This is a genomic window from Hymenobacter terrenus (genome assembly GCF_000972495.1).
Taxonomy (GTDB): Bacteria; Bacteroidota; Bacteroidia; order Cytophagales; family Hymenobacteraceae; genus Hymenobacter; species Hymenobacter terrenus.
Window position 1 is genome coordinate 1 of record NZ_LATM01000003.1, and the last position, 115,343, is coordinate 115,343.

Genomic DNA, 115,343 nt, shown 5'->3' on the forward strand with positions numbered 1-115,343 from the left:
CACCTACGTGCCCGATTTGGTGAATGCGTCGCTGGACCTGCTCCTTGATGAAGCCGCCGGCATCTGGCACGTCACCAACCACGGCGCTTGTACCTGGGCCGAGCTGGCGCGCGCTGCCGTAGAGCGCGCTGGTCTACCGCCCGATTTGGTAGTGCCGCGCCCCATGTCCGACTTCGGCCTGGCCGCGATGAGGCCGCCGCAAAGCGTGCTGGTGAGCGAGCGGGGCATGGTGCTACCTTCTCTGGAACACGCCCTGGGCCGCTGCGTGGCTGAGATGGAGCGGTACCCAATATTTCCGGGCTGAAGCAGAGCGAAGGTTGAGGTTCGCACCCCGGCAACGTTTGCCTATTTTTGTAACGTTTCGGAGGCGCGAACCCCAACCCTTGCTTTACTGTTACACCGCTTGTGCTTCTGCCAAGGTGTCGTAAATTTTGTTTTGGGACGGTTTTAGCAGAAGGCTCCGTAAATTTGGGGTGCGCTTCGGCGCTATTCGCTAAAAAACTACCTGATGTTTGAATTCCTAGGCAAGACCGTCGCCAAAATATTTGGCTCCAAGTCGGAGCGCGATTTAAAGGAAATCGTGCCCTACGTGGCGCTGATTAATGCCGAATATGCCAAACTGGCCGGTCTGACCGACGACCAGTTGCGCGACCAAACCACGACCGTGCGGGCCCGCATCGACGAGCGTCTCGCCGGCATTGATGGGCAGATTGCCGGTTTGCACCAGCAAATCGACAGTCAGCCCCAGCTCGATGTCGCGGTGAAAGAGCAGCTGTTCGAGCAAATTGACGCGCTGGAAAAACAGCGCAATAAAGACCTTGAAGTAGTTCTGCTTGAGGTCCTGCCGCAAGCCTTCGCCATCGTGAAGGATACGGCCCGCCGCTACAAAGAGAATGGCCAGCTGGTGGTGACTGCCACCGACTACGACCGGGAATACGCCACTCGCAAGGGCAACGTCACCATCCAGGGCAACCAAGCCATCTGGGCCAATAAGTGGCTGGCCGGCGGTGCCGAAATCACCTGGGACATGGTGCACTACGACGTGCAGCTCATCGGCGGCGTGGTACTACATCAGGGCAAAATCTCCGAGATGGCCACGGGTGAGGGTAAAACCCTCGTTTCAACCCTGCCTGCCTTTCTGAACGCGCTGTCGAGGCGCGGGGTGCACTTGGTGACGGTGAACGACTACCTGGCCAAGCGCGACTCCGAGTGGAACGCGCCGTTGTTCGAGTTCCACGGCATCACCGTGGATTGCATCGACAAGCACCAGCCCAACACGCCGGAGCGCCGCGCTGCCTACCAGGCCGACATCACCTATGGCACCAACAACGAATTCGGCTTCGACTACCTGCGCGATAACATGGCGCGCGACCCCGAGGAGCTGGTGCAGCGTAAGCACCACTTCGCCATGGTCGACGAAGTAGATTCCGTGCTGATTGACGATGCGCGGACGCCGCTCATCATCTCCGGCCCGGTGCCGCGCGGCGACGTGCACGAGTTTTATCAGCTCAAACCGCGCATTCAGCGCCTGGTTGACGAGCAGAAGAAGCTCGTGCAGAACTACCTCGTGCAGGCCCGCAAGCTCATCGCTGAAGGCAAAACCGGTGTGGAAGAAGGCGACAAAAACGGCGAGGGCGGCCTGATGCTCTTCCGTGCCTATCGGGGTTTACCCAAGAGCAAGCCGCTCATCAAGTTCCTGTCGGAGCCGGGTGTGCGGGCCGTGCTGCAAGCCACCGAAAACCACTATCTGCAGGACAATTCCCGGCAGATGCCCAAGGCCGATTTGCCGCTGTTCTTCACCATCGATGAGAAGAACAACCAGATTGAGCTGACTGAGAAAGGCATCGATTTGATTACGGCCCAGGGCGAAGACCCGCACCTGTTCATCATGCCCGACATCGGGGCCGAAATTGCCGTTATCGAGAACAACAACACGCTCTCGGCCGAAGACAAGCTCCATCAGAAGGACAAGATGATGAGCGACTACAACGAGAAATCGGAGCGGGTACACACCGTGAACCAGCTGTTGAAGGCCTATACGCTGTTTGAGAAGGACGACCAGTACATCCTGACCGACGACGGCAAGGTGAAAATCGTGGACGAGCAAACTGGCCGCGTAATGGAAGGCCGCCGCTATTCTGACGGCTTGCACCAAGCCATTGAGGCCAAGGAAAACGTGCGCGTAGAAGACGCCACCCAGACCTACGCCACGGTGACCCTGCAGAACTACTTCCGCATGTACCACAAGCTGGCCGGCATGACCGGCACGGCCGAAACCGAAGCCGGCGAGTTCTGGGAAATCTACAAGCTCGACGTGGTGGTGATTCCTACTAACCGCGCCATTTCCCGCAAGGACTCCGACGACCAGGTATACAAAACGGTGCGCGAGAAGTATGCAGCTATAATTCAGGAAGTTCAGAAGCTGGTGGAGGCCGGCCGCCCTGTTCTGGTCGGTACGACATCCGTCGAAATCAGCGAGCAGCTTAGCCGAACGCTAAGAATGCGCGGCATCAAGCACCAGGTGCTGAACGCCAAGCAGAACCAGCGCGAGGCCGAGATTGTGGCCGCCGCTGGTTACCCCGGTACCGTGACCATCGCCACCAACATGGCCGGCCGGGGCACCGACATCAAGCTGCGTGAAACCTCGCGGGAGGCGGGTGGTCTAGCCATCATCGGCACGGAGCGCCACGAAAGCCGCCGCGTCGACCGCCAGCTGCGAGGCCGCGCCGGTCGCCAGGGCGACCCGGGCACTTCGCAGTTCTTCGTGAGCCTGGAAGACAACCTGATGCGCCTGTTCGGCTCCGACCGGATTGCGAAGCTGATGGACCGCATGGGCATGGAAGAGGGCGAAGTCATCCAGCACTCGATGATTACCAATTCCATTGAGCGCGCCCAGAAGAAGGTGGAGGAAAACAACTTTGGCACCCGCAAGCGCCTGTTGGAATACGACGACGTAATGAATGCCCAGCGCGAGGTGGTGTACAAGCGCCGCCGCAACGCTCTGCACGGCGACCGCATGGAAGTGGATATCCTCAACATGATTTACGACGTGAGCGAGGAACTCGCCGCCGGCCACAAAATCACAGGGGATTTCGAGGATTTCAAGCTGTCCATCATCAAGGTATTTGGCTACGATACCTACCTCACGGCGCAGGACCTCACGGGCCTGCAACTGCCGCAGCTCACCCAGAAGCTGTATGAGGAGGCGCTGGGCTACTTCCAGAGCAAGAACGAGCACATCGCCTCGAACTCGCTGCCGCTGGTGAATGACCTGCTCAACAACGGTGCGCCCTACGAGAATATCGCCGTGCCTTTCACCGACGGCAAGAAACAGGTGCAGGCCATTGCCAACCTGCGCAAGGCCCAGGCCACCGGCGGCCACGACATCCTCCGCCAGATGGAGAAGGTAGTGGTGCTGTCGGTAATCGACACGGCCTGGACCCAGCACCTGCGCCAGATGGACGACCTCAAGCAGGTGGTGCAAAACGCGGTGTACGAGCAGAAAGACCCGCTGCTTGTGTACAAGTTCGAGTCGTTCGAGCTGTTCAAGCGCATGATTGGCAAAGTGAACCAGGAGACGACGTCCTTCCTGTTCCACGCCGACGTGCCGGTGCAGCAAGCTGCCGTGGGCACCAACGCCGAGCCCGACTACTACCTCGAAGACGAGGAGCCCCAGCCCCGCCTCACCGTGGAGCACGAGAGCAGCCTCAACTCGCTGGGTGCCGGCCCCGAAGACATGGGCCCCAACGATGTGCCTGCCGTGAAGCAAACTCCTATGCGCAGCCAGAAGGTGGCCAACCGCAACGAGAAAGTAAGCGTGCAGTACATGGACGGCCGCGTGGTGCGCGACGTGAAGTACAAAACCGTAGAGCAGGACGTGCTGGAAAACCGCTGCGTGCTGGTGGACTAGATTCGGTCCTTTAGTGAATATAGGAGCGCCCCGGCCGGTTGGTCGGGGCGCTCCTTTTTTGGTGGGTAAGTCGTAGCCTTTATACCACGTTCCGTTTACTTAGTTCGGAAGACCGAAGCGAGCCGAGAGCCCGACCACGCTGGGCACGGTCTTGCCCTTTACTTGCGCGGGCTGCCAGCGGGGCATAGCCAATACCTTGCGCTTAACTAACGCATCGCACCCCGGCCACGCGTTGTCCATGCCTTTGAGAATGCGCACGTCTTTAACCCGGCCGTCAGCTCCGATTAGAGCATCCACCAGTGCAAACCCCGTAATATCGTAGTTGCCCGGCCAGGGACTACGCATCCGCATGTACTCCTGAAGCTCTCCCTTGCGGTGGCCGAAGCGGGCTAACTGGTCCCACATCTTTAGGCAGGGAATACCGCCGGCCAGCAGTGTCCACATACGTGCGGCTAAAGAAACCGCCTGCTGCGTCGCGGCAATGAATTTCCTTTGGTCGGCCCGTAGCATCGCGGCTGGTGAAGCAGGTTCCGGCTGGCTGCGCCGGTTTTGTTTGGTTCGGCTGGCAATGGGGGCTGGCGGCCGACAAGCACCAGGCCAATAAGCCCAGGCCAAAGCTAGTGGGCATGGCGGTTGGCGTTGAAAAGGGCCTCAGTCCCCATTGGTTGATTTGGGTTTGCAGCAGGATGGTATACTCTGGACTCAGTCATATAGCAGCCATGCACCATAAGTAGCATCTCGCGTTTATTCTCGCCTTGTCGGCCCCAATGAGCACGATACCTAGAGGGAGAGAGCAACCTTATTGGAAGAGACTCCTTTATACAGAAAGCGTGCTTCGAACTGTTCGCCTTTGCGGAGGCGGAATAGCGAAGCAGGAAATTCCAGTCCGGCAGTAGTAACTTCTCCGACTAGCTCATAGCTCCACGATTCGCCACTCATTAATAGATGAATGTCGGGGTCGGGGATACGAGGGGTAATAATGTGTGTCCGTTCGGGTGTCACTTTATGACCGGCTGCTTCCTCGATTTGCAACCCCCAATACTCCGCTTTGCGCGAGCGATTAGAGAAAGGCAATTCGCGCAAAGCGTCACTGTTGTTCACGAAGGTGATGGAAAATGTGACCTGGGTTTCTGTTCGGGAACACGTCAATCTGATTTCCATCCATTCCCAGGTTAACTTATTGGTTGTCGTAGCTTCCATCGATTACTTGCTGTAATTGTTTTTCGGTTTCAACATAGCCTTCGTAACTCAATCCTAGCTTGGTGGAGTGGGTTAGCAAAGCTCTTTTTGCATCATACTCCCACGCATCTACTACAGTACCATCTTCCAGTATCTTGCTTTCTAGGTGATTATTCAAGTGCTGCAATGCATGAAATGCTTCTTCGAAGAAAGCAGCCACATTGGGTGGGTGCAGGAGGTAAATAGTTCGAGAGTGCTGTGCGTAAATGCCTACTGCGTCACTATCGAATAGCTTCAATTCTGCTACTGGCGTTCCAATTTCAAACTTTACCCCACGTCTTTCTAAATACCCCATCCACAGGGCCATGCGGCGGGGCTCTACTGGGTTGGTAGGTTCTTCATACCCACGCTGGGGTAATTCAGCAGTCAGTTTTGAGATGGATGACGAGGTTGTATTATCATTTACTTCCTGCTTCAACTCAACTGGGGTGCCGTGCTCGCCGGGGACCGGGGTCACGAAGGTCGTGTCGGGGTCGCCGGGGTGCCAGGTCCAGCCGTCGGGGTCGGCGAGGACGACGTCGCACACGTAGGCGCCCAACTCGGTGTTGCCGGCCCGGAAGTCCTCGTCGTAGCCCACGCAGTAGGCGGCCGGCAGGCGCAGGGTTTCGAGCACGCGTCCCTCGGCGTCGCGGAAGCGCAGGGCCGCCGCCAGCCGCTTCCGCGGCTCATTGCCCCAGTCGGAGAGAATGTCAACTTCGGGCACGTCGAGCGTCAGCTTCACGGCGCCGCGCCGTATTTTTTCGATGATGCGCCCCCGCGCATCGGTGGCCTGCGTGGCCTGGTAGGTGCAGTGCAACACGGGAAAGCAGTAGCCCTCGACGTGCAGCTCGGCTGAAAAGGAAGCCATTAGATAGGAGGATGGGTAGAACCGTCAGGCGCAGCATGGTGCTGGGGCTGCGAAGGTACAAGAGACTGGTACCCACCAGCCGGACGCTGGACGCGGCAGTAGGCACTAAAAAAGGCCCGCCGCATGTGCGACGAGCCTTTGCTGAGGAACAGTGGCCGGCTTCGGCTATGCCTTGGGGGGCTTGGGCAGCTTCGCGGCCTTGGGGGCCTGCGGCGAATCATCTACCGTAAACCCGTAGTCGCCCATTTCGCGCAGGCGGTCTTTGCCCAGGTTGCCTTGCAGGGCTTTGGATGCCCGCTGGGCCAGGGGCAGGACGGCGGCCACGATGTTGTCGCGGATTTCGTAGAGCTTTTCCAGGCGCGCTTCCAGCGCCTTGGCTTCGTCGTGGGCGGCCTGAGCATTGGGTACCTTGGCGGACGCGGCGAGGAGTTCGGAAGCCAGCTCGCCCACGAGGAGCGAATTGGGGCCTTTGTCGATGATGGCCTTCCCAATGGCGGCCGTTAGCTTCAGCACGCCGGGGGCGTCCTTGGCGGTGGGTAGTGGAATGCGGGCCTGGGCCATAAGAAGGGGTAAGCCGGTGAAAGTGAAACCAGAATGCTTAAATGTAGATAGGAAGGGTGGGCTTGCAATACGACCCCGCCGCAGCCTCGGCGAGGGTAGTTAAAGCCTCGGCGGGGGGCGCTGAATCTTCGGCGAGGGTAGTTGGAGCGTCAACTACCCGTGCTGAATCTTCGGCGGGGGTAGTTGACGCTCCAACCCGGCGGGTTTAAGGTTCGGCGCGGGTAGCTGAGGCGCCAGCCCGGCGAGTTGTGCTTTGGGCAAGGCGGGCTGAGGGTGCCGCGCCGGGAGGAGGGGCAGGCACCGGCCCGCCGCGCAGGTCGTGGTGACGAAGCGGGCGGGTGCCGGCAGACTACTTCAGTCCCCATCAGGCTCGCCCGCCGGGGGCAGCGCCACGTCCTCAATAAACTTGAACGTCTGAACACGCAGAAACTTGCTGGCGTTTTCCATGACGGAGGTAGTGGCTCAGAAGTACAGATACGGCAGGGTGTTGGGTGACACAAACGATGAAGAGGGAAATGCCGCAGGGTATTTCCCTCTTCATCGCTACTAGAGCGGTTTCGGAGTGGGTATATCGTAACGCGGACTTGTAGTCCGCGCGTCAGCTGGTCAGGCGGACTCGCGGACTACAAGTCCGCGTTACAGCGTGGGTGTACACAGACCCCGAAACGGCTCTAGAAATGGTTTTACACGCGCCGCGGAGGCTGGTGCTGGTGGTCCTGGCTGTCGGCCAGCCACCCGCGGGCGGCGGCCTCATCACTAAAGAAATAGGGGTAGAACTCGTGCTGGGCCTGCTGGCGCAGCAAGGTTTCGGTGCCGATGCTTTCGATTTCGGAGCGGTGGCGCTCGTCGGCTACGCAGGCTACGAACACCGGCGAACCCAGTACCGAAACTACCTGCTGCGCGAGCAGCGACTGAAGCCAACTGAGCAGCAGCGGCGAGAACTCCCGTTGGGTGCACAAGTCCAGTAGCCAAAACCGGCAGCGGTTGTGGTGCAGGGCGGCGCTCAGAAATTCCTCTTGCGGGGGGTAGAGGCTGTGGTCGGCCACATCGCGCAGCCAGCGGCCCAACAGAAGATTGGGGGCCGGTTCGTAGGTGAGGGCAAATACGTCGGAGAGTACGTCAATCATCGGCATCGGTAGAAAAGGGGGTGAGCGGGAAAAGTGCGGCTGTCGGGCTTGGCTCCGGTAATATTAGTGCAAGCCGTTAGACTTCTGAATGGTTCAAAGACAGGAAGTGGCGCTTTACTGGCTGGTCCACAAAGTGCCAAATGGGCCGCATCCCGCGCTACCTTTGCCCCATGACCCTCGCTGCCCGAATTGACCACACCCTGCTGCGCCCCGATGCCACGGAAGCGCAGATAACCCAGCTCTGCGCCGAAGCTGCTGCCCACGGCTTCGCCAGTGTGTGCGTGCCGCCCTGCTACGTGGCCCTGGCCGCCGAAAAACTGGCCGGCACCGACGTCGCCGTCTGCACCGTGATTGGCTTTCCGCTGGGTTACGCGGCCAGCAGTGTGAAGTTCAAGGAAGCCGAAGTGGCGCTCTACGACGGAGCCACAGAGCTTGATATGGTTATCAACATCTCGGCCCTGAAATCGGGCCGGACTGAGGTCGTGCAAGCCGAAATCTTGGACATTGCCGATTTGTGCCATGTGCACCAGTCCCAACTCAAGGTCATCATCGAAACGGCCCTACTCACCGAGGCAGAGATTGAACTGGCCTGTCAGCTGTGCGTAGCGGGCGAGGCCGACTTCGTGAAAACCTCCACCGGTTTTGCCAGTCGCGGCGCCTCGGTGGCCGACGTGGAGCTGATGCGCCGCGTTCTGCCCGAAACCATACGTATTAAGGCGGCCGGCGGCATCCGCACCCGCGAAGCCGCGCTGGCCCTGGTGGCGGCCGGCGCCGACCGCATCGGCTCCTCCAATAGTCTGGCCCTGATTACCTCAACCGATGAACCGACCGCTGCTTAAGATGCTCCTGGCCCCCCCATTGCTGCTGCTGGCGGCTTGCGCCAGCACGGCCCAGGCCCCGCGCACCAGCGCCTCCGCCGACACCACGCTCAAGAAGCCCAGTGCTTCCACTAGTGCCGCCGCCCCCATACCAGCCGAGGACATGAGCAAGTACCGGCCCGTTTTCGCCGCGCCCAAGGCTGCGCCGGCACCCCCCGTGGCGCCCGTCAAAACCGTGGTGCCGCCCACCAACCACGTAAACGCGCAAATGGAGCAGCGCCTGCGCGACCAGGCCTACACCAACCAGAACGTGAAGTATGCCCAAGGCTACCGCATCCTGGTTTATCTGGGCATCGAGCGCGACAAGGCAATGGCCATCCGCCGCACCATCATCGGCCGCTACCCCGACGAAACTGACTACATCACCTTCAAATCACCCGTGTACCGCCTCTACATCGGCGACTACCTCACCAAGCTGGAGGCCGCCCGCGGCTTGGCCAAGCTCCGCGGCCTAGCCCCCAAGCTGGAGCTGGAAGCCATGCAGGTGCAGCTAAACAAGAACCCATAAAGCAGAACGAAAACTCCCCTCCTTACCAAGGAGGGGACGCTGGCGCGCAGCGCCAGCTGGGGTGGTTGTAGGCGTCGAACGGATACCTGAATAAACCCGCCGAAGCCGCTAACACCTGAAAACACCAGGAGCACGAGTTGCCCCAACATCGCTACCAACGCCGACCTTCGGTTCAAGAATTTATAAATACCCGCCGTTGCCGCATCCGCGCCAACATCCCCTCCTCCCGCACGAGGGGCGTTTTTATGTAATCTCATGCCCGAGCTTCTTTCGCAAATTCAGCACCTCGCCGCCCAGTACGCCGCCGATACCGTGGCCCAGCGCCGTCACCTGCACGCGCACCCTGAGCTGTCGTTTCAGGAAACCAACACCGCTGCGTTCGTCACCCAGGAGCTAACCCGGCTAGGCCTGCATCCCCAGTCCATTGCCACTACCGGCGTAGTAGCCCTGATTGAAGGCCAGCCCGGCGGCCCCACCATCGCCCTACGCGCCGATATGGATGCCCTGCCCATTCAGGAAGCCAACGACGTGCCCTACAAATCGACCAACCCCGGTGTGATGCACGCCTGCGGCCACGATGTGCACACGGCCTCCCTACTGGGCGCCGCCCGCATTCTCAATGAGCTGAAGAGCGAGTTCCAAGGCACTATCAAGCTCATGTTTCAGCCCGGCGAGGAGCGGCTGCCGGGGGGCGCCTCGCTCATGATTAAGGAGGGCATACTGGAAAATCCGGCAGTGACGAGCGTGCTCGGGCAGCACGTGTTTCCGCACCTGCCAGCCGGTAAAATCGGGCTACGCTCCGGCCGCTACATGGCCAGCACCGATGAATTGTACCTGACCGTGCGGGGCAAAGGCGGCCACGGCGCCATGCCCGAAATGAACCTCGACCCCGTGCTGGTGGCCGCTCACCTCATCGTGGCCGCCCAGCAAATCGTGAGTCGCCGTGCCAACCCCAAAATTCCCTCGGTGCTGAGTTTCGGTAAGGTCATCGCCAACGGTGCCACCAACGTCATCCCCAACGAAGTGTACATTGAAGGTACCTTCCGCACCCTCAACGAGGAGTGGCGCGATGAAGCTCACCAGCACCTGCGCCGCCTCTGCGAGGGCCTGGCCGATAGCATGGGCGCCGTGTGCGACCTAGAAATCCGCCGTGGCTACCCCTACCTCGAAAACGAGCCCACTCTCACTGCCCGCGTCCGCACCGCCGCCGAAGAATACCTCGGCCCCGAAAACGTAGTGGAGCTTGATCAATGGATGGCTGCCGAGGACTTTGCCTACTTCTCCCAGGCCGCGCCCGCCTGCTTCTACCGCCTCGGCACCCGCCACGAGGATGGCCGCTTTGCCTCCTCGGTCCACACGCCCACCTTCGATATTGATGAAAAAGCCCTGGCCACCGGCCCCGGCCTAATGGCCTGGCTAGCCATCAAAGAGCTGAAAGAATAACCCGTGGCGCGGAGCTTCGCTCCGCGTCGCCGCGCCACCAGGTGATAAAACCGCCGCATCACCACGCTAAGGTTCCCGCGCCGCATGCCCCACGAACGGCGCCCAAACGCGGAGCAAAGGCTCCGCGCCACTTTCACATGACAAAATATTCTACTCTCATTCTCCTGCTCCTCGTCGCCTGCCTGGCTCCGTCCGCGCACGCCCAAACCCGCCGCACGGTCTACGGCCTGCAGCTGTGGCCCGAGCTCCAGGCCGAGCTGGCTCTGCCCGGCAACGACTACCTCCTGCTAGCAGTGCGGGGCCAACAAGAAACCGATAACAACGACTTCAACGACCCCGACCGCGTGCTTGGCTTCGACGTGCGGCGCGTCACCGTGGGCTACGAGCATTTTTGGAATGAGCACTGGAGCATCGGCGGCACGCTGGGCTACCTTTCGGCCAACAGCAATTACATTTTGGTACCCGAGGTGCTGCTGCGCCACCGCAGCTCCATTGGCCCGCTCACTTTCGGCCAGCGCCTCAGCCTAGAGCGCACCTTCCCGAGCCCCGCCGGCGCCAAGGGCCAAACCAACGCCCGCCTGCGCGTCGACCTGGAGAAAATATTGCCCCTCGGTCATGTTGCGCTACGCCCCCGCCTGAGCTACGAAGCCCTGACCCACGTGCGCCTGCTCAAGTCCGATACCGACCCAGACGAGCGCACCATTCAGTTTACCAGCCTGCGTGGGGAGGTCGGCATGCGGATCAGTAATCGGTTTGATTTCACGCCGTGGTTTGCTTACCAAACCAACTACAACTTCGGCCTGGCCCAAACCGACGTCAATGGGAACGTAACCATTCCAGCCGGACGCATCAATTCCGTGTCGCCGGTATTAGGGCTGGATGTGCGCTTCACCTTCCTGCAAGGCCAGGATGCCAGCACCCGGCAGCAACTGCCCACGCAGCACTAAAGCGGTTTTGGCGGTAGCGCGGACTCAACAAGTCGGGGTAAAGCCTGCAGGATGCAGCAGGAAGTTGTTTTGTTGTGACATAATGACGGAACTTGATTTGTCATAAATAGTGTCTTTACGCAACTGAATTGACGTTTTGGTTCGGCGTGCTGTCGAATTTGCATAACGACTTTGTTGAAATAAAGACAAAATGTCTTTATTCGATATTGTAGCATGATTGGTACAGATTTTAAGGAAGAGGAGATGTACCGCAGCGCGGTACACTTTATCTACTAACCTTAATCCAAATACTAACACCATGGCTACTTTGCTGTATAACACCCGCCCGTCCCTGCGTCCTAGCCGTGCCCTGAGCACGATGCTCGCCGACATGCTCCGCGACTCGCAGGCTCCCACTACTCAGCCCACGCTCACTTTCATTCCCGCTGCTGACATTCTTGAAACTGCAGAGGGCTTTGAGCTGCACCTTGCCTTGCCCGGCCTGAAAAAGGAGGCTGTGCACATTGAGTTCATCGACGGTCAGCTGATGATTTCCGGCGACCGGCCCAACCCCACCGCCGCCGTTAAAGAAGCTGCTGCCACCGCTACCGAAGCGAATACTATGGAAGTCAACACTGCCGACGAAAATAAGCCGGCCGTGGTAACCTCGGAAGCGCCGGCCGCTCCCAGGTTCCACCGGACCGAAACCAACTATGGCTCCTTCACCCGCAGCTTCCGTCTGCCCGACACGGTGAACGTGAAGGCCATCAGTGCTGAACTGAACGATGGTATCCTGCGCGTGGTCCTGCCTTTCGACACTGAAAAAGTGACCAAGCAGCACATCGAAATCCGTTAATTGTGTCAGGTTTTGCAAAAAAGGCACCTGCTAAGGTGCCTTTTTTGCGGGCCCACGTGTTGCATAACTATCCTATCTCACTTGGCCTGTTTTCTGCTGAAAGCAACCTTAGAGCACGAAAGCGCATCTTTCGGACGTTACCATAAAAATAACTTGGTTTGGCTCATCCGGTTTTCATCCTCGGAACGTTAAATTAGGCTCTCCATTTACTCTATTAACCCTTTTCATTTTCCCTTACCCATGCAAGCAAAACAAATGATGCTCGGCCTGTTTGGTTCCGCTATTTTGGGCGGCGGCGTGGCCGTGGGGGGGTACAAGCTGCTGGAGCCGGCCCCTGTGGCGCCCCAGGCTGTGGCCGCCGACCCCCAGGTGCGTTACACTTCTGAGATGCGTAGCAGCACCTATGCCGTGCCCGAAGGTTTGAACTTCGTGGCCGCCGCCGCCGCCGTTACCCCAGCCGTGGTACACGTAATGACTGAATATGCCGCTCCGGCCGTTGACCGCCGCCAGCAGCAGATGGACCCTTTCCTGCGCCAATTCTTTGGCGACCAGTTGGAGCAGTTCCACGGCCAGCAGCCGCAAGGCGGGGGCCAGGGCTCGGGCTCGGGTGTGATTATCGCCGCCAACGGCTACATCGTCACCAATAACCACGTTATCGACAAAGCCTCCAAGATTGAGGTAGTGCTCGACGACAAGCGCAAGTTCGACGCCGAGTTGGTGGGCGCTGACCCTAATACCGACCTGGCCGTGCTGAAAGTGAAGGCCGACAACCTGCCCTTTGTGAAGTATGGCAACTCCGACGACGTAAAAGTGGGCCAGTGGGTGCTGGCGGTGGGCAACCCCTTCAGCCTGAACTCGACCGTGACGGCCGGCATCATCTCGGCCAAAGGCCGGAACATCGGCATCCTCAACCGCAAGGACAACATGGGCTTGGAGTCGTTCATCCAGACCGACGCCGTGGTGAACCCCGGCAACTCGGGCGGTGCCCTCGTGAATCTCAACGGCGACCTCATCGGCATCAACTCGGCTATCGCCTCGCACACGGGCAGCTACGAAGGATATTCTTTCGCCATTCCCAGCTCGCTGGCCAGCAAAGTAGTCGATGACCTGCTGAAGTATAAGGTAGTGCAGCGCGCCCTCCTCGGCGTGCAAATCCAGGAAGTGGATGCCAAGCTGGCGTCGGAGAAGAAGCTTAACACTCTGAATGGCGTGTATGTGCAGGGCCTGACGGAGGGCAGCGCGGCCTCGCAAGCCGGCCTGAAAATGGGCGACATCATCACCCGCGTCAATGGTGTGGCGGTGAACACCTCTTCGCAACTACAGGAGCAAGTGGCCCGCTTCCGCCCCGGCGACAAGATTAAGGTGAACTACCTCCGTGGTGGCAATCCCGGCGAGGTAACGGCCGTTCTGCGCAATGCCACCGGCACCACGGCCGTGGTTCGTGGAGAGGAAACTTCGGCTGCCATCAAGTACGAAGGGGCTACGCTGGCTGCCTTGCCGGCTCGCGAGCAAGCCAAGCTGGGCCTAGAAGGTGGTGTCAAAATCAGTGGCATCAAGGGCAGCAACTTCCGCGAAACGGGCATGGCTGATGGCTTCATCATCACCCGCATCGACAAGAATCCGGTGACCAAGCCCGCCGATGTGAAGCGCTACCTCGACGAAGCCCGTGAGAATTCGGGTGCGTTGGTTGAAGGTGTGTATCCCGACGGCCGCAAGGCTTACTACCCCATCGGACAGGAATAATAGATTCGCCAGAAGCAGTCATATTTCTGGCTTCTCCAAATCATAAAAAAGGCTCCGACCTGATGGTCGGAGCCTTTTTTATGGGGCATTGGTAAATGACAAACCTTCTTCAATGCTCAACTCATATTGTTCAGCCGCAGGATGCCGACCCAGCCTGCGAAATTGACTGGTTGGAACGAAACCGTCAGTGTAGCCTTCTAAAGGCGGTTTAGTAGTTACTTTTAGGTGTTAAGCCTTGATTGTCCGAGCACCATACATGTCAATTTAGAGCAGTTCTCAAGTTAGTATGATGTCATCAGACTCCTCTCTTTTGAAGAGGGGCCGGGGGTGAGGTTGCTCCAGTTGCACGGCGTACACCGACCTGCGAACCACTATAATCATCTCGCCTAGGAGCCGGTATGCTGAAAGGCATAAATACTTTATCAGAGTGGTATGGCCAGCATAGTGGAGCTAACCTATTCTTCGCTATTATCGTATTTAAGAGATGTTTATGCTAACGCTTTCCGACTGTGCCTCCTTTCCCAGCCGCTACGTTTTCATTAGAGTATCGCTCTGATTTAGGAATACTTATTGGACGGTGGCTGCAAGCATTGCCCCCGCCCGAACTGCAGGGTACCTATCAGGCCATGCTGGCGGCGGCCAAAGTCCACAACAATTGCCGCTTCTGGCTATTAGACCTGCGTCGCCGTCCCTTAGCGGGTCCCAACCTCAATGAGTGGTTCCGCGACCAGTTTTCACCACAGATATCCGCTGCCCTGGACGGGCCGCTGTTCATCGCTTATCTGGCTGGGCCGCACCAGCGCGCCGCCGCTGAAAGCGCCGAAATGGAGCTGCACCTGCGCCACGCGGCCAGCCTCGACTCTTATCCCTTGTTTTTCGACGATGAAGCGGCCGCCGTCACTTGGCTGCAAGACCAACAGGAGCGGGCTGGGGTTCGGGTAGCTTAGGTGCCAGCCCAACTGCTTGGGTTGGCTACTGGGGCCTTGCTACCTTTGGGGACCCGTACCCACCCCCATTACTCTCATGAAGCAAGCCCTCGAAGAAGCGACTGCGCCCGACTTGACCGTGGCGCATCCCCACGAAGACCCCCACGGCATTCAGGATGTGCTGCGCCAGCTGGGCGTGGAGGCCGATAATGCCGCCTATAGCACGGGCCGCACCTGGGGTGGCCGTCATAATGCTGAACGTCGCGTCATCAACGCGCCCGCCGACGGCCGACGCATTGCCAGCGTGGCCTTCGCTACTACCGACGACTACGACACCGTAGTGAAAGCCGCCGAAGAAGCCTTCAAAACCTGGCGCCTGGTGCCCGCGCCCAAGCGCGGCGAAATAGTGCGCCAGATTGGCAACAAGCTCCGCGAATACAAGGAGCCGCTGGGCAAATTGGTGAGCACCGAGATGGGTAAAATCCTGCAAGAAGGTCTGGGCGAAGTGCAGGAAATGATTGATATCTGCGACTTTGCGGTTGGTCTTTCGCGCCAGTTGCACGGCCTCACCATGCACTCGGAGCGCCCGGCGCACCGCATGTACGAGCAGTATCATCCACTGGGCATCGTAGGTATTATTTCGGCCTTCAACTTTCCGGTAGCCGTGTGGAGTTGGAACGCTATGCTGGCCGCCGTGTGCGGCGACGTGAGCATCTGGAAGCCCTCCGAAAAAACGCCGTTGACGGCCGTGGCTGTGCAGCATATCATCCGCCACGTGCTGGCCGAGAATAATATCGCCGAAGGAGTATTCAACCTTGTGATTGGCGGGGCCGATATTGGAGCCGCTATGGCTGCCGATAAGCGCGTACCGCTGGTGTCGGCCACGGGCAGCACCCGCATGGGCCGCAAAGTAGGGGAGGTGGTAGGTGCCCGCCTGGGCCGCGCCTTGCTCGAGCTGGGCGGCAACAATGCCATTATCGTTACCAAAAATGCCGACCTCGATATTGCTATTCGCGCCATCGTATTTGGGGCCGTGGGCACGGCTGGGCAGCGCTGCACCAGTACCCGCCGCGTTATCATTGAAGACAGCATCTTTGAGGAGGTGAAAAGTCGTTTGCTGGCCATTTATCCCAAACTGCCCATCGGCCACCCCTTGCAGGAAGGCACCCTGGTAGGCCCGCTGATTGATGCCGATGCGGTGAAGCTATTCGAGGATGCCCTCACGCGGGTGCAGGCCGAAGGTGGCAAGCTGCTCACCGGCGGCCAGGTGCTGAGCGGCTCCGAGCTGCATGGCGGCCACTACGTGCAGCCCGCACTGGTGGAGGTTAAAAACCACTACCACACCGTGCAGGACGAAACCTTCGCCCCTATTCTGTATCTTATCAAGTACAGCGGCGACGTGAACAACGCCATCGAATTGCAGAACGACGTTCGCCAGGGCTTATCAAGCAGCATCTTCACTCTGAACATGCGCGAAGCCGAAGCCTTCCTGGCCGCTAATGGCTCCGACTGTGGCATTGCCAACGTGAACATTGGCACGAGTGGCGCCGAAATCGGCGGTGCTTTCGGTGGTGAGAAAGAAACCGGCGGTGGGCGCGAATCCGGTTCCGACGCCTGGAAAATCTACATGCGTCGGCAGACCAATACCATCAACTATTCCACGGAGCTGCCGCTTGCCCAGGGAATTAAGTTTGATGTGTAAGTATCGGATTAAGCCGCATGTTACTTGAAAGAATAGCCCCATCTGATACTTAATTCAGGTGGGGCTATTTTCTCAAATAAGCTGTCGAACTTTTTGGCCGCCATAGCAAGAAGTAGCAGCGCAACGCCCCAGACAACTGTTCACTCCAGTTTTATAACAAGAGTTGAAAAAAGATGCTGAAAACAATAGGGACAGCTATAGTGAGTGCGGAATAAGCATAAGTCTGTTATTTTTGACAAGTTGCTCAGCAGGAATCCTTGCAGAGGCTGCAACCCCGTTCAATCTGCTGCATCTTTAGCCGCAATCACTCCTATCTGCTTTTCTGCATGGAAGCCCTCAGTCTTTCCGCCTACGTTGACATAAATGCCCCCCTGGTAGAGCGCTGCCGCCTGAATGACCGCCAGGCCCAGGCTGAAATTTATCGACGCTATTCGAAGGCCATGTTCAACGCGGCATTGCGTATCACCGGCGATTATGCCGAGGCCGAGGACGTGCTCCAGGAATCGTTTCTGAGTGCCTTTCGCGAGTTGAGTGGCTACAAGGGCGACTCTTCATTTGGGGCGTGGCTGAAGCGCATTGTGGTGAATAAGAGTATCAATTGCCTGCGGCAGCGGCGGCTGGCGCTGGTGCCGCTGGGCGAGCAACACCACGACGAGCCGGCCGAAGTGGCTGGTCCCTCGTATGAGGACGAGGCCGACGTTCACTACCGTGCCGACGTGCTGCGCCGCTGCATTCAGGAGCTGCCCGATGGCTACCGCGTGGTACTGAGCTTATACCTGCTCGAAGGCTACGACCACCTCGAAATTGCCAATATTCTGGGCATTTCCGAATCTACTTCTAAATCCCAGTATAGCCGGGCGCGCGTGCGATTGCGAGAACTGGCTGCCCAGCGCGGCCTCAATTAGGTTAATCATTTACCGTTCTTAATTAGTTAAACAAACTTCACTACCCTTCATCCTCCTTCGTCCGGTCGCGGCTTTCAGATATCCCCGCGACCCGCATTGAACCTGGGCGAATTGTGCATCAGCTACTCATTCATGGACACTAAAAAGAATAATTCTCTGGAAAGCTTCGTCGAGCGGCACCGTGCCGATTTCGACACGCACGAGCCGCGCCCCGACCTTTGGGCCGCACTGGAGCAGCAGTTGGCTGGGTCTGCTACGGAGGCCACTACCACTCCTCCTGTGATGCGCCTGCTGGATGCTGCCGAGACTAATAATCCTGTCCCTGCTACGCCCGCACCAGTTCGGGTGGGTTGGTTGCAGCGCTACGGAGTGGCGGCGGCGCTGGCGCTGCTGGTATTTGCCGCAGGTGCCAGCGAGGCCTGGAAATCGAACCAGCAAGCCCCGGATTTAGCTGCGGCTACCGATTTGGTCGATCCGGCTACTGCTACCGGCGCTCCGGACGCTGCCCTGTACCAAGGTGGCAACCCGCTGGCCCTGACCGCAGCCGACCGTACTACTGGGGCCGACAGCCAGCTGGTTCGCGCCGTGCGAGGCATGGAAACCTATTACACCAATCAACTGAGCCGCCGTGAAAGTGAGCTGCGCCAGCTGAGTGGGCCCGGCGTGGCCGGAATGACGGCTGACTGGCAGCGCGAGCTGGTGTCGCTCGATTCGAGCTACCGTAAGCTGAAGCTCGAATTGCCCCACCACCCGCAACCCGACGTGGTACTCACGGCCATGAACCGTAATCTGCAAATTCGCCTCGATATTCTCGACCAGCAGCTGCACTTGGGCACGACCGCCGAAGTCGACCCTAACCCCAATATCAGCTCTTACGTGCTGGCCGATAGCCGACACTTATCCGAATGAAACAGCCAACCGCTTTCTGGATTGGGCGGGCGTTTTGGGCGGCCGTGCTGGTCATGACTAGGTTGGTAGGGCCTGAGACAGCGCTGGCGCAAAGTGGCCTATGGGTAGAGGTGGGGCCTAGCGTGGCCATTCGGGTGATGACCCCCGAAGAGCGTCGCGCCGCGCAAGCGTTGTTTGAATCAGAGCAGGAACCGGCACCTGACCAAACCGATGAACAAGACAATTCTGCTTTACAAGTGGAGCAGCGGCGCCGTCTCAGCCGCAGCTACGCGGTGCCCAAGGAAGGGCGTGCCTTTTCGCTCGATACACGCTACGGACGAGTACAGGTAAATCCCTGGGGAAAGCAAGAAATCAAGGTAGATGCTGAGCTAGTAGCTCGCTCCGAAACCGAAGGAGGTGCCCGGCAGGTGCTCGATGCCTTAGATGTGCAGTGGCTGGAGTACGATGCCAAAACTGGTGGCGTGGCCGTGAGCACGCTGTTTGGCCCGGCGCTGCGTGCGCGCGCCGGCGGCTGTCGTTACGAGGTAAACTACACTGTGTGGCTGCCTCGCACCACGGCGCTACGCGTGTTCAACAGCTTTGGGGAGGTGAATATCACCGGCGACTTGAGTGGCCCCACCGCGTTGGCCATGGAATATGGAAACCTGCGCACTAACCGCCTCAATGGCCCGCGCAACTTGGTGCGCATCGGCAATGGCGACTGTAGTATTCCGTTTGCCAGCCACGCTAGTATTGATGCCAGCTATGCCCGATTGCGGCTTGGCCAAGGCACGACAGTAGACCTGCGTAATAACTATTCGGATGTGGATATCGGGACGGTGCAGGACCTGACCGTACACAGCAAGTACGGCGACGTGGCCCTGGGCACGGTGCGTAACCTGCGCGGCTCATCGGGCTACTCGCGCTTCACCATCGATAAGCTCGACGAAGCCCTGGATATGGCCCTGCGCTATTGCCCCGATTTTGTGGTACGCGACATGGGAGCCAATTTCCGTCAGGTTAATCTGGATGGTGGCTTCAGCACCATTCGGTTGGGTTTTGCCGAGGCGCCGGGTTTCCGGTTCGATGTTAGTACTGAGCAGGGACAACTGCTGGTTGATAGAAATCTGGTACGGGTCCTGTCGCAGGAAAAGGGCCCGCAGACCAGCGATGTGTTGGGGGTATTTGGTGGCGCAGTGCCCGCCCGCAATGCCGGGAATGTGAATATTAAGGTGCGCTACGGCACGGTGCGGTTCAGCAAGTAGCGAATAGAGAGTGTATGAAAAGAATGTCATGCCGGGCTGGCCGAAACCATTTCGGTAAGCCCGGCATGACGTTCTTTGACGAAATGCAGTTCCCTCGTCTTCTTCTCCTAGTCTTGCTGGCCAGTCCTGTCATGGCCCAAAAACCTACTGCCGTGCCTCCCGCTCAACACTCGCCCCTGAAAACCTACGCCTTGCGCTTACGGCCAGGTGAGGATTTGCGGCAACGACTAACGGCTTTCGTACAATCGCAGCACATTTTGGCGGGCACCATGCTCACGTGCGTGGGCAGTCTCACCGTGGCCACGCTACGGCTGGCGAATCAGGAGGGTCCCTCGGTTTACCAGGGGCATTTTGAAATCGTGTCCTTGGTCGGCACGCTTTCTACCAATGGCTCACACTTGCACCTGGCAGTTGCTGATAGCACGGGGCGCACCATCGGCGGGCATTTGCTCGATGGCTGCCTTGTATACACCACGGCGGAAATTGTGCTGGCTGAGTTACCAGCATTAGAGTTTCGGCGCGAACCCGACCCCACTTTTGACTATCAGGAATTAGTAGTTCATCCTGCACCCGCGCCAAACCCTGCTAATGGTGCCGCAAAAAAAGCACGCATAAGCCAGCAAAATGAGCGTTAAACACAATGGTGCAATACTCCAGTGTTGAGCGTGGCCATAACCGTTGGCCATGTAGCAGCGAGGGGAAGGCCCCCCGCCAACTTTAATAGCCCAGCACTGGTATTAGTCAAGAAAAACTGCTATGACCGTTACCGACTCTCCGCAGGCCGCTGCCTTCCGCCGTCAAGTGCTCAACCCGATGAAGCTGCGGCTGTTTATGCTGCAAAAGCTGCCTATGGCGTGGCTGGCGGGCCTGCGCCTCACCCAACTCACCTCTGAGCAGGCCACCGTCACCATCCGCTTCAAATACCTCACCCAAAATCCATTTCGCAGTATCTACTTTGCTTGCCTGGCAATGGCAGCAGAGTTGGCCAGCGGCATGCAGGCCATGATGCACGTGCAAGCCGGCGGGCCTGTTTCAATGCTGGTGGTGAAGCTGGAAGGGGATTTCACCAAGAAAGCAGTGGGCCTAATTTCCTTCACCTGCCCCGATGGTCCGCGCATTGCCCAAGCCATTGCCGAGAGCCGTACCACCGGCGAAGGCCGCACCGTAGAATGCACCAGCACTGGTGTAGATGAGGCCGGCGACGTAGTAGCCACTTTCCGCCTCACTTGGTCGTTTCGGGCAAAGCGGTAGCAGTAGCAGTAGCCTATTGGCTTGGACGCTGGAGCGTTTGTAAAATCAGGTCTAGTTTGCTGTTCATTCCTGCTTGTCCATCCTCTAGCCCGATAAGCTGCGATTTCAAGCTTGATACATCGGTTTTCATGTCAGCCATATCAACTTTCAGGCTGGCCACATCAACCTTTAAACCGGTCACGTCGGTTTTTATGTCGGCTACATCAACTTTTAAGCTGGCTACATCGGTTTTGATTTCGGCTTGCTCGCTTAGCAGAAAGCAGATATTGTCTCCTTGTTGAGCGACTGCCGTGGTTAGGCGGCCGACGGCGCCATTCAACTGCTTGAGTTGGTAGGTGTGGCGGTCCAAAACAGTCAGGGCCTCGCACAATAGTGGTTCTAATTGATTGAGGCGGTCGTCGGCGTTCATCGGAATAGGTTGATAGGGGAGCGGCTACCCGAATTTAGGCAGGAATCATTGAAAAGCTGGGGCGTGGTCAGGGTTTACTCTTGCATCGACGTGATAACATCCACCAGCCCGTCTTCACTCACTACCACGGCCAGGCAGGGGTAGCTGGAGCTTTCCACGTAGCGGAGGGCCGAATTGTAGCGGGCGCCGCGGGTGCTGTCGCCGCGTCCGGAGGCGCGGCCGTCGAGGATGACACCGATGGAATAGCAGTAGCCTTCGGGGTCGAGCAACACAGCCCCGTCGATGCTAGTAACCAAGCGGGTGATAAGCGGAGTGAGCGGCACCGGCTCAATGAGCGTGCACTGGAGCTTGAGGCGGTCGGCTTCGGCCAGGGCCTCGGTGGTGATGACCAGCAGGGTGCCGTGCTTCTGGCGGCTGGCTTCGAGCACCACATCCCAGAGGCGCTCTACTTTGTGAGCATCGGTGAGGTTGAAGGTGTTTTTAAGGGCCCGCCGGAAGCCCGAGCGGCTGAGGCGGGTGCGCGGCAGGCCGGGTAAGCCGTAGTGTGAGCGTAGTAGCACGTGGCCGGCATGCTGCAATTCCCAGGAATAATGGGTGATGAAGCTGATAACGAACAAGTCTTCGCGGATGGCGTCGTAATGGCCAATCTGACGACCCAAGGCGTATACGTTTTCACCGTCGGCGAGCAAGTGTACATCGGGGGTAGTCATTTCTAGAAGCTTACGTACGGCGCGGTAGTCGGTAAGCTCGGTGGGGCAGGTGAGGGCGAAGATTTCTTCGATGTTAGGGTGGCCGCGGCGAGCCATCAGCAGCTTGCCTACCCCCTCGGCGCCTTCGTAGCGCAGGCTGCTGATGGTGTTGCAGGTGGCAAATAGCTTGGTGGTGGCTGGGTCGAGGCCTAATGCCTGGGCGGGCGTGTCGAGCAGGGTTTTGCCGGCGGCCCGCAGCAGCTCCTCGCTTTCGCGGGGGCGGGCGAAGATGCTCGCACCGGGCTCGGGCTCACTCAGTGCCTTCACGCTTTCTTCGTTGAAGCGGTACATGGCCGCTACCAGCAGCGACGGAGCCAAGGGCCGCCCATCGGTGTAGAAGCGGTGGGGGCGGAGGGAAGGATACGCCCGCATGGGCTTACGCTGCAGGCGCAGTACGGTCACTACAAAATAGCCCGCAATCAGAATGGGCCAGCCGGCGAAGTGGTGATGGGTGGCGGGCTCGTCCAGCGCATCGAGGGTTTCCTGTACGGCGGCGCGCACGCCCAAGCCTTCGTGTTTGCGCCGAATCATGGCGGGGGTCACATCATCGCGCTCAGGGTAGGGCCAAGGCGTGGTGTTCTGAATGACGCGGCCCCGGGCAACGGCATCGGAAAACGGCTCGGGGGACAGACCGCAGTCCGTTGGTTCGAGGCAGCGGGCGGGCAGGGTGGGGTCGCTGGGTAATGCCAGCAGCAGTACAAAAGGTTTTAGGTCGTCGTCGAGCGCATCAAACAGGTCTTGCGCCAGCGCTTGCGCTGCCCGGCGGTAGCGCAGTTGGTGGGGCCAAAGCTGAGTGGGAGTGGGGGCAAGCGTAAGGGGCATGGGTGGGAGCGGATGGGGGAGAACGAAAAAGTTGCCCTCGGTGAGGAAGGCGTTGTGGGCGTTGAACAGCTCGCATCAGGGCTACAGCGGGTGGCACGTCACCTTGCGGAGCGAATGTTGTTCGGTAAGTCCAGCCACCCCGTTCGGGCCATTGGCTCGAACATTCCCTCCTCCGTTGAGGAGGGAGGGCGCCTGCTGCGTTACAACTGGAATAGAACCGGCAACACCATCTTTTGCTTAATTGGTTTGCCCTGAAATGTAGCCGGCTCCCATTTCGGGGCGGCCTTAATCAGACGTAGCGCCTCCTCATCTAGGCCGGAGCCCAGCTTTTTAATCACACGGGCGTCGGTCAGGCTGCCATCAGTCTGCACCAGAAATTCGACCATGACCTTGCCCTCAATCTTACGCTGACGAGCGAGTAGAGGATACTGCTGATTTTTCTCAATCCAGTCGAAAAAGGCCTGGTTGCCGCCTACGGGCTGGGTAGGCCGGTCGGGCGCTACCACGGCGGGGTGGTTGGGGTTGGCGGAGGCGGCAATGTCGGCGGCCGAGGTAGTAATGGGCCGCTCCTTGCCCGGCAGCACGACTGTTTGGCTGCCCGGCGACATAACGAACGATATGGGCAATACCACGCGCTGGCGTACCACTTGGTTGCGGTGTTTGGCGGGCGTCCACTTCGGCCCGCTTTTGATGAGGCGAATGGCCTCGGCGTCAAGCTCAGGCGAAACGGGCTCTTCTACTTTTACTTCGTTGACGGTGCCGGTTTTCTCCACCACAAAGCTCACCTTCACGGTGCCCTGAATACCTTTTTGCATGGCTGTGGCCGGGTAGTTCTGATGCTCAGCCAGAAACTGCGCGTATTTCTCAGTGCCACCCAGCGGCACGGCGGGCTGGGCTACCGAGTCGTAGATCTGCGTAGCCGAAGGCTTCGGCGGCAGCTTGCGCTGCTGAGCGCGGGCTCCGAAGCTAACGCAGCCGAAGCAGATGAGGAGTAATAATAATGAAAATTTCATACGGAATGGAGTAGCCAACAGCGGTTGAAAAAAAGCAGAAATCGCAATTGCAAAGAACGGCGACCTAAGCGCTACACTCTGACAAAACCCTGCCAATACTGCTAAAATTCAGTACGACTGACGTTCTTTGAGTTCATTTACTTTCAATCATTAGTCGATTACTTTCACTCTTTGCTTTTCTTCTTTCATGACTAAGCAACCCACTCGTGCTCCCGAGCCCGTAGGTGCCTATCCATACACTAGGCGCGTTGGCAATTTGCTGTTTCTGTCGGGCGTCGGGCCACGCCAACGAGGGCAGAAAGCTATTCCCGGCGTGGAAATCGATGAGGATGGTAACGTTTTGAAATATGACTTTGAAAGCCAGTGTCATGCCGTATTCCAAAACGTCCGCTACATCCTCGAAGAAGCTGGTGCTAAGTGGGACGACTTGGTAGATGTCACCGTGTTCCTTACCAATATGAAAGATGATTTCCCGGTGTATAACCGGCTTTATGCCGAGTACTTCGCTACCGCCCAGCCCTGCCGCACCACGCTGGAAATAAACTGTCTGCCTACTCCAATTGCTATCGAATTAAAGTGCATTGCGGCAATTCCCGGTTAATTAAAGTATTCACGATAAGTCTTCGGCCCTAGGAGCTTTTTACCTCCTCATCCTAGTACTTTCCTATTCCCTTCACCTCTTTCCCTGAAAGATGTACGTTCGTAAAAACCTTCGATGGTCCCTCGTATGGACCATGTCGCGCAATAATTTACTGATTTTTCTCTGCTACGATGCCCTGATATGCCTACTCTACGGGCCGTTGGATATTCATTTTCTTGACATTCCCTGGCAGCCGGTGGCTACGCTGGGCACGGCAGTGGCTTTTTACATCGGCTTCAAGAGCAATGGCTCCTACGACCGGTTCTGGGAGGGCCGCCAGCTTTGGGGCAGTATTGTGAACCTAAGCCGCATTTGGGCTATCCGGGCGTTCGACTTCGTGCAGGCCACCCCGAATGAAGTTACTCCTGACCCGCGCGACATTCACGAGCTGCATCGGCGCCTGCTCTACCGTCATATTGCCTGGTGCAACGCCCTGCGCCTGCACCTGCGCCGCCAAACCGCCGAGTACTGGGAAACCGACGTGGCTCCCTTCATCCTTGACCCGGCCGAGGCAGCCGCGGCCAAAAACATGAGCAACCCGCCCACGCACCTCCTGCGCCACCAGAGTGAGGAGATGCTAATATTGCATCAACGCGGCCTGCTCACCGAGTTTCGTCACGTGGCTTTGATGGGAACTATTCAAGACCTGTTCAATGCCCAAGGTGGGTGTGAGCGCATCAAAAACACGCCGTTTCCGCGCCAGTATGCGTATTTCAGCTTCCTTTTCGTGTGGATTTTTGCGGCCCTGCTCCCGCTGGGGCTGGTAGAAGAATTCGACCACCGCGTGGCTCTCGGTCAGTTTCACGTCTGGCTGATGGTGCCCTTTGCGGCACTGGTATCGTGGGTGTTCAACATCATTGAGCTGGTGGGCCACGTCAGCGAAAACCCCTTCGATAACCAAATCAATGACGTGCCAATGACGTCCATCTGCCGCGGTATCGAAATCGACCTGCGCGAGCTGCTGGGCGAAACCAAGCTGCCGCCCAGGGTGGAACCGGAAAATGATGTGCTGTATTAAAAACCACACTCCCCTCCTTATTCAAGGAGGGGATGTTGTCGCGCCAGCGACAACCGGGGTGGTTGCGTCGTTGAACGATGGCCTGACAAGTTCTGATGTTCGTCGTTCTTGCATCGTTATCGTTTAACGACGCAACCACCCCCATTTTCCCTGCGGGAAAATATCCCCTCCTTGGTAAGGAGGGGAGTGGTGTTCGGCTATTTCATCCTTCCAAAAAATAAGCTCGACCTAACGTGAAGCCGCCGCGGGGCGTACTGAAGGGCCATTCCCATTCCTTTCCCCCGCTCGATGCCCAAACTTCCTAATCCCAACCACACGTCTGGCCTCACCAATACCTCCTGGTTTGGCACCGCGCCCGCCCTGCCTACCTTCGAGTCCTTAACCAAAAACGCTACCGTCGACGTGGTCATCGTAGGCGGAGGCATTGCCGGCCTCACCACGGCGTATTTGCTGAGCAAGGAAGGCCGGAAAGTGCTGCTCTTGGAAGACGGCGAGCTGGCCAGCGGCGAGTCGGGCCGCACAACTGCCCACCTATCCTATGCCCTCGACGACCGGTACACCAGCCTCGAAAACCTGTTTGGGCAGGAGGGTGCCCGGCTGGCCGCCGAAAGCCACTCGACTGCCATCGACCAGATTGAGCAGATAGTGCTGACTGAGAAAATCGACTGTGATTTCTCTCGCCTCGATGGCTATCTGTTTCTGCACGCCGATGGTACCCACGAGGAGCTTATCGCCGAGCGCGATGCCGCCCACCGCGCTGGCCTGCCCGATGTGGAATGGCTGCCCAACGCCGGCGTGGTAGGGTTCGATACTGGCGAATGCCTGCGCTGGCCCAACCAAGGCCAGTTTCACATCCTGAAATACCTGGCCGGGCTGGCCGAGGCCATCACGCGGCACGGCGGGCGCATCTGCACCCACACGCACGTGAGCGAAATCCACGGTGGTGCCGAGGCTCGCGTCGTAACGGCCGAAGGTATTGTAGTGCGGGCCAAGAAAGGCATTGTTGTAGCCACCAACACGCCCTTCAACGACCGGGTGGTGATGCACACCAAGCAGCACCCCTACCGCACCTACGTGGTGGCCGCCCGCGTGCCCAAAGGCTCGGTGGCCAAGGCCCTGTATTGGGACATGGCGGACCCGTACCACTACGTCCGCCTGCAGGAGGTGCCGGCCGGCCCGCGCGGGGGCCAAACCACCTACGACCTGCTGGTGGTGGGCGGCGAAGACCACAAAACCGGCCAGTCCGACGACCCCGCTGCCCACCTGCGCTGCCTCCAAGAGTGGACCCGCGACCGGTTTGCCATGGTCAAGGACTTCGAGTACGAATGGTCGGGCCAGGTGATGGAGCCCACCGACGCCCTCGCCTACGCCGGCCGCAACCCGCTCGATTCAGATAATGTCTTCATCATCACCGGCGACTCGGGCCACGGCATGACTCACGGCACCCTCGGGCCGATGATTGTCGCCGACCTCATCCAGGGCCGCGACAACCCCTGGGCCCAACTCTACGACCCCAGCCGCATCACGCTCAAGCGCGAAAGCGCCCAGGAGTACATCAAAGAAAACGTGAACGTCGCCCTTGAATATACCGACCTGTTCACGGGGGGGGACGTAAGCTCGGTTGAGGAAATCCCGGTGGGTGAGGGCGCCGTGCTACGGCGTGGCCTGCTAAAAGTAGCCGTGTATAAAGACGAAAACGGCACCACCCACGAGTGCTCGGCCATTTGCCCGCACTTGCACTGCGTGGTGCATTGGAATGGCCTCGAAAAAAGCTGGGACTGCCCCTGCCACGGCTCCCGCTTCACCGCGCTCGGCGAGCTGCTCAGCGGCCCGGCTAATATGAACCTGCCGCCGGTGTAAGAGTAAAAAAATAGCAAACTCCCCTCCTTGGTAAGGAGGGGATGTGAGCGCCGAGGAGGCGCGAATAGGGGTGGTTGTGGGCGTTGCACAAATAAGTAAGCGAAGTTGTCGCAGTGCTACGCAAGGCCTGCGGCGCCAGCCCCGCACCGCTGCACGATGGGTGACCGAAGTAGGCGTTGGTCGGTCGTTCAACGCCCACAACCACCCCCGTTTCAGCTTTGCTGAAACATCCCCTCCTTGGTAAGGAGGGGAATTTGACCATCTCACGTCCTTTCTGTACTATGCCTGCCCGCAAAAAAGCTCACTCCGACCCTGCTTGCCCGCCGCCGCGGGGGGTGCTCATCGCCATTGGCGGCCACGAAGACAAATCTCCTAACCCCGGCACTGAACCGGCGGCTGAATATGCGCCGGACTCTATTCTGCGGCGTTTTGTGCAGGAGCTGCGGGGCAAGGGGCCGGTCATTGTGGTGCCTGTTGCCTCGGAAGAGCCCGAGGCTGCGGCTAAGGATTATGTCGACCTGTTTACCTCGCTCGGAGTGAAGCGCGTGGAAGTATTCAACGTGCACGAGCGGGACGAGGCCCAGGACGAGGCAACGTTGGCGCTGCTCAACGAGGCTGCCGGTATTATGTTCACGGGCGGCGACCAATTGCGGCTCACGGCCTTGCTGGGCGGTACCACTTGGCTGCACCGGCTGAAGGAGCGCTACACGCATGATGAAATTGTGATTGCCGGTACCAGCGCCGGGGCCACGGCCATGAGCACGCCCATGATTTACCAGGGGCGCAACGATGCGGGGATGCTGAAGGATGAAATTCACGTCACGACCGGCCTGCAATTCGTGCACGACGTGGCCATTGACACGCATTTTGTGGCGCGGGGCCGCATCATTCGCATGGCCCAGATTATTGCCACCAACCCCGGCTGCATCGGCCTGGGACTGGAAGAAGATACTGGCATCGTCATCACTGAGGGCCGCGAAATGGAGGTTATCGGCAGCGGCGTGGTGACGGTGGTTGATGGCCACCAATCTACCGCCAGCACCATTCACCTCATTGAGCCCGGCGAGGCGTTCTCCATCCGTGACGTGCGGGTGCACATTCTTAGCTGCGGTGAACGGTACACGCTGCCCGTGCAGGAAGATTTGCACAAGTAGGCTACGGTACATGCGGGGGCTCGGATTAAGCGGCTTGATATTGGCGTGATTAGGCTTGGTACTGGGGTATTTAGGCTTGGTATTGAGTAGTATTAGCTTGCTTCTTTAGGAGATAGGCTTGGTGTCGATGTATTTAATCTTGGTATTAGGTATATCATGATTGCAATTGGCGTTATAATGCTCCGTATTGATTGTAATAAGACCGGTATCTGCTTGCGAAAGCTTGGTATTGCATTAAAACGGCTTGGTATTAAGCTCTAAACGCTTGGTATTGGGGCTGTGATGCTGAGTTTCGCGTAAGGTGGTATCTTGCACTGGACCGACCCTCGTCGCGTCACCTCTGGTCATGACTTTATCTTCGCCTCCCATATCTGCCGACGTGCCCAACGCAGCGGATGCCGCCCTGGTAGCGGCCTTCGAGCACCGTGTGGTCACCCGCGACGAACCTAAGCTGCCCGAGCCGCTGCGCTTCGACGCGGCCAGCGTGCAGGCGCGCCTGCGCCAAGCATTGCAGCCGCGCCTGCGTCAGCGCGACCCACGTCGGCTGCGCGTGCTGGCCATTATCTGCTATCATTTTCTGGCTAAGCCCAGCCTATTCAGCACCGACCCGGCCCTGGTTAAAGCCCTGGCGCTTTCGCCCAGCGGCCTCACCCGCGCCTGGTCCGAACTGCGTCAGTCTGGTTTGGTGACGCTGTTGCCCGTCGGCCGTCGACGCTGCTACCAGCTTAGTCGCGAAGGTGAGGACTGGCTGCTGGCGGTGGTGAAAGGCGCCGCACCCGTAGCGCAGACTTTGTAGTTCGCGACGCCAAGCGACGCCAGCGCCACTTTAACGGCGCGAGGACGCGGACTACAGAGTCCGCGCTACAACTACTGCCGCTGCTTCAGGCGTGGCTAAGTGGATGGAACGAGCAAACAAGCCGGTAAGCTGGTTTTTACGTTACTTGCCGCGTCACCCGCCTCTCGTGCATGAACCAGCAAACACGCCAGCTTCAGTACTTCTTCTTCGGGCAGCACTTTTCCGATGGGGTGCGTACCACGGTGGCTATTTTGCTGCCGGCGTTGCTGCTGGCACAGCTGGGGCACTTCGAGATTGGCCTGACCATCTCGACCGGTGCCGTGTGCGTGAGCGTGACCGACACGCCGGGGCCCCTTACGCATCGCCGCAATGGCATGTTGGCCGCGTTGGCGTTGGTGGTGCTCACGGCCTTGCTCACCAGCGTAGCCGCTGTCAATGTCTGGCTGCTCGGCGCGGAAATCAGCGTGCTCAGCTTCCTGCTGACCATGTTTTTGGTGTGGGGAGCGCGGGCCGGAGCAGTGGGCACGGCTGGCCTGCTGAACGTGGTACTGCTGCTGGCCCATCCGCCCACGCTCGACCAGGCGCTGCTCCACGCCGGGCTGTTGCTGCTGGGCGGGCTCTGGTACGCGGGGTTGGCGCTGGTGGCCTACCAGATGCGGCCCTACCGGCCGGCGCAGCAGGCGCTGGGCGAGTGCATCCACGAGCTGGCGCGCTTTCTGGAGCTGAAGGCCCGGTTCTACGACCCTGCCACGGCCCTCACTGACGACTACCGCCGCCTCGTAGCCCAGCAAGTAGTTGTGAATGAAAAGCAGGAGGCCACCCGCGACTTCCTCTTCCGCACCCGCCAGATTGTAAACGAAACCACCAGCACCGGCCGCCGCCTGGTGCTCACCTTCGTGGAAACGGTAGACCTGTACGAGCGCATCACCGTGAGTTACTACGACTACAACACTCTGCGGGCGGCTTTCGGGGCGAGCGAAATACTGCAAGAGGTGGCGGCCCTCATCCAGCACATTGCCACCGAGCTCGACCACCTAGGGGTGGCCATCCAGGCCAACCGCCCTTACGAGGGGCCGTGGCCCGACCTCACCGCTGAGTGGGGGCGCCTGCAAGTCCGCATCAGTACTCTCGAAGCCGACCCAGCCGCCGACGGCAACACGCGGGTACTGAAGAAAATCCTCGTCAACCTGCGCGACATTATCCGCCGCGTGGGCAACATCCGCCGCTATTTCGACGAGAGCCTGACCGCCGATGCGCCCGCGCCCAGCCGCGCCACCGACCACGCCCAGTTCGTGGCGCACCAGGAAATCGAGCTGCACGCCCTCAGCCAGAACTTCACGCTCAAGTCCTCCGTGTTCCGCCACTCCGTGCGCATGATGCTGGCCTGCCTGGTGGCCTTTGCCGTGGCCCAGAGCCTCTGGCATGGCGAGCACAACTACTGGATTCTGATGACCGTGACCATCATGCTCAAGCCTGGCTTCAGCCTCACGCGGCAGCGCAACACCGAGCGCATCGTGGGCACGCTGGCCGGCGGGGCGCTGGGCGCCGTCATACTCTGGCTAGTGCCCTGGTCCGAAGTCCGTTTCGTGGCGCTGGTGGTGTTCATGGTGGTTGCCTACAGCTTCCAGCGCACCCAGTACCTGGTCACGGTGGTGTTTCTGACGGCTTATCTGCTCATCATGTTCAGCTTTTTGGGGCTGAACTACATCGGGGTGGCCGAGGAGCGGATTGCCGATACGCTCATTGGCTGCGCCATTGCCTTCGCGGCCGGCTATTTCCTGTTTCCCAACTGGGAATCTGACCAATTGACCGACTACCTGGCCGCCGCCCTGCGCGCCAACCTCGTCTACCTTCACCAACTGGCCCACCGCCTGGCTGGCCGCCCCCTGCCGCCCAACGAGTACCGCCTCCTGCGCAAAGCCGTGTACGTGAGCGGTGCCAACCTCGCGGCGGCCTTCCAGCGCATGCTCACCGAGCCCAGGAGCAAGCAGCACCGCCCCATCGAAACCCACGAATTCGTGGTGCTGAATCACATTCTGTCATCCAACATCGCCGCCCTCACTGATACTCTGCGCGAGGCCGCGCCCGCCGTGCCGCCCTTCCCACCCGAGGGGCGGCGGGCCCTCACCAGCGCCCTGGCCGCCCTGCAAAAGAGCCTCGTCCGCATTGCCCCCACCACCGCTGAGCCCGCCCCCGAGCTAGGCCCCGCCGAGCCTACCGTGCCCGTGGCCGCCGAAGATAAGTCGCTGCTGGAGCAGCTTGCCTTCCTGCAAAAAGTGAGCGGGGATATCGGGCGGGTAACGGAGGTGCTGGTGAGATAGCACAGGCCATCAGGCATTTAAATCAAAACCTGATGGCCTGTGCTAGCTACTTCAGAGTGCCAGATGCTGGTGCACGCCAGCCATAAGAAAGTTGGCGCGGTATGAAGGTGGTAGAAAAATAAAAGTATTAAACGGACCATATGGCCTGGATGTGAAATTATAGGCGTAGGTTGAACTATTATTTTCACTTAATAACCTGTTTTCTATGCGTCCACTACTACCTCTTATCTGTTTACTGCTTTGCTGCCTGACACTGGTCGGGCTGCCGCAAGCGCACGCCTCGCATATTCAAGGCGGGCAAATCACCTACCGCTACATCAGCGGGGACACCTACGAAGTAACGGTGAGCTTTTATCGGGACTGTAACCCTACAGCTGCTACCCTCCCTACTGATGTGCTAATCACGGCAGTTTCTGCCTGCAATGGGGGCACCCCCATCTCGGCTATGTTACAGCCCGTACCAGGTACGCTGAGTATTGGCACGGGCTACTGTCCGGGCTTTCAGGTGCTGGCTACCTGTAACCCGGGCAGCGCCGTGTACCCGAACTACGAAAAGCAGGACTACCGGGGCACAATTATTCTGCCTCCGGCGGCTGACTGGATTATTTCGCACCAGAGTTGCTGCCGGCCCAGCACGGGCAACATCCCCACGCAGGATGACTTCCGCTTCGAGGCCACGCTCAACAACCTGATTACAGTCAACGGGGTGCCCACCCGCGCCAATAACAGCTCCCCTACCTTCTCGACCCGCGACTTCGCGGTGCCTTTTGTGCCGGTAAACCAGCGGACTTCCGTCAACTTCACCGCCGCTACCGAGGTAGACGGCGACTCGCTGGTCTATTCCCTCGACCAGCCTCTGGCCACCTGTGGCGTTTATAACCCGTATTCCCCGCGCCTCAACGGTGCTTGTACTACGACAGTGCTGCCTTCGCCTCCCAATACGGTGTGCGTGTTGAACTGCCCGGTGCTGGGACCAAACTTCACTGCGCAGATACCCTTGCCGGTGTCGTCCGATACGATTGGTAACTGCGGCAGCGTGGCGGGTACCGCTTACACCCGCACGGTGGTACCACAATTCACGTTCAATGCCCGAATTGGTGAGTTTACATTTACGCCCAATCTGTTTCGTCCTGGGGCCACTTCGTTGGGGTTGAATAAATACGCAGTAGTAGGCAAAATCACCGAGTACCGCCGCTTCCCGGGTAGCAATCGGCGCTATCGGGTAGGTTCCGTGCGACGCGATTTCATGATTGTTGTCATTGAGAACAGCAACGGTACCTCGGCCAATAGCGTCCCCAACCCACCAGCTAGCGGGGTCATCACGCCCAATTCCAATACCACGGTTTCGTCGGGAGTTGATTCTACTTTCATTACCGTCTATACCTGCAGCTACTCACAGGTACGGATTCGTTTCACTGACCCTGACCCGGCCGACCGTCTCACGGTGCTTTATACCGGAGCGGGTGACATAAATAATGATGTTCTGCTTGCCGGCGATATCGGCACCTACAGTCTCAACGGCAACGGCACGCCCACGCCCACGGCGGTATTTTACTTCCAGCCCGCGGCCAGTATGGCGGGCCGCATCTTGCGAATTCCCTACTCCATCGTGGACGACGCTTGCCCCATACGCGGCTCGCAAAGCCGCGTGCTAGTCGTGTCTATTCGCAAAGGCAACTTTCTGGGCGTTCAGGCGGGGGGCATCACCGTAAGCCAAGCAACGGTGTGCGCCGGCAATGCCGTTGCCTTGAGCGGATTGGTGAACCGGCCTGACTCGATTCGGAGTGTGGCTACCGGGGCTACCGTGCGGCAGCAGTATGGGTATGCCTGGACGGCGAGCGGCACCGCCGCCAGCAGTGGCCTGACTACGGCGCAGGCTTCTAATCCGCTAATCAATGTCACGCCAACCGTGACTACCCGGTACTACCTGCGCACAACTCCGCTCCTGGGCTTTGGCACCTCGGGTGGGGGCTGCGGCGATACCACGTCGGTGCTGGTTCGGGTGGTGGCCCAGCCCGCCACGCCCACCATCAGCCGCGTAGGCCCCACGCTGGTGAGCAGTGCCGCTACCGGTAACCAATGGTTTCTGAACGGTACGGCCATCAGTGGCGCCACGGGTAGCAGCATCACGCCAACCGGCTCTGGTACCTACACTGTGGTGGCCAGCGTAGGTGCTGGCTCGGTGGTGTGCTCATCGGCCGCATCGGCGCCGCTCGTCGTGACGGCGGTTCGGCAGCCATTGGCCGGATCAAGCCTGCACATTGCCCCCAATCCCACCCCTGACGGCCGCTTTGATGTTGTGCTGACCGGCTACCGCTCTGCGACGACGCTTACCATGTTCGACGTACTGGGACGACTGGTTTATACGACAACCATTGCCTCCCCTAATGTTCAGGGCACCACACAATCCATGGATTTAAACTCGCTGCCGGCCGGCGTCTATGCCTTGCGCGTGAGTACTGTGGGCGGCGTAGACGTATGTCGGGTGGTGCGGGAGTAATTCCTGTTTCATTAAACCAAAAAAGCCTGCCCCAGTGATGGGGCAGGCTTTTTTGGTGGTTCCGTCTGATGTGTGTAAGCAATGGCAACAGCAGAATTTTTGCCGATGAGGGCAACGGGTGTCACTCACTTGGTCTTGACCCGTTGGCTCTCGGCCTCGGCCCCGGTGCTGCGTTCACGTGCGCCCTTCAGGTTGCGATTGCCCAGGGCGTAGCTCAGGGTGAGCTTGGCATTGCGCGTTTCGGAGCGCGTTTCGATGCGGAAGTTGATGTCGCCAAACCTGATGCGGCCGCGGGTGCGGTCGTCGTAAAACACGTCGTTGACGTTGAGCGTGAGCTTGCCGCGGCCCTTCCACAGGCCTTGCTCCAGGCCAGCGCCGAAGCTGGAGTTGTACCCGGCCTGGATGAATTCGAACTGCGAAGCCGTAGCGTAGTAGCCCGAAATCTGGGCCTTGGTGGTCTTGGTCAGCGTCACGTTAATTTCGGTGTAGAAGACCCAGCTCCACTTGCTTTTGCGGAAAGTCTCGCCCTGGTACAGCGCGTCGTACTTCTGGTAGTTGAGCTGAGTGCCGCCGTAGCCATCCACCACTTTACCCAGTGAAAGGGGGAAGTTGAGCTGACTGGAGAAGTTCTCGGCGCGGGCCAGGTTGTCGGCCACCGTAAAGGTTTTGGTGATGGGCCCGCGCGGGGTTTCCACGGTTTCCTGCTGCGGGGCGTAGTCGAAAATCACGTCAGCCGTGCGGTCGTAGCTCACCTGGAAAACCGGTAGCCCGGTGTACGTCAGCCCCAGCTTATACGAGTTGGTGAATTGGGGGCGCAGGGTGGGGTTGCCCTTGGTAAAAGTCAGCGAGTCGAGGTAGAAGATAAACGGATTCTGCTGCTGGTAGCTGGGCCGGTCGATGCGGCGACTGTACTGCGCCGTGATGGCCAGCGTGGTATCGAGGCGCCGGGTGATGAAGACGCTCGGAAACGGCTGCCAGTAGCGCCGGTCCACAATCAGGTCGTTATCGAGGCGGCCGCGGGCAATGGTTTGCTCACCGCGCAGGCCCGCCTGCAAGTCCCATTTTCGCAGCTTCTGATAAAACGTCACGTAGGCCGCATTGATGTTTTCCTCGTATCGAAACCGGTTCGAGCGGCTGGCATCGAGCGCGCCCTCGCTCTTAAAAGTAAGGTCGTTGTCAATGGTGGCGCTGCTCACTTTCAGCCCCGTTTCTAGCTTGCGGCCGTGGCTCATGGGCCGGGTGTAGTCGGCCTTGAGGGTGGTAAACTTCACGGGGTTTACTACCAACTGGTCGTTGGTGATGGGCGCGCCCACCCGTGGCGTGGTCGTGATAACGGATCCGTTGCGCAGGTCGTAGCGTGCCAGGTCGAGGTCCACGTTGAGGGTGGTGCCGAGCGAGTCGGAGGCGTGCTTCCAGTTCAGGTTCAGGGCCTGGTTTTGGCGGGTGGTGCGCTGCTCGTTCAAGCTTGTGAATGAGTCGTAGGCTTGCTCGTCGGCCAGGTGCCGCAGTTCGGTGGTGTTGTAAATCGAGCCATCCCCGGCCCGGTCACCCTTGTATCAGAATGCCGAACGTGTTCTTTTTGCTGAGCGTGTAGTCGACTCCGGCGCGGTAGGTGTGCATGGTGTATTGCTCGGGGTTGTAGTTGCGCTGCACGTAGTGGGTGCCCGCCACGTACCGGTTGAGCAAGGTGTTGTCGAACTTATTGCGCCGCAGCAGCCCGTACGAGCCAAACACGTTCCAGTGGCCCTGCCGGTGGTTGGCCGATAGGGTAGGGTTGACGCGGAAGTAGTTCAGGGTGCCGCGGCCCACCTCACGCTGGTCGTAGCGGCCGTCGCCCAGGCTCAGGGCCACCGCGGCGTTGGTGCCCAGGTTCACGTTGGTTTTCATGATGATATTGATGACCGCCCCGCCCGCCGCGTCGTACTTAGCCGACGGGTTGCTGATGACCTCAATCCGGTCGATGCTGCCGCTGGGCATGTCGCGGATGAGGGCGTTCATGTCGGTGTAGGGGGAGGGCCTGCCGTCAATCATAATCGAGACGCTGGCTTTGCCGGCGAGGGTCACCCGCTCGTTGCGCACCTGTACGCCGGGCACTTTGCGCAGCACCTCCATAGCCGTGCTGCCCGCCGCCACGATGCTGCCCGCCACGTTCACCACCAGTTTGTCGGGCTGCTGCTCCAGAAAAGGCCGGCGCGCCGTCACGGTCACCTCGCTCAGGTTCTGCGCCCCCGTTTGTAGCCCGATGGCCGGCGCTTCTACCGCGGTGGCGGCTACCGTCAGCAGCTCCGAATAGGCTTTTTTATATCCCAGGCCCACTACGGCCACGCGGTAGGTGCCGGGCGCCAGGCCCGTGAAGTTGTAGCGCCCGGCGGCCGTCGTGAGGTCGGCCTGCACCAGGGTCGAGTCGGCGGGGTGCTGCAACAGCACGTTCACGAATTCGGCCGGCTGGGCTTTTTCGGTGAGTACCTGGCCCGTGATGCTGCCGGTTTGGGCCCGGGCCTGCAACGTGAGGCCGGCCAGAAAGATAAAGAGGAATAATGCTTGCTTCATGAGAATAGCAGCTTGGGATGATGGTGATTGGCCTTTGAGGCGTCGCAGGTGACGCCCCGGAACCTTCTGTTCTAGTTGCGAAAAACTTGACGCGAAGTGATTTATACCATTCTATTCCAACCTACATTGGAGCCCGAACAATCAATTGCAACCCGCCATCCAGCTTGATGAGGCAAAGGTGACGGGCTGCATTGTCCGCGTTATTCCCAAATCTGCCAACTGGCTACTTTCAGCCGCCACCGCTCCTGTTGCGGTTGCCCGGCATACCCAGGGTGTAGGCGGACGTTTTGCGGGCGTTGGCGGAGATTTGCGGCCGCATTACCGTCGCAAGCCCGACCTTGCAAGCCATTAAGTACCACCGTTTCGCTCTGCCGCTCATGAGCCGCCTCCGCACCGTAGTCAATCACCTTTTGTTTTGGGCGTTGTTCCTTAACGTGGCGTTTGTGTACAATGCCATGAGCCAGAACAAGGGGATTTTCACCGTAGCTGGCTACCTGCGGCAGTATATTGCACTTTACAGTTACGTTGAGTATAGCCGCGTTATCGTCACCTTCTACCTCAGCTTTTGGGCCTTTACACACTACTTCTTTCCCAAGCAGGTGGCCCTTATCTTCTTGCAGGTGGTGCTGCTCGGGCTCTTCGATTCGACGCTTAGCTATATAATGAGCCAAAAAATAATCGGCCCGCTCACTGGGAAGTGGCTTTACCAACAGGACGAAAGTGCGATTTACTTTATTATCGACAGCCTTACCGCGAGTTGGCTATATGTGATGATGGCTTTCGTTTTCAAGCACCTGCAAGACTACTATCGGAGCGAAGCCGTGCTGCACGAAAAAAACGCCATCGAACTGGCCTATCTTAAATCGCAGCTCAACCCGCACTTCTTGTTCAATTCCATGAACAATCTCTACGGCCTGTCCCTCACCGAGCCGGCCCGCACCCCTGATGCCATCCTCAAGCTGGCCGAGCTGATGCGCTACATGCTCTACGAAAGCAACGAGCCGCTCGTGGCCCTCAGCCACGAGCTCGACTACCTGACCAGCTATATTGCCCTCGAAAAGCTGCGGCATGCCACCGACCAGTTTCACATCAATTTTCGGGTCGAAGGCCACGTCAATGGCCAGCTCATTGCCCCGCTGCTGCTCATTGCCTTCGTCGAAAATGCCTTCAAGCACGGCGAGGTGGACAACGCTGCCCAGCCCATTGAGCTTTGCTTGCATGCCGGCAACCACCATGTGTCGTTCTCCGCGCAAAACCAGGTAGCCGTCAAAAACAAAGACCTGATAGGCGGTGTGGGCCTGGCCAGCGTCCGGCGGCGGCTGGCGCTGCTCTATCCCGGCCGCTACCACCTGGCCGTATCCGATGAAAAAGGGTTATTTCGTGCCGAGCTGCAAGTAGAAATCTAACACGCTTCGTGCCTCAAACTTCCCCCCTGCGTTAGCCCTTAGCCCACACCCCCCCAACCAATGCCTCTCCGCGCCTTTGCCATAGATGACGAGCCTCTGGCCCTGCGGGTCATTGAAGAACACGCCCGTCAGGTACCGTTTTTGGAGTTGGTAGGCACGACCATTGACCCCATTGCCGGTCTGCTGCGCGTGCAGCAGGGCGACGTCGACGTGGTGCTGCTCGACATTCAAATGGCCACTCTCACCGGCCTGCAGTTTCTGCAGTTGTTGCGCGGGCAATGCGCCGTTATTCTCACCACTGCCTACCCCCAGTATGCCCTCGATGGGTACGACTACGCCGTGGCCGACTACCTGCTCAAACCCATTTCGTTCGACCGCTTTCTGCGGGCCGTGCAGCGCGTCCACGCGCAGGCCACCCGCCCGGTGCTGCCTGTGCCTGGTGCCCCCGCCGGAACTGCGTCGCCACCAGACGGCCCGCCGTGCTTGTTCGTCAAGACCGAGCACCGCCTCGTAAAAGTTAACCACATCGACATCTGGTACATCGAGGGCGGCAAGGACTACGCCACGGTCGTAACCAGCACCGAGAAAATTCTGACCTTGAGCAGCCTGGGCAAGTTGGCCGAGGCCTTACCACAGCCGCAGTTTCTGCGCGTTCACAAGTCCTACATCGTGGCCCTCGATAAGATTACCGCCGTCGAGCGTCAGCGCATCTACACCGGCAAGGTCATCATCCCCATCGGCGACACCTATCGTGTCGAGTTTGCCCGGGTAGTGGGCGGTGGATAACACATTAGAGCGGTTTCGGAGTCAGTGTAGCGCGGATTTTTAGTCCGCGAGTCAGTTGGTCCGGCGGACTCACGGACTAAAAGTCCGCGCTACGGCGCGCTGTACACAGACCCTGAAACGGCTCTAAGGTCCGTACTTCCACCGCAGTCTTGTAACGAAAACGCCCATCTGGTATACCAAATGGGCGTTTGAAAGAATATCCCGCAAATCCTACTTCGCCGCCTTGCCGCCATCCGGCTTGAGCGTGCGGCCCAGCCAGTCAAAAAACACGCGCTGCCAGAGCACGGCATTCTGAGGCTTCAGCACCCAGTGGCCTTCATTCGGCAAGTACAAAAAACGGCTCGGAATGCCACGCAACTGGGCCGTGCCGAAAGCTTCGATGCCCTGCCCATCGGGCACCCGGAAGTCCTTGCCGCCCTGAATGACGAGGATGGGCGTGTCCCAATTCTTGGCGAACATTTGGGGGTTGAATTCCTGGTAGGATTTGGGCGTGGGTACGTCCCAGGGCGCGCCGCCCATGTCGTGCTTGGCGAAGAACATTTCCTCGGTGCTGGGGTACCAACTGGTGAGATTGTAAAGGCCGTCGTGAGCGATGAAAGTCTTGAAACGGCCCTCGTGGTGGCCGGCCAAGTAGTACACCGAGTAGCCACCGTAGCTCGCGCCCACGCAGCCACGGCGGTCTTTGTCCACAAATGACTCCTTGCTCACAGCATCAATCGCCGACAAATAATCCTTAATCGGCTGGCCGCCCCAGTCACCGGAAATGGCATCGTTCCATTCCCGCCCGAAGCCGGGCAGTCCGCGCCGGTTGGGCGCCACCACAATGTAGCCGTTGGCTGCCATTAACTGGAAATTCCAGCGGTAGCTCTGGCTCTGGGTGATGGGGCTTTGCGGCCCGCCCTGGCAGTAGAGTAGGGTAGGGTATTTTTTGCTCGGGTCGAAATCGGGCGGGTAGATGACGTACACCTGCATCTGCTTGTTGTCGGTGGTGGTCACGCGGCGGTCTTCCACCTTACCCAGCCTGGTGCCCGCCAGCTCTTGTTGGTTGATAGTGGTAAGCGGCGTCTCCTTGCCGGTTTTTAGGTCGAGCCGCACGATATCGGCGAAGGCTGAAAGTGTGGTGCGGTTGGCCACCGCCTGATTGTTGCCCACCAGCTCAAAGGCGTTGTAATTCTGTGCGCCAGTGGTGATTTGCCGGATTTTGCCGCCCTTGGCGGGCAGCGAGAACAACTGCTCGGCTCCCGTCACTACGGCCGCGAAATAGATGGTTTTGCCATCGGCGCTCCAGCGCACGTTGGCCGCGCTCAACTCCGAGCCTTTGGTGATGTCCGTGCGCTTTTTGGTGGCGAAATCATACACCACGATGCCATTACGGTCAGATTCGAAGCCGGGCGTGGCCATGCTCAGCCACGCGACCTGCCGGCCGTCGGGTGAGAAAATGGGCTCGGTATCATAGCCAGGCAGGCCCTCGCTGAGATTCACGGTCTTCGCGTCGTGAATGTCGTACAGATAAATGTCAGAGTTGGTGCTTTCGGCTTCCGCTCGGCCGGTGAGCTTGCGGCTGGTGTAGGCAATTTTATACCCATCGGGCGAGAAAGCCAATTGCTCCGAACCTCCATCGGGCATGAGTGGCGAGTCGAACTTCTCGCCGGCCATCACGTCCTTGCCGTAGCCTTCAGGCTTGCCATCGGCAGCGAGCGGCTGGAAGAAAACGTGGCTGGCCAGGTGGTCGTCCCACACGTTCCAGTGGCGGTAGTTCAGGTCGTCGATGATTTTAGCGTCGGCCTTGGGCAGGTCCGGGAACATATCCAACGTGGTCGGGCTGGATTTTACGTCTTGGGTATAGAGGATGAAATTGGCCTTGGGCGCGTATTTGAGGTTGCTCAGGCCCTGCTCGGGGAAATCGCTCAGCTTGGTCTTACCAGTGCCGTCGGCGTTCATCACGTAGAGCTGGTCGGTGCCGCTTTCACCCGAAAGGAAGGTCAGCTTGCCATCGGGCCGCCAGTTCAGGGTATTTTCCGAGCCGGGCGTGTCAGTCAGCTTTTTCGCGGCGCCGCCGGCCACGGGCACGGTATAGATGTCGGCATTGCCTTTGTTCTCGGCTAGGTTGTACTTGGTCACGGTATAGGCTACCGTCTTGCCATCGGGCGAGACGTGCATTTCGCCCAGGCGGCCGAGTTGCCAGAGCTTTTCGGGGGTGAGGACTTGGGTGGGAGTTTGCGCGGCGGCCACCAGAGGCAAAAGTGCCAGGGCCGCAGGAAATAGCTTCTTCATGAACGAAAATTACGGCTCAGGAGGACATTATTCCGCTCCCTTTACTCCCAGCCCAGAAAGGCCACCCGTTCCATGTTGGTGCACATCTCGCCCATGTTTGGCTTCCTTCTAGTTTGGAGAGCGACTGAGATTCACCGTCTACACTTCAACTCAAAGCCAAAAAAGAAGCCTCGCCAACAGGGTTGGTGAGGCTTCTTCCTGTGGGTTATGGCCACCTGCCAGCGCATAAGCGCAAGTTATTCACTTGGTTTTTTACGGCCCGAGCCACCCGGTTGTTTCCCGCCACCGTCATTTTTATTTACGGTGGCCCAGGCGCGGGCTTCGGCCTCGTCTTTGGGGACGCCGCGTTTCTCGTAGCCTTCTTCGATGTGCTCAGCCTGACGCTTTTGCTTATCGGTGTATTTAGATTTATCTCCTTGGGGCATGGTAGTAGGGGCGGGGAAATGTGGAAAGGGAACGGCCCGAGGCACCGGACCACCGTATTTTTACGCGGCTGGCCCGCCCGGAGTTAGGCCGAGCTTACTATCTTCGCCCCACTCTGGCCGTTCAATTTCTTAATCCATGCGCCACGTTGCTGACATCCCGCACCCCGCCGTTAAGATAACCCTTTTGGCTTGGAATGGTAAGTTTTTGCTCAAGCTGGAGCAAGGCAATCTGGAGCAAACCTACAAAGTGGCCGAGCTGGACCTGCTCACCGGTACCGATGCAGAGGTGCGCGAGTTGCTGGACGACGAGTTTCTTACCGCTGTCATCGCGCGCTTTCAGGCCATGCGCGGCGACTTGCAGGCTGCCTTTGCCCGCCACGAGTTGCGCTAAGCGAAGGCCACGAAATCAACTTTTTCCAATGTACCGAATTTATTCCCTGCTGCTGGTTCTAATGGGCCTGTTTCTCGCCGCTCCCGCTTCGGCCCAGCTCTACGACGTGCGCCCCGGCGACGTGAACTACAACAAAAAGTCTCGCCCCGCCCTCAAGGTTCAAGTCGATGGCAAAGCTTCTGACGTCCGCGATTATTTTCAGGACTGGATGAAGGGCAATTATAACGTTCGGTTCAAGAACGGTAGCATGCTGGGCTTTGGTAAAAGCGACGTGCTCGTAGCCCGCCAAACGCCCGCCAGTGCTATTTCGGGCAAACTCGTCGACCTCTACGGGAGCGTTGTTGCTCCCGCCGACTCGGTGACGGAAGTGGCCCTGTTCGGCGGCTTCGACGATAATACGTTCTTCGACCCCGATAAAACGGCCACTGAGTACAAGGCCTTGCGCACCATGCTGCAAAATTTCGCCAGCGCCGCCCGCGTCAAAGCCTACCGCGACCAGATTACCGAAGCGGAGAAAAAGCTCAGGGCCGTGGAGAAGGAAAAAGAGCGCCTCGAAAAAGAGCAGGCCTACCTGCGAACCAATACCGAAGCTAACCTAGCCCGCATCGAGGAATTGAAAAAAAAGAACGCCGAAAATCTGGTACAATCCCGCGCTGATTCAGCTTCTCAGGCTAAAAATTCGCTGCTGCTGGAAGATAGCCGCCTGCGCCTGCAACGCCGCCGCGACCGACTCTCGGCCCTCGACCGTAAAAACTAGCGCTGGCGCCGGCCGTACTCAGTTGATGGATAATCCCTCTTCGCCCCTCGACACCCTACGCCAGCTCAAGGAAATGCTGGATGCCGGGGCCCTCACGCCCGCTGAGTTTGAGGCCCTGAAGCAGCGGCTCGTATTCAGTGGCGCCGCGTCGCCCTCGGCGCCCGAGTCTGGAACGCCCAAGCCCACGGATTCCTTGACACCGAATGCCTTGCCCAATACAGTTCTGCCCCCCGTATCGGTGACCCAACTGCATTCCCCAGCGTTCGAGGCGGCACCTGCAACTGATGCTCCTGTGGCTGCTAAGCCTGTTTACGAAGCGCAAAACCCGCCAATCGTTCCGCCTACTGCCTTTGCTACCGCTTCCGCATTGGAACCAGAGCCGGCGCCCGGCGCGGTGCCGGGTTGGACTACTGATGAATTCCCTGATTCTGAAGCTCCTGCTGCTCGTAACCCGCTGGCTCTCATTTTATCAATTGGTGGCTTATTGGCGTTGCTCGGACTGGTTCTGTACCTGTCGCTCAACCGGCCACCATCCGAGCATATTTCCAGCACGAGCCAGACTGCCGCTGATTCCGTAGCCGCGCCCATCGAAACCGGCCCTCAAGCTGAGCCCCTGCCCCAGACCGTGACCACGCCCGAAACCATCCGCCTAGCTCCCACCAACCCCGCGCCGCCCGTGCAACCCCAGCCCGCGCCGCTCGTTCGTGACTCTGTCGCCGCAACGGCTCCGCCGGTTGCTCCCCCCGCCGATTCAACTACTAAGCAATAGTGTAAAAACGACTACCCTACACAGAAAAAGCCGCGTCTGTTACCAGCGCGGCTTTCTCTGTGTAGGGTAGTTTATAGAGCAGCAGTAGCCTCGCTCACAGTGCGGCGACCTTCTGAATTTTTACGCCCTTCGTAAAAATATCAAGCTTTTCACTGGGATGCGCGAGAATATCCATGCAGTGGTGGTGGCGGCGGTTCATCGTGTCGTGCACCGTGTACACTCCATCGAGCTTAGGTGAAAGTCCCCGGACCCGCACTTTATCGCCGAATGCGAATTTGCCGCCCCACGGCTTCAGTAGGTCTCGGGAAAGTGCCATCCAGCGCTTTTTCGTCCCATAGTGTGGCTTGATGCGGGAATTATCGGCCGTCACGAATGGCTCAGCATCGGTTTGGCCTGCTACAGCTTCGTATACCGTTGCCGTTACAGTGTAGGTTAAGCTGCGCGTCAGGAGCGTTTTCTTTTTTACCACTCGGGCTGTGGTAGGCCGCCGCGCGGCGACTCGCGGAAAAAGAAATTCCCGCATTCCAGATGGGGAGGCTACTGGCGAGGAATTAAAAAAGGGCGTGGTCAACGCCGCAGCTGCTAGAAATACATCTATAAATAGCCGTACATTATACATCTATTCGAGGTTCGTCCGGCCGCCATTTTAGCCCGGCGGTATAAGCAAAACCCACCTTTTTAGAGCTGGGCGAAAAAGGTTAACGATGAATGAGATACATTAGTTTGCTAAAAATAAATTATCCAATTGCTAATGGCTTGAGAGCCGTTGAGGGCTTTTGTCTAAGCAAAATTTTATAGAATATCGACCCGCCAAAGTCAGGAATTAGCTTGATTCCGGCAAATAATAAGGCGCCTTTAAGCAGCCCATCCGCGTCGAAGTCCGTATCCACAAATTTCATCATCCCTCCAGAATTCGATAAATTGGCCAGCAAAGCAGCAAAGCTGGCTAGCGTTGAGTAGATATCTAAGTGATTACCAGGAAAATTTGCTTACTCGAATGCGGGTTTTTGCCTGTATTATAAGTGTATTACTTTTACGTAGCCTTACCTAAGCTGCTTTTCCCATGGACGCATACTCGTATATCGCCAACGCCGACGCGGCGGCTATCGAAACTTTATACCAATCTTATCAGCAGAATCCAGAGTCCGTAGACTTTGGTTGGCGTAAGTTTTTTGAAGGATTTGATTTTTCGCAGCAGTTCCCCGAAGGCGCGCCGGTAGTGGCTGGCGCCAACGGAACCAACACCAATGGTAATGGTGCCGCTGCGGGCGCAACCAAAGCGCCACCCACCTCGCAGCCGCAGCCCAACGATTACGGCGTCCTCAATACTGCTGCCTCCACCAACAATGCCCCGAGCATTGCCAATGGCGAAACGGCTAGCGACAAGGAAACCGCTGTGCGCAACCTCATTCACGCCTACCGCAGCCGCGGCCACCTGCGTGCTAAAACCAATCCCGTGCGCGAGCGCAAAGACCGTAAAGCCCGGCTCGACCTAGGCGATTTCGGCCTGAGCGACGCCGATATGGATACGGTATTTAAGAATGGTGAAGGCCTCGGACTAGGCGCCCAGGCAACGTTGCGCGACATTGTGGCGGCCTTAGAGAAAATCTACACCGGTGCCATCGGCTTCGAGTACATGTATATCCGCGACCCACAGGTGCTGGATTGGTTCCGCGAGAAAGTGGAGCACGACTCGCTGGCCTTCAACCCCAGTGTGGAGTACAAGAAGCGAATTCTGAAGAAACTAAATGAGGCCGTAGTTTTTGAGAACTTTCTGCATACCAAGTTTTTGGGGCAGAAGCGTTTCTCGTTGGAAGGCGGCGAAACGACCATTCCCGCTATTGATGCCATCATTGGCAAAGGGGCGGAACTGGGTGTGCAGGAGGTGATGATTGGCATGGCCCACCGCGGCCGTCTGAACGTGCTGGCCAACATCATGGGCAAGACCTACGAGCAGATTTTCTCGGAGTTCGAAGGTACCGCCGTGCCCGACCTCACCATGGGCGACGGTGACGTGAAGTACCACATGGGCTACAGCTCGGAAGTGGAAGCCAGCGGTGGCCAGAAAGTCAACCTGAAGCTGGCACCCAACCCCTCGCACTTGGAGGCTGTGAACCCAGTGGTAGAAGGATTCGTGCGGGCCAAAATTGAGCACCAGTACGCTGATGACTATCACAAAATTCTACCCATCCTCATTCATGGCGATGCCGCGTTGGCGGGCCAGGGCATTGGGTACGAGCTGACGCAGATGTCGTTGCTGGAGGGCTACAAAACCGGCGGCACCATTCACTTCGTGATTAACAACCAAGTCGGCTTCACTACTGATTTTGAGGATGCCCGCTCGTCGATTTACTCGACCGACCTTGCCAAAATCATTGACGCGCCGGTGGTACACGTGAACGGCGACGACCCCGAAGCGGTGGTATTTGCCGTGCAGCTGGCCACCGAATACCGCCAGCAGTTCCACGCCGATATTTTCATTGATATGGTGTGCTACCGCCGCCACGGTCACAACGAGTCGGACGAGCCCAAGTTCACCCAGCCCACACTCTACAACATCATCTCGAAGCATCAGAACCCACGCGAGGTATACAACGCTACGCTGGTGCAGCGCGGCGACGTCGATGCTGAGCTAGCCAATCAGATGGACAAGGAATTCCGCGACACCCTCCAGGCCCGCCTCGACATGGTGAAGCAGAAGCCACTTCCTTATAAGTATCAGGTGCTGGAAAACGAGTGGCGCAGCCTGCGTCGCTCCAAGCCCGAGGATTTTGACCAGTCGCCGGAAACCGGCATCAGTGAAGACACCGTGCAGCGCGTGGCTCAGGCGCTGACCACGATTCCCGAAGGTTTCAAGCCGATTAAGCAGATTGATAACCTGCTGAAGGAGCGCCGCAAGATGTTCTACGAGACCCGCGTGCTGAACTGGGCCGCCGGGGAATTGCTGGCCTACGGCTCGCTGCTGACGGAAAACCATATTGTGCGCGTGAGCGGGCAGGACTGCCAGCGCGGTACGTTCTCGCACCGCCATGCCGTGCTGCACGATGCTGAGACGTCGGCTCCCTACACCTCGCTCAACCACATGGAGGGGGAGCACGAGAACCTACGCATTTTCAATTCCCTACTGAGCGAGTACGCGGTGTTGGGCTTCGAATTCGGCTATGCCATGGCTAACCCTACGGCCTTGGTAGTGTGGGAAGCCCAGTTTGGCGACTTCGCTAATGGCGCCCAAACCATGATTGACCAGTTTGTGGTAAGCTCCGAAAGCAAGTGGCAACGTATGAATGGCGTGGTAATGCTGCTGCCCCACGGCTATGAAGGCCAGGGCCCGGAGCACTCCAATGCCCGTCCCGAGCGGTTCTTGCAATTGGCGGCCGAGCACAACATCATTGTGGCCAACATGACCACGCCAGCCAACTTCTTCCACGCCCTGCGTCGGCAGCTTACTTGGAGCTTCCGCAAGCCGCTGGTGGTGATGTCGCCGAAGTCGATGCTGCGCCATCCGCTGTGCGTGTCGCCGGTCGAGGAGTTCACCAGTGGCACCTTCCGCGAAGTGCTGGGCGACACGTTTGCCGAAGCCAAGAAGGTGAAGCGCGTGCTGCTGTGTTCGGGCAAGGTCTACTTCGACTTATTGGAAGAGCAGCGCACTTCCAACCGCACCGATGTTGCCATCGTGCGCCTGGAGCAACTGCACCCTTTCCCCAAAAAGCAGCTCGATGTCGAGCTAGCCAAATATCCCAAGGCTAAACTGTACTGGGTGCAGGAAGAGCCTGAGAACATGGGCTATTGGAACTATATGCTTCGCTTCATGCGCCGCGAGTTGGAGGACGTAGTTTCGCGCAAACCCTCGGCTTCGCCAGCTACAGGCTACAATAAAATTCACGTCAAGGAGCAGAAGGAGCTAATCGCCCGCGCCTTCGACAAGCCTAAGGAAGCCGTGGCGGACGCTAACATCAAGGAAGTAGTGGAGGAAGCCGATAAAAAAGTGACCGACTAACCCATCACTCGATGATAACTGGAGAGCAAATCCAGGGCGTTGTGGCGCGCATCATCGAAGGCTACTAGCTCGACAGAATCATTCTGTTTGGCTCGTATGCTTACGGTACGCCCAAGGGAAGCAGCGACCTGGATTTGCTGATTATTAAGCATAACGCTGAAGCCAAGCGGGCTGAGCGTTCTATTGGGGGCATCAGTTGCTATGAGGGACTGATGCGCCAGCAATGGATATTATCATTCGGACACCTGAAGAAATGGCCAGTCGTACGGTGCTGTATTATACTGTAGAAACCCAGGCAGTTCAAAAAGACCGTACCCTATATGCAAGCGCAAACTCCTGACCAGATTCGGGTTGATATGTTTATCAGAACTGCTGACCGCGACCTCGATGTAGCGGAGTTGATTGGGCGTAGTTCGCCACATTTCTACGAGAGCATAGGTTTTCACTGTCAGCAGGCTGTCAATTGGTAAACGACCTGAGTCCATTCATTAGCTTCACTCCAACCGAACAAGTGCAGCGGCTGCCTTGCTAGAACTTGCCGTTGATTTGCGCTATGAACTAGATGATGCACCGAGCCACACTTCGGCTGATTTATTGAACATGGCGCATGAGTTCCAGGGCAGATTGCGCCCTTTGGCTCTTCAGTTTTTAACATAACCATCACAGCCGCGTTGAGCGGTATTTTCCTCCATGCCCCTCGAAATCAAAATTCCTGCCGTTGGCGAATCCATCACCGAAGTCACCATTGCGAAGTGGCTCAAAAAGGACGGCGATGCCGTGAAGCGCGACGAGGTAATTGCCGAACTGGAATCGGACAAGGCCACGTTTGAGCTGCCCGCCGAAGCCGATGGCGTCTTAAAGATTCGCGTGGCCGAGGGCGAAACCATCGGTATTGGCACCGTCATTGCCGATTTGGATGGCGCTGCCGCTGGCAGTGCTGCTCCTGCCGCAGCAGCCCCTGCGCCGGCTGCCGCACCCGCTGCTTCGGTTGACCCGATTAACCAGGGCGAACAGAATGCCCAGTCCAGCGACCAATCCGGCTACGGCGGCGCGCCCGAGGGCAAGGCCAGCAACGACCCCACTACGCCTGGTGCGCCGGCTGCCAGCCCGGCCGCACCGGCCGCGAGCGGGGGAGGGGCTATCGAAATGAAAATTCCTACCGTGGGCGAGTCCATCACGGAAGTAACGGTAGCCAAGTGGTTAAAGCCCGACGGTGCCCAAGTAAACCGTGACGAGGTAATTGCTGAGCTCGAATCGGACAAGGCCACGTTTGAGCTGCCCGCCGAAGGCACCGGCACGCTGCGCCACGCCGTGAAAGAAGGCGAAACCATTGCCATCGGCACCGTGATTGCGCGGATTGAAGGCGGCAGTGGTGCCGCTACTCCAGCGCCGGCTGCCCCGACAGCAGCCCCAGCGGCTCCGGCTCCGGTTGCGACCTTAGCTGCCCCGTCGGCCAGCAGTGGCGTTGCTACTTACGCTACTGGTGTGCCATCACCAGCAGCCGGTAAGATTTTGGGAGAAAAAGGTATTCCGGCCACAGACGTAGCCGGCACCGGCCGCGACGGCCGCATCACCAAGGAAGACGCACAGAACGCGCAGGCGCGTCCGGCAGCTCCGGCACCGCAGGCGGCTCCTGCCGCACCGGCTGCCGCTGCTCCGGCCAGCGCCCCAGCCGTGGCTGGCAGCCGCAACGTGCGTCGCGAGCGTATGTCGAACCTGCGTAAGACGGTGGCCCGCCGCCTGGTATCGGTGAAGAACGAAACAGCTATGCTCACCACCTTCAATGAGGTGAACATGCAGCCCATCATGGATCTGCGCACCAAGTTCAAGGACAAATTCAAGGAGAAGAACGGGGTCGGGCTGGGCTTCATGTCTTTCTTCACTAAAGCCGTGTGCGTGGCTCTGCAAGAGTGGCCTGCGGTGAATGCGCAGATTGATGGCACTGACTTGGTCTACAACGACTTTTGTGACATCAGCATCGCCGTGTCGGCTCCGAAAGGCCTAGTGGTACCCGTGATTCGCAATGCCGAGCAACTTTCGTTCGAAGGCATTGAGAAGGAAGTGGTGCGCTTGGCCGGGTTGGCCCGCGACAACAAGCTCACCATCGAGCAGATGACCGGGGGTACGTTCACCATCACCAACGGCGGCGTGTTTGGCTCCATGCTCAGCACCCCCATCATCAATGCCCCGCAATCGGCCATTCTGGGCATGCATAACATCATTCAACGCCCTGTTGCCGAAAATGGCCAAGTAGTAATCCGCCCCATGATGTACCTGGCCCTAAGCTACGACCACCGCATCATCGATGGCCGCGAGTCCGTTAGCTTCCTAGTCCGGGTGAAAGAGTTGCTTGAAGACCCAACGCGCCTGCTGCTAGGAGTGTAATATTATAACAAAGTCATCTGCCGAAGGCCAGCTTCCTACCAGGGGGCTGGCCTTTCTGTTGTGGGTGCTACGCTTCTCGCAGGCCTTCGTTTAAAAGCATTATTTACGCGTTGAAGCTAGGGTATTGGGAGATAAAACACTTTTTAACGTGCCTTTTGCATTGGAATAGTAAGCAAAAGCGTATATTTGATGTCCTTATCGTAGTTGCCCTATAACCTCCTGAATCTTATGGAGAAGTACACTAACCCCGTTTGTCATGAGTGCCCCAGCAGCCGGGGGCCCCTAATGGGATGCTGCCAAAAAGATGAATTGGATTTAATCTCTAATAATAAAGTATCACACTGGTTCCAGAAGGGCGAGCGAATCTTTCTGGAAGGAAGCCCAGCTACGGGCTTGTATTGTGTGAACAAAGGCAAAATAAAGATTACTAAGTCCAGCAGCGACGGCAAGGAGCAAATTGTGCGGCTAGCAAAAGCTGGCGACGTACTTGGCTTCCGGTCGTTGCTGGCTGGCACTAAATATTCGACCTCGGCCGTGGCGCTGGATGACTGCGTGGTGTGCTGCATTCCGCGCGCCGATTTCTTTCGGGTGTGGCAGTCCAATTTGCAATTTTCCACTTCGCTCATGCAAATGATGGCCAAGGCATTGGGTGATGCCGAAGTGCAAATGCTGCATCTGGCCTACAACCCTGTCCGCGAACGGCTGGCCGAAGCGTTGCTCCTGCTCTACCATACCTTCCGCAAGGAGGAAGATGAGCAGCCCTTTGCCATCTGCATCTCTCGTGAAGACCTCGCCTCACTCGTCGGGACTGCGAAAGAAACTGCCACTCGATTATTATCCGAGTTCAAAGGCGAAGGAATTATAGCCACGCGTGGCAGTGAAGTTACCATTCTGAAAGCAGATAGTCTAAGCCATATAGCCTCACTCTACGCCTAAATCGGCTGTGCCACTCAAATCAGGTCACTCTTTAATCTGATCCAAGCTGTCGTCTTCGCCGCAAAACCGTTACCTGCGACCCCACAAGGGCACTGACACATTCAGCCGAAGTCAACCGCTCTCGATTTGGTGGTAGTAGCTTTCAAAAAACGAGAGAATACGTTCTTAAATATTTTTTCGAACCTTCAGTCAGTCATCTATATGTCACTCCATTACCTAAGCTATCAAAGTGTTGCATTACAGCCTTTCTCTGATGAAGCCTTACAGGACTTATTAGCGAAAGCACGGGTTTACAACATCGCTCATCAGGTAAGTGGTATGCTACTGTACCGCGACGGACAATTTGTGCAGGTGTTGGAAGGTGAAGAGGATGTGCTGCGAGAGTTATATACTAAAATACAGCGTGACCCGCGCCATACCAATGTGGTAACGTTGGTTGATGAGCCGCTTCCTCAGCGCAAATTCAGCGCTTGGTCTATGGCCTATCGTCATTGAAACGTGTCAAATAAACACCTAGCGGTTCAACGGAAAAGCGGTTCTGGAAACAGCCAGAACCATACTCGCTAGTTCTATGCCAGCCTTATAAACCGCAGCTAGCGTCTCCCAAAAACGTACTATTAGCAATCTTGTCCAGAGAGCCTGGAGAGATTGGAAGATGCTCGGTGAGAAGCTCTGATTTTTGATAGCGATAAACGCTTGTCATGCGTGGCGTTAATATGCTCCTAATGAGAATGTAAGCTTGGGGAGAAATAGAGAAATGGGCTGGGTGCGGAGAGATGCTTCCTGTTAGCAGGGAGAAGTATTTGTATTGACTAGTTCAATACAAATTGAATTAGTCAAATTATATTAGTTGAAGCCTGAGAGAAAGCTCAATTTGTGATATAAATCATCCGCAAAAGTGACGTAGATCATTTCTATAGGTGCGAGAATTGCTGAGATTTGTAACAGAAACAACGCTAATAAAGTCCGGGTTAATTACCTAAAAACAACTGATAAATAGTGTATTGTGTGTTGTTTTAATTAATAGTACATTTCTGATGCTGCCGATAAACCGAGCAAACGCAACGTCGGGAATAAGCGAATTAATTTCCAAATCAGCATACCATCTGACATCGACCTAACGCCAGTTGATGTTAGAAAAATTCTAAAAAGGTCTTTGTATTTGCCAGCCTAACTGCTGTGGCAGTTGGCATGTCTCTTACGCATCATAGTCGCCTGCGCCGTTTCGTCTCCGTGTAGCTATTGGCTAGAACGCGGAAATTATATAACAGAAGAAGGAAGGCATCGTGGCGATAAGTAGGCGCGATGGAAGGCTCGAAGCTCTCCTTATTTCGTTGCGCAAGCAGTCACATCCGAATTAGGCTCGTTAAAGAACAGGCAGTGGTTTGTGTATTTGGCAGTGAATGCACGGGCCCGTGAATTACTTAGGTCAATCAATTTATAATCTAGTTTTCAATCGCTCTTACCCACCTTTTTTCTTATCATACTGGTATGGCTTATTCAGCTAACTCTCCCGCTGGCAAAGTAGTGCAGGACATTTTGAATGACCTGCCCGGTCTGATGGCCGTGGCCGTGGTAGATGCGACCTCGGGCATGAGCCTGGCCTCGCACTCCAACACGCCGGCCATCAACCCCGATACGGCGGCCGCTTACAACACCGAAGTGGTGAAGCAAAAGCAGAAAGCCATGGCCGCCCTGAAGCTGCAGGGCGAAATTATTGAGGACATTCTTATTACGCTTACCACTCAGATTCACCTGATTAAGCTGGCCAATAATGGGACTAAGTTCATTTATCTGGTAGTGAGCTCCCGCGATACCAACCTAGCCATTGCCCGCGACGTACTGCGGGCCAACGCCGACCAGCTTAACTAACCTTACTGGCGGGAGCACCGTCACTATATCAACTGCCGCCAGGTGCACCTCCTGCCCGGTGGGTGCGTCAGGGCGAGCCGGGACTGCCCCGCCCGCTCATTATGAAGATTCCCTTTCTCAAGCAGTTACAACGATTGACTGGTCCCCCGATCCATGAGGTAGTGCTGGAAAGTACGGGGCCTGAAAGCACCACTATCGAACAAGCTATTCGGCATTTATTGGCCGAGTTGCCGGACTTGCTGATGGCTGCCGTAGTGAATGTATCCACCGGTAAACCCCTGGCTACCTATACTGCTGAGCGTGAGCTGCGCCCCAGTCTCATGGCCGGTTTCAACGCCGAAGCCGTGCGACAGGTACAGGCATCGTTGGCGACTCAGGAAGCAGGCCTGGAAACGGTTCAGGAAATGCTTTTTACGCTTTCTTCCCAGTTGCACGTCGTGCGACTGTCACTATCGGGTCATTGGTTCGTCTATCTCGCCGTGGATAGCCGCGATACCAACCTTGGCATTGCCCGCGAAGTGATGCGGGGCAGTATTGAACTGTTAGAGCCTACGATTTCTGAATAACAAGGCCCATAGCTGGCCGATAAACTCATACTCTCTTCATCTCACTATTCACCCTTTTTTCTTCAATTCACCATGAAATTAACTGCTACGCCCTTCGATCCTAAAACCGGTGAGTTGTTGCCGGTATACCGCGATGCCTATCTGCGCGGTGATTTAGCCCGCGCCTCGGCCCGTGCCGTGGAAGAATATCTCCGCAAGGACGCTTCCCAGGCGCACAACACCGTGACGCGCTGGCACGAAATGACGACTCAGGAGGAAGTAGAAGCCGCCGTTCCCACTACCTGGGTGCAGAAACAAATGCAGTTTATTCGGCAGCAGCCGCAGCGGTTCCGCCGCCGGGCTACGACAATGGTGGGCCTCGCTGCTTTGGTAGCTGGGGTATCGATGGCCGGCACCCGTCTGCCTTCGCACAACATGCCCATCACCACGGCCGATTTTACGGCAGTGGAAGCCACCAGTGGTGCCGCCGCCGAAGCCACCGCCGCCAAAGTTGCCGCCTCGCGCATGATTACGGTGCAGGGCCGTATTTTCGACGAGAAAGGCCAGCCCCTGGCCGGTGCCACCGTGCTCCGCAAAGGCACCACTATCGGCGTCAGCACCGATGCTGACGGCAACTATATCATGCAGATGACAGCGGGCACTGCCGCCGCCACGACCTTGCAATACGGCTACGCTGGCTACCACGACCAGGAAATCAAAGCCAGCACAGCTACTCTGAAAGGCGTGACCTTACAGCCCCGCACGGAGAAGCGGCGGCATTGGTTGTTTTTCTAGTTGCCTAGCTGTGTTATTTTAAGTGAAAGCGAGGACTTATCGAAAGCACGTTGCGAATAAGCTCAAAGAGTCCTTATTGCCTATTTCCGTTTCTGTCTCATCAGCCGAACTGGCCTATTCCAATAATAGTCCGGCTGGCAAGGTAATCGAAGCAATCATGTCGGATTTGCCCGGTTTATTAGCTGTAGCCGTAGTCGACATCAACTCCGGCGTGGCGCTGGCATCGCGTTCCAATTCTCCAGGCATCAATCCCGAAACTGCGGCCGCCTATAACACAGAGGTGGTCAAGCAAAAGCAGAAGGCCCTGGTTGCCTTGCAAATCACGGACGAAAAAATTCAGGACATCCTTATTACCCTATCCAGCCAATTTCACTTGCTGAAGCTCAACGCCGACGGAACAAAGTTTATCTATCTGGTAGTGAGCCCGCTCGAAGTAAGCTTGGCCATTGCCCGCGAAGTACTACGCGCTAACATTGACCAAATCAACTAGCATCAGCTTGTAGCTTGGACATTGCGAGTGCGAGAAGGAGCGTGGCAACGCAAAAAGTCGCGTAGCCTAAAAAAGAAAGCCTATCCAATTCATTGGATAGGCTTTTTGCATGGTTTCTGGGCCCAAAGTTTCAGTATGATCCTAAAAACTTGCGGCGCGATGTCAACGTGTGGCAGGCTCCGCCGTTAAACCGGCTACATTTTCTCCTGTAGCTTATGAAGACTTCTAAGGCTTCCGGGCATCGCCCCACGAAATTCTGGCCCGTTGTGGGCTTTGCCACGCTGGCTGGTATGCGCAGCATGAGCGCGCCGGCGTTTGTGAGTCACTACTTAGCACGGCAGCCCCCAGCCGGCCTGGCAGGGTCGGCGCTGCGGTTCCTGCACAAACCTGGTACAGCGGGTGTGCTGAAGGCGCTGGCGGCCGGTGAGGTAGTAGCCGATAAGTTACCGATGACACCCAACCGCATTGCGCCACCGGCGCTGCTGGGGCGGCTGTTGTCCGGCGCATTGGTGGGAGCGGCCTGGTACAAGTCGCGTCACGGGAGTGCGTTGGGCGGGGGCTTGCTGGGCGGCCTGGTGGCAGTTGGTGCCACGTTCGTAAGCTACGCGTTGCGGACAGGCATCAGTGAGCGGTCGGGCGTGCCGGTTGCGCTGGTGGGCGTGGGGGAAGACGCTTTGGTAGTGGCCAGCGGCGCGATGCTGCTGAGCCGGCAGCGGCCAGTGCATGGCGAGTGGCGGCCATTGTGAGGCTGGGGCGAATTTGCAAAGTAGGAGTGTGCTCGAAAACGAGGTCGGGCGGTTTTGGACAGAGTAGTCTGAATAATTCGTGTAGCCTTATTTTGTCAAATTAATAATATGGCTACACAAGGTTGCTCGGTCTGATGAAGGTGCGCAATTGCATGATTATAAATCATGTTAGCGGTGTTGGGTGGCTGCCGAAAGATGGGACCTTGGGGCAAATGTTACTACTAGCCTTTATTACCCTGTCCTAGGCGTCTAATTGTGGAGCTAATTGATTTCGACTTCGCTAAATTTGGGATGCCTATGCGTTCAGATATCCCATTGGCCCGCAGCTAGCTCAGGGATACGTCGCTCCAACCGGCGCATTGCGCAAGCTGAAGTCCTCCTTTATGAACTCTACCGCTGTGGCCCCGCTTGCCTGCGTCATCATCGACGACAACGAAATCAATCGCCTCACGCTCGAACGCTCCGTGCAACGCCATGACCAGCTCGCGTTGGCGGCCTCTTTTCCCGATGCGGTGGAAGCATTGGCTTATTTTAACGCCAATGGGCGGGCTGACGTCCTGCTGCTGGACATTGAAATGCCCCACATCAGCGGGCTGGAGCTGGTGAAACTACTGCCCGAGCCTAAACCGGCCGTTATTCTGGTTACTACCCACGCCTCTTTCGCCGTGGATGCCTTCGAGCTGCGGGTACTCGATTATTTGGTGAAACCCGTGGGCTATGCCCGGTTTTGCCAGGCCATAGCCCGCGTCACGGAGCAGCACCAGCTCGCGCCGACGCTGGCAGTACCCCTGGTGTCAGCCAGCGTGTCCCTCCCAACCGATATTTCCGCCAGTGGTACCGATTTGTTCGTGAAAACCAATGGCAAGCTACTACGCATCAATTTTGAAGAGGTACTTTTCATTGAAGCTCTCTCTACCTATGTGGTACTGGTTACCGACAAGCACAAGCATATTGTGGGCGGTACGCTCAAAAGCATCGAAGAACGGCTCCCGTTCCGGCATTTCGTGCGCGTGCACCGCTCCTACATCGTGAACCTGCACCGTGTAGAAGCCATGGCCGACAACCTGCTCAAGCTCGGCCAGCACGAAGTGCCCGTGAGCCGGCCTTATCAGGAAGAGTTTGTTCTGCGGCTGCGAGCCTTGTAAGTGCGCCGGCCGGGCTAAGCAAAGGTTTCGCCCCACAGTTTGTCCTGCGCCTGCGGGCCTTGTAAGGGCTAATAAGTTGAGCTACTTCGCCGCTGGCTCAGCCATACGCTCCAAATCGGCGAGCAGGCGGGGCCAAAGGGTAGGCCGCAGCCCGCGCCGGAAGAAGCCGAAGTGGCCAATGCCTTTTACCCCCAGCTCGGTAGGTACGAGGCGGTGCAGCTCGATGCCGGCTACACTGCGCACGTGCTGCCAGAACTGCGGCACCGAGCGGGCGTTGGCAATGGGGTCGTCGGTCGCCCAATACACACTCACCGGGAAGCGCAGATTCTGGTATTGATGCGGAGGCAGGTCGGCGGCGAAGCGCGGGTCGAAGTAGTAGTCGGGCACGCTGCACCAGCGCCGCCAGTCGCGCACTACCCCACGGGGCAAATCCTCCATAATTCCCCAGCGTCCTGCGGCGTTATAGCCCAGCAGGGCGTGGCTGAGGGGGCTGAACAAGTGGAAGAAGAAGTGCGTCTTGAGGCGGTAGCCCAGCGGCATGTATTTCCAATAGCCCACTGAGGTGCCCACTGCTACCAAGCCAGCCAGCTTGTGCACATTAGGCATCAGCCCCACTTGCTGCCCGCCCACGCTGTGGCCCAGCACCAGCAGCGGCAGGCCCGGAAAGCGCGCTTCCAGCCAGTCGAGCACGGCTGGCATATCCAAGGTACCGTAGTCGGCAAAGCGGTAGGGGGCCTGGGCCAGCGGCACCGGGCGCGAATGCTCGGCGCCCCGGTAATCCCAGAGGCACACGGCAAAGCCAGCGGCAGCCAGGTACTGTGCAAACGGCTCGTAGTAGCGCCGCTTGGCTCCAGTGGCCGGGTTGAGCTGCACGGCCGCGCGGGGCGGTTGCCCATTGGGCGGTAGGAAGAGCAAGGCACCCAGCAGCAACCCGTCCAGGGCCGGGATAGTGTGGGGCTCCGGGGTAAGCGAAGGAGCGAGAGCAGTGGACATAGCCTTTGGAAGGAGTGAAAAAACCGGTTTTCAGTGACAGAAAAAAGGAGCATTCCTGCCAGCCAGGTCGGAAAGCTACGATTTAATAAATACATACTGAACGATTGGTATGTAAAATTTGCAAAAAAATTTATAGCAACTCCTTGGCGCGGGCGAAGGCATCGGTGAGATAATGCCGGTCTTTGTAGAGCTGCATGAGTACCAGCGAGCCTTCCACGTCGGCGATGACCCGGGCGGCCAGCTTATCGGCGGTGGCGACATCGTGGCGGGCCGCAAAAATGGTTTGCATCGCCTGCTGCCAGGAGGCAAAAAAGGCCTTGATTTGGTTGAGAAATGTGTCTTCAACGTGGGCTGTTTCCAGCACCGTATTAGCGAAAATGCAGCCGCCCAGCTCGTTGCTAAAGGCTTTGAGGGCTGCGGCTACAACGTTTTCCAGCCGCTGCTCGGCTGATAAGGCGGTATCGTAAGCGGCCTTGAATACTTTTTCAGCGAAGTAAGTACTCGTCTCATCCAGAACGGTATGCATGATTTCCTCCTTGCTGGCGAAATGATGATAGAACACGCCCTTGGTGAGCCCGGTGGCCTGCGCGAGGTCCTGAATGGAGGTGCGGTAGTAGCCTTGCTTGCGAAAAACCTGGATGCAGGCTCGGAGCAAATCCTTTTTGGTGATTTTCTGAGTGGGCATGGATTTGTATCTGCCAATTCCTTGCCGGGCCGATGATGCACCCAATGGCCGGGGATGAGAATTGACGACTCCCACGAAGATAGCTGGCTATCCGCTCCCGAAGGTGCGGCTACCGCTAATGCGTCAGGCTTCGGGAAAGGTCATCACCAGCTTGCCTTGGGTCTGATTGGCATCGAGGCGGAGGTGCGCCTGCCGCACGGTTTCCAGACCAAACTTGCCTAACACGTGCACGGGCGGGGCCGGCAGCGCACCAGCTTGCACCAGTGCCGCCAGCTCCGTCAGTTGGCGGCCGAACCGGGCACGCTGGATTGGGTCGTTGCCCAGCGCATACGCGTAAATGGCCACGTTGTGAATGGTCGCAGCCTTATCGAACAGCTCGTTCCGTGTGCCGTCCGTGCCTAAAAATGCAATGTCGACGTACGTGCCGCCAATGGCCAACACCTCGGCGCAGGTTTGCGAAAGGGAGCCACCCACTAGGTCAATGACGAAATCAAAAGGCCGTTGCTGATTGCTGGCTAGCAGCGCCGCCTGCAAGTTGGGCTGGTGGTAGTCTACTATCCGGTTTGCCGGTACGCCCAAGTTTTTAACGTGTTGAGTGCTGGCCGCGCTGCCCGCCGTTACCGATAATTGGCCCACGCCAAAATGCGGCGCCAGCTGAAGCAGCAGCGTGCCCACACCACCGGCTCCACCTACTTATCAGTACCGAGGCCGTGGGACCCACCCGGCTTACCTGCCAGGTGTGTAGCGCCGTCAGGCCCGCCACGGGCAAGGCGGCAGCCTCGGCAAAGGTCAGCGCTGCGGGCACCGCGCTCATGATGTTGGCCGGTATGCACAAGTACTCAGCGTAGGTGCCGTTTGAGCCCATGCTGCTGCAATAGCCAAACACCGGGTCGCCGATGCGCCAATCCGTGACGGCTGCGCCTACTTGGTCGATAACCCCGGCAAAGTCGCGGCCCAGAATAGGGGAGCTGACCAGTTTGCTCTCATCCCCGCCCCGCCGAATTTGGGAGTCGATGGGGTTGAAGGAGGCCGCTCGCAGCCGCACCCGAATTTCATCGGCTTTGGGCTCGGGCGTGGGCACGTCGGCCAGCGCAAAGTTCTCGATTCCGCCGTAATTCGTCAGTACTACCGCTTGCATGAAGCTGCTTTGGTATGTGGATAGGTGCCGCAATAAGTGCAGTTCGTAGACAAACCGACCAGCCTGGGCTACGGTTCTGCCGTAGATACGTGGAGTAGGCATCAGTCCCCCAAAGAGAGGACTCCTGATGACTACCGACTACATCCAAGGCTTAACTCGCGTGATTTGGTCGTCGTAAGGAAAAGCCAAACCTTTCGCCTACTTTTAGGACATGGCTCTTTCCCGCATCTCCATCCCGCAGCCTTGCGCCCAACCCTGGGCCGCGATGACGCCCACCACCGACGGCCGCCACTGCGCCGCCTGTGCCACCGAGGTTGTGGACTTCACCCGCATGAGCGACGCCGAAATCCTGGCGTATCTGGCCCGGCAGGGCGGCCGCTCCGTGTGTGCGCTAGCCAACCCCACGCAGTTGGCCCCCGCGCCCACCACCCGCTGGCGGCGCTGGGCGCTGGCCGGCCTGGCCCTGCTCGGCTGGCACCCCATGACGTCCTGCGCCACCAAGCCCCCGCAGGAACTACCCACGCAAGCTACGGCTGCCAGCGACCCAGCCGCCGCTCAGTCGCAGCAAATCATTATTCGGGGGCAGGTACTGGATGGGGCCAACAGCACGCCAGTGGTGGGGGTGAATATCTTCATCAATGACACTCAGTTTGGAACGACTACCAACGAGAAGGGCCAATTTGAGCTGGCGTTGGCCCGGGATTGGGCGCCCATTGCTACCGGCACCGTGGCGCTGCGATTCGAAGGCAACCCGTTCGATTTTGTGAAGCAGACGGTGAGCGTGAACATTCGTGCCACACCTCAACCCGAGCCGCTGGTTGTTCGCATGGAGTCGGTGCCTAACCGGGGCAATGTGATGGGTAAAATCCGGATGCCGGAACCACCCGTGAAACCACCGCAGAATTGATTTTCAGAAAGCAGGCTGTGTACATCCGTAGTAGAATAAAGCGAGCCTGGCTATTTATGAAGACATCTACTCCACATCAATATCCGGCCGCTTCGGCAAACCTTTCTGCCCCGAAAAGCCTTTTTCAAGGGTATGAGATTTTTACGTTTTGCCCTGGTTTGTCTGCTGGCTACGGCCTGCGCGGTTCCTAAGCCCACCACCCGCTTCAACCCCCCCGCGACCCGCGCCGAACTGCCCCATGAGGAAGCGCCGCACCCCAAAAACTCCCTGGAATGGTGGTACCTCACGGGCCACCTTACCGACCAGGCCACCGGCGAGCAGTTCGGGGTGGAATATGTGTTTTTCCACTTCAATCTGAAGGACGGCAAGCAGGACTGGCAGATGGTGAACGTGGCCCTCACCGACCCGCAGGGCCAGCAGTTTCATTACGACTACAAGCTGGGCAAGCTGCCGCGGCTGCTCACCGATTCGCTGCCGCTACGCTTGCGCGAGCACCGGGGCCGTGAGGTGTGGAAACTTGACGGACAAGAGGGCGCTTACCATTTGCAAGCAGCTTTCACTGGCAAGGCCAACGCGGGCTACGCCCTCGACCTCACCACCAAGCCTACCCGGCCCGTGGTGTTGCACAGCGGCACCGGTTACGAAAACTACGGCAAGGGCATCATCGCCGGCTACTATTCCTATCCGCGCCTAGCTACCACTGGCACCCTCACGGTGGCCGGCAAAACCCGCCAGGTAACCGGCGAGCTGTGGTACGACCGGCAGTGGAACTGCACCGCCATCGTGAGTGATAAAATAGGATGGGACTGGCTCAGTATTCAGCTCGACCAGCCCCAGGAGGAGTTCATGCTAAACACTCTGCGCAACACTGCTACCGGCGAAAACCTCAACAATGGCACCTTCAGCCGCGCCGATGGGCCCAGTTTGCACCTCACCGGCCCCGACTTCCAGCTCACGCCCCTCACGTACTGGACCAGCTCCAAATCCAAGAAGAAGTACCCTGCCACCTGGCGCGTGCAAGTGCCTAGCCAGGGCTACGACCTCACCGTGGAACCCCTAGTGCCGCAGCAGGAGCTGGCCCTGCGCTTCTTCCATACTTTCACCATGTACTACTGGGAAGGCATGTGTCGGGTAAAAGGCACCCACAACGGCCAGCCCGTAACCGGCAAAGCATACGTAGAAATCACCAACCGATAGTAGGACGCAGCCTTCGCTGCGTCAGTCACCAGGGAGCGCGAGGGTGGTGGGAGTGCAGTAGACAGGCCCGATTCTGGCTCAGATACCAGGGCCACCTCACCGATTCAGCCTGAACAAAGAAACGCTCGTTCAAAAACAACGCAGCGAAGGCTGCGTGCTACTGATTCAGCACCAGCCGGAACGTCGTGCCGCGGCCTACTTCGCTCCATTTCACGAAGAGCCGGCCCTCGTGGTAGTTATCAATGATGCGACGGGCCAAGGCCAGGCCCAGGCCCCAGCCGCGCTTCTTGGTCGTGTAACCGGGCAGAAACACACTTTCGAGCTTGTTCTTGGGGATGCCTTTGCCGGTGTCGGTGATGTCGATGGCAACCTGGCGGGGTGGGGCGCCGCGCCGGTACCAGGAGCGGCGCACGCGCACGCGCCGCAGGTGCAGCGTAATGGAGCCGCGCCCGTCCATGGCGTCCACCGCGTTTTTGCAGATGTTCTCCACCACCCAGTCGAACAGCGGCACGTTGATGCGGGCGGGAGTGTCGTAGGGCAGGTCGGTTTCGATTTTGAATACCACCTTTTTCGACACCCGGCTTTGGAGGTATTCGATGGCGTTGCGGGTGGTCTGGTACAGGTTTTCGTCTTTGAGCACCGGCACCGAGCCGATGTTGGAGAACCGCTCCGTGATGATTTCAAGCCGCCGAATGTCCTTGCCCAGCTCTTCCACGATGGGCTCATCCTTGAACCGGTCGGAGTCGCGCAGGTAGTTTTGCCAGCCCACCAGGCTGCTAAGTGGCGTGCCCAGCTGGTGCGCGGTTTCCTTGGCCAGGCCCACCCACACGCGGTTTTGCTCGGCCCGGCGCGACGAGCTGAACGCGAAATAGGCAATAATGGCCAGGCAGCCAATCACCACTAGCTGCACCAGTGGGTAGGTGCGCAGCTGCCGCAGCAGCTGCGAGTCGCGGTAGTAGATGTAGTTGTTCAGCCCCGCCCCCAGCTTCACCACAATGGGCGGGTGCTGTTGTTGCATCAGTGCTAGCTCGTGCTGGAGCGTGGCCAGCGAATCGGCCTCCGATAAGTGCGCCGGAAGGTCGACGTTCTTGGCGCTGACGATGTTTTGGCCGTCGCTCAGAATAACCGGAATCGTGGCATTGGCATCAATAATCTCGTTGAAAACGAACAGCGTATTCGATTCCATCTCAGAGTTGATGATGAACTCCTGCGCCTTAGCATACAGCTGAATCTGCTGTTGTTCCCGCTTCGATACGCGCTGCACCAGCAAGTTGGTGTAGATGACGGTGGCCGCGCCAACCAGCAGCGCCAGCACTGCAATCAGAATTTTGAGGCGGGATTTTTGGTCGTAAATCGGAATCATGAATCAAGTAGGGCGCAGCTTTCGCTGCGCCTGGCGATAGGAGCATGCCACGCGGCGCCACGTCCGCTAACGACGGGCACAGCTATTTGAGGCGGCGCGGGGGCGGCGCAGCGAAGGCTGCGCTTTACTGTAGCACGGCTTCGCTGTTGGCAATTTCCTGCAAAATCTCCAGTACCACGTCGGGGGTTTCGGCGTCTACCAGGCGGGTGCGCCAGGCTTTGGCACCTTCCAGGCCGCGGAAATAATGCGCGTAGTGGCGGCGCATTTCGAAGATGCCTACTTTCGGGCCCTTCCACTCAATACTTTTGTCGAAGTGCATCTGGCACATGGCCACCCGCTCTTCCAGCGTGGGCGGCGCCAGCAGCTCACCAGTGGCTATGTAGTGCTTGATTTCGCGGAAAATCCAGGGGTAGCCGATGCTGGCGCGGCCTACCATCACGCCGTCGACGCCGTAGCGGTTCTGGTATTCCTTGGCTTTTTCGGGCGAGGTAATGTCGCCGTTGCCGAAGATAGGAATGTGGATGCGCGGGTTGTCCTTGATTTTGGCGATGAGGCGCCAGTCGGCCTCGCCCTTGTAGAGCTGCACGCGGGTGCGGCCGTGTACGGTGAGGGCCGCAATGCCAATATCCTGGAGGCGTTCGGCCACTTCTTCCACGTTTTTAGTGCCCTCATCCCAGCCGAGGCGGGTTTTCACGGTCACGGGCAGGTGGGTGTTGCGGATGACGGCGGCCGTCATGGCTACCATTTTGGGGACGTCGCGCAGCAGCGCCGCGCCCGCGCCCCGGCAGGCCACCTGTTTCACCGGGCAGCCGTAGTTGATGTCAATCAGGTCGGGCCCGGCCTCGGTGCTGATGGCCGCGCACTCGCCCATGGTTTCCACATCGGACCCGAAGAGCTGAATGCCGATGGGCCGCTCATAGTCGAACACGTCGAGCTTCTTGCGACTCTTGGCTGCGGCCCGAATCAGCCCTTCCGAGGAAATAAACTCGGTGTACATCAAATCGGCCCCGTTGGCCTTGCACACGGCGCGGAAGGGCGGGTCGCTCACGTCCTCCATAGGAGCGAGTAGGAGCGGAAAATTGGGGAGCTGAATGTTGGGACCTATGTTGACCACAGATTGAACGGATTTTAACGGATGGAACGGATTTTTTGTGGTTCCGTCCAAGGTGGATTTTAACGGGCTGAACGGATTTTTTGCGGTGCCACCCTGGCCTGCGGGCTTGGGTAATAACCGGGAGTAAACGCGGATTCTTATAGATTTAACGTCATTTGTAGAACAGAAACAGAAGAGCGGGCACAAGCAAAGAAGGAGTGGAACCACAAAAAATCCGTTCCATCCGTTAAAATCCGTTCAATCTGTGGTCAAATTTACGCCCTTCCCAACTAGCCATCGTCAATGAAAGGTTTCCTACCCCGCGCGCTGCACCCCGGCCTACAAATTCTGATGTTGCTGGTGCTGATGGTAGCGGGGGCCTGCGTCGGCTACGCGGTGGCGTTTGGTTGGGCGCAGGCGGGCTTCGGAATATCGGTGCTGGAGATGCAGAAAGTTCTGCAATACCCCAGCACCTACCCGCAAGGCTGGGCCGTGATGATGATGATGCAAGGCGTACTCCTGTTTTGCGCCTGCACGGGCGGGGCCCTGGCGCTGGCTTCGGCGCTAGGCGTTGGTTGGGCGGCGTATTTCAGCCCCCGGCGGCTGGGGGCGGGCTGGTGGCTGCTGGCTGCGGCGGCGCTCATTGTCATCATCCTGCCCGTTATGTCCGGTCTCATTGCCTGGAATGCCGGGGCGCATTTCCCCAGCTTCCTGCACGATTTTGAGGTGTGGGCGCGGGCCAGCGAAGACCGGGCTCAGGGCCTCACCAAGTTTCTCACGCAGTTCAACTCAGCCGGCCGGTTTTGGGCGGGCATCCTGGTTATTGCCGTGGTGCCGGCCGTGAGCGAGGAACTGGTGTTTCGGGGCGTGATTCAGCAAAACCTGGTGCGCTGGTTTTCGCCGCACGTAGGTGTGTGGCTGGGGGCCGCCATTTTCAGCGCCATTCACTTCCAGTTCTTCGGCTTTGTGCCGCGGTTTGTGCTGGGCCTGGTGCTGGGGTATTTGTACCTCTGGAGCGGCAACATCCTGGTTTCGATGGCCGCGCATTTCACCCAAAATGCCTTTCAGCTGCTGATTCTCTACCTCACCCAGCGCGGCCAGTTCGGCTGGGGCTTCGACCCCGATTCTACCAAGGCGCTGCCCTGGTGGCTGGTGCTGCCGTCGGCGGTGCTCACGGCGGGGCTGCTCTATTTCCTGCATCAGCGCATGACAGCCCCGCCGGCCCCTACCACCATGCTCACCTTCAGCAGCGACGGCGTAAAGCGAACTATGTAGAGACGCGATACTTCGCGTCTCAGCGTTGAACGACTCCGTACAGCACCAATCTAAACAACATCCGCAACGACGAGACGCGAAGGGTCGCGTCTCAACATCCTTATCCGCATTGTCCGATTCTACGCTCCCGAATCCTCCCACGTCTTCCGAACCCCCCATCGCGAAGCCCGGCCCCAGCAACCTGCGCCTGCGCGTTATCTGGGGCGTCATCGGGGCCGTCGCGCTGCTCGGCAGCGTCTGGTTCAGCCCCTGGACGTTCGGGGTCTTCTTCGCCTTTGTACAGGCCGTGATGCTGTGGGAGTTTTATCGGATGATGCGGGCAGGCGGGTATGCGCCGGCTACGTGGATTGGGGTTGGAATAAGCTTTTTGACTTTCTGCATAATTCATGTGTTCATTGTCGGGTACTCTTACTATGCTGAGGTATTTGGTTGGCCGCTTGGTTGGACTGTTTATCCTCCAATAAGTGCTTTTCCGGAAGCCGTACCAAGGGATTTACGTATTGGCGTGGAACTGCTGACTGCGGCGATAAATGTCTTTTACTGGTTAGTAGGTACGGGAGTGCTCTTTGTTATTCTGATTCTCCGTGAAATTATCTTGTGGCCAAAGCAAGGGCAGCCTTTTGCTAACGTGAGCGCAACCATCACCGGCTTGGTGTACGTGAGCCTACCGATGGCGTTTTTAAGTAGCGTCGCCTTTGGTAAAGATGGCTATGATTATCGCCGCGTCTTCGCCCTCCTCTTCCTCATCTGGGCATCCGACATCGGCGCCTACGCCGCCGGCAAAAACTTCGGCAAGCACAAAATGGCCCCCAGCATCTCGCCCGGCAAAACCTGGGAAGGCTGGGCCGGGGGCTTCCTTCTGACGCTGACCGTGGGCTGGGCGCTGAAATTTATGCTGCCCGATGTGCCGCTGGCGCACCGCCTCGTGGCGGCCAGCGTGGTAGCCGTATTCGCACCCCTCGGCGACCTGGCCGAGTCCATGCTCAAGCGCAGCGTGGGCGTGAAGGACTCCGGCAGCATCATGCCGGGCCACGGCGGGCTGCTCGACCGGTTCGATGCGTTCCTGCTGGTGCTGCCGGTGCTGGCGCTGCTCCAGCTGCTGGCGGGCTAAACGCTGCGCCGGGCCGCCCACCGCGCATAGCTGCCACCAAGAACAAGCTGATACCGGGCCGCCCCAAACATCTTACGTGCTCCGCGGAAAATACAGAGCCCCGAAGCGCTGGCCTTCGGTGCTCTGTATTTTATTCAGAAGGCAGCAGGCCAGCGCTTCGGGGCTCTGTATTTTCCTCAGAGGGCCGCAGGCCAGCGCTTCAATGCTCTGTATTTCATTCGGAGGGCCGAAGGCCAGCGCTTCGGTGCGCTGTATTTTCCATCGGAACGGCTACGTTTGAGCGGCAGATGGGCTGAATTGGTCCGTTCACGCCGCTTATCGGCCGGCAGATGCGCGTTGTGCGCTACCTGGCGGCCTGGGGTTGATAAATCGGCTCGTCGTCTTGGCAAAAACAATACCTTTGCGACCCTAAACCGTCAACACTCCCGCCCAACACTTCTTTAACTAAATCTTATTCCGAATGGCAGCCCATACCGTGTATAAAGAGCCAGCTCCGCTACTGGACCGCGAAAATCCGCTCGAATCCATGATGTCGCGTTTCAACATCGCGGCCGAAATCCTTGGCCTCGACGACGAAACCTATAACGTCCTCAAGGCGCCCGATAAGCAGGTCATCGTGAACCTGCCCGTGACCATGGACGATGGCAAGCTCCGCGTATTCGAAGGCTACCGCGTCATTCACAACACCATCCTGGGTCCCTCGAAGGGCGGCATTCGCTACGACAAGCATGTGCACCTCGACGAGGTGAAGGCCCTCGCGGCCTGGATGACCTGGAAGTGCGCCGTGGTCGATATTCCCTACGGCGGCGCCAAAGGCGGCATCATCTGCGACCCCACCACCATGAGCGCCGGCGAGCTGGAGCGCCTCACCCGCGCCTACACGCTGGCTCTGAAGGACGTATTTGGCCCCGACCGTGACATCCCGGCCCCCGACATGGGCACTGGCCCGCGCGAAATGGCCTGGCTGATGGACGAATTCTCGAAGACCTCGGGTGCCACTTCCCCGGCCGTGGTGACGGGCAAGCCGCTGGTAATGGGCGGCTCACTGGGCCGTACCGAGGCCACTGGCCGTGGCGTGATGGTGTCGACGCTGGCCGCCCTGGCCAAGCTGGGCCTGAACCCCACGGAGGTGTCGGCCGCCGTGCAGGGCTTTGGCAACGTCGGCTCCTGGGCAGCGAAACTGCTGTTCGACAAAGGCTTGAAAATTAAAGCCGTGAGCGATATTTCGGGCGCCTACTGGAACGACAACGGCATCAACATCGACGAAGCCATTGCCTACAAAAACGCCCACAACGGTCGCCTCGAAGGCTTCGGCGGTGCTGAGCCCCTGAACGCCGACGACCTGCTGACCTCGAATGTGGATGTGCTGGTGCCCGCCGCCGTGGAGGACGTCATCACCGAGCACAACGCCGGCGACATCAAAGCCAAGCTGATTGTGGAGGGCGCCAACGGCCCAACGTCCGCTTCGGCCGACCCTATTATTAACGAGAAGGGCATTCTGGTGGTGCCGGACATCCTGGCTAACTCGGGTGGCGTCACGGTTTCGTACTTTGAGTGGGTGCAAAACCGCCAAGGCTTTAAATGGACCGAGGAAATGGTGACCGAGCGCGCCGACCGCATCATGTCCGATGCTTTCGAGAAAGTGTACAAGACGAGCCAGAAATATAAAATCCCGATGCGCATTGCGGCCTACGTCGTATCCATCGATAAAGTGGCTCAGACCTACAAGTTCCGCGGCGGTTTCTAGGACCGCAGATTAAACGGATTTTAATGGATGAAACGGATTTCTTGTGGTTTAGCTTTTTGCAAAGAGCCCAAGTAGTGCCCGTTTTTGAAATCCTGCCGTAATTGCTTGCGAAAAGGCACGGGCCGTGGGGTTCGTGCCTTTTTATTTTTCCTGCCGACCTTTGTTTGTGGGTACTACCATCCTGCGGCCACACGGAACCACAAAAATCCGTTTACCCGTTAAAAATCCGTTCAATCTGCGGTTCATGAAGATTCATAAAGAAGGAAGACGCATTCTGTTCGTTACGCTGCTGGTTCTGCTGGCGCTCAACTTACTGGTATTTCAATTCAACAAGGGCGCTGACCTGGTCAACCGGCTATTTGCGGGGGCTACGGTCATCATCTTTCTGTTAATTCTACAGTTCTTCCGCAGCCCGTTTCGCCACCTCTTTACCCACGAAGACTTGCTGCTGGCTCCGGCCGATGGCAAAGTGGTGGTAATCGAAAATGTGTTCGAGCCCGAATACTTTGAGGATGAGCGCAAGCAAATCAGCATCTTCATGTCGCCCATCAATGTGCACGTCACGCGCAACCCGATTTCGGGCCTGGTGAAATACTTCAAGTACCACCCCGGCAACTACTTAGTGGCCTGGCACCCCAAAAGCAGCACCCAAAACGAGCGCACCACCGTGGTGGTCGAAAGCGACGCCGGCCCGTTGGTGCTCTTCCGGCAGATTGCCGGTGCCATGGCGCGTCGCATTGTGTGGTACGTGAACGAAGGCGACGAAGTGAGCCAGGGCGAGGAATTCGGCTTCATCAAGTTCGGCTCACGGGTTGACGTTTTCGTACCCCTCGACACCGAAGTAAAAGTGGAGTTAGGCCAAAAAGTAAAAGGCGGCGAAACCGTCATCTGTCAGCTGAAAGTCTGACCGCAGATTGAACGGATTTTAACGGATGGAACGGATTTTTTGTGGTTCCATTAGGTAATTTAATTCGGGCCGTGGCCGTGCGCTACAACGAACAAGAGGCCGCTCATCTGAGCGGCCTCTTGTTCGTTGTAGCGCACGGCCATGTTCTTCTTTTCTATTTCTACTCTCTCGATGCGCAACCACAAAAAATCCGTTCCATCCGTTCAATCTGTGGTCAGGGTATGCGGTACGAACTCTGATAAGTTGGTAATCAAGCCGGCCTCGCGTCGAAAGCCGATGGCGCAGGCTTCGCCAGCCCAGAAAACGCCGGCCTGGTAGCGGCGGCCTTGCGCATCGGTGGGCAGCTCGGCCCAGCGCTGGTATAGCTGGGGTTGGTGGCCGAAGTCGCCGGGAATCTCGGTGCTGGCGTGGCCGTCAGGCTGAATTTCGGCTACGTTCTGGCCCTCCCGGCCAAAGAGCGGCTTGCGGACGTGGTGGCCAGGCAGGTTTTGCAGATTGGCTTCGAGCAACAGCGGATGATGCGGAAATACCTGCCACAGGTGTGCCAGCAAGGCTTTGCTTTGAAATAGCAGGCTGTAAGCGGGATTGGCAATAACCACGTCGCGGGTCAGGAGCAGCTGCGCCAGGTCGGCGGTAAGCTCGGGCTCCTCCTCGGCCAGAATTTCCCAGGGCACAAGCTTAAACAGGAAGTCGAACTTCTGCCACTGTCCGGGAACAGTTTCGGCCCAGATGCCGCGGTCCTCACCGTCCACCGATACTTTCATATCGTCCACGGAGCAGGTGTAGGTATCGGCAAATCCTGCTACGCGGGCCGCTTCGGCCAGCATGGTGCAGTTGGCCTCGTCTTCGGCGCTATCGGGCAAGTGCACGAGCAGGAGCGTGGCCTGCCGGTCGTTGTTGAGGGCGCGCCAGTGCCGAAACTGGTCTTCGAGGCATTCGAAAAGGCCATTGGCCTGGCGGCCTTCTTCCGACTGCCCGGCGGCTACCAGACTAGCCCACTGCACCACGGCGGTTTCGGGCAGGCCAGTGGCAGTATCGGCGTTGAACTCCAAAAGCTTGGGCCCGTCGGGTGTCAGGGCCAGGTCGAAGCGGCCGTAGAGGTGCCAGTGGCGCTCGTCGTTCCAAGAGTGGCGCACGGCTTCCCACAAGTTGGGCGGGATGGCCAATTGTCGTAGGAAGTCGTCGGGGATGGGGTCGGGAATGGCCTCCACCAGCATATCGTAGAGCGTATCGGCAGCCTGCAATAGCGTTTCGGCCTCGCTCTCGGTAAGCTGCACGGCTTCGCGGGCCACGTAGTTCTGGCAGGCATCTTCAATGGCCCATCCCCAGCCCAGAGCCTGCACAGCGGGCGAAACATCGCCGGTAAGAGGAAGCAAGTGGATTTTCATTTAACAGTTATCATTTAACATGTATGAGTCGTTCGAATTGCGCGCCATGCGCCAGGGGTACCTTATTGACATAGAGTCTGGTGAGGAAGCGGCCCGAACCGCATAAGGCTGTCCTGCCTAGGCATCTGGCTCGCGTCGTTGAACCGCCGGTCAACGGAGCTAATAATTGAGTTACTGCTGCACGCGAGATGCCTCGGCTGCGCTCGGCATGATGGCCGCCCTGTACATCGCTTAACAGCTGCCCCTTTAAACCTACTGCGTCATGTCAGCAGGCTGTTAAACGAAAAGTTAACCGCCAAAGCCGCGGAAACCGCCGCGACTGCCGAAGCCGCTGCTGCGGCCGGCAGGGGCACTGCTCCGAAAGCTGGGCCGCGGCGCCGAGCGCACCGTAGAGCGGCTTTCCTGAATGCCAGCGTTGGGGGAGCTGGTGTTTCGGTTAAAGCCCCGGCCGAAGAAACCGCGACCTTGGTTCTGCCGCTCATTGGCCATGTTGGCGCGCCAGCCCTGGTTATTTTGGAGGATGCCGGGGTTGGCGTAGTAGCCGGGGTTGGGCGTGAGAAAGCGCCCGGCCATGAAGCCAATGCCGCTCCACATCAGCACGTCCATCATGCCGCTGCCTTGAGCGCGGTTTTCGGGATTCTGGCGGCTGTAGTCCTGCATCTGGCGCTGTAAGGCCTGGCCTTGCAGCGTATCGGTTTTGCCATCAAAACGGTGCAAAACCGCTGCTACTTCCTCTTTGCCAGCGGGGCGCTCAGCAGTGATTTTCCACTCGCCGGGCTTTATTTCGGTCATTTCCGTGATGACGCCCTGGCTGTAGGTTTCGCCGCCCCAGCTGCCTTCAGCGCCGTTTGCTTGGTTAGCGGTATCGTTACCATTGTCGTTGGAGCAGGCCGGCATGGCCAGGCCCAGACTGCTAGCGGCAGCAATCAGCAACACATTGCGGCGCCAGTCGCCGAGGGAGTGGAAATGCTTTTTCATAAAGAAATGTATCTAAATCACGATTTGAACGGATTTTCTTCTGATTGGTCGGACCTCGGCGGCAATTTGAGGAAGATAATGGAAACCTGATTTACCTAAAAATCGCGTCGGTTTCCTGTGTGCTACTTATGCAGCCGGCCTCCAAAGGGCCCAGCAAGCCAAGCATCAGCAAGGGAACAATCGTTTACAAAACCTGCGAAATATGCCGGAATCCGTGGATTAGATAAACCACTCTGCCGCCCGCTGCGTCAGTTGTTCCAGTGCAGCTTGGTCGTCTTGGTCGAAATCATTGAGTTGGTCGCTGTCCACGTCGAGCACGGCCACCACTTGGCCGTTTTTGATAATGGGCACGACGATTTCTGACTTGGAATCGGAACTGCACGCAATGTGGCCGGGGAAGGCTTCTACATCGGGTACGAGGATGGTTTGCGCCTGGGCCCAGCTGGCCCCGCACACGCCCTTGCCATGCCGGATGCGCGTGCAGGCAATGGGCCCTTGAAACGGCCCCAGCACCAGCTCATCACCTTTCACTAGGTAAAAGCCAACCCAGAAAAACCCGAAAGCCTGGCGCAGGGCCGCCGCGGTGTTGGCGAGGTTAGCCATCAGGTCGGGCTCGCCGGTGGTGAGGGCTTCGATTTGGGGTAGGAGTTGCTGGTACTGCTCGGCTTTGGTGAGCGTGGTGTCGAGAAAAAGGGTTTCAGCCATGGCGAAAAAGAGTTCAAATTGAGTGACGGTGCAACTTTCATGGAGTTATACCGCGCTGATAATTGTAGTCAACATGCAGTGGACTGGTGTGGGTTGCAAAAAACGCACAACGGCGCTACCCGAGCCCCGAGCCGTGACTACTGGAGCTAAACCGGCAACTGGCAAAATCGGCTTCGAGCAGTTCTGGGAGGGTCGTGGGCGCTACTTTTTGCAGCTGCTCGTCGTGCCAGCAGGGGAGAAGCCCATCCGGCAACTGGTCGATACAAGTCACCAGTAAATGCTTGGACAGACCGGGCGAAAATGTGGCATCGCAGGTCAACGCGTAGTTGAGGAGCTCAATAGACAGTGGGCCGGCGCGAAAGTGCCCCTGGTAATCGTTTAGCTGGTTGGTTTCCCCGGCGGTATTGACGAGGGCGAGCGGGGCCTCGTGGGGCAGGGGCCCGGCGCCGTGGCGGGTATGATAGGCGCGGGTGACGTAGTGAATTTCGGCCGTCGCGGCCAGGGCCGGCTGGTTGCGGCGAAGCAGCGCCAGCGCGTTGGCCCTAGTAGTGCGGCTCCGCGTGACGTGCGGAAACAGGCCAAAGTCCATATCGAGCAAAATGCCCTGGGCGCCCTCAAAAACATACGTTTGCCAGGGAGCGGCCGGGCCCAAAACAACAGCCTCCGCCACGAACTGAATACTTCCTTCCCCGTGCAGCTGGCTCAGTTCCCCAGCATATTCCGCGAAGCGCCGGTCCTCGGCCTCGTGGTCGAGCTGGTCGAAGTCGAAGCCGGTTTCAGCCTGGATTCGGGCTCGGTAATGAGCGCGGATTTGGCCCAGCTTGTGGCTGTAAACGGCAGGAAAGCGCAGGTCATGGGCGTAGAGGCGCAGGGGCGTTTGCTCGTGGCGCTCGATGGTAGCCCCAAAGCCCAGACCGCAGCTGCCGTGACGGGCCGCGCCGCGCGCCGTTTCCAGCGCGCGGTTGTAGAGCACGTCGTAGTGCGTCGTGACGGGGCACAGCGCGTCTACCAGCAGGCGCGGCGCCGCGCCGGCTTCCCGCAGGGCCGCGTACTCTTTCAGCACCGAGCCGGGCGAAAACGTGCAGTAGGCCGACCAATAAGTGGGCACGCCGCGCAGGGTGCCGGCCCCGAAATTAGAGAAAACGTGGCGTTGCCCGTTGGCCGTGGCCACGGTATGCCCCGCCTGGTGGCCGCCGTTGAAGCGCACCACCAACGGCGTTTGTCCCTGCGCCAGGGCCTGGCCACAGAGCCAGTCCGTAGCCAAGCCTTTGCCTTCGTCGCCAAACCCCAGCCCGATTACGATATGCGCCTGTTTCGTCACCCGCGATATAAGCTATTTGAGGTAGCAAGAAGGGTGTAGAGACGCCACCCTTGGCGTCTCGTCGTCCGCGTAATTCGCCCGTTATCGTTCAACGACGAGACGCCAAGGGTGGCGTCTCTACACCCTTCTTGCAGCGTTCTGATTAATTCAACCACTCGCTTACAGCTTAAAAATGCCGCCTAGCCAGTCCTTTTTATCGGTGGTAGCGAGGCCGCGAGAGGCGTGCACCAGCGCGTGCTGCACGGTGCCGGCCGTTTTCTGGTCGAATGAAGCCAAAATGTCCTTCAGCTCCACGCCGTGCACGAGGGCCACGGCGGTGGCAATGGTTTCGGCAATGGCGTTATAGTCATCGAGGATGATGAGACGCTCGCCCAATACTTTCTTCCAATAGCCCAGCACACTGGGGTCGTCGCGGTAGCTGCCTTCGTTCACGTGGATGTGGAATACGTGGTAGCTGCGCTGCGCCTCTTCTAGCAGTTGCTGGTCGGTCAGGTCCTCGGCTTCGGGGTAGCCCATGATGGCCTTGAGGGCGTTGGCCTGGAGCACGTCCCAGGCGGCTTCGTCACCGATGGTGAACAGGAAACCCTTCTGGCCCCGCTTCTCGAAGCAGTCGCACGAGGTGTGCCGGGCCGCAAACAGCCAGGCCAGCGTGTACGATTCGCGGCTCTGGCCCCCGCCGTTGCCTTCGAGGTAGATGCCCGTCAACCACTGGTCCAGCTCGGCCGTGCCGCTTTCAAACTGGCCCACTTGCAGTGGGTAGCTGTCGGAATGGTGGTCGCCGATGCCGCCGAATAGGAGCTGAGGGTGCGCCACGCCGTGGTCGATGAGCGTATTCATGAGCGGTCCCAGCTTTTCGCGCACCAGAATTTCGGGAATACGGCCCATGCTGCCGGTTTCGTCCAGAAACACGGCAATGGCCAACGACTCCGGGTGAATGTCAGAATCCCGGCTTTCCCGAAATTTCACTCCCTTGGGCAACAGCTGGTCACCGGCGCGGCCACTGCGGTTGTTGGTGAAAATGTCATCGGCGCTGCTGCCAACGCGGGTGTCTTTGAGGAAGTCGTACGCATCGTCCGACCATTTCGTGTAGCCCATGGGATTAAATGTTTAAAGGGTGAAATTCTCGTTTCGGGTAAAGCTGCCGCAGCAGCTTCCGGTACTCACTAAAGGCATTGAAAGCGTTGTGCTGCGGCTTCAGCAGGAAGTCCACCAGCCGCTCGTCTATGGTTGCGCGAAGCCGCACCCCGTTGCCCGACGCGTCGCCGAGCAGGCACACGGCCGTGCGTTTGGCCAAGGCTAGGTCGATGCCCGGCGCGGCGCGCTTGGCGGCAAACGTGGCGTCGGGGTACCAGAGCCGGTACTTGCCCGAAATGGTGGACAGCGGCCCGTTCAGTGAGGTAAGATGGTAAAACGACAGGCACACGAGCCCGTGGGTTTCGGGTACCAGCGCCAGCGACTCGGGGTTGAGGCCCGCGTGGCAAAAGCCCGCCTGGTGCAGCCAGGCCACAAATTCCAACATGCGGCTCAATACCCAGGCCACGTGGTGGGCTGGTAGTACCAGCCCGGCCAGCGGCACCACCCGAGCGGCCGTGGTAGCCAGCAGGGCCGGGCCATCCCAGGCCAGCGCCGCGGGCAGGTACTGGTGAAAATGCTGAGCGGCGGGGTCACGAAGGGCCAGCAGGCGCTGATAGTTGGCCTGCGACTGGTGCAAGAGCGTGCGCTCGCCCTCGAAGCGCAGCCGGTTGCCGGGCAGCACGCGCAGCGGGCCGGCATCGTCGGTCAGGCGGAGCAGCGCCTCCAGCTGCTCCACGTACAGGTTGAGGCGGGCGACGGCGTCGGTGGCGTCGGGGAGCTGGCACACGTCGGGGTGCAGCAGCTTGAGGTAGGTCAGGTATTCCTTCCGGTAGTTGAGGCGGGTGAAAACGTCGTCGGGATGGCGGGAAGCGAGGATTTTCGAGAGTAGCGCCTGGGCATCCATACACAAACGAGAGGAGGTGAAGGCGGCAGCTCAGCCGCGGGGCAGCAAGTTACTCATTCACATACCAGAACAGTTCATCGGGCCCAACATTTTGACAATCCCGGATATGCTGTAGTCCCAGGCGCGGCGCCGCGATGCCCTGCCCCAGCTTCAGGGGCGCCCGAAATACCCGGATTTCATCCCAAAGATTGGCCTGGAGCAACGCATTGATCACCGTGGGGCCGCCCTCCACGAGCACCGACTGCACCTGGCGCTGGTAGAGGTCGGCCAGCACCTGCGGCATGAGGTCATCGGCCTCGGACAGCGTGGCTGAGTTGAGGTTAGTAGTGTGGCGCGGCTGGCGATAGGTGTAGATGAGTGTGGGCTGCGAGCCGTCGAGCAGATGGTGGGTAGGCGGGAGGCTGAGGTTTTTGTCGATGACCAGGCGGGTGGGCTGGGGGCCGGGCCAGTCGCGTACATTCAGGCGGGGGTTGTCGTGCAGGGCCGTGCGCGTGCCCACCAGAATGGCCTGCTCCTCGGCCCGCCACTGGTGGGTGAGCAAGCCGGCCTGCGGGCAGCTGATTTGTACCGACTGGAAGTAGCGCCCGGCCAGAAATCCGTCGGCCGTTTCGGCCCATTTCAGCACCAGGTAGGGCCGCTTCTTCTCGTGGAAAGTGAAAAAGCGACGATTGAGCCAGCGGCCTTCTTCCGCTAGCAAGCCGGTTTCGACCTTTACGCCGGCGGCCCGGAGCTTCTCGATGCCGCGCCCCGCTACCAGCGGAAACGGGTCTTCATTGCAGATAACGACTTCGGGAACACCCTTCGCAAGGAGCAAATCGGCGCAGGGCGGCGTTTTGCCGTGGTGGGCGCACGGCTCCAGCGTCACGTACACGCGGCTTTCTTTGAGCAATGACTGGTCGGCCACCGCCGCCAGCGCGTTTACTTCGGCGTGGGGGCCGCCGTGCTGCCGGTGCCAGCCCTCGCCGATAATACGTCCCTGGTGCGTTACTACGCAGCCTACCAGAGGATTGGGGCGGGCATAGCCGGTGCCAAGGTGCGCCAAATCGAGGGCGCGGCGCATGAAAGTGGCGTCATCAGTGTTCATGGTGCGAAGGTAGGAACGCGGCCTTGGCTACCCCTGAGCCCTACCTTTGTTCCAATGAACGTCCGCGAATTTACTGCCTCCGTAACTGCTGCTCTCCAACCAATTTACCCTGAGCGCGAAGCCCAGGCCATTGCCGCGCTGGTAGTGGAGCACCTGTTGCATGCGGACTCGCTGCAGCGCCTGATGCGGGCCCAGGAGCAGGTGCCACCCGAAACACTGGCCGCCCTGCTGCCCCTGCAAACGCGCCTGCTGGCCCACGAGCCGGTGCAGTACGTTCTGGGTACGGCGCATTTTGAAGGCATGGAGCTCGAAGTGACGCCCGCCACGCTCATCCCTCGTCCCGAAACCGAAGAGCTGGTGAACCTGATAAAGCAGGAGCAGCAGGGGCGCCCCGGCCTGCAAGTGCTCGACGTAGGCACGGGCTCCGGTTGCTTGGCGCTCGCGCTGGCTCGCATGCTGCCCGATGTTCAGGTGCTGGCCGTGGATATTTCGGCCGAAGCGCTGGCCGTGGCCCGCCGGAACGCCGTCCGCTATGCCCCAGGTGTGGCTTTTCAGCAGCTTGATATTCTTCATGAAATGCCGACCGGGCTGGCCCCTGGCACCCTGGATATCCTGGTGAGCAATCCGCCCTACGTGCGCGAAAGCGAGCGGCCGTTGATGCGCGACAACGTGCTGGCCTGGGAGCCGGCAACGGCGCTATTCGTGCCCGACGAGGACCCGCTGCTATTCTACCGCCGCCTGCGCGACATTGGCCTTGCGCTGCTGCGCCCCGGTGGCGGATTATACCTGGAAATCAACGAAGCGCTCGGCACTGAAACCGCAGCTTTGCTCCAGGGAAACGGCTACAAGAGCGTGCGGATAATGCCAGACATGTTTGGCAAGGCGCGGGTGGTTTGCGGAAGACGCAGCTAGCTATTTAATAGCGTATTGCTTTCGTGCGAGGGACGGTTTAGCTTACTTGGCAAAGGAGGGAAAATCTTGTAAATAGTGGGTGAAACGCCTTCAAACAAGCAGCTTGTTTTGGCGTTATTTGCACCACATACGTACTCGTTCTTTCCACCTTTCTAATTTACCCATTTCATGAGTCAAGAGCCAAATTCCACGTCCGGTGAAAACGGTACGGCCGTGACCGGCAGCGGCAGCGCCCAGGATGGACGCCTGGCCGCCGGCGAGCAAGCCCAGACCCTGACCACGCGCCAGGGCCACCCCGTCTACGATAATCAGAACTCGCGCACCGTGGGCAACCGCGGCCCCGTGACCCTGGAGAACTACCAGCTCCTCGAAAAAATCAGCCATTTCGACCGGGAGCGGATTCCCGAGCGCGTGGTGCACGCCCGCGGCGCGGGGGCGCACGGCGTGTTCGAAGCCTACGGCAAGGTGGGCGACGAGCCCATTGAGAAGTACACCCGCGCCAAGCTGTTCAACACGCCCGGCAAGGAAACGCCGGTGTTCGTGCGCTTTTCCACCGTCATTCACAGCAGCCACTCGCCCGAAACCCTGCGCGACCCCCGCGGCTTCGCAGTGAAGTTTTACACCGAGGATGGCAACTGGGACTTGGTCGGCAATAACCTGAAGGTGTTTTTCGTCCGCGACGCGTTGAAGTTCCCGGACGTGATTCACGCACTCAAGCCCGACCCGGTGACCAATCGGCAGGACGGTGGCCGCATCTTCGATTTCATGAGCAACACGCCCGAGTCGGTGCACATGCTCACCTTCCTGTTTTCGCCCTGGGGCATCCCGGCCAACTACCGCCAGATGCAGGGCTCGGGCGTGAACACCTATAAGTGGGTGAACAAAGACGGCGTGGGCGTGCTGGTGAAATACCACTGGGAGCCCCTGCAAGGCATCAAAAACCTGACCCAGCCCGAAGCCGAAGCCATTCAGGCCAAGAACTTCAACCACGCCACCGAGGACCTGTTCGAAGCCATTGAGGCCGGCAACTTCCCGCAGTGGGAGCTGCGCGTGCAGATTATGGAAGACGGCGAGCATCCCGAACTCGACTTCGACCCGCTCGACGACACCAAAATCTGGCCCGAAGACCAGTTCCCGCACCTGCCCGTCGGTAAAATGACCCTCAACCGCAACCCCGAAAACTACTTCGCCGAAGTGGAGCAGGCGGCGTTCGGCACCGGCGTGCTCGTGGACGGCCTCGATTTCTCGGACGACAAGATGCTGCAAGGCCGCACCTTCTCGTATTCGGACACGCAGCGCTACCGGGTGGGCACCAACTACTTGCAGCTGCCCATCAACGCGCCCAAAAAGCACGTGGCCACCAACCAGCGCGATGGCCAAATGACCTTCCACGTGGACGCGGCCCCCAACCAGAACCCCCACGTGAACTACGAGCCCAGCTCCCTCAACGGCCTCACGGAGAGCCCCCGCGCCGGCCGAGAGCACGAGCCCGCCTACGAGGCCCGCCTCGTGCGTCAGAAAATCGACCGCCACGGCGACGCGGACTTCAAGCAAGCCGGCGAGCGCTGGAACCTGCACGAAGATTGGGAGAAAGACGACCTCATCAACAACCTGACCGACGCGCTGAGCGCCGCCACCCCCGAAGTTCAAAACCGCATGGTGGAGCTGTTCACGAAGTGCGACGCCGAGTATGGCCGTCGCCTGCGCGAGAGCCTCGAAAACGTAGCCATGAACCCCGGCGCGGCTAGCAGCCGCTACCTGGGCCGTCGCTCGCGCAACGCCAACGGCAAAGACGCCCAGGCGGTGCAGCAAGCCGAGGAGATGGCGCACGACGCCAAGCCGTATTAACGGTGCCTCGCCCCCGCCTCCTCTCCGAAAAAGTAGCAGGGGCATTGGTTCGAAACCCGGCCGTTCACACAAAAAAGCCCCTGCATTCGCAGGGGCTTTTTTGTGTGAACGGCCGCCGTAATGCCGGCTTGGGCAACCGTAGCGCCAGCTACTGCGTCCGTACTGACCGCGACAGCAACCGTAGCCCTGGCTTCAGCTGCCGTACGCCCAGAAACAGTGTCCGTAGCCTCAGAAAGTATTCCCGTACACTCAGAAATAGAACCCGTAGCCTCAGAAACAGCATTATTCCTTGCTTTGGCTGCCCTTGCCCGGCAAACGGGCGCAAGAGCCCGGCTATCGGGCCTATAGGTTTTGCAGCACGAAGTTGGTCATTTGGCGGTAGAGGTGCAGGCGCGTGTTGCCGCCCCCAATGCCGTGGTTGCGGTTGGGGTAATACAGCGTCTGGTAGTCCTTATTGGCTTTGATGAGGGCGTCGACGAAGGCGATGGAGTTCTGGAAGTGCACATTGTCGTCGCCGGTGCCGTGCACGAGCAGGAACTTGCCTTTCAGGTTCTGGGCGAACTGCACGGGCGAGTTGTCGTCGTAGCCGCTGGGGTTTTCCTGGGGCGTTTTGAGGTAACGCTCCGTATACACGGTGTCGTAGTAGCGCCAGTTCGTGACCGGGGCCACGGCGATGCCCATTTTGAAGAGGTCGGCGTTTTTGGTCATGGCCAGCGAGGTCATGTAGCCGCCGTAGCTCCAGCCCCAGATACCGATGCGCGCCTTATCCACATAAGGCAGGGTGCCGAGGTACTTGGCGCCTTCGCCCTGGTCGATGGTTTCGAGCTTGCCCAGGTTGGCATACGTGGCCTTGCGGAAGGCCGAGCCCCGGCCCGAAGTGCCCCGGTTTTCAACCGAAACCACGATGTAGCCCTTCTCGGCCAGCATCTGGTGCCAGAGGTAGTTGGTGAGGGCGGTACCTCCCCCCACGTTGTCGAGCACGGTTTGGGTGCTGCTGGTACCGAAGCTGGGGCCGCCGTACACATGCATCAGCACGGGGTATTTTTTGGCCGGGTCAAAGTTGCTGGGCTTAATCATCCAGGCATTCAGCTCCACGCCTTCCGAAGTTTTGAAGGTGAAGAACTCAAACTTGCCCAAGTCGTACTGCGCCAGTGTTTGCTTGAGCTTAGCATTGTCTTCCAGCGTTTTCACCAGCTTACCGGTGCCGCCTTCGCGCAAGCTCACCACCGGGGGCACGCCCGCCGAAGAGCGGATATTGAGGAAATACTTGGTGTCGGGGCTCATATTCACCACATCGGTGCCGCTGCCGGCCTCGCTGATGCGCGTCTTGCCCGTGCCCTTCAGGTTGATGCGGTAGAGGTGGCGTTGCAGCGGCGAGCCTTCGGTGCTGGTGTAGTACACGTAACCGGTTTTGGGGTCGAAGCCGTTGATGGCGCTGATTTCCCAGCTGCCTTTTGTGACCTGCCGTACCTGTTTGCCGCTCATGTCGTGTAGGTAGAGGTGCTGGTAGCCGTCCTTCTCGCTCGTGAAAACGAACTGCTTACCCCCGGGCAGGTAGTTCAGGTCATCATTAATCTCGACGTAAGCCGGGTTCGTGTCGGTTAGGGCCACCTGGGTTTTGCCGGTGGTGGCGTCGGCGTGCAGAATTTCGAGCTTGTTCTGCAAGCGGTTCAGGCGTTGGATGCTGAGCGTATTGGGCACCTGCGTCCACTGCACGCGGGGAATGTACTGGTCGGGCTCGGGGCCTACGTCCATTTTCGTGGTGCGGCCGCTGGCTACATCGTAGGTCGACACACTCACGACGGAGTTCTTTTCGCCGGCTTTGGGGTACTTGAAGCGGTATTCCTTGGGGTAGAGACTGCCCCAGAGCTGCATGTCGTATTCCGTTACCTGGCTTTCATCGAAGGTGTAAAAAGCCAGCTGCTTGCTGTTTGGCGACCAGAAAAAGCCCTGGGCAAAGCCAAACTCTTCCTCGTACACCCAGTCGGCCGACCCGTTGATGAGCTGGTTTTTCACGCCGTTGGTGGTCACAGCCGTTTCCTTCATCGTGGCCAGGTCCGTCACAAACACGTTGTTATCGCGGGTGAAAGCCACCCGCTGGCCATCCGGCGAGAACGTCGCGTAGCCCTGCTTGCCCGTGCTCAGCGGCGCCAGCTTCTTGGTGCCACGGTCGAATACGTAGTAGCTGGCCTGGGCGCTGCGCCGGTAAATAGGCTCCGTACCGGCCGTGAACAGCACTTTCTGCTCGTTGGCATTGAACGAATAGCCATCCACGTTGAGCGGCGCTCCGGCCGTCTGCAAATCGGCCGCCGCCACCAGCGTTTGTACGGCCTTGCCGGTCGTCACCTCATACTGGACCAGGCTGCCGCCCTCCAGTGCCGAGTAGTAGCGCCCGTCGTTCATCCAGTTGAAGCCCGGCACGCTGGCTGCGCGGAAAGTGGGTTTGGCCCAGATGTCTTCCAGCGTCAGCGGCAGCTTTTGCTGGGCCTGAATGGGAGTGGTGGTGAAGCCCGGCACTAGGGCTGGGCCGTTTGTGGCCAGTAGCGCGGCCAGCGCAAAAAAGCGAAAACGCATAGAATGTAAAACCGTCAGCGAAATAAGGGAGAAAACGTAACGTTAAAGGTAATAGTCCCTGGCTTTCGTCCGCCGGGGCGCCCCCTACCTTTGCATCATGCGCTTCCGCTTCCTCTTATTATTTCCGGGCCTGCTCTTGGCCGCCTGCGCCAAAACCGATGCACCAGTGCGGCTCGACTTCATTGGCACCACTACCTTGACTTCGGGTAACCGCACGGTTGGCGTCAACGATACGCTCATAACCCGGGCCTACGCCGTGGGCAACGACAACCTGCTCAAGCGTCTGCGCATCACCGTCACCTACGAGCCCGGCCCCCAGCCCATTATCTACCCTGTGCCGCTCTCGTCCTACGAACCCGAAAATAATGACCCGCCCTCTCAGACCATCACGTACCTGGACTCGCTGGTAACCCCCATCACCTCCACCTCCGCTTACCGGGGGGGCGAGCTTTTATTTGAAAATCGATTCTCGGCGCGTTCTACTTCTGGCACCGAGGTCTGGCGCTACACCGTGACCGATGAAACCGGCGAGAGTGCCTCACGGGCCTACCGCCTCACGGCCCGCAAAACCGATTCGGCCGCCGTATTTCACAGCTACACGGCCCGGCTGCGGCCAGTGCCCAGCAACCAGCCCAGTGTTGCCCAGGTTCGGGACCGCGCCCGCGTGTTTCTGAATCTGCGCTTGGGCCTGTTGCTACCCAAGTATGCCGTCATCAATAACGAGAACAGCCTGTCCGAAAATCAAGGGCTGATTGACTTGATAGGCGTGGCCGGTAACAACACCGTCAGCCTAAACGCCCCCGTCGGCGCTACTCTCAATGCTAATTGGCTCCCAGCAAACCGGCGGGCTACCCAGCTACGCCGAACCACCCTCACCCTAGAAAATTTCAATAGTGCTGCCACCACGGCCGCCTTCAATGAGGCTTTCAATAATGGAACTCGTTTTACTAACGAATTCAGTACCGGTAGCTTGGCTAAGAATCAAGTCATAGCATTCAAGGCCGTGGGAGAAGGTGCGGAATATACTGGCCTGCTACTGGTATCCGATTTAGTGCTTGGTACGTCCCCCGTTCTCACTTGCTCGGTTAAGGTCCAGAAGTAAGTCGCAACCACCCAAACAAAAAGGCTGCCCCATCACGGAGCAGCCTTTTTTGTAAATGATTATTTAATTAGCTGTGCTAAAAGGTGATGCCCGCCGTTATACTGGTGGTATAGCGGTTGTTATTCACTTTAACCAATGGCTCCAGCCCGTTTGAGTCATAGGGAGTGTAGAGCTGGTTAACGGTGGTATACACAGCAGCGGCATCAATGAAGAAGTTGCCTTGCCGCAGCCCTGCACCAGCCGTGTAGAAGTTTTGCACCCGGTCAATGTTGGTGTTAGCCTTATACGGGTCGCCGTAGCGGGCATACCCCAGACGCACCCGGAACACGTCGAAGCGGCCCTCAGCCCCAAAGCGCAGGTTGATGGTGCTTTTATATCGGGCCTGGATGTCGTTATTCTCAGCGCTGAAAGAGTAGTCATCGCCATTGGCATTGTCCGAATCGTTACGCAACCGCGCCTGACCGTAGCCTACATACTCAACATCACCAGTCACGAAGCCATACTTGCCTATCGTATACGCCACCCCACCATTGGCTCGGAAAGGTGTGGTGAGGGTGTATGCATAATCGTTGGCAGGCCTCGACACCGTAGTCTGCCCTATCGGCAAGTCATCAGGTATCGGGTCAGTGCCTTGAACGCTAAAATCGGACGTCAGTCGTTCACTGAACGTATCAGTGAGGCGTATGAAAGTAGGCGTTTGCACCGACGCTCCCAACCGCAGATTGTCAACCACGCGGTAAATAACCCCCAGTCGGGCATTAAATCCCGTCCCCTTAGTCTCCAGCTCGGTCCGGCTAACCAAGCTGTTGAAGTAGGTGTTGGGGTCATTATCAGCCTCCGTCAAGGTTCTAATCTGCTTGTAGTTGGAACTGACAATCCCAATGCCACCCCCGATGTATAGCCGGTCGCGGTAGCTGGCCCCGTAGCCTAGATCAAACTGCGACACCGACCCCGAGTTGGTAATCACCTCACCCTGATTGATGGTGCTACCTTGGCGCCGCAACACTACCGCTGAGTCGACATTACTGCGGTTAACCACTATGTTAGCTAAGTAAGCGCCGTAGGCCAATCCCAGGCCTGATGTATAGTCGTTCTCATCTACTTGCCTGTCCAAGTCGGTAAAGTCCGTCACACTCCGGGCCGCTGGTTGGAAGCTTGATAGATACGACTGGTTATTATTCAGGGTGCCTTGGTAGCGCGAAGCCGAGTTAAAATCAGCCAAACGGGTAAAGCCTAGTGCGAATGCTCCACCGCGCCAGTTAGTGCTTTGGTCGCTATCAGGCCGTCTGGTAGTCAGCACCAAGCCTCCACTAGCAATATGGAAGCTGTTTTTGGCCTCATTCTGCGAGGCCGCAGTGTTATCCTCAAGGCGAGCATCCCCCTGCCCTAAACCAATACCTGGCGTGAGGTGTATCTCCGACTTCTGGAATAAGCCCAAACCGGCAGGGTTGCTACTGAGGTTGCCGAAATCAGCGCCGAGGGCTACATTGGCTCCCCCGATGCCCAATGTCCGGGCGGGGCCGCCAAATTGTAGGCGCGAATACTGCAAAGCATCGCTGGCACCTTGGGCAAAGGCGTGGCTGGCCTGCCCCATTGCGAGGGCCAGGCTAAGCCAGATTATCCGTTTTTTCATAGGGTTGGAAGAAAAAGGAGCCGGCCGTTGGGCCGGCTCGCTAGGGAATTATATTAGCAGAAACCTTGGCAGGTGGCTTAATTACCACGGCTACGGCTGCGGCCACCACCGCCACCACTATTTCCTCCGCCATAAGACGGTGCCGAATAAGAAGGCTGGCTGTACGACTGCCGCTGGGGCTGTTCGTAGCTGCGTTGCTGCGGTTGCTCATAGCTGCGCTGCTGGGGTTGCTCAGCAGTGCGTTGCCGGGGCTGGTCATACGACCGCTGGCGAGTGGGCTGTTCAGTTGCCTGGCTGCCCACATTGCTGGGTTCCGAAAACACGTTCTGGAAGAAGCCTCCGCGACGGCGTCCTTCCTGGGGCTGCGGGGTAGCGGCTGGCTGCATCTGGCCGCTTTGTGGAGCGGCATCAATACTGCGCCAGCGGCCCCGGCGCTCATCACGCGCTATCTGGTCGCGGTTGGGTTGCGCATCCAAAGGCTGTGCGGTGTTGGCAGCAGGATCCAGGTTCTGGTAACGAGGCTGGTCGGCCCGCTCCATGCGCCGGGGGCGATTAAACGATTCATTGGTCCGTTCTGACTGCACACCGGGGGCAGCCGTCAGCACTTCACCACGCGTCCGGCCGCCATTGGTAGCGTCCGGCATTGGCTGAACCGTGCCAGGAGATGCCATCCGCTCGCTCGTCCGCATGCGGCCATTGCCCGTGGGATTGCTGGTGACCGTGCCATTCGGGTTGCTCACTCTTCCCGACGAATACCGCCCATCGGAAGCGCGGTCGGTCCGGTGGCCCGAAGTGCGATAGCGGGTATTGTCGTTGACACCACCGTAGTTCCCGCTGTAGCCGTAGTTTCCGCCACGGTAGCTGTTGCCATAGTAGCCGCCCCGGCCATAGTAGCCACCATAGAAGGGGCTGCTGTAGTAGTAAGGGTCGTAAAAGCTACCATAACCATACCCGTAGGGCCGGCCGAATCCGCCATACCCCCAGGAGCGTCCGAAGCTGATGCTAATGCCGGAACCATAGCCGTAGCCAAATGGGCTGTAGAATGGGCTATAAAAAGGGTCATAAAAGCCACCGTAAGCATAGGGCGAGACACCCCAGGCTGGGCCACCCCACCCGTAAACGCCACCGTAGCTCAGGCTGGTATAGGGGGTGTAGGGCGTGTAATAGCTCAGGCCGGGGCCCTGTGCCCCGCGCATGTAGGTGTAGGAGTCGTCGTAATACTGATCGGAACCACTGCTCTGGCGGGGCGACGATTTGGCAGTGCTACCATTGTAGTCGGGATTAGCCGCTTCGTCGGTGGTAGCCGGCGCGGGGGCGGTGCTCACAATGGCCGTGGTGTGGTCTTTGGAGGAATAGTATACTCCATCGTCTTCCGAGGAGGTAAGGGCCGTAGTGCCCGCACAGCCACCCAGCGCAAACAGGGCCAAAGCGGGCAAACAGGCAGTGAGCAGGTTTTTCATGACTCAAAAGGTATAAGGGTGGGGAGACTTACCGTAAAGTAACAACGTAAACGGTGGAAGCTGGATTAAGAGGTGAAAAGACAGTAGTATTTTAGCAGACAACGCAAAAACGAGCAGCTGGTAACTACTTCTGAAACGTAACCACTAAACCAAATGGACGCAATACGAGGTCCACAGTTTAATAACGTAATTTGACCCCGAAACGGTGCCCTTGGGCCAAGTCAAATCTTGTACCAGATTTGGGAACTTTTTCGATTACCTCTAAGATGCATCTCATGAGCAAAAAGTTGCCCACCCGCCAAGAAGATTATTCTCTTTGGTACAATGAATTAGTAAAGCGTGCCGGTCTGGCCGAAAATTCGGCCGTGCGTGGCTGCATGGTTATCAAGCCCTACGGTTATGCCATTTGGGAAAAAATGCAGCGCCAGCTGGACGATATGTTCAAGCGAACGGGCCACGAAAATGCGTATTTCCCCATCTTTATTCCCAAAAGCTTATTTGAAGCCGAGGAAAAAAACGCCGAAGGATTTGCGAAGGAATGCGCCGTAGTAACCCACTACCGCTTGCAAACCGACCCTGACAATCCTGGCAAGCTGCGCGTAGATCCGGCTGCCAAGCTGGAGGAAGAGCTGGTGGTGCGCCCCACTTCGGAAGCCATTATCTGGAGTACCTACAAAAACTGGGTGCAGAGCTACCGCGACCTGCCGCTGCTCATTAACCAATGGGCCAACGTGGTGCGCTGGGAAATGCGCACCCGCCTGTTTTTGCGCACGGCCGAGTTTCTGTGGCAGGAAGGCCACACGGCGCACGCCACCGCCGAAGAAGCCATTGCCGAAACCCGCCAGATGCTCGATGTGTACGCCGAGTTTGCCGAGGAGCACATGGCCCTGCCCGTGGTGAAGGGCGTGAAAACCCCCAACGAGCGATTTGCCGGTGCCGAGGATACTTATTGTATTGAGGCGCTGATGCAGGATGGTAAGGCGCTGCAGGCCGGCACCAGCCACTTCCTAGGTCAGAACTTCGCCAAGGCATTTGATGTGACCTTCGCCACCAAGGAAGGGGGGCTGGAGCATGTATGGGGCACTAGCTGGGGTGTGAGTACCCGCATGATGGGTGCCCTCGTGATGGCCCATTCGGATGACGACGGCCTCGTGCTACCGCCCAAGCTGGCCCCGATTCAGGTCGTCATCGTGCCTATTTACAAGACCGGGGAGCTCGATGCGCTGCTCGAGCGCATCCGGCCCATTCAGCAAGGGCTTATTGCCCGCGGCATTTCGGTGAAGCTGGACAGCCGCGACACCGAACGCCCCGGCTTCAAGTTTGCGGAGTGGGAATTGAAGGGGGTGCCCGTGCGCCTGGCCATCGGCGCGCGCGACCTGGATGGCGGCACCGTGGAAGTGGTGCGCCGCGATACCAAGGAGAAAATGAGCCTGCCCCTGGCCGACATCGTAGCCAGCGTCGACCAGCTGCTGACCGACATTCAGGCCAACATCTACGCGAAGGCGAAGAAATTCCGGGAAACCCACACCACCCGCGTGGACAGCTACGACGAGTTCAAGCGCGTGCTTGATGACGAGGCCGGTTTTGTGCTCGCCCACTACGACGGTACTTCCGAAACCGAAGAGCGCATCAAGGACGAAACCAAAGCCACTGTGCGCTGCCTGGCCCTGAATGAGCCCGACGAAGAAGGCGTGTGCATGGTGACTGGCCGGCCGAGCACGCGCCGCGCCTATTTCGCGCGGGCTTATTGATTTTGGGTTGTCGTGACGTAAAAAGAACGAGGTAATAAACCCGTTGTGCAGGGCGCGGCATGACGGGCTTATCTTTCACTATTCATCACTCACCACTAATTCCTTTCGCCCATGCCCTGGCTCACTATTGCGATGTTACTATTGTTCGGCCTACTGTTCGTAGCGGCCGAGGTGATTTTTATTCCGGGTACGACAGTGGTGGGCGTTGTTGGCTTTGTGCTGCTGGTGATAGGTGTGTGGCTCGGCTATCGCGACTTGGGCACGCCGGTGGGCCACTACGCCCTGGTGGGGGTAGTGGTGCTGGCTGGGCTCATTGTATACGTCGGGTTGCGGCCCAAAAACCTGGCCCGGGTGGCTCTCACCAGCGTAAATGATGGTTCGGTGCAGGATGTGCGGCGGCCCGACGTAGCACCCGGCACAATTGGCCGTACGCTATCGGCGCTGCGGCCGGCGGGCACGGCGCTGTTTGGTACCGAGCGGCGGGAGGTGGTGACGCGGGGTGAATTCGTGGACACGGACAGTGAGGTGCGTGTGCTGGGGATTGAGCATAACCGTATTGTGGTGGCCGCCGCCTAGCTTGGTTTGAAATTCGGCGTTACCTTACGCCATGAATTTCCCCCTCTTCCCCCTACTAGTGGCGGCCATTGTGCTGCTGGTGTTCCTGTACTTCTTCCCCATTAGCCTCTGGGTAACGGCTATTTTTTCGGGGGTGCGGGTCAGTCTGTTTCAGCTGGCGTTCATGCGGGTGCGGAAGGTGCCGCCGTCGCTCATCGTCAATTCGATGATTACGTCTACCAAAGCGGGCTTGCAGCTCACGGCCAATGATTTGGAGACGCACTTTCTGGCCGGGGGCAACGTGCCCAGCGTTATCAAAGCGCTGATTTCGGCCGATAAAGCCAATATTCCGCTCACTTTCAAGCAGGCCACGGCTATCGACCTGGCGGGCCGTAACGTGTTTGAGGCCGTGACCACCAGCGTGAATCCGAAGGTGATAAATACGCCCAACGTGGCGGCCGTGTCGCAGGATGGGATTCAACTCATTGTTATTGCCCGCGTTACGGTGCGGGCCAATATTGCGCAGCTGGTGGGCGGTGCCGGTGAGGAAACCATCCTGGCGCGGGTTGGGGAAGGTATTGTGACGAGCATCGGCTCATCGAAGTCGCACAAGGAAGTGTTGGAAAACCCGGATAAAATTTCCAAACTGGTACTATCCAAAGGCTTGGATGCGGGTACAGCTTTCGAAATTCTGTCTATCGATATTGCCGACGTGGACATTGGAGAAAACATCGGGGCCAAGCTGCAAACTGACCAAGCCAGCGCCGACCTGCGCGTGGCCGAGGCTCGTGCCGAAGAACGCCGTGCCATGGCCGTGGCCATGGAGCAGGAAAACCGCGCTAAAACCCAGGAGGCGAAGTCCCGCGTGGTAGAAGCCGAAGCGGAAATCCCCAAAGCCATTGCCGAAGCTTTCCGCAGCGGCAACCTGGGTGTGATGGATTACTACAAGATGCGCAACGTGCAGGCTGATACCGAAATGCGAGATTCGATTGCCAATCCCGGCGGCAGCGGCAGTATCAGGCCGGGAAGGGAAGAGGGGCGGCAGTCGTAACAGTAACGGCTCAACGGGGACAGGTGCTCCTCTGCGATGGAAAGGAGCACCTGTTCATTCAAATCGCATCTGAATCATATGCTCAATGAAAAAGCCCGCGTTATAGCGGGCTTTTTCATTGAGCATAATTAGTATAAGACCGGTGCCCCCTCTTCAGCGGGGAGGGGAGCCGGTCCCCGTTGAACGTCCTACTTCTTCGTAATCGTAAATTCTACCCGCCGGTTCTTGGCGCGGGTTTCTTCCTGGTCGTTGCTGGCTATGGGCCTGGTGCCGCCGAAGCCTTCGGTGGAGATGCGGCTACCGTTGATGCCGTGGGCGCTGAGGTATTTCTTCACTTCATTCACCCGGTCTTGGCTGAGCTTGAGGTTGAGGGCGGGGTCGCCTTGGTTATCGGTGTGGCCGGAAATCTTGATTTCCACGGTTGGGTAGTCTCTCATCACCCGGATGAGGCGGGCCAGCTCGGGGTAGGAACTGGTGGAGAGGTAGTATCTACTCTGCTGAAAGAAGATGTTATTCATCTTCACGGTCTGGCCCACGTTGAAGGGAACGAGGAACAGGTCCTCCTTCTGTTCGGAATACTTGTCCTTGGCCGTGACGTCGAGGTTGGTGTTTTCGGCGATGTAGCCTTTGGCTTCGGCGCGGTAGCCGTACTGCACGCCGCTGGGCAGCACGATGGTGTAAGAGCCATCGACGGGGTCGGTTTCGGTGACGCCGATTTCTTCGCCGGTAAGCAGATTTTCGTAGTGAATAATGGCCCGGATAGGCTTCTTGGTGTTCACATCGAGTACCCGGCCAGTCACCAGCGTCACTACCTCGGGTTGGAAGGCGGGGGCCAGCGAGATGCGAAAAATGTCTTTGGAACCGTCCGTGCCGTTGCGCGATGATACGAGGTAGGCGTCCTGGCCCGCGGCCGAGATGGTATAGTAAGCGTCAAAATCCGGCGAGTTTACGACCGGGCCGAGGTTGCGCGGCGGGCTCCAGTTGGTCCAGGTATCATCGAGGCGTTTGGTGTAGAAAATGTCGGACTTGCCGTAGCCACCCCGGCCTTCGCTGGCGAAGTACAAGGTCTTTTCATCGGCCGCCAGGAAGGGGGCGAAGTCCGACTTGATGGTGTTTACGTTCGGGCCCAGGTTTTTGGGCTTGGTCCAGTTGTTGGGCACGTTCGGCACGGGAAAGCTCACGAAAACGTCTTGCCCGCCAATGCCATCGGGACGCTCCACGGCCATGAGCAGGGCCTTGCCCGAGGTCGCCAGGAAGAAATCGACGTGCTCCTTATCCAGGTTTACAAAGTTCTGGATGACCTGGGGCACGGGTTGGGTCCAGCCCATGCGGGTGCGCTTGCTGAGGCTACAGCCCAGCGGGTCGATGGTGCCGTCGCGGTTGTAGATATTGATGACGATGGCACTTTGGCCGTTGGCCGACACCGAGGCGATGCCGTTGGGGTCGTCGGGCGTGTTCACGGGGGCACCGAGGTTTTTGGCGAGGCTCCAGGTTTTGTTCTTGCCGCTGAGCAGGGTAGAATAGAAAACGTCCTGCGGGTCGCGGTTGCCGCCCACATTGTTAGGGTTGCTTTCGCGGGCGAAGTACAGCGTGCGGCCATCGGGCGAGATGACGGGGTGGGTGTCGACGTAGCGCGTGTTCACGTTCGGTCCCAGGTTCACCAGGGAAGAGTCGAACTGGGTGGATTTTACCACGTCGGGGCCTTTGGGAGCATTAAATGCCTGCTTCACCATAGTCGAAGCCACGTCGGCAATGCCAATGGCGTCAATCTGGTTCACCCCTTCCACCTTGGCGGTGTTCATGCGCACTATCACCCCCAGGGTGCGGTATTCGGCGGGCGGAAACCGTATTTCCAGGATACGAAAGGGCTCGGGTAGGGGGCCGGGGTTGTCGTTAGTATATACTTCGTGATGCTCGCCCTTGGTGTCTACCAGCTCGACTTTGGTGATGGAGCCAGGGTTGAAATTTTCTACAATGTTTACCTGCTGGGCAGTTATGGAGCGGGCAAAGCGCACTTCAATAAATTCGTTTGCTCCTTCCTTCCGCGGAATCCAGGCATCATTGCTGATCTGGCCCAGGGGCAGGGCGTTGGGCGTGCTCAGTACCTGAGAGGGAGAAAATGGGTCTTTGCCCTCCGACTGTTGCGACGACACGGCGACGAGACGGGCCGCCCATTGTACGTGCTGGGCCTGAACGACAGTGGTGCTCAATAGCACTATAACCAACGATGTAGCGCCCAATAGGTGGCGAATAAGGTAATTATTCATGGTATCAATAGCAGAAAAAAGAAACAGACACACGGTGCTCAGCAAATTTAAGCCAAGGGAATGAGGACACCGTTGTGTTTGCGACAGCTAACCTAACAAAAACTATTTCCTAAACCTCAAGAGCCAATGTATTACCTTCCCGGCGCGGCACTGCGGGGCACTATTTCGCGGGCCGTTTGCAGGTGGTTATTCAGCGGTTCTTGGTGGGTCGGCGCGGGGGCGGGGCAGGGAGCCGCGCCAGCTGCTGGCGTGCCGTGGCGGCGATTTTAGGGTTGTTCCTGGCGTTGCTGCCTGCCCCGGGCCGGGCGCAGGTGCTGGTAGGGGCCACACCGTTTGGGCCGGTGTTTAGCAGGCTGCGACCAGCGGGAGCCGATACCTCGCTGCTGCTCGTGACCCGGGCCCGGCGGGTAGGTGTGAGCACCTTCGTGCAAAACAGCGGCATCCGGGGCTACTTGCAACTGGGGCCGCGCCAGCAGCTGCGCTACCGCGTGGGCACCGACATGATTTACGACTCGCGGGGCACGCCCGCCTTCGTGCGGGAAGACTATGGGGCTGATGTGGCACAGGTCTTCACCCTCGACGAAGCCAACCACTGGCAACTGGGCCAGCAGCTGCACTACGACCAAAGCCGGGCCAATGCTACCCGCACCGGTCTGTGGCTGGGCCGCCTGGGCTACCAGCGCCGCCTGCGCCCGACCAGCCCCACCGATTCCTTGTCCCAGATGCGCCTGACCGTGCTGGGTGGCTTGGCTACCGACCGCCGCAACGGCCGCGATGATGCTGGCTTTGCCTATGGCTTCGACGCGGCGGCCCTATTATTTACTAATGGGCCTGCGGCGGCCCCGCTGGTGGTGCGTATGCTGGGCACCCGGGCGGCGCTAGGGCCGCGCACCATGCAACGCCTAGTGGCCGAGGCGGCCGGTGAGCAAGCCTTCTTGCCCGAGATGCCTCTCACGGTGCAGGGGCAGGTGGGCTACCGTACCAACCGCGCCGAGGACTACCTCCTGGGCTCAGTACAGCGCATTCAGTCTGATACGGTGGCGGCGCAGGTGGGGGCGTCATACCGCATCAACCCTTTTGCCACGCTGCGCTCGGATAATAATCTGCTGCTGCCTACCCGGGCCTTCCGGTACCGCCGGCTGCGTGAGGGGGCCGACACTTTGCAGGACGTGGGCTACCGGCAGCGCGAGCTGGATACCCGCCAGGAGCTGCGCTTTACGGGGGCTAAGCTGCAAACTGCCATCAGTTTTAGTTACCGTGAGCGGACTCGTGCCTACTACCTTGACAACTCCCGCAACCTGCCCGCGCCGCGCCTGGCTACGGTATTGGCCCGGGAGCAGGTGAAGGACATCACCGAGCAAACCACCCAATGGCAGGCCAACCTGACGTGGCTGCCCGCGCCCCGGCATTCCCTGGCCCTGCTGGGCAATGCGCAGCTCCTGCGCGTAGATGCCCCCAGCAAAGACAACCAGCAGACCCGCGATGAGTTGCAGAATCTGCTGCGCCTGACCTGGACGGGCCGTTGGGCCGGAGCCTTTCGCACCACGCTGGGGTTGGCCGGCGAGTACCGTCGCACGGTGTTCATCCGGGCGGGGCAGAGTGCCGAGAATTATGCCGACCACCTGCTGCACTGGGAGCCTGGCTTCACCTGGGCCCCCGGCAAGTGGAGCATCCGGTCCAACTACCACCTCTGGGTGAGCTATCAGGTGCGCGATCTGGTCAGCGAGCAGGGCCGCAACCGTGCCAGCCGCGTGCTGGAACAAACCCAGAGCATCACCTATCAAGTACGCCCCCACCTGCTACTGCTGGCTGATTATGTGCGCCGCGAAAATCGCGTGGGCCAGCTCGACTGGGCTAAATTCCGCGAGAGCCCGCTCGATACCAGCGTGACCCACGACTTTGCCATTGGGGCACGCCAGAGCTGGGCCGGGCCGCGGGGCAGCACCAGCCTACGCCTGGGCTACCGCCTGCTGGAGCAGCGCAACTACGGCCGCGCCGCCCTGGTGTCGGACGCGGCTAACGGGCCGTCTTCCACCCTCATCTACTTGCGCAATATCACTCGGCAACAGGGGCCCGAGGTGGCGGTAGAGCGCCGCGCCACGGCTAATTTCAACCTCACGGCCAGCATCTGGCTGCAATGGCTGCGCACGTTCTCAACCTACACCGCTGGCCGCGGCAACTATGTCGGCAACAGCTATACCGCCGTGGATTTGGATCGGGAAACGCGCCGGCTGCTGCCGTATTTCGAGCTGGCGGCGGAGTGGCGGGTGGGGGCGCGGACTCGCTAGGCCGCTAGTCGCTTTGGCTCGCGTTACGCAGAAAGTATTTCCGGTTTGGCCGTAGCTTGCGGTGTCGGCCATCTATCCTGGTCGGCCCCATCAGCGAATGAGTTCATTTTATGCCGAGCTGCAGGTAGGGGGGGCAGGTATACCCCCTGCGGCGTTGCTCCTATAATTTCACCCAGGCCATCAACCCCCGCGGCCGGGCCATTGAGCAAGTGCGCCACGGCGGGCTGGACATCGAGGCCGATGTGCCGGCCGACACCTTCCTCGAAGGCTGGGCGGCAGCCGTCTACCAGCCCCTGCCGGGGCGAGTGGTCTTTTATGCGGGCGCAGGCGGGGCGGCGCTGGAAACCGTGTCGTGGGAGATGGGCCACTGCGTGGGCTACGACGAGGCGTTTGATGACGGCGGCGATAGCGGCGGGGAGCCCTCGTATCGGTGTTTCGTGCGCATCGTCTCGCCCAAGCTGGAGCTGCACGCCGGAGCACCCATGCCCTATGTGCCAGCGGCGGCGCGGGAACATGGCGTGCCGCCGATAGCAGTAGCAGCTCTGAGCAGCGCGGTGACTACTGGTCCGCGGACACTAGTCTCGCCGGATGATATACCGCCGCACCTGCCTGCACCCCAGCCTAATCCTTCGCCCGACCATCAGCAGGTGCGCGTGAGCCAAGCGGAGTGGGCTGCTATTATCAAAGACCGTTGGGAGGACAATATTCCATCCAAGAACGTGAAGTTTACACTGCTGCCCGCCCATTACAATACGGAGTTTCAGGTGACTGGCGACCCATTTACCTACCGTGTGGACGGCCAGGGTAAGGTTGTGGCCGTCTACGATGCTGCGACTCAGAAATCCTATAATGTCACTGGTACGCGCAAGGGGTTACCAGGAATCCCACTCACGCTCACGGGCGAACCTACTTATGCGGGGACTGTTCACATGTTCCCCGTTACGGGTAACCAACGCAACGTAGTGCAAATTCAGATGACTGGCAACCGCGACGCCGATTTTAAGGCTGCTAATGCGGCGGCGGGATTAGCCGATTTAGTCAAGTCACAAGGGCTTCGAGCTGTCCGTCCCCCGGAAGGCTACACTTGGCACCATCGGCGTGATTTTGTGGCCACGGACCCACCGCATCCGCCGTACGGTACTTGCACGATGGAATTAGTGAAGCAAAAAGCCCATCGAGACACTGCGATTCATCTTGGCTCGTGTGAGCAATGCAACGAACAGTATGAGAATGTTCTTGGCCGAAAGCTTTATAAATGACCTTATGGAACCGACCCCTTTTCTCCGCACGCAGAAACCCGCTACACTTGCCGACTTGGCTGTTATCGAGCAGCAGTACGGCTTTACACTGCCGGACGACTACAAAGCCCACGTTTTACGATATAATGGTGGCTTTCCCGCCCGCTCCTCTTTTATGGAAGTCGCGCCGGATGGTGACCAGGTAGAGCGTGGAATTAACAGTTTCTACGCAGTTCGTCACGGTGAAAACACCCTTGAGAGCAGTTTGAAATCGCTCTATGACCAACTGCACCCTGACCTAGTACCGTTTGCTGATGACGGAGGGGGCGACCAGTTCTGTCTATCGGTTGGACCCAAAGATTACGGAAGCATTTATTATATCGGGCTCGAATCTTATACGCCGCCAGAAGGAGAATATGACGAAGAAACTAAAACCTGGGGGCCGCCCGCCCCGCTGGATTACGGCACGGGCGTACATTTCCTGGCCTCGTCCTTCACGGCTTTTATGAATGGCTTGGTGGATGTTCCCGACCAGGACTGAGCGCCCTATGCAAGCTCCCCTCACCCCCGTGGGATATACATGGCATCACCGTGATGATTTTGTGCCTACTATTGGTACCCCGCCGCCTTATGGAACCTGCACGTTGGAACTCGTAGAAGATAAAGCACACAGAGGTACTTTTGAACATTTCGGTTCGTGCGACCAGTGTAATAAATACATGGGCCTCACCTTATACAAGTAGTTTTATGGAACCCAACCCATTCATCGGCACCAAAGAACCCGCCACGCGAGCAGACATCGAGGCGATAGAGCAGCAGTATGGCTTTGTTTTACCCGAAGATTACAAAACGCACATTTTACAACACAACGGTGGCTGGCCTCAACGGTCCATTTTCATGCAGGTAGAGCCCAACGGTGAACGAGTGGAGCGGGATATCAGCGACTTCTATTCTGTTCGCCACGGCGTAAGCACTTTAGAGGATAGTTTAGACTCTTTATACGACCAATTACATCCTGACCTAGTACCGTTTGGCAGCGAAACGGGCGGCGACCAGTTTGTTCTAAGCGTAGGCCCTCAAGATTACGGCAGTGTGTATTACATATCGCACGAATCCTACACGCCGCCGGAGTACGAGTATAACGAAGAAACCGACGAATCCACCCCGCCCGCCCCGCTGGATTATGGTACGGGCGTGTACTTCCTGGCCCCATCCTTCACAGCCTTTTTGGAAGGACTAGTGGAGGTGCCCGACCAAGGTTGAACTCCCCAGGCAAACTCGCCTGACCCTCTTGGGCTGTAGGCTATATAAGGTATGTAGCCCATGCTTTCGGTATTGATAATAGTAGCTTCCGCGAGATGCCTTATTATCCAAATGACCTGACCGACTTCGCCCGCGCCAACGGTTGAGTGCTCTGCGGGGGGGTACTAGATTTACATCGTGACGGAGGAAGTAACAGCAGCCCTGGGCCCTATAAAGGCAACCATTCTGGCTTATATGCGCCAGAGTGGAAGAGCCGCGTCCAAGGAAATTTCGGTACCTGACCTCGACCGTTATCTGGTCTATGTGAAGCAGGAGGAAACCTATATTGGTGGCAATCTGCTAGCCGTATTGCAGGAAATGATAGAAGAAGGTCTGATTAAAAAAGGGCCGGGCTCCAACATAGTACTGGCTGAGCAGGAAGCATAGCTGTGTCTGTCAGGTGGCCCAGCCAACAAGGTGGTGTAGCTACTCTCCCAGCAACCAGCAGGAGTCTCCGCTGTCGCAGTTTCAAGGGCAGTGATGGCGGTGGGGAAGGCCGGCGGTAATAATACGTGAAACCAGCACCGTTTATGGGTTCATTTGCCTATCTTCCAGCGCAAATCATTCAGTGCTCACCAATTCCCACCTGCCAGGCCATGCCCGCTCCGTACCACGACCTTTACCTCAATCATTTCGTCAACATCCGGTGCAGCCGGGCGGCGTTTCTAGCTTTCCTAGGCTACACCGTGACGGCCACTACCGACAGCCCCAAGGCTGCCATCAAAGCCCTCGCTCCCGGCCTGAGTGCAGCGGCCGAAGCCCTGGGCGGCAGCGTAGCAACCCGCGAGGGCCAGGCCGGCACCGGCCAGACCCTTACCCGCTCGAGGAAGGAAGTGTTGCGCGCCATGCGCGTGTTTGTGCAGGATACCAACGCCGTAAACCTGGTGCCCACCTACCGCCCGGCCCCCGACAAAATCAAGGAAGTGCTGCCCCAGGGCCTGATGTACCTCACCAAAGCCAACAGCACCGACTTTCCCGTGCGCTTCCAGGCCTTTGCCGAAGCCTTGACGGCCCACCAGGCCGACCTCGGCCCCGCCCCGGGCACAACGGCCGCCGCCCTTTTAACCGAGCTTACCGCCGCCACTACGGCCAAGGACGCCGGCCTGAAAGTGACCAAGGAAACCATTGGCAGCATTGGTGGGCAGTGGGAGCAGGCCTGCCAGCTGCTGTGGCAGGTGCACTGCACGGCCCTGGCCACGTTCTGGGAAAAGCCCAGCCAGGCCGAAGCCTACTTCAACTACGGCCTGTTGCCTCGCCGCAACCCGAACCGCGACACTTCCACTACTACGCCAGCTACCACGCCGAACCAGTAGCCCACAAGCTACCGCCACTGGTAGCGATGAGCGTATTCCCCGCAGTGCCCACCTGCCCCACCACCGGTGGCGAAGCAGGTGGGCACTGTGCTTAGTAGGCCTGGCACATGTGCCGGTGCCTGTGAGAACAATGGCAAACTATACTAGCACATATGCCAGTACCTGTGAGCACCATGATGAACTATATCGGCACATGTGCCAGGGATAGTGAGCACTGCGATGAACTGTACCGGCACATGTGCCGGAGAATGTAGCTGGGGCAGCAGGCAGGTTTAATACCCGCCACTTGCGTAGTGTAGTATGGCCCGAAGGCCCGGGATACATAGCCGAACCGATATTGCACGTCGATATGGAAGACAACGAACCGTTCCGGCTCATCCTGGCGAACGTGGCCCAGCACATTTCCCTTACCCCAGCGGAGGCCGACTGCTTTACTTCGTTGCTGCGGCTCAAAACCATCAGGAAGAAAACGTTCTTGCTGACCAAGGGAGAGGTGAACCACTACCAGAGCTTCGTGACGCAGGGAGCGCTGTGCACCTACCAGGTAGACGATAAGGACAAGGAGCACATCCTAACGTTTTCGCTGGAAAACTGGTGGGCGGGAGACTTGCACAGCTTTCTGACCAAGACCCCGACGCCCTACTTCATCGAGGCGCTCGAAGACACGGTGGTGCTGCAAATCAGCGCCCCGAAGCTGGAACGCCTCTATGAGCAGGTGCCCCAGTTCAATAAGTTCTTTCGCATCATGTTGCAGGGGGCCTTCATCGCCCAGCAGGAGCGCATCATGCAGAACCTGGCGGCCTCGGCCGAGGAGCGGTACGTGGCCCTCATCCGGAAGTACCCGCACTTTGCACAGCGCATTCCGCAGAAGAAGCTGGCCGTGTACCTGGGCATGACGCCGCAGTTCCTGAGTATGCTCCGGCGGAAGTGGGCGCAGCCAAATGCTTCTTCAAGTAGTTGAAGTATTACGCGGTGGGGCGAGCCTTGCTTTGTGCTCACCCTAATCAATAACGCAATGAGCACCACCAAAACAAGCAAGGCTCTCGTCCTGATTGAATTTCAGAACGATTGGCTGGCGGCCGATGGGCCGCTGAACCCCTACATGCAGGACCGGGAGCAACTGGCGGCTTCCATCGACAACGGCAAGCAGGCGCTGGCCTTCGCCCGGGAAAACGGCTGGCATGTCATCCACGCCGGGTACCATTTTGCCGACGGCTACCCGGAGCTGGGCACCCGGCAGGAGGGCATGTGGGGCCTGATCAAGCAAACGCAAACTTTCCGCATCGGGCAGCCCGGCAGCGAAGCCTTTCCTGGCTTCGAGCCGGCCGCGGGCGAGTTCCGGGTAGCGGGCCGTACGGGGGTTAGCTGCTTCGCTGGGTCGAACCTCGACCTGTACTTGCGCACCAACCAAGTGGCAGAAATCTACCTGGCTGGCTATGCAGCGCACGCCTGCGTGGAGTCCACGCTGCGCGACGCGCATGACCGGGCTTACACCGCTACGGTGTTGTCGGATGCTTGCGCCACGTTCACCAGCGCCATGCAGGAGCACTTTCTGAAGAACATCGTTTATGCCTTCGGACGGCAGATGACCACGCACGAGTTTGCAGGCCAATAACGCCGGCTCCGCTGTTCGTGCGCGGCTACGATGCGTATCGTTCGCGCCGGGCAACCGCAGCATTGTGCTAACTGTGCTGTTTGGCGGCAGTACTTCTGGGGGGATGAGCCATTGCCCCGGAGCAACTGTGCCGCGCCTTCCGAATGCCAGCCTGGGCTAGTGCCTCCGTTCTAACTGGCGCTCTCGTAGATACAGGAACAGTGGCAGCCCGCTCGAAACACCTACTAAGAACCCAAAAAGCAGTGCTGGCCAAGCTACCCGCATTCCGGTCCGGCGGCTTTCGACAACCACCAGTACCAGCAGGGTGCCTAGGCCCGTCAGCACATCCCATTTGAAGAAGCGGGCAATGGCGTTGGTATCCACCGCTTGTAGAAAGGCGTCCACACGTAAGCCATGCACAAGTAGCCACGGTACAAATTCCTGCAGGGGAAGCAACGTGCCCAGCACAAACGCCATCAGATAGAGCGGCTTAGCAGGGAGTGAGGGCCTTGCTGCTAGTGCCAGACTCAGTAGCAGCAACACTGCTGCCCAGCCAATTACGAGAAGGTTCTGCGTAGTCATAAGCTACTCCGGCCGCGGCCCAGTATGGCCCCACCGAAAGCGGCCAAATATAGGAGTATGGATGACCGTTACCAAAAAAGCCCCAGCTACGACAGTAGCCGGGGCTTTTTTCTAGTCGACTGGTGCCTCTGCCGATACCTTCGTGGGCAGGGCCTTCAACAGCTTTTCCAGCCCTCTAATCAGTCTTTCCGTGGCCGCTTGGCGCTTCGCACCAGTAGTACCCTCGGCTTCCAGCGTTTCCAGCCAGGGCATCAGGCCGCTGGCCCCGAGCAGGCGTAGCGAGGGCCGCAGCTTGTGGGCGAGGGCCGCCGCAGTGAGCCAGTCGGCGGCGGCGTGGGCGGTGCGCAGGTCGGCCACGCAAGTGGGCGTATTGGTATGGAAAGACGCCAGGATGCGGTTCATGAACGCCGTGCTGCCGTGGGACGTTTGGTGCAGCAGGGCCAGGTCGTAAATCGCAGCAGGGGAGGGGGGCGCTGGTGCAACCGGGGACCGCAATGTCGGAGACTTAACATTGACCAACGCCACTTCTACGCCCGTAATCAGCGCGGCCAGCTTGCTTAATAGTTCCATCTCATCGAAGGGCTTGGGCAGCGTATCGTTCATGCCAGCGGCCACGTACTTCTCGGCATCAGCCCGGAAAGCGTTAGCGGTGAGGGCCAGGATAGGCGTGGCCGCCCGCAGGGGGTCGGGATTGGCGCGGATGCGGGCGGTAGCCTCCAGGCCGTTCATGCCGGGCATCTGAATGTCCATTAGCACGGCGTCGTAGCGGTTTTGTTCAAATAGTTCGAGTGCTTCGAGGCCGCTGGCGGCCCCGTCGACCACCACGCCGTGGCCTTCCAGCAGGAGCTGCGCCACGTCGCGGTTCACGGGGTTGTCTTCTACCAGCAGCACGCGGCTATCGCGCATGGCCGCTGCTTGCACTGGGGCCAAGGTGACCAAGGCCGCGGTCCGGTCCTCGATGCTGGCCTTGGGCAGCGTGGTGATGAAGGCAAACGAGCTGCCTTTGCCCGGCGTGCTCTGCACCGTCAGCTTGCCGCCCATCTGGGCCACCAGGGCGCGGCTGATGCTCAGGCCCAGCCCCGTGCCGCCAAACTGCCGGGTGGTATCAGCATAGGCCTGGGTAAACTCCTGAAAGATGCTTTCCAGCTTGTCGGCCGCGATGCCGATGCCCGTATCCGTCACCCGAAACTCGGTCGTGAGCGTGTCCTCGGTCTCGCTCACCAGGTGGCCCGCTATGGTCACGGTGCCGCCCGCCGGGGTAAACTTAATGGCGTTGGAGAGCAGATTCAGCAAAATCTGGTTCAGCCGGTAAGAGTCGCCTAGCACCCAGGGGTGAGGGCAGGAGTCGCGCAACAGCGTGCCCACCACCCGGATGCCCTTCTCCTGGGCCTGTACCACCAGGGGTTCGGCGGCCTGGGCCATCGAGTCGCAGAGGTTGAAGGCCGTCTGCTCCAGGTCCAGCTTACCGGAAGTGATTTTGGCCATGTCGAGCACATCGTTCACCACGTTCAGCAAGTGGCGGCCCGAGTGCTGGATGACGGTAGTGTAGTTGGTCTGCTGCTCGCTGAGGCCGGTTTTGGCCAGCAAGCTGGTCATGCCCAGCACCCCATTGAGGGGTGTGCGGATTTCGTGGCTCATGTTGGCCAGAAAGTTCTCGCGGGCTGTAGCGGCGGCTTCGGCCGCGTGCTGCGCCGCTTTCAGGGCCGTGATGTCGGTGCTCACCCCCAGTATCTGCATGGCACCACTGGCCCGTATCAGGGGGCAGCGCACCGTCTGGAACCACAAAACTTCGCCCGTAGGCAGCTTCACCGAAGACTGAATGGTTAGCTGCTTGCCAGTGCGGAGCACTTCCTGGTCGGCGCACGCCGATACCTTGAGTTCTTCAATGTCAAGGGCTTTTTCCAAGGTCTCCGTGCCGGCCAGTTCCTTCATGCGCTTGCCAAAGGCCGTCATCCCGGCATTCTCAAACATGGTGTTGCCCTCGCTGTCGCGTACCCAAATCAGGTTGGGGTTGAGGTTGAGCACCAGGGCCGTAAAAGCCTGCTGTACCTGTACCCGCGCCTCGCTCTGGCGGGTGCGGGCCTCCGCCTGCCGCCGGGTGCTGATGTCGAGGCCATAGCACATCACCTCGCGCAAGGTACCGTCGGCTGCGAATATCGGTTGATAGTAGCACAGCCAGTAGAGGTTGATTTTGCCATCGGGCCCTGGCCAGCGCTCCTCCCAGCTCACCAGTGAGCGGGTACTCACCGCGCGCTCAAACAGGCGGTGGCGGCGTACGGGTAAGGATTCGGGCAGGCCTTTTTCCTGGCAATGCTCGGCAAAGGTGCGGCCTATGCGGGCTTGGCGCTTCGCGGCATCGGGCTCGGCATAGGGGTTTATGTAGCGGTAGCGCTGGTCGGGGTCGAGCACGGTTACCACGGCCGGCAAGTGGGCCAGAATCGCTTCGTAAAACACGCGCTGCTCACCGGTTTCCTTCTCGGCCTGCCGCTGGGCCGTCACATCGGTGAGGTAAAGCATGGCATAGCCTTCTTCCACTACTGGCACAGCGAATAGCAAGAAATACTGCCCGTTAGCCAACATTTCGCGTTGCAGCACCTCGCCCGTGCGCAGCGTTTGCACGGCGGCCTGTATCAGCTGCGGCCGCACCCGCGACGGCCCCGTGGCGCGGAGCTCATCGGCCAGCATGGCCGCCGCCGGATTGGCAAACAGCAGCTCCCCGGTGCTGCTCAGCCGGAGGATGGGGTTGGGGTTGAGCTGCGGAATGCGGCTTAAGCTGCGCAGGCGGGCCAATTCGGCTTCGGCCTGTTCGCGGTGGGCGCGCTCGGCAAGTAGTAAGTCCCGTAGCTCGGTAGGGTCAGTAGGTAGAATTTTAGTCAACATGTATCGATTAATATTTAACAGAAAGCAGACACGAGCGAGTAATTACTTACCTCAACGGTAATCTCCAAAGATATAAAATGTGCCTTGCTTCACCACCACTACGGCGGGCTATTAAATGTTAATTGATAAATTCAGTCGTGCCTACAGCTCCTTGCGCAGGCGTGCCACCGGAATGTTCAACTGTTCGCGGTACTTGGCCACCGTGCGGCGGGCAATGTTGTAGCCGCGGGCATTGAGCATCTTCTCTAGCTTATCGTCGCTTAATGGGCGCTCCTTGTTTTCCTTGCCGATGAGGTCTTTCAGGATGCTTTTCACCTCGCGGCTGCTGGCATCCTCCCCTGAATCGGTAGCAATGCCCTCTGAGAAGAAGTACTTGAGTGGGTATATGCCGAACTCCGTCTGGATGGATTTGGAGTTGGCCACCCGGCTCACGGTCGAAATATCCATGCCGATGCGTTGGGCAATGTCTTTCAGAATCATTGGCTTGAGCTTGCCCTCGTCACCTTCGGCAAAGAAGTCGCGCTGCAGCTCCACAATGGCGTTCATGGTGCGCAGCAGCGTGTTCTGGCGTTGCCGAATGGCATCAATAAACCACTTGGCTGAGTCGAGCTTCTGCTTCACGAAAGTCACGGCCTCCTTCATCTTCTGGTCCTTCTTGGCCGCCTTGTCGTAGGTCCGGAACATCTCGGTGTATGCCGGGCTCACGCGCAGCTCGGGAGCATTGCGGGCGTTCAGGGTGAGGTTGAAGACACCATTGTCATTGGTCAGGATGAAGTCCGGCATTAGGTACTGGGTCTTGCCCAAGCCGCTGGGGCCGCTGCCGCCCGGCTTGGGGTTCAGCTTCAGAATGACGTTGATGGCCTCTTTCAGCTCCTCTTCCTCCAAGTCCAGCTTCTGTTGAATACGTGGGTAGTGCTTCTTGGTGAACTCCTCAAACGTTTCGGTCAGAATGCGCTCGGCATTCACCGTGGCCTCATCCTGGTGCCGGCGCTCGAGTTGCAGCAGCAGGCACTCGGGCAGGTCGCGGGCCGCGATGCCCGGCGGGTCAAACCCCTGAATAACGCGCAGCACAGCCTCAATCTCCGGCACGGTCACCTCCAGGTTTTGCGAGAATGCCAAGTCGTTGGCAATAGCCGATAGGTCGCGCCGAATGTAGCCATCGCCATCAATCGAGCCGATGAGCTGCTGCCCAATGGCCTCCTGCCGCTCGTCCAGGTCGGCAAAGTGCAGCTGGTCGAGGAGCGAGTCAGTGAGCGAGCCGCTGGTGTCCGCCAGGGGCATGTCGCGCTCTTCTTCCTCGCCGGGGCCGTCGCCCTGCATCTTGTAGCCCGCTATTTCGTCGTCGTTGAGGTAGTCGCTCAGGTCGAGGTCGGTGTTGTCGGGCGCCTCGTCGGCGGGGCTATCGTCCTTAGACTGAATTTCGGGCTCGGGTATTTCATCGGCCGTTTCCTGGCTCGAATTACGGTCTTCGAAGTCCTCGTCTAGCGTATTTTCGTCGTTGTCGAGAGACGCATCAGGGTCATCGGAGTCGCTGTCGTCATCGTCGCGCTCCATTTCCTCGGGTTCGTCGGGCTCGTCCTCTTCCAGGGCCGGATTCACCTCCATTTCCTCTTTGATGCGCGTTTCCAGCTCTGCCGTAGGAATTTGTAGCAGCTTAATAAACTGAATCTGCTGCGGACTGAGCTTTTGGGATAAGAGTTGTTTGAGGTCGAGGCGTTGCATAATGACGAAAGTACGGAAAGGGAAGGTCGTCGGGCGTTTTTACTAAAGTTTGGCACGAAAAGTTAGTAACGTTGCGGCACACTCCATCGCTCAAACCCTGGGCTTCGTCAGCGCGCCTAGCGCGCAGCTTGCGCAAGGGCACCATAAAGCCTAGCATGCGCAGTAAGTCAGCCTGGACCAAAAAGGTGCTGGCCGCTCGTTCAGTTCCCCGCCGACGGCCGGTTTGTTACCACAAAGGCAAGGGGCTGGAATGGCTAAGCTTCGTCCGGACGAGCCACTTAGGCCGGGTGTTTTCGACCAACGGCTGCACTGTATTTGGGGGCCAAGTGTCAGCCGCCGCAAAGCACGGAAGCCCTTTAGGAGCGGGAGCTGACGCTGTGGTGCGTGGTTTCTCCCTGGTGTGGTGGTAAGCAGCGTACCACCACATTGTCCTTGGCCCTACCTTTGCCGGCTCATTCCGCGTTACTATGGCTACTGAAATCCTGCGCCGCACCGGCATCAAAGAACTCCTCGCCGCCACCAACCTCGACCGCGAAGTCCTCGTCAAAGGTTGGGTTCGCTCCCGCCGCGGCAACAAGTATGTGCAATTCATCATCGTGAATGATGGCTCCACGATACATACGATTCAGGCCGTGGCCGACGCCGAGAAGTTCCCGGAAGAAAGCCTGAAAGACGTCAGCAATGGGGCTTGCGTGGCCATTCGGGGCAAGCTGGTTGCCTCGCAAGGCAAAGGTCAGGCCGTCGAGATTCAGGCCACGGAGATAACCGTGTTGGGCAAAGCCGACGTCGACGAATATCCGCTGCAAAAGAAAGCCACCTCCTTGGAACACCTGCGCGAAATTGCCCACTTACGCCCGCGCACCAACACCTTCGGGGCAGTGCTGCGCGTGCGCCACGCCCTGGCATTCGCCATCCACGACTACTTCAACCGCCACGGCTTTTTCTACGTCCACACGCCCATCATCACCGGCTCTGATGCCGAAGGAGCGGGCCAGATGTTCCGCGTGACCACATTGCCCCCCGAGCACCCGCCCCGCACCGCCGACGGCTCTGTTGACTTCTCCGAAGACTTCTTCGGCAAGCAAACCAACCTCACTGTGTCGGGCCAGCTTGAAGGCGAGTTGGCGGCCATGGCGTTGGGAAGCATCTACACGTTCGGCCCCACCTTCCGCGCCGAAAATTCCAACACGGCCCGCCACCTCGCCGAGTTCTGGATGATAGAGCCCGAAGTTGCCTTCAACGAGCTGGAAGAAAACATGGACCTGGCCGAGGACTTTCTCCAAAGCCTGGTAAAGTACGCCCTCGAACACTGCGCCGACGACCTACAATTCCTCAACGACCAGTACGACAAAGAACTACTGGCCCGTCTGCACTTCGTGGTCGACAATGCCTTCCAGCGCCTCACCTATACCGAGGCCGTTGAAATCCTGAAATCGGCCAAGCAGAAGTTCGAATTCCCCGTGGACTGGGGCACTGATTTGCAGAGCGAGCATGAGCGCTACCTAGTGGAAAAGCACTTCAAGAAGCCCGTCATCCTCACCAACTACCCGAAGGAAATCAAGGCCTTCTACATGAAGCTGGACGACGATGGCCGCACCGTGCGCGCCATGGACGTGCTGTTTCCTGGCATCGGCGAAATCATCGGCGGCTCGCAACGCGAGGAGGATTACACCAAGCTCACGACCCGCATGGCAGAAATGCACGTGCCCACCGACGAGCTGGACTGGTACCTCGACACCCGCCGCTTCGGCACCGCGCCCCATGCCGGCTTCGGCCTGGGCTTCGAGCGCTTGGTGCTGTTCGTGACGGGCATGAGCAACATCCGGGATGTTATTCCGTTTCCGCGGTATCCGAAGAACGCGGCATTTTAAAAGGAAAAAGGGCCCCACATCGAGGCCCTTTTTTATAAACTCGCCAAATAGGCCTCGTTGAACAACTTTACTTCACCACCGTCAGCAACCTCGCGCTGACGTGAGAGCCTTCCTGTACGTGGCAATAGTACGGGCCGGGGGCGAGGGTGCTTACATCAAGCTTTAATTGTTGTTGTCCACGCTCCAGGGTACGGTCTACCACGCGCAAAACCTCGCGGCCGATGTGGTTGAAAACCAGTACTTGCACGTGGCCGCCGTCTGCCTCAAATGTTACCGTGGCCTGATCGTGGACGGGGTTGGGGTATACGCTGAAATTCTGCACGTCACGATGAGCTTCGTTTGGGCTGGTCTTAGCCAATGGAGAGCGACTGGCAGTGCTTTGCAGCAGCACAGGCACGTAGGGAAATGAGCGCCCGAAGATGCCATCCAGCGTGGATTGCGGCACCTGGAACCAGTCTTTCAGCACGCTGGAATAAATCGAGCGGAAGTCGAACTGCATGGCCACGTTGTCATCGACACCCGCATTGGTTGGCAGGATGGGGTTGGTGCCGTGGATGATGGGGTTCACCTTGCTGCCAAACACGAACATAGGCGCCGCAGCTCCGTGGTCGGTACCAAGGCCGGCGTTGGAGCGGACGCGGCGGCCAAATTCAGAGTAGGTCATGCCAACCACGCGGTCTTGCACTCCCAAACGGGATAAATCGTCCTGAAAGGCCGCAATTGCGATGGACAGCTTATTCAGTAGTTCGGCGTGTCCGCCCGTGGTATTGGTGCCCCCAAGAGTTTGAGCAAGGTGGGTGTCGAAGCCGCCGAGGTTACACACATACATGCGTGTTTGCAAGCCACCAGCCACCAGCTGCGCCACAATTTTTAGCTGGTCGGCCAGCGTATTCTGCCCCGCGGCGGGGTACAGCGGCGAGAGGTTAGCGGCCTTCGCGGCGGCCTGTTTGATGGCCGGGCCATACACTTGGCTTTGGCTCTTCATGCGGCGGATGAAAGTCAGCTCGTAGCCGTACGGAGTAGCTGGCGCCGGCTCCACGTCTCCCGTAACCAGCTGGTTGAACGAGGTGGCGTCGGTAATAGCCATTCCCATGTTCAGCTTCGGGCCCTGTAAGGAGCTGCTTACCGTGCCTCCGATGGTGAGGGCCAGCGGGTCGGGATTTTGGGCGCTGGGATAGCCGTTTGGGTAGTCAGTGTACTCGCCGTCGAGGTAGCGGCCCGCCCAGCCCGTGTTGAGAACCACGTTGGAGTCCGAGCCCGAATTGATGATTTCGGCCGAACGAAAGTGCGAATAGTCGGGGTTGGGGAAGCCCATGGATTGCACAATGCCTAGCTTCTGGTTGTCGTACAGGCTTTTAAGGCCCGTCATGGCCGGGTGTAGGCCAGTGGCGGGCGTCAGGCGTAGCACGAGGCTCTCGGGAATGGTGATGTTGGCACGGGCGGCCATGAGAGCCGAATACTGGTCGAGGCTGATGACGGTGTTGCAGCCGTCGTTTCCACCGTTCAGCTCGATGAGAACCAATACTTTGTCGCTGGCCGTAGCCGCGTTGGTGAGCGCCGCGAGCTTGGGAGAATACCCGTAGGCCTGAATGGAAAAACCGCCCAACAGCGTCGGCAATACCGTGGCTGCGGCCGTAGTTTGGAGGAAATGTCTGCGTTTCATGAATTGACTGCTTAAGAAGTTAGTAAGAGGAAGACGGAGGAGGGAAAAGGGCGAAGCCAGAACCTGGCAGGGCGTTGGGTCCCATCACTCCGTTGGGGGCAATCCGGGGCGTTAGCTGAGTTGGTATTCCGCCAGTTCCGTCATTTCCCGTATTAGAGCCAACAATTTGGCCCGAACGCCTCCCTGTATGACGCCGTTAGTGGGGTTGGCGACGTAGTCGTTCCACTCTTTAGTCCACTCAAACTTGGGCAGGCCCGGTATCAGGGCATTGGTGAGGTAAAGCAGTTGCTTGGGCGAAAGAGGTTGCGGCAGCAGCAGCAAGGCCAGCTCCGCAATCAGAGCATCGGACTTGCTGGCCACCGTGGCTGGCAGGCTGGCTACCAGCGGCAAGGGGTCGAACTTAAGGAAATGCACCGCTCCTCCGAGCAAGTGCACGTAGCCGGTAAAGCCAGTCAGGATGTCGAAGTGTTGGGTGCGGACACGCAAGGACGTGGCGTTAATCCAGAGCTCTGAATACTGAGGTGCTTGCCAATAGGCGGGCCAGCCGGCCACGTTGGGCGGGTTGCCAAGACTCTGGTCCTGCGCTCCCGTTTGGTTCATCACGGCAGACCATTGGCCGTAGTAAGCGGCCGGGTCGGTAGCCGGAGGGAAGAAGCGCTGCATCTCCAGCTGCCGGGTCATCGATGCGATGTAGTCAATCGGACTTTTAATCATGCAGCCCAGGTTCACCGCGTCATAAAAATGCTCGCTCGAAAGCAAGGCCCGCAGCACTGGAGCCACGTTGTAGTTATTCTGAATGAGTAGCTGCGCCATGGGCTCGATGACGTTTTGCTCAGTCGTGGCGTCGATGGTGTAGTACACGAACCAGCGGTAGAGCTTGCGGCACAGGAACCGCGCCGTCTCGGCCTGGTCGAAAATCATGTCGATTAGCGCCTTGTATTCCTGGTCGCCCTGGTCGGCGATGGTGCGATTGCCGAAAGCGCTGCTAAACTGTTTGGTGGAGGTGTCGTGCCGCGCGGCCGTGAAATAGCCGCTGAGAGTGGTGCCATTGTCCTGCCAGCCGGTGAGCACTTTGGCCGCAGCCTGCACATCCGATTCGGTGTAGTTCGTGTAGTTGCCCGGAACGGTAACCAGGCCCTTACCAATAGTAAACAGCTCCAGCAGCTCGCGGGCGTAGTTCTCATTGGGAGCACCCGCCGTGCTGCCGTTACCATTCAGGTACTTGAGCATGGCTGGCTCAACGGTGATATCCTTAGTTAGCTGTTTGAAGTTGCCCAGCGCATTCTGGCGCAACAGCGTCAGGTAGCGGTATGAGTAGCGCCCGTCGCCTATGCTGTCGAGCCCCACCACGAAATGGTTGTGCCAAAACAGCGTCATCTTCTCCACCAGCGTCTTGCTCTCCACCATCTGGGCCATCCACCACGTCCGCAACGACAGCGTGCGCCACCCTTCAGAGAAGGGGTTCCAGCCCTGCGTTACCCACGTCTCGCCCATTGGTACGTTGGTGAAATCGAATACAAAGCCTCGGACGGGCGGCGCCGGGGCCGGCGTAGGCGTAAACAGGCCGTCGAGGACCTGAGCCATGCTGCTTCCGGCCGCCGTCACTATCTCCGTTCGGGTGGGGCCAAAGAGGGCGCGCCTCAGTAGGTGCGCTGCCTGTACTGGTCCCCAGGGGCCAGTGTAGGCTCCCAGGCCCGCCATGGTGCGCGCCGCCGAAGCCGAGCCATCATCTAGCGAATTGGATAATTCAACACCGTCTGGCGGAGTAGGGCCCGTCGCGGCGACCTTGGGCAAGGTGCTGGCGACGGGAGCGGTAAACACAGCCGTATTTTTTTCAAGGAATGCTCTTCTGTTCATAGGGGTTGGTTTGGATAAGTAAGAGGTGAATGAATTGCTCTGTAAGATAAGGTTATGGCTCAGAAAAGCAATATATTATGTGTTAGGATGTGGATTAATTTATCATGAACAAAGCTGTATAAGCCCATCTGTAAAATGCGGAAACATTGATTATTAAGTTTGTTCATCAAAGCGTTGCCAGTGAATATTTTAAAATGTTGAAGCCGCCGCAAACGTTTTAGATGCATAACGTCATTGTACTTTATTCATATTTATTTTCTAGGAATTACTACTTACATCACCGCTATCTTTACTAACACCTTCCCGGATACACTAAAACTTTTACTAACAGTAGACTCTTAATGCCCTTAGTAAGCGGGCCGGCGTACCTCATTTATCTGTTGATTGAGAAAATAGGCTTCCGCTACAAACTCTGGTGATTTTGAGAGCATGGCTGCTGCATCGAGCCTGGAGACTCACTCAATGCATCAAGAATCGAAAATCTTGGGTCGGCCCAAGGAAAGTCGGGCATTTAGGGGATAAATCTGGCCAGGTCGCTGTTGGGCTTCATTCAGCTCGCTCCTTTTGATTCTGCTTATTGACTAATGCGACTGGCAACTATGCCTTTTTTATTAGTCAACGGACACCCTTCTTCGTACCTTTACGCACTTATTCGCTGCGTTTCTGAATGGCCAAAAAATCCACTGCTGCCCCGGTTGCCAAAGCTCCCAAAGCGAAAGTCACCGCGCTAAAAACCACCGCCAAAAACGGCACCCTGGCCGAAGCGGAAACGGCCACTGCCGTGCGCACCACCACGGAACTACCAGCCGCTGGCCCCACCACCGAGCACTTGTACGGCCAGCTCAACGGCCACAGCCCAGTATCTCAGCACTTGGAAGCACCGTTCATTGAAGTGTACGGTGCCCGCGAGCACAATCTGAAAAACGTGAGCGTGCAGATTCCGCGCAACCGGCTGGTGGTGTTCACGGGCATTTCTGGTTCGGGCAAGTCGAGCCTGGCCTTCGATACCATTTACGCGGAAGGGCAGCGGCGCTACATGGAGACGTTCTCGGCCTACGCCCGCAGCTTCATGGGTGGCCTGGAGCGGCCCGATGTGGATAAGATTGAGGGCCTGTCACCGGTCATCAGCATCGAGCAGAAAACCACCTCGCGCAACCCGCGCTCCACGGTGGGCACCATCACCGAAATCTACGATTTCCTGCGCCTGCTCTACGCCCGCACCGCCGAAGCCTTCAGCTACGCTACGGGCAAGAAGATGATTCGGCAGAGCGATGACCAGATTATCAACTACATCCTCAAACATTTCGATGGTAAGAAGCTGGTGGTGCTGGCGCCGGTAGTGAAAGGCCGCAAGGGCCATTACCGCGAAGATTTCCAGAAGATTGCCAAACTGGGCTTCACCAAAGTGCGCGTCGATGGCGAGCTGCTCGACATCACGCCCAAGATGCAGGTAGACCGCTACAAAATCCACGACATTGAAATCGTGATTGACCGGCTGCTGGTGAAGGAGGAAGACCGGTTCCGCCTCTCGGGCTCGGTGCAGAACGCCCTTACCCACGGCAAAGGCACCATGCTGGTGCTGGACTCCGATGGCAAAGGGCCCCAGGCGAAGCCGCAGTTCTTCTCGCGTTTCCTGATGGACCCGGCCACCGGCATCGCCTACGACGACCCGGCTCCGAATACGTTCAGCTTCAACTCGCCCTACGGCGCCTGCCCCACCTGCAACGGGCTCGGCGAGGTCCAGGAAATCACGGAAGAAAGCGTGCTGCCCGACCGCAAGCTGAGCATCAGCCGCGGCGGCATCGCGCCGCTAGGCGAGTACCGCGACATCTGGATTTTCCAGCAGCTCCAGCTCATTCTCAAGAAGAACAAGGCCACGCTGAATACGCCACTGGACAAACTGCCCGAAGAGCTGCTCAAGCGTCTGCTCCACGGCATTACGGAGGACGAGGCCGATAGTGGCAAAGGCGCTTATACGGAACCGTTCGAGGGCATTATCCCCTTTCTGCGCCGGCAGATGGACTCTGAGTCGGACAACATCCGTGAGTGGATTGCGCAGTACGCCCAGGCCCAGCCCTGCCCCGAATGCCAGGGTTACCGCCTGAAGAAGGAGAGCTTACACTTTAAGATGGATGGCAAGCACATCGGCGAGCTGTCGGTGATGGACCTGAACGAGCTGGCTGGCTGGTTCGAGGGGCTGGAAAACCGTCTCACGGAGCGTCAGAACGTCATTGCCCGCGAGCTATTGAAGGAAATCCGCAAGCGCATTGGCTTCCTGCTGGAAGTGGGCCTCGACTACCTGAACCTGCACCGTCCGGTGCGTACGCTTAGCGGCGGTGAAAGCCAGCGTATCCGCCTCGCTACCCAGATTGGCACCCAGCTCGTGGGCGTACTCTACATCATGGACGAGCCCAGTATTGGGCTACACCAGCGCGACAACGAGCGGCTTATCAAGGCCTTGCAGCACCTGCGCGATATCGGCAACTCGGTGATTGTGGTGGAGCACGACAAGGACATGATTTTGCACGCCGACCACGTGCTGGACATTGGTCCCGGTGCGGGCATTCACGGCGGCCACATCGTGGCCTCGGGCACGCCCAAGGAGATTCTAAATTCCGGCTCCCTCACCTCGCAATACCTGAGTGGGCAGAAGCACATCGAGCTTCAGCGTAAGAAGCGCAAGGGCGAAGGTGCCGAATTAGTGCTCAAGGGCGCCAAGGGCAACAACCTCAAAAATGTGACCCTGAAGGTACCATTAGGCAAACTAGTGGCCGTAACGGGTGTGTCCGGCTCCGGCAAATCCACGCTCATTCACGACACGCTGTACCCGATTCTGAACCAGCATTTCTTCAACTCGAAGAAGGAGCCACTGGCCTACGGTAGCATCGAAGGTCTAGAACTGGTAGACAAGGTGATTGAGGTGGACCAGTCGCCGATTGGGCGCACGCCGCGCTCAAATCCGGCTACCTACACGGGCGTGTTCACCGAAATCCGCCAGCTTTTTGGTGAGATGGCGGAGGCTAAAATCCGCGGCTACGGCCCTGGCCGCTTCTCCTTCAACGTGAAGGGCGGGCGCTGCGAAACCTGCGAGGGGGCCGGCATTCGCACCATCGAAATGAACTTCCTGCCCGACGTGCACGTACCCTGCGAAACCTGCAAGGGCCGCCGCTACAACCGTGAAACCCTGGAAGTCCGCTTCAAAGGCAAATCCATCACCGATGTGCTCGACATGACGGTGGAGAAGGCCGTGGAATTCTTTGAATTTCAGCCCCGCATCCTGCGCAAAATCAAGACGTTGAACGATGTTGGCCTGGGCTACCTCACGCTGGGCCAGCAAGCCACCACCCTTTCCGGCGGCGAGGCCCAGCGCGTGAAGCTTGCCACGGAACTCAGTAAGAAGGATACTGGCAAAACGTTCTACATCCTCGACGAGCCCACCACTGGCTTGCACTTCGAAGACATCAACCACCTCGCTGACGTACTCCAAAAACTGGCCGACAAGGGCAACACCGTCCTCATTATCGAGCACAACCTCGACCTGATTAAGGTGGCCGACCACGTCATCGACATCGGCCCCGAAGGTGGGGCGGGCGGCGGCACCATTGTGGCTCAGGGCACGCCCGAGCAGGTGGCTAAGGCTGGCAAGGGCCACACGGCCCGCTTCCTGGCCGAGGAGCTGAAAACCAGTAAGTACGCCACGGCTTAGGGTATAAATACTCCCTGGCCTCACTAATGAGTGTTAGCAGAGCTGGCTGAGTAACCCAAGTTGCGGAATAGCTGTAACTTGGGTTACTCAGCCAGCTCTGCTAACACTCGTTCTACTTGCTGCGTCAGCTGCTGCACAGCGGTGGCGCGGCCTTTGGGCGCTTGCGGGCCGGTGGTGGGTTCCTGCATCAGCAGGTGCAAGGCCTGCCCCACGTCCGCGATGCCGAACTGTATCAGGTTGGGCTTGATGTGGTGTGCCAGCTTGGCCACTTGGGCCCACTGCCCGGCCGCGGCGGCGGCTTGAATCTGCTGCACGATAGGAGGCATGTGCAGCAGGAACGAGCGTACCATACGCTTGATGAAGGCTTCGTCGCCGTCGGCCAACTCATGCACTTCGGCCAGGTTGTAGAGTGGGGGTTGCGGTGGATAAATCAGGGCCAGCAGCTTGCGGAAGAATTCATCTTCTTTGAAGGGTTTGGTCAGGCAGTCGTTGATGCCGGCTTTGAGGTAGCGGTCCAGGTCGGAGCGGAAAGCATTAGCGGTCAGGGCCAGCACGGGCACTTGCGCCCGCTCGGGGTCGGGGTGCAGGCGGATTTGGGCGGTAACTTCCACCCCGCTCATGCCGGGCATTTGAATGTCCATCAGCACGGCGTCGTAGCGGCGCTCGGCATGTAGGGCCAGGGCGGCGGGGCCGTCTTCGGCTTCGTCGACCACCACGCCCCAGCCGTGCAGCAGCAGGCGCACTACTTCGCGGTTGATGCCGTTATCTTCGGCCACCAGCACCCGCCGGTAGCGTAGGGCGCTGGTATCCGGTGGGGTTTGGAGCAATACGGTTTCGGCCCCCACGGCGCAGGGCAGCGTGACGCTGAACTGGAAGGTGCTGCCGCGGCCTAGCTGGCTATCAACGGTCAGGTTGCCACCCATTTGTTCTACCAGGGCGCGGGCGATGCCCAAGCCCAGGCCGGTGCCGCCGTAGCGCCGGGCAGTATCGACTCCAGCCTGTGCGAAGTCTTCGAAAATATACTCGAGCTTGTCTTCCGGAATGCCTATGCCGGTGTCGGTAAGGCGGAACATGGCCGTGAGATGGGTTTCGGTGCGGGCAATTAGTGAGCCCGTGACGGAAACGCTGCCCCCGGTTTCGGTAAATTTAATGGCATTGGATACCAGATTAATCATCACTTGGTTGAGCCGATGGGCATCGCCTACTACCCGCGGCAGCTCGCCATTTTGCTCCAGCAACGCCGCGTGAAACACAATGCCTTTGTCGGTAGCCTGCACGGCCATGGGCCGCAGGGCTTCCTCCATCGACTCGCGCAAATTGAACGCCACCTGCTCCAGCTCCAGACGGGCCGAACTGATTTTGGTCATGTCCAGCACCTCGTTGAGTACCGATAGCAAGTGCTCGCCCGACGTTTGAATAATGCGTAGCAGCTCCTGCTGGTTCTGGTTGAGGGGTGTTTTGGTGAGCTGGCGGGCCATGCCCAGCACGCCATTCATGGGCGTACGGATTTCGTGGCTGAGGTTGGCCAGAAACGCTTCCTTGGCCCGTGCCGAGTCTTCGGCCTTGTCCTTGGCGCGCTTCAGCTCCGTTTCTTCCTGCACCCGCTCTGTGATGTCGAGGGCGCAGAAGAGCACATGGGCCTGTTGCCCGGCCCGGCCTACCCGGTGAGCACTATAAAATAGCTGTCGGGGCTGCCCGTCGCGGGCCTGCAGGGGAAGCAGGCCAGTGGCAGCGGCCCGAGTGCTGAACTGCGTCAGGTAGGTTGGCAAAACCTGAGC

General features: G+C 58.6%; 97 protein-coding genes and 1 pseudogene (1 of these 98 running past the window's edge). 62 read left to right on the plus strand and 36 right to left on the minus strand.

What is annotated here, in order from left to right:
- Both WX88_RS06595 and secA read left to right on the plus strand, forming a co-directional pair.
- A partial coding sequence (locus tag WX88_RS06595) for a sugar nucleotide-binding protein (RefSeq protein WP_046243571.1) occupies positions 1-304 on the plus strand: 304 nt, incomplete at its 5' end.
- A gap of 204 nt (positions 305-508) precedes the next feature.
- Positions 509-3,910 (plus strand): preprotein translocase subunit SecA, encoded by a 3,402-nt coding sequence (secA, locus tag WX88_RS06600; RefSeq protein ID WP_046243572.1) that lies wholly within the window; start codon positions 509-511, stop codon positions 3,908-3,910.
- Positions 3,911-4,009: 99 nt separating this feature from the next.
- Here secA and WX88_RS06605 read toward each other — a convergent pair whose 3' ends face one another.
- From WX88_RS06605 to WX88_RS06630, 5 genes are all read right to left on the minus strand, one after another.
- Entirely contained in the window at positions 4,010-4,354 is a 345-nt protein-coding gene (locus WX88_RS06605; protein WP_156175976.1) for an energy transducer TonB, read from the minus strand.
- Positions 4,355-4,690: 336 nt separating this feature from the next.
- Entirely contained in the window at positions 4,691-5,011 is a 321-nt protein-coding gene (locus tag WX88_RS06615) for a hypothetical protein (protein WP_231590651.1), read from the minus strand.
- A gap of 76 nt (positions 5,012-5,087) precedes the next feature.
- On the minus strand, positions 5,088-5,996 hold the full coding sequence (gene tssD / locus WX88_RS06620) for a type VI secretion system tube protein TssD (protein ID WP_046243576.1): 909 nt from the start codon (positions 5,994-5,996) through the stop codon (positions 5,088-5,090).
- Between the two features lie 165 nt (positions 5,997-6,161).
- Positions 6,162-6,557, minus strand: coding sequence for a hypothetical protein (locus WX88_RS06625; RefSeq protein WP_046243577.1), 396 nt, complete (start codon positions 6,555-6,557; stop codon positions 6,162-6,164).
- A 683-nt stretch (positions 6,558-7,240) separates the two neighbouring features.
- Positions 7,241-7,684, minus strand: coding sequence for a hypothetical protein (locus tag WX88_RS06630; RefSeq protein ID WP_046243578.1), 444 nt, complete (start codon positions 7,682-7,684; stop codon positions 7,241-7,243).
- A 170-nt stretch (positions 7,685-7,854) separates the two neighbouring features.
- Between WX88_RS06630 and deoC the strand changes: the two genes are divergently transcribed.
- The 13 genes from deoC (at position 7,855) to WX88_RS06695 (ending at position 20,975) form a co-directional block, all read left to right on the plus strand.
- Positions 7,855-8,523, plus strand: coding sequence for a deoxyribose-phosphate aldolase (deoC, locus tag WX88_RS06635; protein WP_046243798.1), 669 nt, complete (start codon positions 7,855-7,857; stop codon positions 8,521-8,523).
- Between the two features lies 1 nt (position 8,524).
- Positions 8,525-9,070 carry a hypothetical protein gene (locus tag WX88_RS06640; RefSeq protein ID WP_046243579.1) on the plus strand — a complete coding sequence of 182 codons (546 nt, stop codon included), beginning with the start codon at positions 8,525-8,527 and terminating at the stop codon, positions 9,068-9,070.
- 255 nt (positions 9,071-9,325) lie between these two features.
- A complete protein-coding gene (locus WX88_RS06645) occupies positions 9,326-10,513 on the plus strand; it encodes a M20 metallopeptidase family protein (RefSeq protein WP_046243580.1) in 1,188 nt (395 codons plus the stop codon).
- Between the two features lie 137 nt (positions 10,514-10,650).
- On the plus strand, positions 10,651-11,460 hold the full coding sequence (locus WX88_RS06650; protein ID WP_046243581.1) for a hypothetical protein: 810 nt from the start codon (positions 10,651-10,653) through the stop codon (positions 11,458-11,460).
- Between the two features lie 298 nt (positions 11,461-11,758).
- The gene (locus WX88_RS06655) at positions 11,759-12,295 is read left to right on the plus strand and encodes an Hsp20/alpha crystallin family protein (RefSeq protein ID WP_046243582.1); all 537 of its coding nucleotides are present in this window, start codon (positions 11,759-11,761) and stop codon (positions 12,293-12,295) included.
- Positions 12,296-12,535: 240 nt separating this feature from the next.
- On the plus strand, positions 12,536-14,038 hold the full coding sequence (locus WX88_RS06660) for a Do family serine endopeptidase (RefSeq protein WP_046243583.1): 1,503 nt from the start codon (positions 12,536-12,538) through the stop codon (positions 14,036-14,038).
- A 509-nt stretch (positions 14,039-14,547) separates the two neighbouring features.
- Positions 14,548-14,985: a hypothetical protein gene (locus WX88_RS06665; RefSeq protein ID WP_156175979.1), complete on the plus strand. Its 438-nt coding sequence runs from the start codon at positions 14,548-14,550 to the stop codon at positions 14,983-14,985.
- Positions 14,986-15,061: 76 nt separating this feature from the next.
- Positions 15,062-16,666 carry an L-piperidine-6-carboxylate dehydrogenase gene (gene amaB / locus WX88_RS06670; RefSeq protein ID WP_082115884.1) on the plus strand — a complete coding sequence of 535 codons (1,605 nt, stop codon included), beginning with the start codon at positions 15,062-15,064 and terminating at the stop codon, positions 16,664-16,666.
- A 326-nt stretch (positions 16,667-16,992) separates the two neighbouring features.
- Positions 16,993-17,571: an RNA polymerase sigma factor gene (locus WX88_RS06675; RefSeq protein WP_046243585.1), complete on the plus strand. Its 579-nt coding sequence runs from the start codon at positions 16,993-16,995 to the stop codon at positions 17,569-17,571.
- Positions 17,572-17,703: 132 nt separating this feature from the next.
- Positions 17,704-18,480, plus strand: coding sequence for a hypothetical protein (locus WX88_RS06680; protein WP_156175980.1), 777 nt, complete (start codon positions 17,704-17,706; stop codon positions 18,478-18,480).
- On the plus strand, positions 18,477-19,724 hold the full coding sequence (locus tag WX88_RS06685; RefSeq protein WP_046243587.1) for a hypothetical protein: 1,248 nt from the start codon (positions 18,477-18,479) through the stop codon (positions 19,722-19,724). Before WX88_RS06680 ends, WX88_RS06685 begins: the two co-directional genes overlap by 4 nt.
- A gap of 131 nt (positions 19,725-19,855) precedes the next feature.
- A complete protein-coding gene (locus WX88_RS06690) occupies positions 19,856-20,359 on the plus strand; it encodes a PPC domain-containing DNA-binding protein (protein WP_046243588.1) in 504 nt (167 codons plus the stop codon).
- A gap of 121 nt (positions 20,360-20,480) precedes the next feature.
- On the plus strand, positions 20,481-20,975 hold the full coding sequence (locus WX88_RS06695) for a PaaI family thioesterase (RefSeq protein WP_046243589.1): 495 nt from the start codon (positions 20,481-20,483) through the stop codon (positions 20,973-20,975).
- A gap of 13 nt (positions 20,976-20,988) precedes the next feature.
- On the opposite strand, the gene WX88_RS27280 is transcribed toward WX88_RS06695, so the two are convergent.
- The 3 genes from WX88_RS27280 to WX88_RS06710 all read right to left on the minus strand — a co-directional run bounded on the left by WX88_RS27280 (position 20,989) and on the right by WX88_RS06710 (position 23,968).
- Complete coding sequence (locus WX88_RS27280) at positions 20,989-21,384, minus strand: hypothetical protein (protein WP_052732420.1); 396 nt, start codon at positions 21,382-21,384, stop codon at positions 20,989-20,991.
- Positions 21,385-21,458: 74 nt separating this feature from the next.
- Positions 21,459-22,955 (minus strand): DNA integrity scanning protein DisA nucleotide-binding domain protein, encoded by a 1,497-nt coding sequence (locus WX88_RS27285; RefSeq protein WP_052732421.1) that lies wholly within the window; start codon positions 22,953-22,955, stop codon positions 21,459-21,461.
- 200 nt (positions 22,956-23,155) lie between these two features.
- Positions 23,156-23,968 (minus strand): energy transducer TonB, encoded by an 813-nt coding sequence (locus WX88_RS06710; RefSeq protein ID WP_046243590.1) that lies wholly within the window; start codon positions 23,966-23,968, stop codon positions 23,156-23,158.
- Positions 23,969-24,155: 187 nt separating this feature from the next.
- Here WX88_RS06710 and WX88_RS06715 point away from each other — a divergent pair, with 187 nt between their 5' ends.
- From WX88_RS06715 to WX88_RS06745, 7 genes are all read left to right on the plus strand, one after another.
- Entirely contained in the window at positions 24,156-24,569 is a 414-nt protein-coding gene (locus tag WX88_RS06715) for a RidA family protein (protein WP_046243591.1), read from the plus strand.
- Positions 24,570-24,660: 91 nt separating this feature from the next.
- Positions 24,661-25,626: a bestrophin family protein gene (locus WX88_RS06720; protein ID WP_046243592.1), complete on the plus strand. Its 966-nt coding sequence runs from the start codon at positions 24,661-24,663 to the stop codon at positions 25,624-25,626.
- A gap of 288 nt (positions 25,627-25,914) precedes the next feature.
- Positions 25,915-27,486, plus strand: coding sequence for an FAD-dependent oxidoreductase (locus WX88_RS06725; RefSeq protein WP_046243593.1), 1,572 nt, complete (start codon positions 25,915-25,917; stop codon positions 27,484-27,486).
- Between the two features lie 281 nt (positions 27,487-27,767).
- The gene (locus WX88_RS06730; RefSeq protein WP_046243594.1) at positions 27,768-28,640 is read left to right on the plus strand and encodes a cyanophycinase; all 873 of its coding nucleotides are present in this window, start codon (positions 27,768-27,770) and stop codon (positions 28,638-28,640) included.
- A gap of 346 nt (positions 28,641-28,986) precedes the next feature.
- A complete protein-coding gene (locus WX88_RS06735) occupies positions 28,987-29,436 on the plus strand; it encodes an ArsR/SmtB family transcription factor (protein ID WP_156175981.1) in 450 nt (149 codons plus the stop codon).
- A 170-nt stretch (positions 29,437-29,606) separates the two neighbouring features.
- On the plus strand, positions 29,607-31,757 hold the full coding sequence (locus WX88_RS06740; protein WP_046243596.1) for an FUSC family membrane protein: 2,151 nt from the start codon (positions 29,607-29,609) through the stop codon (positions 31,755-31,757).
- Positions 31,758-31,962: 205 nt separating this feature from the next.
- Complete coding sequence (locus tag WX88_RS06745; RefSeq protein WP_046243597.1) at positions 31,963-34,257, plus strand: T9SS type A sorting domain-containing protein; 2,295 nt, start codon at positions 31,963-31,965, stop codon at positions 34,255-34,257.
- Between the two features lie 125 nt (positions 34,258-34,382).
- On the opposite strand, the gene WX88_RS06750 is transcribed toward WX88_RS06745, so the two are convergent.
- Both WX88_RS06750 and WX88_RS06755 read right to left on the minus strand, forming a co-directional pair.
- Complete coding sequence (locus tag WX88_RS06750) at positions 34,383-35,720, minus strand: outer membrane beta-barrel family protein (RefSeq protein WP_046243598.1); 1,338 nt, start codon at positions 35,718-35,720, stop codon at positions 34,383-34,385.
- 82 nt (positions 35,721-35,802) lie between these two features.
- Positions 35,803-36,807 (minus strand): TonB-dependent receptor, encoded by a 1,005-nt coding sequence (locus WX88_RS06755; protein WP_046243802.1) that lies wholly within the window; start codon positions 36,805-36,807, stop codon positions 35,803-35,805.
- A gap of 377 nt (positions 36,808-37,184) precedes the next feature.
- Here WX88_RS06755 and WX88_RS27290 point away from each other — a divergent pair, with 377 nt between their 5' ends.
- The gene (locus tag WX88_RS27290) at positions 37,185-38,213 is read left to right on the plus strand and encodes a sensor histidine kinase (RefSeq protein WP_156175982.1); all 1,029 of its coding nucleotides are present in this window, start codon (positions 37,185-37,187) and stop codon (positions 38,211-38,213) included.
- A 60-nt stretch (positions 38,214-38,273) separates the two neighbouring features.
- On the plus strand, positions 38,274-38,999 hold the full coding sequence (locus WX88_RS06765) for a LytR/AlgR family response regulator transcription factor (protein WP_046243599.1): 726 nt from the start codon (positions 38,274-38,276) through the stop codon (positions 38,997-38,999).
- Positions 39,000-39,209: 210 nt separating this feature from the next.
- Here WX88_RS06765 and WX88_RS06770 read toward each other — a convergent pair whose 3' ends face one another.
- The gene (locus tag WX88_RS06770; RefSeq protein WP_052732424.1) at positions 39,210-41,273 is read right to left on the minus strand and encodes a S9 family peptidase; all 2,064 of its coding nucleotides are present in this window, start codon (positions 41,271-41,273) and stop codon (positions 39,210-39,212) included.
- Positions 41,274-41,509: 236 nt separating this feature from the next.
- Positions 41,510-41,698, minus strand: coding sequence for a hypothetical protein (locus tag WX88_RS06775; protein ID WP_046243600.1), 189 nt, complete (start codon positions 41,696-41,698; stop codon positions 41,510-41,512).
- Positions 41,699-41,834: 136 nt separating this feature from the next.
- Here WX88_RS06775 and WX88_RS06780 point away from each other — a divergent pair, with 136 nt between their 5' ends.
- Genes WX88_RS06780 through WX88_RS06790 form a run of 3 tightly spaced genes read left to right on the plus strand, consistent with a single transcriptional unit; the run spans position 41,835 to position 43,615 of the window.
- Complete coding sequence (locus WX88_RS06780; RefSeq protein ID WP_046243601.1) at positions 41,835-42,089, plus strand: hypothetical protein; 255 nt, start codon at positions 41,835-41,837, stop codon at positions 42,087-42,089.
- 28 nt (positions 42,090-42,117) lie between these two features.
- The gene (locus WX88_RS06785) at positions 42,118-42,846 is read left to right on the plus strand and encodes a hypothetical protein (RefSeq protein ID WP_046243602.1); all 729 of its coding nucleotides are present in this window, start codon (positions 42,118-42,120) and stop codon (positions 42,844-42,846) included.
- 25 nt (positions 42,847-42,871) lie between these two features.
- A complete protein-coding gene (locus tag WX88_RS06790) occupies positions 42,872-43,615 on the plus strand; it encodes an SHOCT domain-containing protein (RefSeq protein WP_082115886.1) in 744 nt (247 codons plus the stop codon).
- A 94-nt stretch (positions 43,616-43,709) separates the two neighbouring features.
- Here WX88_RS06790 and WX88_RS06795 read toward each other — a convergent pair whose 3' ends face one another.
- Positions 43,710-44,084 carry an RlpA-like double-psi beta-barrel domain-containing protein gene (locus WX88_RS06795; protein ID WP_156175983.1) on the minus strand — a complete coding sequence of 125 codons (375 nt, stop codon included), beginning with the start codon at positions 44,082-44,084 and terminating at the stop codon, positions 43,710-43,712.
- A gap of 594 nt (positions 44,085-44,678) precedes the next feature.
- Here WX88_RS06795 and WX88_RS06800 point away from each other — a divergent pair.
- The 11 genes from WX88_RS06800 to WX88_RS06850 all read left to right on the plus strand — a co-directional run bounded on the left by WX88_RS06800 (position 44,679) and on the right by WX88_RS06850 (position 56,526).
- Positions 44,679-47,612 carry a 2-oxoglutarate dehydrogenase E1 component gene (locus tag WX88_RS06800; protein ID WP_046243605.1) on the plus strand — a complete coding sequence of 978 codons (2,934 nt, stop codon included), beginning with the start codon at positions 44,679-44,681 and terminating at the stop codon, positions 47,610-47,612.
- Positions 47,613-47,695: 83 nt separating this feature from the next.
- Entirely contained in the window at positions 47,696-47,899 is a 204-nt protein-coding gene (locus WX88_RS32080) for a nucleotidyltransferase domain-containing protein (protein ID WP_394331747.1), read from the plus strand.
- Positions 47,900-48,302: 403 nt separating this feature from the next.
- Complete coding sequence (odhB, locus tag WX88_RS06810) at positions 48,303-49,997, plus strand: 2-oxoglutarate dehydrogenase complex dihydrolipoyllysine-residue succinyltransferase (protein ID WP_046243607.1); 1,695 nt, start codon at positions 48,303-48,305, stop codon at positions 49,995-49,997.
- Between the two features lie 309 nt (positions 49,998-50,306).
- Complete coding sequence (locus tag WX88_RS06815; RefSeq protein ID WP_197076698.1) at positions 50,307-50,933, plus strand: Crp/Fnr family transcriptional regulator; 627 nt, start codon at positions 50,307-50,309, stop codon at positions 50,931-50,933.
- Between the two features lie 201 nt (positions 50,934-51,134).
- The gene (locus tag WX88_RS06820) at positions 51,135-51,428 is read left to right on the plus strand and encodes a BLUF domain-containing protein (protein ID WP_046243805.1); all 294 of its coding nucleotides are present in this window, start codon (positions 51,135-51,137) and stop codon (positions 51,426-51,428) included.
- A 996-nt stretch (positions 51,429-52,424) separates the two neighbouring features.
- Positions 52,425-52,805 (plus strand): hypothetical protein, encoded by a 381-nt coding sequence (locus WX88_RS06825; protein ID WP_046243609.1) that lies wholly within the window; start codon positions 52,425-52,427, stop codon positions 52,803-52,805.
- 101 nt (positions 52,806-52,906) lie between these two features.
- On the plus strand, positions 52,907-53,371 hold the full coding sequence (locus WX88_RS06830; RefSeq protein WP_156175985.1) for a hypothetical protein: 465 nt from the start codon (positions 52,907-52,909) through the stop codon (positions 53,369-53,371).
- Between the two features lie 72 nt (positions 53,372-53,443).
- On the plus strand, positions 53,444-54,145 hold the full coding sequence (locus WX88_RS06835; protein ID WP_046243610.1) for a carboxypeptidase-like regulatory domain-containing protein: 702 nt from the start codon (positions 53,444-53,446) through the stop codon (positions 54,143-54,145).
- Between the two features lie 157 nt (positions 54,146-54,302).
- Positions 54,303-54,635 carry a hypothetical protein gene (locus WX88_RS06840; protein WP_046243807.1) on the plus strand — a complete coding sequence of 111 codons (333 nt, stop codon included), beginning with the start codon at positions 54,303-54,305 and terminating at the stop codon, positions 54,633-54,635.
- Positions 54,636-54,850: 215 nt separating this feature from the next.
- Positions 54,851-55,381: a DUF4126 family protein gene (locus tag WX88_RS06845; protein WP_052732428.1), complete on the plus strand. Its 531-nt coding sequence runs from the start codon at positions 54,851-54,853 to the stop codon at positions 55,379-55,381.
- A gap of 383 nt (positions 55,382-55,764) precedes the next feature.
- Positions 55,765-56,526 carry a LytR/AlgR family response regulator transcription factor gene (locus WX88_RS06850; RefSeq protein ID WP_046243611.1) on the plus strand — a complete coding sequence of 254 codons (762 nt, stop codon included), beginning with the start codon at positions 55,765-55,767 and terminating at the stop codon, positions 56,524-56,526.
- An 81-nt stretch (positions 56,527-56,607) separates the two neighbouring features.
- On the opposite strand, the gene WX88_RS06855 is transcribed toward WX88_RS06850, so the two are convergent.
- The 4 genes from WX88_RS06855 to WX88_RS29410 all read right to left on the minus strand — a co-directional run bounded on the left by WX88_RS06855 (position 56,608) and on the right by WX88_RS29410 (position 59,444).
- Entirely contained in the window at positions 56,608-57,519 is a 912-nt protein-coding gene (locus tag WX88_RS06855) for an alpha/beta hydrolase family protein (protein WP_046243612.1), read from the minus strand.
- A 130-nt stretch (positions 57,520-57,649) separates the two neighbouring features.
- Positions 57,650-58,204: a TetR/AcrR family transcriptional regulator gene (locus tag WX88_RS06860; protein WP_046243613.1), complete on the minus strand. Its 555-nt coding sequence runs from the start codon at positions 58,202-58,204 to the stop codon at positions 57,650-57,652.
- A gap of 123 nt (positions 58,205-58,327) precedes the next feature.
- A complete protein-coding gene (locus tag WX88_RS29405) occupies positions 58,328-58,840 on the minus strand; it encodes a zinc-binding dehydrogenase (protein WP_052732429.1) in 513 nt (170 codons plus the stop codon).
- Positions 58,788-59,444 (minus strand): alcohol dehydrogenase catalytic domain-containing protein, encoded by a 657-nt coding sequence (locus WX88_RS29410; protein ID WP_052732430.1) that lies wholly within the window; start codon positions 59,442-59,444, stop codon positions 58,788-58,790. The genes WX88_RS29405 and WX88_RS29410 overlap by 53 nt, the downstream gene beginning before the upstream one ends.
- A 109-nt stretch (positions 59,445-59,553) precedes the next feature.
- Here WX88_RS29410 and WX88_RS06870 point away from each other — a divergent pair, with 109 nt between their 5' ends.
- Both WX88_RS06870 and WX88_RS06875 read left to right on the plus strand, forming a co-directional pair.
- Positions 59,554-60,249, plus strand: a complete 696-nt coding sequence (locus WX88_RS06870; RefSeq protein WP_046243614.1) for a carboxypeptidase-like regulatory domain-containing protein — start codon at positions 59,554-59,556, stop codon at positions 60,247-60,249.
- Between the two features lie 132 nt (positions 60,250-60,381).
- Complete coding sequence (locus tag WX88_RS06875; RefSeq protein WP_046243615.1) at positions 60,382-61,446, plus strand: lipocalin family protein; 1,065 nt, start codon at positions 60,382-60,384, stop codon at positions 61,444-61,446.
- Positions 61,447-61,603: 157 nt separating this feature from the next.
- On the opposite strand, the gene WX88_RS06880 is transcribed toward WX88_RS06875, so the two are convergent.
- Entirely contained in the window at positions 61,604-62,809 is a 1,206-nt protein-coding gene (locus WX88_RS06880; RefSeq protein WP_046243616.1) for an ATP-binding protein, read from the minus strand.
- A 124-nt stretch (positions 62,810-62,933) separates the two neighbouring features.
- A complete protein-coding gene (gene dusB, locus WX88_RS06885; RefSeq protein ID WP_046243617.1) occupies positions 62,934-63,923 on the minus strand; it encodes a tRNA dihydrouridine synthase DusB in 990 nt (329 codons plus the stop codon).
- 282 nt (positions 63,924-64,205) lie between these two features.
- Here dusB and WX88_RS06890 point away from each other — a divergent pair, with 282 nt between their 5' ends.
- The 4 genes from WX88_RS06890 to WX88_RS06905 all read left to right on the plus strand — a co-directional run bounded on the left by WX88_RS06890 (position 64,206) and on the right by WX88_RS06905 (position 68,942).
- Positions 64,206-65,177, plus strand: a complete 972-nt coding sequence (locus WX88_RS06890) for a CPBP family intramembrane glutamic endopeptidase (protein ID WP_046243618.1) — start codon at positions 64,206-64,208, stop codon at positions 65,175-65,177.
- 109 nt (positions 65,178-65,286) lie between these two features.
- Complete coding sequence (locus tag WX88_RS28620) at positions 65,287-66,288, plus strand: phosphatidate cytidylyltransferase (RefSeq protein ID WP_072052952.1); 1,002 nt, start codon at positions 65,287-65,289, stop codon at positions 66,286-66,288.
- Positions 66,289-66,748: 460 nt separating this feature from the next.
- Complete coding sequence (locus WX88_RS06900; RefSeq protein WP_046243619.1) at positions 66,749-68,035, plus strand: Glu/Leu/Phe/Val family dehydrogenase; 1,287 nt, start codon at positions 66,749-66,751, stop codon at positions 68,033-68,035.
- 244 nt (positions 68,036-68,279) lie between these two features.
- A complete protein-coding gene (locus WX88_RS06905; RefSeq protein ID WP_046243810.1) occupies positions 68,280-68,942 on the plus strand; it encodes a phosphatidylserine decarboxylase family protein in 663 nt (220 codons plus the stop codon).
- 203 nt (positions 68,943-69,145) lie between these two features.
- Here the strand turns inward: WX88_RS06905 and WX88_RS06910 are convergent, their stop codons facing one another.
- The 7 genes from WX88_RS06910 to ribD form a co-directional block, all read right to left on the minus strand.
- The gene (locus WX88_RS06910; protein WP_046243620.1) at positions 69,146-70,330 is read right to left on the minus strand and encodes a glutathionylspermidine synthase family protein; all 1,185 of its coding nucleotides are present in this window, start codon (positions 70,328-70,330) and stop codon (positions 69,146-69,148) included.
- A 288-nt stretch (positions 70,331-70,618) separates the two neighbouring features.
- Positions 70,619-71,308, minus strand: a complete 690-nt coding sequence (locus WX88_RS06915; RefSeq protein WP_052732431.1) for a hypothetical protein — start codon at positions 71,306-71,308, stop codon at positions 70,619-70,621.
- Between the two features lie 219 nt (positions 71,309-71,527).
- A complete protein-coding gene (locus WX88_RS06920; protein WP_046243621.1) occupies positions 71,528-72,013 on the minus strand; it encodes a GAF domain-containing protein in 486 nt (161 codons plus the stop codon).
- A 115-nt stretch (positions 72,014-72,128) separates the two neighbouring features.
- Positions 72,129-73,334, minus strand: coding sequence for an adenylosuccinate synthetase (locus WX88_RS06925; RefSeq protein ID WP_052732432.1), 1,206 nt, complete (start codon positions 73,332-73,334; stop codon positions 72,129-72,131).
- Between the two features lie 159 nt (positions 73,335-73,493).
- Positions 73,494-74,429 (minus strand): hypothetical protein, encoded by a 936-nt coding sequence (locus WX88_RS06930; RefSeq protein ID WP_046243622.1) that lies wholly within the window; start codon positions 74,427-74,429, stop codon positions 73,494-73,496.
- 4 nt (positions 74,430-74,433) lie between these two features.
- A complete protein-coding gene (locus WX88_RS06935) occupies positions 74,434-75,312 on the minus strand; it encodes a hypothetical protein (protein WP_046243623.1) in 879 nt (292 codons plus the stop codon).
- Positions 75,313-75,361: 49 nt separating this feature from the next.
- A complete protein-coding gene (ribD, locus tag WX88_RS06940) occupies positions 75,362-76,396 on the minus strand; it encodes a bifunctional diaminohydroxyphosphoribosylaminopyrimidine deaminase/5-amino-6-(5-phosphoribosylamino)uracil reductase RibD (protein ID WP_046243624.1) in 1,035 nt (344 codons plus the stop codon).
- A 54-nt stretch (positions 76,397-76,450) separates the two neighbouring features.
- Here ribD and prmC point away from each other — a divergent pair, with 54 nt between their 5' ends.
- Together prmC and WX88_RS06950 are read left to right on the plus strand one after the other, a co-directional pair.
- Positions 76,451-77,308 (plus strand): peptide chain release factor N(5)-glutamine methyltransferase, encoded by an 858-nt coding sequence (gene prmC / locus WX88_RS06945; RefSeq protein ID WP_046243625.1) that lies wholly within the window; start codon positions 76,451-76,453, stop codon positions 77,306-77,308.
- A gap of 168 nt (positions 77,309-77,476) precedes the next feature.
- A complete protein-coding gene (locus WX88_RS06950; RefSeq protein ID WP_046243626.1) occupies positions 77,477-79,156 on the plus strand; it encodes a catalase in 1,680 nt (559 codons plus the stop codon).
- Positions 79,157-79,498: 342 nt separating this feature from the next.
- Here the strand turns inward: WX88_RS06950 and WX88_RS06955 are convergent, their stop codons facing one another.
- Positions 79,499-81,730, minus strand: a complete 2,232-nt coding sequence (locus tag WX88_RS06955; RefSeq protein ID WP_052732433.1) for a S9 family peptidase — start codon at positions 81,728-81,730, stop codon at positions 79,499-79,501.
- Between the two features lie 97 nt (positions 81,731-81,827).
- On the opposite strand from WX88_RS06955, the gene WX88_RS06960 reads away from it, so the two are divergent.
- On the plus strand, positions 81,828-82,832 hold the full coding sequence (locus WX88_RS06960; protein ID WP_046243627.1) for a hypothetical protein: 1,005 nt from the start codon (positions 81,828-81,830) through the stop codon (positions 82,830-82,832).
- Positions 82,833-82,908: 76 nt separating this feature from the next.
- On the opposite strand, the gene WX88_RS06965 is transcribed toward WX88_RS06960, so the two are convergent.
- Both WX88_RS06965 and WX88_RS06970 read right to left on the minus strand, forming a co-directional pair.
- Positions 82,909-84,465, minus strand: a complete 1,557-nt coding sequence (locus WX88_RS06965; protein WP_046243628.1) for an OmpP1/FadL family transporter — start codon at positions 84,463-84,465, stop codon at positions 82,909-82,911.
- Between the two features lie 77 nt (positions 84,466-84,542).
- On the minus strand, positions 84,543-85,925 hold the full coding sequence (locus WX88_RS06970; protein WP_046243629.1) for a hypothetical protein: 1,383 nt from the start codon (positions 85,923-85,925) through the stop codon (positions 84,543-84,545).
- A 275-nt stretch (positions 85,926-86,200) separates the two neighbouring features.
- On the opposite strand from WX88_RS06970, the gene proS reads away from it, so the two are divergent.
- The 3 genes from proS (at position 86,201) to floA (ending at position 89,282) form a co-directional block, all read left to right on the plus strand.
- Positions 86,201-87,676: a proline--tRNA ligase gene (gene proS, locus WX88_RS06975; protein WP_046243630.1), complete on the plus strand. Its 1,476-nt coding sequence runs from the start codon at positions 86,201-86,203 to the stop codon at positions 87,674-87,676.
- Between the two features lie 111 nt (positions 87,677-87,787).
- Entirely contained in the window at positions 87,788-88,252 is a 465-nt protein-coding gene (locus WX88_RS06980) for an NfeD family protein (RefSeq protein ID WP_046243631.1), read from the plus strand.
- Positions 88,253-88,283: 31 nt separating this feature from the next.
- A complete protein-coding gene (floA, locus tag WX88_RS06985) occupies positions 88,284-89,282 on the plus strand; it encodes a flotillin-like protein FloA (RefSeq protein ID WP_046243632.1) in 999 nt (332 codons plus the stop codon).
- A 188-nt stretch (positions 89,283-89,470) separates the two neighbouring features.
- On the opposite strand, the gene WX88_RS06990 is transcribed toward floA, so the two are convergent.
- The gene (locus WX88_RS06990; protein WP_052732434.1) at positions 89,471-91,549 is read right to left on the minus strand and encodes an OmpA family protein; all 2,079 of its coding nucleotides are present in this window, start codon (positions 91,547-91,549) and stop codon (positions 89,471-89,473) included.
- Between the two features lie 254 nt (positions 91,550-91,803).
- Between WX88_RS06990 and WX88_RS06995 the strand changes: the two genes are divergently transcribed.
- The 10 genes and pseudogenes from WX88_RS06995 (at position 91,804) to WX88_RS07030 (ending at position 99,305) form a co-directional block, all read left to right on the plus strand.
- Positions 91,804-93,837: a TonB-dependent receptor gene (locus WX88_RS06995; protein WP_156175986.1), complete on the plus strand. Its 2,034-nt coding sequence runs from the start codon at positions 91,804-91,806 to the stop codon at positions 93,835-93,837.
- Between the two features lie 143 nt (positions 93,838-93,980).
- A pseudogene (tssD, locus tag WX88_RS31955) lies at positions 93,981-94,235 on the plus strand (type VI secretion system tube protein TssD); the annotation flags it as partial.
- A gap of 576 nt (positions 94,236-94,811) precedes the next feature.
- Positions 94,812-95,096, plus strand: coding sequence for an HNH endonuclease (locus tag WX88_RS31960; RefSeq protein WP_316932315.1), 285 nt, complete (start codon positions 94,812-94,814; stop codon positions 95,094-95,096).
- A 4-nt stretch (positions 95,097-95,100) separates the two neighbouring features.
- A complete protein-coding gene (locus WX88_RS27305) occupies positions 95,101-95,616 on the plus strand; it encodes an SMI1/KNR4 family protein (protein WP_052732435.1) in 516 nt (171 codons plus the stop codon).
- Positions 95,617-95,623: 7 nt separating this feature from the next.
- Positions 95,624-95,818, plus strand: coding sequence for an HNH endonuclease (locus WX88_RS32085; RefSeq protein WP_197076699.1), 195 nt, complete (start codon positions 95,624-95,626; stop codon positions 95,816-95,818).
- Positions 95,819-95,822: 4 nt separating this feature from the next.
- Entirely contained in the window at positions 95,823-96,338 is a 516-nt protein-coding gene (locus WX88_RS07010) for an SMI1/KNR4 family protein (RefSeq protein ID WP_046243635.1), read from the plus strand.
- A 177-nt stretch (positions 96,339-96,515) separates the two neighbouring features.
- Positions 96,516-96,764, plus strand: coding sequence for a hypothetical protein (locus WX88_RS07015; protein WP_046243636.1), 249 nt, complete (start codon positions 96,516-96,518; stop codon positions 96,762-96,764).
- Between the two features lie 209 nt (positions 96,765-96,973).
- Positions 96,974-97,690 carry a hypothetical protein gene (locus WX88_RS07020; protein WP_046243637.1) on the plus strand — a complete coding sequence of 239 codons (717 nt, stop codon included), beginning with the start codon at positions 96,974-96,976 and terminating at the stop codon, positions 97,688-97,690.
- Positions 97,691-98,039: 349 nt separating this feature from the next.
- On the plus strand, positions 98,040-98,651 hold the full coding sequence (locus WX88_RS07025) for a Crp/Fnr family transcriptional regulator (RefSeq protein ID WP_046243638.1): 612 nt from the start codon (positions 98,040-98,042) through the stop codon (positions 98,649-98,651).
- 54 nt (positions 98,652-98,705) lie between these two features.
- Positions 98,706-99,305, plus strand: coding sequence for a cysteine hydrolase (locus tag WX88_RS07030; RefSeq protein ID WP_046243639.1), 600 nt, complete (start codon positions 98,706-98,708; stop codon positions 99,303-99,305).
- 156 nt (positions 99,306-99,461) lie between these two features.
- On the opposite strand, the gene WX88_RS07035 is transcribed toward WX88_RS07030, so the two are convergent.
- From WX88_RS07035 to rpoN, 3 genes are all read right to left on the minus strand, one after another.
- The gene (locus WX88_RS07035; RefSeq protein ID WP_082115894.1) at positions 99,462-99,866 is read right to left on the minus strand and encodes a DUF2834 domain-containing protein; all 405 of its coding nucleotides are present in this window, start codon (positions 99,864-99,866) and stop codon (positions 99,462-99,464) included.
- Positions 99,867-99,977: 111 nt separating this feature from the next.
- Positions 99,978-102,746: a response regulator gene (locus WX88_RS07040; RefSeq protein ID WP_046243641.1), complete on the minus strand. Its 2,769-nt coding sequence runs from the start codon at positions 102,744-102,746 to the stop codon at positions 99,978-99,980.
- Positions 102,747-102,887: 141 nt separating this feature from the next.
- The gene (rpoN, locus tag WX88_RS07045) at positions 102,888-104,468 is read right to left on the minus strand and encodes an RNA polymerase factor sigma-54 (protein WP_046243642.1); all 1,581 of its coding nucleotides are present in this window, start codon (positions 104,466-104,468) and stop codon (positions 102,888-102,890) included.
- A gap of 482 nt (positions 104,469-104,950) precedes the next feature.
- On the opposite strand from rpoN, the gene asnS reads away from it, so the two are divergent.
- A complete protein-coding gene (asnS, locus tag WX88_RS07050) occupies positions 104,951-106,339 on the plus strand; it encodes an asparagine--tRNA ligase (protein WP_046243816.1) in 1,389 nt (462 codons plus the stop codon).
- 67 nt (positions 106,340-106,406) lie between these two features.
- Here asnS and WX88_RS07055 read toward each other — a convergent pair whose 3' ends face one another.
- Both WX88_RS07055 and WX88_RS07060 read right to left on the minus strand, forming a co-directional pair.
- Positions 106,407-108,002: a DUF1501 domain-containing protein gene (locus tag WX88_RS07055; protein ID WP_046243643.1), complete on the minus strand. Its 1,596-nt coding sequence runs from the start codon at positions 108,000-108,002 to the stop codon at positions 106,407-106,409.
- Positions 108,003-108,113: 111 nt separating this feature from the next.
- On the minus strand, positions 108,114-109,859 hold the full coding sequence (locus WX88_RS07060; RefSeq protein WP_082115895.1) for a DUF1800 domain-containing protein: 1,746 nt from the start codon (positions 109,857-109,859) through the stop codon (positions 108,114-108,116).
- Positions 109,860-110,526: 667 nt separating this feature from the next.
- Here WX88_RS07060 and uvrA point away from each other — a divergent pair.
- Positions 110,527-113,565, plus strand: a complete 3,039-nt coding sequence (uvrA, locus tag WX88_RS07065) for an excinuclease ABC subunit UvrA (RefSeq protein ID WP_231590652.1) — start codon at positions 110,527-110,529, stop codon at positions 113,563-113,565.
- A gap of 83 nt (positions 113,566-113,648) precedes the next feature.
- Here the strand turns inward: uvrA and WX88_RS27310 are convergent, their stop codons facing one another.
- Positions 113,649-115,343, minus strand: partial view of a response regulator gene (locus WX88_RS27310; RefSeq protein ID WP_052732437.1) — the 3' portion only. The gene runs 300 nt beyond the window's last position; only the last 1,695 of its 1,995 coding nucleotides appear in the window; its start codon lies off the right edge, out of view; it ends in the stop codon at positions 113,649-113,651.

Bases quoted from the DNA above. Each gene is read 5' to 3' on its own strand.
- WX88_RS27305 (WP_052732435.1), top strand. From the start codon at position 95,101: ATGGAACCGACCCCTTTTCTCCGCACGCAGAAACCCGCTACACTTGCC.
- WX88_RS06825 (WP_046243609.1), top strand. From the start codon at position 52,425: ATGGCTTATTCAGCTAACTCTCCCGCTGGCAAAGTAGTGCAGGACATT.
- WX88_RS06680 (WP_156175980.1), top strand. From the start codon at position 17,704: ATGGACACTAAAAAGAATAATTCTCTGGAAAGCTTCGTCGAGCGGCAC.
- prmC (WP_046243625.1), top strand. From the start codon at position 76,451: ATGAACGTCCGCGAATTTACTGCCTCCGTAACTGCTGCTCTCCAACCA.
- WX88_RS06755 (WP_046243802.1), bottom strand. From the start codon at position 36,807: ATGAAGCAAGCATTATTCCTCTTTATCTTTCTGGCCGGCCTCACGTTG.
- WX88_RS06820 (WP_046243805.1), top strand. From the start codon at position 51,135: ATGTCACTCCATTACCTAAGCTATCAAAGTGTTGCATTACAGCCTTTC.
- WX88_RS32085 (WP_197076699.1), top strand. From the start codon at position 95,624: ATGCAAGCTCCCCTCACCCCCGTGGGATATACATGGCATCACCGTGAT.
- WX88_RS06950 (WP_046243626.1), top strand. From the start codon at position 77,477: ATGAGTCAAGAGCCAAATTCCACGTCCGGTGAAAACGGTACGGCCGTG.
- WX88_RS06785 (WP_046243602.1), top strand. From the start codon at position 42,118: ATGTACCGAATTTATTCCCTGCTGCTGGTTCTAATGGGCCTGTTTCTC.
- WX88_RS06625 (WP_046243577.1), bottom strand. From the start codon at position 6,557: ATGGCCCAGGCCCGCATTCCACTACCCACCGCCAAGGACGCCCCCGGC.
- WX88_RS06655 (WP_046243582.1), top strand. From the start codon at position 11,759: ATGGCTACTTTGCTGTATAACACCCGCCCGTCCCTGCGTCCTAGCCGT.
- uvrA (WP_231590652.1), top strand. From the start codon at position 110,527: ATGGCCAAAAAATCCACTGCTGCCCCGGTTGCCAAAGCTCCCAAAGCG.
- WX88_RS06835 (WP_046243610.1), top strand. From the start codon at position 53,444: ATGAAATTAACTGCTACGCCCTTCGATCCTAAAACCGGTGAGTTGTTG.
- WX88_RS06955 (WP_052732433.1), bottom strand. From the start codon at position 81,730: ATGCGTTTTCGCTTTTTTGCGCTGGCCGCGCTACTGGCCACAAACGGC.
- deoC (WP_046243798.1), top strand. From the start codon at position 7,855: ATGACCCTCGCTGCCCGAATTGACCACACCCTGCTGCGCCCCGATGCC.
- WX88_RS06880 (WP_046243616.1), bottom strand. From the start codon at position 62,809: ATGATTCCGATTTACGACCAAAAATCCCGCCTCAAAATTCTGATTGCA.
- secA (WP_046243572.1), top strand. From the start codon at position 509: ATGTTTGAATTCCTAGGCAAGACCGTCGCCAAAATATTTGGCTCCAAG.
- WX88_RS06930 (WP_046243622.1), bottom strand. From the start codon at position 74,429: ATGGGCTACACGAAATGGTCGGACGATGCGTACGACTTCCTCAAAGAC.
- WX88_RS06645 (WP_046243580.1), top strand. From the start codon at position 9,326: ATGCCCGAGCTTCTTTCGCAAATTCAGCACCTCGCCGCCCAGTACGCC.
- WX88_RS06890 (WP_046243618.1), top strand. From the start codon at position 64,206: ATGAAAGGTTTCCTACCCCGCGCGCTGCACCCCGGCCTACAAATTCTG.
- WX88_RS06875 (WP_046243615.1), top strand. From the start codon at position 60,382: ATGAGATTTTTACGTTTTGCCCTGGTTTGTCTGCTGGCTACGGCCTGC.
- WX88_RS06845 (WP_052732428.1), top strand. From the start codon at position 54,851: ATGAAGACTTCTAAGGCTTCCGGGCATCGCCCCACGAAATTCTGGCCC.
- WX88_RS06650 (WP_046243581.1), top strand. From the start codon at position 10,651: ATGACAAAATATTCTACTCTCATTCTCCTGCTCCTCGTCGCCTGCCTG.
- WX88_RS06970 (WP_046243629.1), bottom strand. From the start codon at position 85,925: ATGAAAAACCTGCTCACTGCCTGTTTGCCCGCTTTGGCCCTGTTTGCG.
- WX88_RS06735 (WP_156175981.1), top strand. From the start codon at position 28,987: ATGACTTTATCTTCGCCTCCCATATCTGCCGACGTGCCCAACGCAGCG.
- rpoN (WP_046243642.1), bottom strand. From the start codon at position 104,468: ATGCAACGCCTCGACCTCAAACAACTCTTATCCCAAAAGCTCAGTCCG.
- proS (WP_046243630.1), top strand. From the start codon at position 86,201: ATGAGCAAAAAGTTGCCCACCCGCCAAGAAGATTATTCTCTTTGGTAC.
- WX88_RS06730 (WP_046243594.1), top strand. From the start codon at position 27,768: ATGCCTGCCCGCAAAAAAGCTCACTCCGACCCTGCTTGCCCGCCGCCG.
- WX88_RS07020 (WP_046243637.1), top strand. From the start codon at position 96,974: ATGCCCGCTCCGTACCACGACCTTTACCTCAATCATTTCGTCAACATC.
- WX88_RS06710 (WP_046243590.1), bottom strand. From the start codon at position 23,968: ATGAAATTTTCATTATTATTACTCCTCATCTGCTTCGGCTGCGTTAGC.
- floA (WP_046243632.1), top strand. From the start codon at position 88,284: ATGAATTTCCCCCTCTTCCCCCTACTAGTGGCGGCCATTGTGCTGCTG.
- WX88_RS06935 (WP_046243623.1), bottom strand. From the start codon at position 75,312: ATGGATGCCCAGGCGCTACTCTCGAAAATCCTCGCTTCCCGCCATCCC.
- WX88_RS06765 (WP_046243599.1), top strand. From the start codon at position 38,274: ATGCCTCTCCGCGCCTTTGCCATAGATGACGAGCCTCTGGCCCTGCGG.
- WX88_RS27285 (WP_052732421.1), bottom strand. From the start codon at position 22,955: ATGCCCCTTACGCTTGCCCCCACTCCCACTCAGCTTTGGCCCCACCAA.
- WX88_RS06790 (WP_082115886.1), top strand. From the start codon at position 42,872: ATGGATAATCCCTCTTCGCCCCTCGACACCCTACGCCAGCTCAAGGAA.
- WX88_RS07040 (WP_046243641.1), bottom strand. From the start codon at position 102,746: ATGTTGACTAAAATTCTACCTACTGACCCTACCGAGCTACGGGACTTA.
- WX88_RS06640 (WP_046243579.1), top strand. From the start codon at position 8,525: ATGCTCCTGGCCCCCCCATTGCTGCTGCTGGCGGCTTGCGCCAGCACG.
- WX88_RS07030 (WP_046243639.1), top strand. From the start codon at position 98,706: ATGAGCACCACCAAAACAAGCAAGGCTCTCGTCCTGATTGAATTTCAG.
- WX88_RS06965 (WP_046243628.1), bottom strand. From the start codon at position 84,465: ATGAAAAAACGGATAATCTGGCTTAGCCTGGCCCTCGCAATGGGGCAG.
- amaB (WP_082115884.1), top strand. From the start codon at position 15,062: ATGAAGCAAGCCCTCGAAGAAGCGACTGCGCCCGACTTGACCGTGGCG.
- WX88_RS06745 (WP_046243597.1), top strand. From the start codon at position 31,963: ATGCGTCCACTACTACCTCTTATCTGTTTACTGCTTTGCTGCCTGACA.
- WX88_RS06690 (WP_046243588.1), top strand. From the start codon at position 19,856: ATGGCCCAAAAACCTACTGCCGTGCCTCCCGCTCAACACTCGCCCCTG.
- WX88_RS06860 (WP_046243613.1), bottom strand. From the start codon at position 58,204: ATGCCCACTCAGAAAATCACCAAAAAGGATTTGCTCCGAGCCTGCATC.
- WX88_RS06855 (WP_046243612.1), bottom strand. From the start codon at position 57,519: ATGTCCACTGCTCTCGCTCCTTCGCTTACCCCGGAGCCCCACACTATC.
- WX88_RS06720 (WP_046243592.1), top strand. From the start codon at position 24,661: ATGTACGTTCGTAAAAACCTTCGATGGTCCCTCGTATGGACCATGTCG.
- WX88_RS06960 (WP_046243627.1), top strand. From the start codon at position 81,828: ATGCGCTTCCGCTTCCTCTTATTATTTCCGGGCCTGCTCTTGGCCGCC.
- WX88_RS06910 (WP_046243620.1), bottom strand. From the start codon at position 70,330: ATGAAAATCCACTTGCTTCCTCTTACCGGCGATGTTTCGCCCGCTGTG.
- WX88_RS06830 (WP_156175985.1), top strand. From the start codon at position 52,907: ATGAAGATTCCCTTTCTCAAGCAGTTACAACGATTGACTGGTCCCCCG.
- WX88_RS06920 (WP_046243621.1), bottom strand. From the start codon at position 72,013: ATGGCTGAAACCCTTTTTCTCGACACCACGCTCACCAAAGCCGAGCAG.
- WX88_RS06630 (WP_046243578.1), bottom strand. From the start codon at position 7,684: ATGATTGACGTACTCTCCGACGTATTTGCCCTCACCTACGAACCGGCC.
- tssD (WP_046243576.1), bottom strand. From the start codon at position 5,996: ATGGCTTCCTTTTCAGCCGAGCTGCACGTCGAGGGCTACTGCTTTCCC.
- WX88_RS06715 (WP_046243591.1), top strand. From the start codon at position 24,156: ATGACTAAGCAACCCACTCGTGCTCCCGAGCCCGTAGGTGCCTATCCA.
- WX88_RS06780 (WP_046243601.1), top strand. From the start codon at position 41,835: ATGCGCCACGTTGCTGACATCCCGCACCCCGCCGTTAAGATAACCCTT.
- WX88_RS06980 (WP_046243631.1), top strand. From the start codon at position 87,788: ATGCCCTGGCTCACTATTGCGATGTTACTATTGTTCGGCCTACTGTTC.
- WX88_RS07010 (WP_046243635.1), top strand. From the start codon at position 95,823: ATGGAACCCAACCCATTCATCGGCACCAAAGAACCCGCCACGCGAGCA.
- WX88_RS06660 (WP_046243583.1), top strand. From the start codon at position 12,536: ATGCAAGCAAAACAAATGATGCTCGGCCTGTTTGGTTCCGCTATTTTG.
- ribD (WP_046243624.1), bottom strand. From the start codon at position 76,396: ATGAACACTGATGACGCCACTTTCATGCGCCGCGCCCTCGATTTGGCG.
- WX88_RS27280 (WP_052732420.1), bottom strand. From the start codon at position 21,384: ATGAACGCCGACGACCGCCTCAATCAATTAGAACCACTATTGTGCGAG.
- WX88_RS07025 (WP_046243638.1), top strand. From the start codon at position 98,040: ATGGAAGACAACGAACCGTTCCGGCTCATCCTGGCGAACGTGGCCCAG.
- WX88_RS06770 (WP_052732424.1), bottom strand. From the start codon at position 41,273: ATGAAGAAGCTATTTCCTGCGGCCCTGGCACTTTTGCCTCTGGTGGCC.
- WX88_RS29410 (WP_052732430.1), bottom strand. From the start codon at position 59,444: ATGCCTACTCCACGTATCTACGGCAGAACCGTAGCCCAGGCTGGTCGG.
- WX88_RS06915 (WP_052732431.1), bottom strand. From the start codon at position 71,308: ATGAAAAAGCATTTCCACTCCCTCGGCGACTGGCGCCGCAATGTGTTG.
- odhB (WP_046243607.1), top strand. From the start codon at position 48,303: ATGCCCCTCGAAATCAAAATTCCTGCCGTTGGCGAATCCATCACCGAA.
- WX88_RS06900 (WP_046243619.1), top strand. From the start codon at position 66,749: ATGGCAGCCCATACCGTGTATAAAGAGCCAGCTCCGCTACTGGACCGC.
- WX88_RS06675 (WP_046243585.1), top strand. From the start codon at position 16,993: ATGGAAGCCCTCAGTCTTTCCGCCTACGTTGACATAAATGCCCCCCTG.
- WX88_RS31960 (WP_316932315.1), top strand. From the start codon at position 94,812: ATGACTGGCAACCGCGACGCCGATTTTAAGGCTGCTAATGCGGCGGCG.
- WX88_RS06725 (WP_046243593.1), top strand. From the start codon at position 25,915: ATGCCCAAACTTCCTAATCCCAACCACACGTCTGGCCTCACCAATACC.
- WX88_RS06990 (WP_052732434.1), bottom strand. From the start codon at position 91,549: ATGAATAATTACCTTATTCGCCACCTATTGGGCGCTACATCGTTGGTT.
- WX88_RS06685 (WP_046243587.1), top strand. From the start codon at position 18,477: ATGAAACAGCCAACCGCTTTCTGGATTGGGCGGGCGTTTTGGGCGGCC.
- WX88_RS06775 (WP_046243600.1), bottom strand. From the start codon at position 41,698: ATGCCCCAAGGAGATAAATCTAAATACACCGATAAGCAAAAGCGTCAG.
- WX88_RS06905 (WP_046243810.1), top strand. From the start codon at position 68,280: ATGAAGATTCATAAAGAAGGAAGACGCATTCTGTTCGTTACGCTGCTG.
- WX88_RS06870 (WP_046243614.1), top strand. From the start codon at position 59,554: ATGGCTCTTTCCCGCATCTCCATCCCGCAGCCTTGCGCCCAACCCTGG.
- WX88_RS06840 (WP_046243807.1), top strand. From the start codon at position 54,303: ATGTCGGATTTGCCCGGTTTATTAGCTGTAGCCGTAGTCGACATCAAC.
- WX88_RS27290 (WP_156175982.1), top strand. From the start codon at position 37,185: ATGAGCCGCCTCCGCACCGTAGTCAATCACCTTTTGTTTTGGGCGTTG.
- WX88_RS06605 (WP_156175976.1), bottom strand. From the start codon at position 4,354: ATGTGGACACTGCTGGCCGGCGGTATTCCCTGCCTAAAGATGTGGGAC.
- WX88_RS06800 (WP_046243605.1), top strand. From the start codon at position 44,679: ATGGACGCATACTCGTATATCGCCAACGCCGACGCGGCGGCTATCGAA.
- WX88_RS07035 (WP_082115894.1), bottom strand. From the start codon at position 99,866: ATGACTACGCAGAACCTTCTCGTAATTGGCTGGGCAGCAGTGTTGCTG.
- WX88_RS07055 (WP_046243643.1), bottom strand. From the start codon at position 108,002: ATGAAACGCAGACATTTCCTCCAAACTACGGCCGCAGCCACGGTATTG.
- WX88_RS06850 (WP_046243611.1), top strand. From the start codon at position 55,765: ATGAACTCTACCGCTGTGGCCCCGCTTGCCTGCGTCATCATCGACGAC.
- WX88_RS06695 (WP_046243589.1), top strand. From the start codon at position 20,481: ATGACCGTTACCGACTCTCCGCAGGCCGCTGCCTTCCGCCGTCAAGTG.
- WX88_RS07060 (WP_082115895.1), bottom strand. From the start codon at position 109,859: ATGAACAGAAGAGCATTCCTTGAAAAAAATACGGCTGTGTTTACCGCT.
- WX88_RS06740 (WP_046243596.1), top strand. From the start codon at position 29,607: ATGAACCAGCAAACACGCCAGCTTCAGTACTTCTTCTTCGGGCAGCAC.